This is a genomic window from Agarivorans aestuarii, from assembly GCF_019670125.1.
Taxonomy (GTDB): domain Bacteria; phylum Pseudomonadota; class Gammaproteobacteria; order Enterobacterales; family Celerinatantimonadaceae; genus Agarivorans; species Agarivorans aestuarii.
In genome coordinates, this window is sequence record NZ_AP023033.1 from 1,536,232 (window position 1) to 1,651,574 (window position 115,343).

General features: G+C 45.0%; 98 protein-coding genes and 3 pseudogenes (1 of these 101 running past the window's edge). 63 read left to right on the forward strand and 38 right to left on the reverse strand.

Going from position 1 to position 115,343, the window contains the following annotated elements; genetic code table 11:
• From K5609_RS07215 to K5609_RS07225, 3 genes are all read left to right on the forward strand, one after another.
• Positions 1 to 551, forward strand: the 3' portion of a protein-coding gene (locus tag K5609_RS07215; protein ID WP_221076582.1) for an alpha/beta fold hydrolase. The gene continues 385 nt to the left of window position 1, outside the view; the window shows 551 of its 936 coding nt (coding positions 386–936); the start codon falls outside the window, past its left edge; it ends in the stop codon at positions 549 to 551.
• 218 nt (positions 552 to 769) lie between these two features.
• A complete protein-coding gene (locus K5609_RS07220; protein WP_221076583.1) occupies positions 770 to 1,729 on the forward strand; it encodes a sensor domain-containing diguanylate cyclase in 960 nt (319 codons plus the stop codon).
• A gap of 362 nt (positions 1,730 to 2,091) precedes the next feature.
• A complete protein-coding gene (locus K5609_RS07225; RefSeq protein ID WP_221076584.1) occupies positions 2,092 to 3,528 on the forward strand; it encodes a right-handed parallel beta-helix repeat-containing protein in 1,437 nt (478 codons plus the stop codon).
• A 58-nt stretch (positions 3,529 to 3,586) separates the two neighbouring features.
• Here the strand turns inward: K5609_RS07225 and K5609_RS07230 are convergent, their stop codons facing one another.
• On the reverse strand, positions 3,587 to 6,265 hold the full coding sequence (locus K5609_RS07230) for a polysaccharide lyase 6 family protein (RefSeq protein WP_221076585.1): 2,679 nt from the start codon (positions 6,263 to 6,265) through the stop codon (positions 3,587 to 3,589).
• A 494-nt stretch (positions 6,266 to 6,759) separates the two neighbouring features.
• Here K5609_RS07230 and K5609_RS07235 point away from each other — a divergent pair, with 494 nt between their 5' ends.
• The 3 genes from K5609_RS07235 to K5609_RS07245 all read left to right on the forward strand — a co-directional run bounded on the left by K5609_RS07235 (position 6,760) and on the right by K5609_RS07245 (position 8,640).
• Positions 6,760 to 7,746, forward strand: a complete 987-nt coding sequence (locus K5609_RS07235; protein WP_221076586.1) for an ankyrin repeat domain-containing protein — start codon at positions 6,760 to 6,762, stop codon at positions 7,744 to 7,746.
• A 278-nt stretch (positions 7,747 to 8,024) separates the two neighbouring features.
• Complete coding sequence (locus tag K5609_RS07240) at positions 8,025 to 8,279, forward strand: hypothetical protein (protein WP_221076587.1); 255 nt, start codon at positions 8,025 to 8,027, stop codon at positions 8,277 to 8,279.
• Positions 8,280 to 8,388: 109 nt separating this feature from the next.
• The gene (locus K5609_RS07245; RefSeq protein WP_221076588.1) at positions 8,389 to 8,640 is read left to right on the forward strand and encodes a hypothetical protein; all 252 of its coding nucleotides are present in this window, start codon (positions 8,389 to 8,391) and stop codon (positions 8,638 to 8,640) included.
• 91 nt (positions 8,641 to 8,731) lie between these two features.
• On the opposite strand, the gene putP is transcribed toward K5609_RS07245, so the two are convergent.
• From putP to K5609_RS07265, 4 genes are all read right to left on the reverse strand, one after another.
• A complete protein-coding gene (gene putP / locus K5609_RS07250; RefSeq protein ID WP_221076589.1) occupies positions 8,732 to 10,228 on the reverse strand; it encodes a sodium/proline symporter PutP in 1,497 nt (498 codons plus the stop codon).
• An 80-nt stretch (positions 10,229 to 10,308) separates the two neighbouring features.
• Positions 10,309 to 11,007 carry a hypothetical protein gene (locus K5609_RS07255; protein WP_221076590.1) on the reverse strand — a complete coding sequence of 233 codons (699 nt, stop codon included), beginning with the start codon at positions 11,005 to 11,007 and terminating at the stop codon, positions 10,309 to 10,311.
• A gap of 1 nt (position 11,008) precedes the next feature.
• A complete protein-coding gene (gene putA / locus K5609_RS07260; protein ID WP_221076591.1) occupies positions 11,009 to 14,161 on the reverse strand; it encodes a bifunctional proline dehydrogenase/L-glutamate gamma-semialdehyde dehydrogenase PutA in 3,153 nt (1,050 codons plus the stop codon).
• A 439-nt stretch (positions 14,162 to 14,600) separates the two neighbouring features.
• The gene (locus K5609_RS07265) at positions 14,601 to 15,368 is read right to left on the reverse strand and encodes a helix-turn-helix domain-containing protein (protein WP_152779400.1); all 768 of its coding nucleotides are present in this window, start codon (positions 15,366 to 15,368) and stop codon (positions 14,601 to 14,603) included.
• A 246-nt stretch (positions 15,369 to 15,614) separates the two neighbouring features.
• On the opposite strand from K5609_RS07265, the gene K5609_RS07270 reads away from it, so the two are divergent.
• The 5 genes from K5609_RS07270 (at position 15,615) to K5609_RS07290 (ending at position 31,745) form a co-directional block, all read left to right on the forward strand.
• Positions 15,615 to 17,267: an ABC transporter transmembrane domain-containing protein gene (locus K5609_RS07270; RefSeq protein ID WP_221076592.1), complete on the forward strand. Its 1,653-nt coding sequence runs from the start codon at positions 15,615 to 15,617 to the stop codon at positions 17,265 to 17,267.
• 1 nt (position 17,268) lies between these two features.
• Positions 17,269 to 19,320, forward strand: coding sequence for a peptidase domain-containing ABC transporter (locus tag K5609_RS07275; protein WP_221076593.1), 2,052 nt, complete (start codon positions 17,269 to 17,271; stop codon positions 19,318 to 19,320).
• Between the two features lie 2 nt (positions 19,321 to 19,322).
• Positions 19,323 to 20,648, forward strand: a complete 1,326-nt coding sequence (locus tag K5609_RS07280; protein ID WP_221076594.1) for an HlyD family type I secretion periplasmic adaptor subunit — start codon at positions 19,323 to 19,325, stop codon at positions 20,646 to 20,648.
• 12 nt (positions 20,649 to 20,660) lie between these two features.
• Positions 20,661 to 30,944: a VCBS domain-containing protein gene (locus K5609_RS07285; RefSeq protein WP_221076595.1), complete on the forward strand. Its 10,284-nt coding sequence runs from the start codon at positions 20,661 to 20,663 to the stop codon at positions 30,942 to 30,944.
• Between the two features lie 189 nt (positions 30,945 to 31,133).
• Positions 31,134 to 31,745: a porin family protein gene (locus K5609_RS07290; RefSeq protein WP_221076596.1), complete on the forward strand. Its 612-nt coding sequence runs from the start codon at positions 31,134 to 31,136 to the stop codon at positions 31,743 to 31,745.
• Here K5609_RS07290 and K5609_RS07295 read toward each other — a convergent pair.
• From K5609_RS07295 to phnC, 15 genes are all read right to left on the reverse strand, one after another.
• Positions 31,718 to 32,962, reverse strand: coding sequence for an MFS transporter (locus tag K5609_RS07295; RefSeq protein WP_221076597.1), 1,245 nt, complete (start codon positions 32,960 to 32,962; stop codon positions 31,718 to 31,720). The genes K5609_RS07290 and K5609_RS07295 overlap by 28 nt on opposite strands.
• A complete protein-coding gene (locus tag K5609_RS07300) occupies positions 32,962 to 33,615 on the reverse strand; it encodes a DapH/DapD/GlmU-related protein (RefSeq protein ID WP_221076598.1) in 654 nt (217 codons plus the stop codon). Before K5609_RS07300 ends, K5609_RS07295 begins: the two co-directional genes overlap by 1 nt.
• 16 nt (positions 33,616 to 33,631) lie before the next feature.
• Positions 33,632 to 34,384, reverse strand: coding sequence for a phosphonate metabolism protein PhnP (gene phnP / locus K5609_RS07305; RefSeq protein WP_221076599.1), 753 nt, complete (start codon positions 34,382 to 34,384; stop codon positions 33,632 to 33,634).
• A complete protein-coding gene (phnN, locus tag K5609_RS07310) occupies positions 34,381 to 34,983 on the reverse strand; it encodes a ribose 1,5-bisphosphokinase (RefSeq protein WP_221076600.1) in 603 nt (200 codons plus the stop codon). The genes phnP and phnN overlap by 4 nt, the downstream gene beginning before the upstream one ends.
• On the reverse strand, positions 34,983 to 36,119 hold the full coding sequence (phnM, locus tag K5609_RS07315; RefSeq protein WP_221076601.1) for an alpha-D-ribose 1-methylphosphonate 5-triphosphate diphosphatase: 1,137 nt from the start codon (positions 36,117 to 36,119) through the stop codon (positions 34,983 to 34,985). The genes phnN and phnM overlap by 1 nt, the downstream gene beginning before the upstream one ends.
• Before the next feature lie 4 nt (positions 36,120 to 36,123).
• The gene (gene phnL / locus K5609_RS07320; RefSeq protein ID WP_221076602.1) at positions 36,124 to 36,825 is read right to left on the reverse strand and encodes a phosphonate C-P lyase system protein PhnL; all 702 of its coding nucleotides are present in this window, start codon (positions 36,823 to 36,825) and stop codon (positions 36,124 to 36,126) included.
• A gap of 24 nt (positions 36,826 to 36,849) precedes the next feature.
• Complete coding sequence (phnK, locus tag K5609_RS07325; RefSeq protein ID WP_221076603.1) at positions 36,850 to 37,674, reverse strand: phosphonate C-P lyase system protein PhnK; 825 nt, start codon at positions 37,672 to 37,674, stop codon at positions 36,850 to 36,852.
• A complete protein-coding gene (locus K5609_RS07330) occupies positions 37,658 to 38,557 on the reverse strand; it encodes an alpha-D-ribose 1-methylphosphonate 5-phosphate C-P-lyase PhnJ (protein WP_137672759.1) in 900 nt (299 codons plus the stop codon). Before K5609_RS07330 ends, phnK begins: the two co-directional genes overlap by 17 nt.
• A complete protein-coding gene (locus K5609_RS07335) occupies positions 38,544 to 39,665 on the reverse strand; it encodes a carbon-phosphorus lyase complex subunit (RefSeq protein ID WP_221076604.1) in 1,122 nt (373 codons plus the stop codon). The genes K5609_RS07330 and K5609_RS07335 overlap by 14 nt, the downstream gene beginning before the upstream one ends.
• A complete protein-coding gene (phnH, locus tag K5609_RS07340) occupies positions 39,665 to 40,264 on the reverse strand; it encodes a phosphonate C-P lyase system protein PhnH (RefSeq protein ID WP_221076605.1) in 600 nt (199 codons plus the stop codon). The genes K5609_RS07335 and phnH overlap by 1 nt, the downstream gene beginning before the upstream one ends.
• Positions 40,264 to 40,734 carry a phosphonate C-P lyase system protein PhnG gene (gene phnG, locus K5609_RS07345; protein ID WP_221076606.1) on the reverse strand — a complete coding sequence of 157 codons (471 nt, stop codon included), beginning with the start codon at positions 40,732 to 40,734 and terminating at the stop codon, positions 40,264 to 40,266. Before phnG ends, phnH begins: the two co-directional genes overlap by 1 nt.
• A complete protein-coding gene (gene phnF, locus K5609_RS07350) occupies positions 40,731 to 41,429 on the reverse strand; it encodes a phosphonate metabolism transcriptional regulator PhnF (RefSeq protein ID WP_220720870.1) in 699 nt (232 codons plus the stop codon). The genes phnG and phnF overlap by 4 nt, the downstream gene beginning before the upstream one ends.
• Before the next feature lie 11 nt (positions 41,430 to 41,440).
• Entirely contained in the window at positions 41,441 to 42,229 is a 789-nt protein-coding gene (gene phnE / locus K5609_RS07355) for a phosphonate ABC transporter, permease protein PhnE (protein ID WP_016401278.1), read from the reverse strand.
• Between the two features lie 69 nt (positions 42,230 to 42,298).
• Positions 42,299 to 43,306 (reverse strand): phosphonate ABC transporter substrate-binding protein, encoded by a 1,008-nt coding sequence (gene phnD / locus K5609_RS07360; RefSeq protein ID WP_016401277.1) that lies wholly within the window; start codon positions 43,304 to 43,306, stop codon positions 42,299 to 42,301.
• 26 nt (positions 43,307 to 43,332) lie between these two features.
• Entirely contained in the window at positions 43,333 to 44,157 is an 825-nt protein-coding gene (phnC, locus tag K5609_RS07365; RefSeq protein ID WP_137672766.1) for a phosphonate ABC transporter ATP-binding protein, read from the reverse strand.
• A gap of 299 nt (positions 44,158 to 44,456) precedes the next feature.
• Here phnC and K5609_RS07370 point away from each other — a divergent pair, with 299 nt between their 5' ends.
• The 3 genes from K5609_RS07370 to secF (K5609_RS07380) all read left to right on the forward strand — a co-directional run bounded on the left by K5609_RS07370 (position 44,457) and on the right by secF (K5609_RS07380) (position 47,762).
• Entirely contained in the window at positions 44,457 to 44,909 is a 453-nt protein-coding gene (locus tag K5609_RS07370) for a hypothetical protein (RefSeq protein ID WP_221076607.1), read from the forward strand.
• 160 nt (positions 44,910 to 45,069) lie between these two features.
• Positions 45,070 to 46,857: a protein translocase subunit SecD gene (gene secD, locus K5609_RS07375; protein WP_221076608.1), complete on the forward strand. Its 1,788-nt coding sequence runs from the start codon at positions 45,070 to 45,072 to the stop codon at positions 46,855 to 46,857.
• Positions 46,858 to 46,865: 8 nt separating this feature from the next.
• Positions 46,866 to 47,762, forward strand: coding sequence for a protein translocase subunit SecF (gene secF, locus K5609_RS07380; protein ID WP_221077218.1), 897 nt, complete (start codon positions 46,866 to 46,868; stop codon positions 47,760 to 47,762).
• A 147-nt stretch (positions 47,763 to 47,909) separates the two neighbouring features.
• On the opposite strand, the gene K5609_RS07385 is transcribed toward secF (K5609_RS07380), so the two are convergent.
• A complete protein-coding gene (locus K5609_RS07385; RefSeq protein ID WP_221076609.1) occupies positions 47,910 to 48,200 on the reverse strand; it encodes a hypothetical protein in 291 nt (96 codons plus the stop codon).
• A gap of 333 nt (positions 48,201 to 48,533) precedes the next feature.
• Positions 48,534 to 49,358, reverse strand: coding sequence for a sugar-phosphatase (gene yidA / locus K5609_RS07390; protein WP_221076610.1), 825 nt, complete (start codon positions 49,356 to 49,358; stop codon positions 48,534 to 48,536).
• A gap of 235 nt (positions 49,359 to 49,593) precedes the next feature.
• On the opposite strand from yidA, the gene K5609_RS07395 reads away from it, so the two are divergent.
• Together K5609_RS07395 and K5609_RS21715 are read left to right on the forward strand one after the other, a co-directional pair.
• Positions 49,594 to 50,082: a GNAT family N-acetyltransferase gene (locus K5609_RS07395; protein WP_221076611.1), complete on the forward strand. Its 489-nt coding sequence runs from the start codon at positions 49,594 to 49,596 to the stop codon at positions 50,080 to 50,082.
• A 42-nt stretch (positions 50,083 to 50,124) separates the two neighbouring features.
• Positions 50,125 to 51,465, forward strand: coding sequence for a GNAT family N-acetyltransferase (locus tag K5609_RS21715; RefSeq protein ID WP_246611955.1), 1,341 nt, complete (start codon positions 50,125 to 50,127; stop codon positions 51,463 to 51,465).
• Positions 51,466 to 51,961: 496 nt separating this feature from the next.
• On the opposite strand, the gene K5609_RS07410 is transcribed toward K5609_RS21715, so the two are convergent.
• Entirely contained in the window at positions 51,962 to 52,651 is a 690-nt protein-coding gene (locus K5609_RS07410) for a GntR family transcriptional regulator (protein WP_221076612.1), read from the reverse strand.
• A gap of 343 nt (positions 52,652 to 52,994) precedes the next feature.
• On the opposite strand from K5609_RS07410, the gene K5609_RS07415 reads away from it, so the two are divergent.
• The 6 genes from K5609_RS07415 to K5609_RS07440 all read left to right on the forward strand — a co-directional run bounded on the left by K5609_RS07415 (position 52,995) and on the right by K5609_RS07440 (position 58,296).
• The gene (locus tag K5609_RS07415; RefSeq protein WP_221076613.1) at positions 52,995 to 54,182 is read left to right on the forward strand and encodes an ABC transporter substrate-binding protein; all 1,188 of its coding nucleotides are present in this window, start codon (positions 52,995 to 52,997) and stop codon (positions 54,180 to 54,182) included.
• Between the two features lie 76 nt (positions 54,183 to 54,258).
• Complete coding sequence (locus tag K5609_RS07420; protein WP_221076614.1) at positions 54,259 to 55,128, forward strand: branched-chain amino acid ABC transporter permease; 870 nt, start codon at positions 54,259 to 54,261, stop codon at positions 55,126 to 55,128.
• 2 nt (positions 55,129 to 55,130) lie between these two features.
• Positions 55,131 to 56,102, forward strand: a complete 972-nt coding sequence (locus K5609_RS07425) for a branched-chain amino acid ABC transporter permease (RefSeq protein ID WP_221076615.1) — start codon at positions 55,131 to 55,133, stop codon at positions 56,100 to 56,102.
• Entirely contained in the window at positions 56,099 to 56,881 is a 783-nt protein-coding gene (locus tag K5609_RS07430; protein ID WP_221077220.1) for an ABC transporter ATP-binding protein, read from the forward strand. The genes K5609_RS07425 and K5609_RS07430 overlap by 4 nt, the downstream gene beginning before the upstream one ends.
• Before the next feature lie 3 nt (positions 56,882 to 56,884).
• A complete protein-coding gene (locus K5609_RS07435) occupies positions 56,885 to 57,607 on the forward strand; it encodes an ABC transporter ATP-binding protein (protein WP_221076616.1) in 723 nt (240 codons plus the stop codon).
• Positions 57,604 to 58,296, forward strand: a complete 693-nt coding sequence (locus tag K5609_RS07440) for an aspartate/glutamate racemase family protein (protein ID WP_221076617.1) — start codon at positions 57,604 to 57,606, stop codon at positions 58,294 to 58,296. Before K5609_RS07435 ends, K5609_RS07440 begins: the two co-directional genes overlap by 4 nt.
• Before the next feature lie 139 nt (positions 58,297 to 58,435).
• On the opposite strand, the gene K5609_RS07445 is transcribed toward K5609_RS07440, so the two are convergent.
• Together K5609_RS07445 and K5609_RS07450 are read right to left on the reverse strand one after the other, a co-directional pair.
• Complete coding sequence (locus K5609_RS07445) at positions 58,436 to 59,470, reverse strand: YcjF family protein (RefSeq protein WP_221076618.1); 1,035 nt, start codon at positions 59,468 to 59,470, stop codon at positions 58,436 to 58,438.
• Positions 59,467 to 60,894, reverse strand: coding sequence for a YcjX family GTP-binding protein (locus K5609_RS07450; RefSeq protein WP_221076619.1), 1,428 nt, complete (start codon positions 60,892 to 60,894; stop codon positions 59,467 to 59,469). Before K5609_RS07450 ends, K5609_RS07445 begins: the two co-directional genes overlap by 4 nt.
• 987 nt (positions 60,895 to 61,881) lie before the next feature.
• Here K5609_RS07450 and K5609_RS07455 point away from each other — a divergent pair.
• Positions 61,882 to 63,594, forward strand: coding sequence for a carbohydrate-binding module family 20 domain-containing protein (locus K5609_RS07455; protein WP_221076620.1), 1,713 nt, complete (start codon positions 61,882 to 61,884; stop codon positions 63,592 to 63,594).
• Between the two features lie 139 nt (positions 63,595 to 63,733).
• Here the strand turns inward: K5609_RS07455 and K5609_RS07460 are convergent, their stop codons facing one another.
• On the reverse strand, positions 63,734 to 64,900 hold the full coding sequence (locus K5609_RS07460; RefSeq protein ID WP_221076621.1) for a 3-phenylpropionate MFS transporter: 1,167 nt from the start codon (positions 64,898 to 64,900) through the stop codon (positions 63,734 to 63,736).
• Between the two features lie 298 nt (positions 64,901 to 65,198).
• Here K5609_RS07460 and K5609_RS07465 point away from each other — a divergent pair, with 298 nt between their 5' ends.
• From K5609_RS07465 to K5609_RS07480, 4 genes are all read left to right on the forward strand, one after another.
• On the forward strand, positions 65,199 to 67,370 hold the full coding sequence (locus tag K5609_RS07465) for a bifunctional 2',3'-cyclic-nucleotide 2'-phosphodiesterase/3'-nucleotidase (protein ID WP_221076622.1): 2,172 nt from the start codon (positions 65,199 to 65,201) through the stop codon (positions 67,368 to 67,370).
• 113 nt (positions 67,371 to 67,483) lie between these two features.
• Positions 67,484 to 68,239 carry a substrate-binding periplasmic protein gene (locus K5609_RS07470; protein ID WP_221076623.1) on the forward strand — a complete coding sequence of 252 codons (756 nt, stop codon included), beginning with the start codon at positions 67,484 to 67,486 and terminating at the stop codon, positions 68,237 to 68,239.
• 121 nt (positions 68,240 to 68,360) lie between these two features.
• On the forward strand, positions 68,361 to 69,239 hold the full coding sequence (locus tag K5609_RS07475; RefSeq protein WP_221076624.1) for a methylated-DNA--[protein]-cysteine S-methyltransferase: 879 nt from the start codon (positions 68,361 to 68,363) through the stop codon (positions 69,237 to 69,239).
• Entirely contained in the window at positions 69,236 to 69,715 is a 480-nt protein-coding gene (locus tag K5609_RS07480) for a GNAT family N-acetyltransferase (protein ID WP_221076625.1), read from the forward strand. Before K5609_RS07475 ends, K5609_RS07480 begins: the two co-directional genes overlap by 4 nt.
• A 57-nt stretch (positions 69,716 to 69,772) precedes the next feature.
• Here the strand turns inward: K5609_RS07480 and K5609_RS07485 are convergent, their stop codons facing one another.
• Together K5609_RS07485 and K5609_RS07490 are read right to left on the reverse strand one after the other, a co-directional pair.
• Positions 69,773 to 69,979 (reverse strand): cold-shock protein, encoded by a 207-nt coding sequence (locus K5609_RS07485; RefSeq protein WP_016401263.1) that lies wholly within the window; start codon positions 69,977 to 69,979, stop codon positions 69,773 to 69,775.
• A 412-nt stretch (positions 69,980 to 70,391) separates the two neighbouring features.
• Positions 70,392 to 71,045, reverse strand: coding sequence for a tRNA-uridine aminocarboxypropyltransferase (locus tag K5609_RS07490; RefSeq protein WP_246611956.1), 654 nt, complete (start codon positions 71,043 to 71,045; stop codon positions 70,392 to 70,394).
• A 267-nt stretch (positions 71,046 to 71,312) separates the two neighbouring features.
• Between K5609_RS07490 and K5609_RS07495 the strand changes: the two genes are divergently transcribed.
• The 3 genes from K5609_RS07495 to K5609_RS07505 all read left to right on the forward strand — a co-directional run bounded on the left by K5609_RS07495 (position 71,313) and on the right by K5609_RS07505 (position 73,265).
• Positions 71,313 to 71,717, forward strand: a complete 405-nt coding sequence (locus tag K5609_RS07495; protein ID WP_221076626.1) for a hypothetical protein — start codon at positions 71,313 to 71,315, stop codon at positions 71,715 to 71,717.
• A gap of 70 nt (positions 71,718 to 71,787) precedes the next feature.
• Complete coding sequence (locus tag K5609_RS07500) at positions 71,788 to 72,423, forward strand: LVIVD repeat-containing protein (protein WP_221076627.1); 636 nt, start codon at positions 71,788 to 71,790, stop codon at positions 72,421 to 72,423.
• Positions 72,420 to 73,265 (forward strand): hypothetical protein, encoded by an 846-nt coding sequence (locus K5609_RS07505; RefSeq protein ID WP_221076628.1) that lies wholly within the window; start codon positions 72,420 to 72,422, stop codon positions 73,263 to 73,265. The genes K5609_RS07500 and K5609_RS07505 overlap by 4 nt, the downstream gene beginning before the upstream one ends.
• Positions 73,266 to 73,424: 159 nt before the next feature.
• Here K5609_RS07505 and K5609_RS07510 read toward each other — a convergent pair whose 3' ends face one another.
• From K5609_RS07510 to K5609_RS21725, 6 genes and pseudogenes are all read right to left on the reverse strand, one after another.
• Positions 73,425 to 74,741 (reverse strand): glycoside hydrolase 5 family protein, encoded by a 1,317-nt coding sequence (locus K5609_RS07510; protein WP_221076629.1) that lies wholly within the window; start codon positions 74,739 to 74,741, stop codon positions 73,425 to 73,427.
• Between the two features lie 82 nt (positions 74,742 to 74,823).
• Positions 74,824 to 77,208 (reverse strand): di-heme oxidoredictase family protein, encoded by a 2,385-nt coding sequence (locus K5609_RS07515; protein ID WP_221076630.1) that lies wholly within the window; start codon positions 77,206 to 77,208, stop codon positions 74,824 to 74,826.
• Positions 77,181 to 77,354 carry a hypothetical protein gene (locus K5609_RS07520; RefSeq protein ID WP_221076631.1) on the reverse strand — a complete coding sequence of 58 codons (174 nt, stop codon included), beginning with the start codon at positions 77,352 to 77,354 and terminating at the stop codon, positions 77,181 to 77,183. The genes K5609_RS07515 and K5609_RS07520 overlap by 28 nt, the downstream gene beginning before the upstream one ends.
• 640 nt (positions 77,355 to 77,994) lie before the next feature.
• Positions 77,995 to 78,360 (reverse strand): hypothetical protein, encoded by a 366-nt coding sequence (locus K5609_RS07525; protein WP_221076632.1) that lies wholly within the window; start codon positions 78,358 to 78,360, stop codon positions 77,995 to 77,997.
• Positions 78,361 to 78,533: 173 nt separating this feature from the next.
• Positions 78,534 to 79,199: a beta-xylosidase family glycoside hydrolase gene (locus tag K5609_RS21720; RefSeq protein WP_246611990.1), complete on the reverse strand. Its 666-nt coding sequence runs from the start codon at positions 79,197 to 79,199 to the stop codon at positions 78,534 to 78,536.
• 87 nt (positions 79,200 to 79,286) lie between these two features.
• Positions 79,287 to 80,143 (reverse strand): annotated as a pseudogene (locus tag K5609_RS21725) (glycoside hydrolase family 43 protein); the annotation flags it as partial.
• Between the two features lie 91 nt (positions 80,144 to 80,234).
• Between K5609_RS21725 and K5609_RS07535 the strand changes: the two are divergent.
• The gene (locus tag K5609_RS07535) at positions 80,235 to 81,110 is read left to right on the forward strand and encodes a helix-turn-helix transcriptional regulator (RefSeq protein WP_221076633.1); all 876 of its coding nucleotides are present in this window, start codon (positions 80,235 to 80,237) and stop codon (positions 81,108 to 81,110) included.
• A gap of 568 nt (positions 81,111 to 81,678) precedes the next feature.
• Positions 81,679 to 83,130: a DUF2867 domain-containing protein gene (locus K5609_RS07540; protein ID WP_221076634.1), complete on the forward strand. Its 1,452-nt coding sequence runs from the start codon at positions 81,679 to 81,681 to the stop codon at positions 83,128 to 83,130.
• A 118-nt stretch (positions 83,131 to 83,248) separates the two neighbouring features.
• On the opposite strand, the gene K5609_RS07545 is transcribed toward K5609_RS07540, so the two are convergent.
• Complete coding sequence (locus K5609_RS07545; protein WP_221076635.1) at positions 83,249 to 84,301, reverse strand: aldo/keto reductase; 1,053 nt, start codon at positions 84,299 to 84,301, stop codon at positions 83,249 to 83,251.
• Between the two features lie 169 nt (positions 84,302 to 84,470).
• On the opposite strand from K5609_RS07545, the gene K5609_RS07550 reads away from it, so the two are divergent.
• Positions 84,471 to 86,855, forward strand: a complete 2,385-nt coding sequence (locus K5609_RS07550) for a helicase-related protein (RefSeq protein ID WP_221076636.1) — start codon at positions 84,471 to 84,473, stop codon at positions 86,853 to 86,855.
• 71 nt (positions 86,856 to 86,926) lie between these two features.
• On the opposite strand, the gene K5609_RS07555 is transcribed toward K5609_RS07550, so the two are convergent.
• On the reverse strand, positions 86,927 to 87,463 hold the full coding sequence (locus K5609_RS07555; RefSeq protein WP_221076637.1) for a cytochrome b: 537 nt from the start codon (positions 87,461 to 87,463) through the stop codon (positions 86,927 to 86,929).
• A gap of 207 nt (positions 87,464 to 87,670) precedes the next feature.
• Here K5609_RS07555 and K5609_RS07560 point away from each other — a divergent pair, with 207 nt between their 5' ends.
• From K5609_RS07560 to K5609_RS07600, 9 genes and pseudogenes are all read left to right on the forward strand, one after another.
• On the forward strand, positions 87,671 to 88,324 hold the full coding sequence (locus K5609_RS07560; RefSeq protein ID WP_246611957.1) for a SanA/YdcF family protein: 654 nt from the start codon (positions 87,671 to 87,673) through the stop codon (positions 88,322 to 88,324).
• 4 nt (positions 88,325 to 88,328) lie between these two features.
• On the forward strand, positions 88,329 to 89,279 hold the full coding sequence (locus tag K5609_RS07565; RefSeq protein ID WP_221076638.1) for a S1 family peptidase: 951 nt from the start codon (positions 88,329 to 88,331) through the stop codon (positions 89,277 to 89,279).
• Positions 89,280 to 89,355: 76 nt separating this feature from the next.
• Positions 89,356 to 90,401: pseudogene (queA, locus tag K5609_RS07570) on the forward strand (tRNA preQ1(34) S-adenosylmethionine ribosyltransferase-isomerase QueA).
• 87 nt (positions 90,402 to 90,488) lie between these two features.
• Positions 90,489 to 91,613, forward strand: a complete 1,125-nt coding sequence (gene tgt / locus K5609_RS07575; protein WP_152779321.1) for a tRNA guanosine(34) transglycosylase Tgt — start codon at positions 90,489 to 90,491, stop codon at positions 91,611 to 91,613.
• 104 nt (positions 91,614 to 91,717) lie between these two features.
• Complete coding sequence (yajC, locus tag K5609_RS07580; RefSeq protein WP_163132527.1) at positions 91,718 to 92,053, forward strand: preprotein translocase subunit YajC; 336 nt, start codon at positions 91,718 to 91,720, stop codon at positions 92,051 to 92,053.
• 28 nt (positions 92,054 to 92,081) lie between these two features.
• Positions 92,082 to 93,935, forward strand: coding sequence for a protein translocase subunit SecD (gene secD / locus K5609_RS07585; protein ID WP_221076639.1), 1,854 nt, complete (start codon positions 92,082 to 92,084; stop codon positions 93,933 to 93,935).
• A 10-nt stretch (positions 93,936 to 93,945) separates the two neighbouring features.
• Positions 93,946 to 94,896 carry a protein translocase subunit SecF gene (secF, locus tag K5609_RS07590; protein ID WP_425514835.1) on the forward strand — a complete coding sequence of 317 codons (951 nt, stop codon included), beginning with the start codon at positions 93,946 to 93,948 and terminating at the stop codon, positions 94,894 to 94,896.
• A 49-nt stretch (positions 94,897 to 94,945) separates the two neighbouring features.
• Positions 94,946 to 95,317: a rhodanese-like domain-containing protein gene (locus K5609_RS07595; protein ID WP_221076640.1), complete on the forward strand. Its 372-nt coding sequence runs from the start codon at positions 94,946 to 94,948 to the stop codon at positions 95,315 to 95,317.
• Position 95,318: 1 nt separating this feature from the next.
• Entirely contained in the window at positions 95,319 to 95,588 is a 270-nt protein-coding gene (locus tag K5609_RS07600; protein WP_221076641.1) for a hypothetical protein, read from the forward strand.
• On the opposite strand, the gene K5609_RS07605 is transcribed toward K5609_RS07600, so the two are convergent.
• Positions 95,581 to 96,120, reverse strand: coding sequence for a hypothetical protein (locus K5609_RS07605; RefSeq protein WP_221076642.1), 540 nt, complete (start codon positions 96,118 to 96,120; stop codon positions 95,581 to 95,583). The two genes, K5609_RS07600 and K5609_RS07605, sit on opposite strands and share 8 nt — an antisense overlap.
• A 444-nt stretch (positions 96,121 to 96,564) precedes the next feature.
• Here K5609_RS07605 and K5609_RS07610 point away from each other — a divergent pair, with 444 nt between their 5' ends.
• Positions 96,565 to 96,933 (forward strand): 2Fe-2S iron-sulfur cluster-binding protein, encoded by a 369-nt coding sequence (locus tag K5609_RS07610; RefSeq protein ID WP_221076643.1) that lies wholly within the window; start codon positions 96,565 to 96,567, stop codon positions 96,931 to 96,933.
• A gap of 122 nt (positions 96,934 to 97,055) precedes the next feature.
• On the opposite strand, the gene suhB is transcribed toward K5609_RS07610, so the two are convergent.
• Entirely contained in the window at positions 97,056 to 97,859 is an 804-nt protein-coding gene (suhB, locus tag K5609_RS07615; protein WP_221076644.1) for an inositol-1-monophosphatase, read from the reverse strand.
• Between the two features lie 171 nt (positions 97,860 to 98,030).
• Here suhB and trmJ point away from each other — a divergent pair, with 171 nt between their 5' ends.
• The 20 genes and pseudogenes from trmJ to K5609_RS07715 all read left to right on the forward strand — a co-directional run bounded on the left by trmJ (position 98,031) and on the right by K5609_RS07715 (position 115,300).
• A complete protein-coding gene (gene trmJ, locus K5609_RS07620) occupies positions 98,031 to 98,762 on the forward strand; it encodes a tRNA (cytosine(32)/uridine(32)-2'-O)-methyltransferase TrmJ (protein ID WP_221076645.1) in 732 nt (243 codons plus the stop codon).
• Between the two features lie 89 nt (positions 98,763 to 98,851).
• Entirely contained in the window at positions 98,852 to 99,325 is a 474-nt protein-coding gene (gene iscR, locus K5609_RS07625; protein ID WP_016401238.1) for a Fe-S cluster assembly transcriptional regulator IscR, read from the forward strand.
• A 35-nt stretch (positions 99,326 to 99,360) separates the two neighbouring features.
• Positions 99,361 to 100,574 (forward strand): annotated as a pseudogene (locus K5609_RS07630) (IscS subfamily cysteine desulfurase).
• Between the two features lie 31 nt (positions 100,575 to 100,605).
• Positions 100,606 to 100,989, forward strand: coding sequence for a Fe-S cluster assembly scaffold IscU (gene iscU, locus K5609_RS07635; RefSeq protein ID WP_163132518.1), 384 nt, complete (start codon positions 100,606 to 100,608; stop codon positions 100,987 to 100,989).
• An 18-nt stretch (positions 100,990 to 101,007) separates the two neighbouring features.
• Complete coding sequence (gene iscA, locus K5609_RS07640; RefSeq protein ID WP_163132517.1) at positions 101,008 to 101,331, forward strand: iron-sulfur cluster assembly protein IscA; 324 nt, start codon at positions 101,008 to 101,010, stop codon at positions 101,329 to 101,331.
• Positions 101,332 to 101,343: 12 nt separating this feature from the next.
• On the forward strand, positions 101,344 to 101,862 hold the full coding sequence (hscB, locus tag K5609_RS07645; protein WP_221076646.1) for a co-chaperone HscB: 519 nt from the start codon (positions 101,344 to 101,346) through the stop codon (positions 101,860 to 101,862).
• Between the two features lie 5 nt (positions 101,863 to 101,867).
• Complete coding sequence (gene hscA, locus K5609_RS07650) at positions 101,868 to 103,721, forward strand: Fe-S protein assembly chaperone HscA (protein ID WP_221076647.1); 1,854 nt, start codon at positions 101,868 to 101,870, stop codon at positions 103,719 to 103,721.
• Between the two features lies 1 nt (position 103,722).
• The gene (gene fdx, locus K5609_RS07655) at positions 103,723 to 104,061 is read left to right on the forward strand and encodes an ISC system 2Fe-2S type ferredoxin (protein WP_016401232.1); all 339 of its coding nucleotides are present in this window, start codon (positions 103,723 to 103,725) and stop codon (positions 104,059 to 104,061) included.
• An 11-nt stretch (positions 104,062 to 104,072) separates the two neighbouring features.
• Positions 104,073 to 104,273 (forward strand): Fe-S cluster assembly protein IscX, encoded by a 201-nt coding sequence (gene iscX / locus K5609_RS07660; protein WP_221076648.1) that lies wholly within the window; start codon positions 104,073 to 104,075, stop codon positions 104,271 to 104,273.
• A 43-nt stretch (positions 104,274 to 104,316) separates the two neighbouring features.
• Positions 104,317 to 105,612 carry an aminopeptidase PepB gene (gene pepB, locus K5609_RS07665; RefSeq protein WP_221076649.1) on the forward strand — a complete coding sequence of 432 codons (1,296 nt, stop codon included), beginning with the start codon at positions 104,317 to 104,319 and terminating at the stop codon, positions 105,610 to 105,612.
• A 61-nt stretch (positions 105,613 to 105,673) separates the two neighbouring features.
• On the forward strand, positions 105,674 to 106,099 hold the full coding sequence (gene ndk / locus K5609_RS07670) for a nucleoside-diphosphate kinase (protein WP_221076650.1): 426 nt from the start codon (positions 105,674 to 105,676) through the stop codon (positions 106,097 to 106,099).
• 157 nt (positions 106,100 to 106,256) lie between these two features.
• Positions 106,257 to 107,375, forward strand: a complete 1,119-nt coding sequence (rlmN, locus tag K5609_RS07675) for a dual-specificity RNA methyltransferase RlmN (protein WP_221076651.1) — start codon at positions 106,257 to 106,259, stop codon at positions 107,373 to 107,375.
• A 22-nt stretch (positions 107,376 to 107,397) separates the two neighbouring features.
• Positions 107,398 to 108,171 (forward strand): type IV pilus biogenesis/stability protein PilW, encoded by a 774-nt coding sequence (pilW, locus tag K5609_RS07680; RefSeq protein ID WP_221076652.1) that lies wholly within the window; start codon positions 107,398 to 107,400, stop codon positions 108,169 to 108,171.
• Positions 108,161 to 109,192 (forward strand): RodZ domain-containing protein, encoded by a 1,032-nt coding sequence (locus tag K5609_RS07685; protein WP_221076653.1) that lies wholly within the window; start codon positions 108,161 to 108,163, stop codon positions 109,190 to 109,192. Before pilW ends, K5609_RS07685 begins: the two co-directional genes overlap by 11 nt.
• Before the next feature lie 15 nt (positions 109,193 to 109,207).
• Entirely contained in the window at positions 109,208 to 110,305 is a 1,098-nt protein-coding gene (gene ispG / locus K5609_RS07690; protein ID WP_163132508.1) for a flavodoxin-dependent (E)-4-hydroxy-3-methylbut-2-enyl-diphosphate synthase, read from the forward strand.
• An 85-nt stretch (positions 110,306 to 110,390) separates the two neighbouring features.
• A complete protein-coding gene (hisS, locus tag K5609_RS07695; RefSeq protein ID WP_221076654.1) occupies positions 110,391 to 111,668 on the forward strand; it encodes a histidine--tRNA ligase in 1,278 nt (425 codons plus the stop codon).
• Positions 111,669 to 111,681: 13 nt separating this feature from the next.
• Entirely contained in the window at positions 111,682 to 112,317 is a 636-nt protein-coding gene (locus K5609_RS07700) for a YfgM family protein (RefSeq protein ID WP_221076655.1), read from the forward strand.
• The gene (gene bamB, locus K5609_RS07705; RefSeq protein ID WP_221076656.1) at positions 112,310 to 113,500 is read left to right on the forward strand and encodes an outer membrane protein assembly factor BamB; all 1,191 of its coding nucleotides are present in this window, start codon (positions 112,310 to 112,312) and stop codon (positions 113,498 to 113,500) included. Before K5609_RS07700 ends, bamB begins: the two co-directional genes overlap by 8 nt.
• An 84-nt stretch (positions 113,501 to 113,584) precedes the next feature.
• Positions 113,585 to 115,054, forward strand: a complete 1,470-nt coding sequence (der, locus tag K5609_RS07710; RefSeq protein WP_221076657.1) for a ribosome biogenesis GTPase Der — start codon at positions 113,585 to 113,587, stop codon at positions 115,052 to 115,054.
• 12 nt (positions 115,055 to 115,066) lie between these two features.
• Positions 115,067 to 115,300: a zinc ribbon domain-containing protein gene (locus tag K5609_RS07715; protein WP_221076658.1), complete on the forward strand. Its 234-nt coding sequence runs from the start codon at positions 115,067 to 115,069 to the stop codon at positions 115,298 to 115,300.
• The last annotated feature ends 43 nt before the right edge of the window (positions 115,301 to 115,343 follow it).

Genomic DNA, 115,343 nt, shown 5'->3' on the forward strand with positions numbered 1-115,343 from the left:
CAGTGTATTTAGCTGGTTTATCTATGGGCGGGGCGATTAGCGTAAGGTTTGCTGAATTGTACCCCGATAGAGTCGCAGGGCTTATCTTACTTGCACCTTTAACTTCCACACCCAAAATTGCGCCTTTGCCTATACCGATTATCGGTGAATATATGGCCTATAGCTTTGTGATACCTAGTTTGCCTAAACGACAGTTAGACGATTTATCTAACCTAGAAAAAGCACTTGATTGGGTGGCACAGTTCGAGCCTCAAATGCGCTACAAGGGCTACCGAAAGGCAATGTTGGCAACCGTAAGAGGCTTGATGCAAGAGCCAATGCTAGATGCTTATTTTGCAGTGGCTAAAATTAATATACCTAGCTTGGTTGTGTGGGGAGATGCCGACAAAGTATTGCCATATCGCCAAGCGCAGGGTGTTCAAAAAGCCTTAGGCGAGCATTGTCAGTTAGTCACTGTTGAAGGGGCAGGACACGCTTTGCAGTATGAATATAGCGAGCAAGTTAATCAGCACATTGCTACATTTTTAGCATCTATCAACAAGCTTAAATAGCCACCAAGCTGGTTTATTTATTTCGTTATAGAAGGCGCTGTCAGAGCGCCTTTTCTAATACTTTTGTTATCGAATAAAGATACATTTGTTATTTATAAACTTGCCATTTACGGTATTGCCATAGATACTAAATTTGAACATTTGTTAACGGCAACAAAGTTTCTATGGCGTTGATTTATCAACTTATAGTTTACTTTTTGCCCTACTAGAAGTTAGCTATGCAAGCACCAAGTACACCTATTGGCGAAGCAAGTCGCCTTAAAGCGTTAAAAGATCTCGATATTTTGGATACGATGCCAGAAGAGCGCTTTGATCGGATTACACGAATGGCCAAACGGCTATTTGATGTGCCAATTGCTTTAGTGAGTTTGATTGATGAAAACCGCCAATGGTTTAAATCATGTTTTGGTGTTGATGCCAGTGAAACGCCTCGTGACATCTCTTTTTGCGGTCACGCTATTTTGGGTGACGATACCTTTCAAATTGAAGATGCATTGGCAGATCCGCGCTTTGCAGATAACCCACTGGTAACTGGCTACCCGCATATTCGCTTTTATGCCGGCCACCCACTTACTACTCCAGATGGAGAGAAGATAGGCACCTTATGCATTATCGATACTAAGCCAAAAAGCCTAACTAAAGATGACCTAATTGCACTGGATGATTTAGCGGTAATGGTGGAGCAAGAACTGGCTGCACTGCAAATGGCGATTACCGATGAATTAACCAGTATTTCTAATCGTCGTGGCTTTATGAAGCTAGCAAATTACTCGTTCGCCATGTGCCGCAGGCAAGTTATCCCACTTACTATTGCCTATATGGATTTAGACCAGTTTAAACCCATTAATGATCAATATGGTCATGCTGAAGGTGACAATGCCTTGCGTTTATTTGCCGAGCAAATGCGTGTTTCATTTCGAGAGTCTGATCTGTTTGCCCGCATGGGCGGAGATGAGTTTGTAGTGATGTTTACCGATACCAACGAAGCGGATGCAACCGAAATACTACAACGTTTTACCAGCGATCTTAGTGCAGCTGCCAAGCAGCATAAGCTCGCTTACCCTCTATGTTTTAGTTACGGTTTGTTGGAAGTAGACTTTACTCAATATCCTTCTATCGACAGCGCTTTAGAGCAAGCTGACCAGTTAATGTATCGTCATAAAAGTTGCCAGCGCTAGAAATATCCTCGCGGTTAACCAATTTCTTGTTTAATTGTTAAATATTCGGCTTTTCTTAAATCGATATGTTTGAATATTTTGTCGACTGCTAAGGTTGCTCCTCTGGTATTACCTCTTAAAAATGTAAAGTGTTATTGTTTTAAAGCTGGCTTAATGCAGCCTTAATCGCCAATGAAAGGCTTTTCTTGGCATTGTTTTTAGATTTTTGTAGTGATCTTTGTCTCATATTTTTTAATGCAATAGACAAATAAAAATTTATGTAGACAGGTTAACAAAAGATCAAATTGGTAATCCAATTGTGTTTTATTTGTTGATGTGTGGTGTTAGCTTTGCCTTGAATTTAACTCAAGGAGATGCAGTTCATGTTAAAGCGCCACCAAGCTTCAAGGAAGGTTTCATCATCATTAGTGGCTTTGTTAAAGCCTTCGGCCATTGCGGTTCTAGCAACCGTTGCTTTGGCTAGCGGCGCAAATGCCGCTAACTTTACTGCCAGCAATGCCAGCCAGTTAAGTGCACGTTTGCAAGATGCAGCCAACAACGGCACCGGCGTAGATGTGATTACCATTCAAGGCAGCATATTTACCGACCAGCAAATTGATATTCAAACTCCGGTAACTATTCAAGGTGCAGCTGGGTTTCGCGTAAGCCGTATCATTCGTACTTCTGACGACGGTTTTCAACCCTTGTTTAATATTCAAAGCTCGAATGTGACTATTCGTAATTTGCTGCTAATTGATGAGAAAGGCCAAAACACTAATACCCAAGTGGCCAGTGAAGCAGGGAACGACCACTCAAATGCGCGCTTAATTAACATTCCTTACGAAGACGCTTACCAGCAAATTGCTAACATCACCATCGAAAACAATACCTTTGAAAATACCGCTGTTGGTGTGGCGTCTTCAGGTTTAATTCCACGTAATTTGTCAATTACGAACAATGACTTTATTAAAGTGAATCGCAGTGTCGAACTACTACGAGATGTTGGCCGGGTATACAACGTGTGGAATGTAAGTGCCAACAACGTAGTGCTTAACGGCGGAACACTAAACATTTCAAATAACCGTATTCGTGGTAATCGAGTGCGTTTAGGGATCTCTGTAGATGCGGGCAACGACGGGGTTTACGTGCCGCCAAGCTTTACCAATATTCCGTTTTTTGATGCAGCAGCCCGTGCTCAGTTTAGTGATAAACCGGTCGTGTTTGCCAATGGTTCGCAAGTTAACTCAAACACTGTAGAGGGAGCTAATGAGTTTGGCATTGCTTTGGCTACTGTGGCTAACGTAACTGTTGCGGGTAACACAGTGAGTACAACAGAAGATGATATTAACTCGTCTGACGATATCGAGAACAACTTCACAGCAGGCATCAATGTTGAACATAACAGCCGCGATATTGTGGTAGATAGCAATACTATTACCGTGGGTGCTTCAGGCAACTTTGCTACGGGTATTAACGTATTGGCCTTTCAAGATCACCACGCCCCGTTAAACCATGCTCAAGCTAGCAGCAACATAACTTTGGTTAGAAACATCTTTAAAGGAACTGGCGAGAATACCATTTTAGCCTTTGGCTTCTCTAACTTAGTAGTTGAAGACAACAATGCCTCGCAGTTTACAACGCGTAACCCTTACCAAGTAACGGCGTCTTTTTACAACGTGCCTTGTGGTTTAAGTACCAGCACAGCGCGCGGTACTAACAGCAATATTCGTTACAACCAAAGCTCGTTTAACGGCACCGGCAATGCGCCGCAGTACTACGACAAAAACGGTAACGTTGTATCAGGTTATACTTGCCAATAGGCGTAGCTAAAATAGAAAAAGCAGCACCTAGGTGCTGCTTTTTTGTTTTATTTTGCAGTTAGTCTTCGCGACTCATTAATCGAATGTCATCAAAAAAAGCTTCGCTAGCAGCATCTGGCGCTGCTGAATAGCTAAGTTTAAACTCATCTATCCGCACTTCTAATTCGTCGTCAGTAAATTGCTCATGCGCATAAATTGCAGCGTCGTTGTAGCTTGCAGTGTCAATTTGCATATAAGCAAATACCTCTACGCTACTATGTGCAGAAGAGTTAAAGCTTAACGTTACTTGTTTAAAACAGCTTTTAACGCTGCCTTGTGGTGCGTTGCTTAAGTCTTTCACGTGGGCAAAGGCTTGGGCGATTATTGCACCAGTGCTGTCTTTTGCACCGTAATGTAAGGTACTTAAAGAGCTATCACCTTTGTTGTCACAGTAATACAGCGAGTACTCTAACTCGGTGTTTAGTGGAATATTAGCAACGGTTTGGCTTAAACCTGGGGTGGCAGTAAAATCATGATTGCTGGCCGAGTTTTTGAAGCGGATCCGCGCCGAACCACTACTAGTAGAGCCGCTGTCACTAAATGCGCTGTCGCCAGAGCTACCAACATCGCCTAAACCGGCACCACTATCTTCGTGTTGTACCCAAGCATCACTCGAGCCACTATTGCTGCGAAATTCACCTAAGTTTCCATCTACCAAATCGGTATCGGTGGTTACTGCGTCGGGCAGGCTTAAAGTCAGTAGCGCTTCGGTAGCATCGCCAGAGTTAAACTCGCTGCTTACCCATTTATAGTCATCGCCGGTAACTACGCCTGCTTGCTTTGCTATGTCACCCAAGGCCAGCTGATAACTGCCTTTTACAAAAGCCGATAGAGCGTATGGAGTATTAGCCTTTAACTGAATCGTTTGGCTTAAGCTGCTACTGCCACTAAGTTGGGCGCTAGCACTTCTCGAGAACGATTCACTCGCCTCGGCGATCTGAGCACCGTTGTTAGTCCAAGCGTTTAGCTCATCGTCAAAGGCAGGATTAATAATCTCTGCTTCTAACATGGTGGCTTGAGGCTTGCTGATTTGATAACTGCTTGGCCCTACATCAGCAAAACTCAGCGCTTTTAAACTAACGCTGCTTGTTAGCGGTTGATCTGCGCCAACGCTGCTTGGCTCGGTGCGGGTTTGCCCATCCATATCTAAATTAACGTCAGCAAAATCTCCTTTGTTGTAGTCACTTACTGCATCTAAGTTAGGCGAGCTATCCGAAGGGCGATATAGTTCATCTGTCCCTTTTTGTAAGTTTGCCGAGTAAAACTCGATGCCGGCAGTGCCTAACGGCACCGCGTCGTCATCAGAAAAGGCCTGCCCGTGGAAGATGTTTCCTACCACGGTTGAATCAGGCAGCATGCCGCGCTCAGCTTGGGTAATCACCGGCCCAATGGCTTTATCGATAAGGTTATTGGCCAAATAAACCGTTTTAGGCTGCTGCGGTTTGCCGCCGCCGTCAATATTTAAGCTGTTTACGCTATCAACAATGGTGTTGTTAGCTACGTGCACATTCTCTACTTGTTGGTAGCCGTTATCACCATCGCCCGCGCCGTCGTATCCCAATAATACTATGCCGCCGTGGTGGCTAGTATTTTGGTAGCGTGCGCCTTCGATGTAGTTATTCACTACCGAGTGGCCGTCGTCGGCAATACGAATGCCGCCAGCTAGTGGGTAGTCTTCACTTAAAATAAAGTTGTGTTCAATTTTGTTGCTATTGCCGTGGCGGTTGGTTAACGAGCCATAACTATTGCGAATGGTATTGTAAGCAATAACGTTATTGGAACCTTTGTTAGAGATAACCTCGGCTTCACCTTGGATCCGCTCAAATACATTTCGCACAATAAATGAATTACCAGGGTAATGGTGGGTAAAGCTTAAACCGGTGCGAATAGCTTCATAATCGTTGTCGCTGCTTCCCGCATACATTTTGTTGTTGGCGGGCGGGCGATTAGCAATGTAGTTGTTATACACTACAATGCCTTGAGCAAGTTCGGCCAGTTTAGTGGCTTCATCCCAGCTATCATCTACCCAGCGGTTAAAAGAAATCATCGGGTTTTGCACGGTTTTACCGCTAATTACGCTATGGTCTAGCCATACATCTTTGCCGTATATATGTACCAAAATACCGTAGTCGTCTTGTGCTTTGGCATCAATAATCGCAATTTCACTAATTCGGCAATTGTGGCATAAATCGTTGGTACCAAAACGGGTAGCAATTAAGTTGCTTCCGTATTCCACGCCATCAAAAATTAGCCCTTGCAACTGGGCATAACTGCCGCCCATGTTTATCGCTACGTCACCGCCTTTTAAGATGGCCTTGCCAGGATTTTCGGCAGCTACTTTAATAGGCTGCTCCAAGGTGCCATTGCCACCAAAACTAAGTTGAAAATCGCCACTGTATTCACCGTCGGCTAAACAAAGCGTGGTACCTGCGTCCATTTCTTTAGAAGCTGCATCTGCTAAGGCCGAAGTGGAAGAAAACACCTGAGTACAGTTTACGCTAGCAACAGTTAGCACACCTTCTGGTAGGCCAAAGTTAGGCTCGTTTGGGGTGGGATCTGGGTCAACTGGTGGATCAACAATTACCGGCGGGTCCACGGGTTCTGTTGGGTCTAGCGGTGTGGCAGGGGAGTCGCTACTGCTATTACATCCAACAACTATTAAGCCAAGAACAACTGGCAGGTACTTCTTAAAGTACATGGGATCTCCTTTTCACTGTTTGTTAATGGTAAGCGGGTAAAGCAATAAGCGACATTTTACTCAATAGTTATCAATAAAAAGTGATAGCATTAATATGTTTTAATAATACATATAAAGATTTGGTGATTAAGCGCGGGTTATTAAGCCTTTAGATGAAAGCTTCGTTCATGCTTAGTTGCAAGCTTACTCAAATATCTCTCTTTATAAGTAGTACAAAATGTGTGGGGTTGAGTTGAAAGACTAAGGCGGGTGGGTAGTTATAAGCGCTTGAGACTTAAGTGACTCAGAGCCCTGTTATTCAGTTCCTTCTTTTTGCAAGGGCTTGCATCTTTTTATGCTGATGTTTTTGTTACTTTTCGAGCAAGGTGGCTGATGTGATTGCGGAAAGGTGATAACTTAGTTTCATAAAATGTGTGATAGGAGGAAAAATTCCTTGTTTAAACAAGGGAGTTTTCCTCTTGATAAACTGTTAGAGCCAAAGTAAATCATCAACAATGAAGTATATAATTGCATTTTTATTATTCAGTTTATCTCTAAAAGCATTTCCAGAAGATATGTCTTTAGAGGAAATAGGCCCAGGGGAGTATATTATCCATTACTGGTATGGGCTCCCTATAGTTGTCTATAAGAGAACACCAGATCAGATAGAAAAACTGATAGCGAAAAATGCGAATGGAAATCCTTATAAGCTATTCCTAGCATCAAAGCAGTATGCATTCTCTAATAGCAGCAAAAAAGCATCCGTACTATATCACTCAACTAAATATTTGGATCAAAGGCCACTGCGGTCAGTCAGAGAAGATATTCTAGTTATGCTGGGAGTCGGTTCAGGTTTTGGGTGCGCGCTTAACTTTAAAGAAAAAGACAGTGAGTTTCTTGATGGATGTTCTGACGCATCTTATGGTTTAGATGGCCGAATAATTAATAAATCCGATCGAGAAGCTTATGATATCTTTATTCCACCACACCAAATAAAAAATAATCATTTAATTCTAGGTAGCGGGGATATCAGTAAGGATCAGGTTATAGACTTCTCACCTCAGATACAAAAAATGAAGGTAAGTAAAGGCGAGAAGCTACTCCTAGCATTGCAGTGGAACAAGCAAAAATATGCATTAAAACTTATCAATCGTGAGACTGTTAAAACCAGAACAAGAACAAATGCAACACCTCTCCATATAGCCTCTGGAAGGTCAGATATTATCATTATTCGTTCAATGATTGAGTCAGGTTCAGATGTTAACGCGCTCACAAATGAAGGCTGGAGTCCTTTACATTTCGCTATTCTAACTGAGCAGCATCAGAATGCTGCTTATCTGATATCTCAAGGTGCAAAGACCAATGCGTTTTGCGTAAATACAACCTGTGCAGAATCAGCGTTAGAGTTTCTTGTCTCTAGGTACCCCGATATGTCCATGTCCAAAGCAAAAGAAACCATCGATTCACTGCACAACAAGGCTCTAACAAGTAAATCCAGGTGACGCCTACGGCGCACCTGATTTAGGCGTTATAACCGAGCTGTATGGAATTAACAAATTGAACCACTGGTTATGCCTATGATTGCTCACTATGAGGAAGTACTAACTGAAACTACTAGTGGCTTTGAAGCGTTCGAGTAAGAGGGGTAGTAGATAACGGGTCAACCAAATCGAACAGTTTAGTTGGTCCGATTCAGTAGACACTTCATTCAAACAAGGCGAGGTGTTTAAACCAGCTTCTACAAGTGTCAAAAGTAACAGCATAGCTCCAAGGAAGGAAAATGAATAACAGCGAAAAAATAGCAGTACTCGAAAAGAAGGTCACTAGAGTGACTTGGATAGAATCACCTGGTCCGATTATGTTTGGCTTAGGTCTATATGGAAAATTTGGGGCAGGGGGAAATGCTTTTCACCCTCTTCTTAATGATGCGACAGTGGTAACCTCCCTGTTGGTTATTGGTGGATTAATCATGATTTGGGGTGGTTATAATATCTTCACTCTTAAACGGCAGCTGAATCGGCTAACTAAAGCGTGAAGAGATAATTTCAAGCAACAGTTTCGTTATGCACTGTTCCTACTTGTAGACAAATACGAACATTGGCTTGTTAGTACTTTCGGTCGTAGTTGTATAAAAAGGTTAGTACATGGAAGTGACTATAGATTTGATCATCTGTGGAGTGTTGTTCCTAATGGGAGTACACGCTATCTATACGGGAAAAACTCGGTTCGAGTTTGGTCTTACTAATGGGCAATCTGGCTCTCGAATGGAGTTCGTTTCTTCTAAGTCTGCCTTGTTAGAAGGCACTCGTGCAAGAATAGTGGGGGCTGCGGTGGCAGTATTTGCGATTCTTTTTTACCTGTCTAGTGAGAGAGGCGAAGTGTTATTTGTGTTGTAAACAGGCTTTAAGTCGCTAAGTAAAAAAGCCGTTTACCCTTGGATAAACGGCTTTTTGTTTAGCTGTATTTAACTGCCTTGTGGTTATCGGCTTAGTCTAATTCTACCAGCTGTTTTTCGTATTTAGCGTGAATGCTATGAATTGCTGGTGTTGCGCCACCTGTGGCTTTGCTCACTGCAATAATGGCAATGCTGGCGAAGAGGAAGCCGGGAACAATTTCATAAATGTCGAACAAGCCGCCACTTAATTGTTTCCACACTACTACGGTTACGCCGCCTAACACTACGCCGGCTAGTGCGCCGTTGCGGTTCATGTCTTTCCAGAACAAGCTAAGTAGTAGTGCAGGGCCAAAGGCTGCGCCAAATCCTGCCCATGCGTAAGACACCAAGCCTAGTACCGAGCTTTCTGGGTTCATGGCCAGCATTAAAGCCACTATCGACAATGCGACTACGGCGATACGGCCAACCTTAACAATCTCTTGTTGGCTGGCTTGCGGGCGAAAGACTTGTTTGTAGAAGTCTTCGGCTAAGGCAGACGACGATACTAACAGTTGTGAGTCGGCAGTACTCATAATCGCGGCCAAAATAGCTGCTAATAGTATGCCGGCAATTACTGGGTGGAAAATGGCATTTACCAACAGCATAAAGATGGTTTCGCCATCTTTAATATTGCCACCTAGGTGAGAATCTACATACACAATACCCACTACACCAATGAGCAGCGCGCCAGCCATAGAAAGAGCTGTCCAAGTTACTGCGATACGGCGAGCGGTGCCGATGTCTTTGTTGCTGCGGGTAGCCTGAAAACGCGCCAAAATATGTGGCTGACCAAAGTAACCTAAACCCCAAGCCACTAGCGAGATAATGGCAATGGCCGATAAAGGCTCGCCTTTTACGTCGGTCCAAAGGTTTAGTAGTTCTGGGTTTTTAAGGGTGAGGGCTTGGCTTAGGTCGCCAAAGGAGCCTTCCATTGCGGCAATTGGCACGATCATTAAGGCCGCGGCCATCAATAAACCTTGCACTAAGTCGGTCCACGATACTGCTAAAAAGCCACCAAACAAGGTATAAGACACCACACAAATGGTGCCGACAATAACTGCTGTGGTGTAGTCTAAGCCAAATACTGTTTCAAACAGTTTGCCGCCAGCCACTAAGCCAGAGCTGGTGTAGAACAAGAAAAACAGCAAGATAAAGAAGGCAGAGATTGATTGCAGTAATTTAGATTTATCTTCAAAACGGCGCGCAAAAAACTCAGGAATGGTTAGCGCGTTGTTCACCACAATAGAGTAGGTGCGCAGGCGTTTGGCACAAATCAGCCAGTTTAACCAGGTGCCTACAAGCAAGCCGCCAGCTAACCAGAAGGCTTCGATACCCGCAGCATAAGCGTAACCCGGTAAGCCAAGCAGCAACCAGCCACTCATGTCTGAGGCGCCAGCCGATAAGGCTGCTGGCCATGGGCCTAATGAGCGACCACCTAAGAAGTAATCTTCTGAGTTGGCGGTGCGTTTATAGGCGTAAATGCCAATTGATAGCATAACGATTAGATAGGCTATAAATGTAGCACTGATAGCAAAGCTATTTTCAATCATTCCTTTTTCCTTTTATTGCTGAGTTCAGCATGTTGGTTTATTTGGGTTGTCGCTGCTAATGGCTAACCAGGCCCTTAGGTTTATTCGCCGCTGCCTAGCTCAAGCAAGCTGGCGTTACCACCAACGGCGGTAATGTTTATGGTTCGTGTGCGCTCGGTAATAAAGCGCAAACAAAGTGTTGGTTCACTGAGTTGGCTAAGGTTGCGCATATCGGTTTCATATACGAACTGCGCAAGTTGGCCATCTCGCTCTGCTGCCAACTGGTTGTAGTGGATGCAATTTTGCTTAGTGCCTGCTAATGCAATGCCCGCAACCAAGCTGTTTTGTGCAATCTCCGGCCCCAAGCTATAAGCCAAGGGCTGTGACACTCTATCCGGGCAGCCTGCACGCAGTAGGTCGCTCAGCATTTCGTCTATCGGGCTATTTGCTGCACAACAAATAACGGTGTTACCAGCCACTAACGCTGCGGCCATTAAACCTACTAGGGCTTCGTTGCTGGCTGTTTCATCGGCCACCAACAAAAAACAGCCACGGCCAGCGGTATATAGCTGGTTGCTTTCGCCCGTAGGCCCTTGTAGCTCATGCTCGTTAGCAATAAGCGCTAGGGCTTGTTGGCATTGAAAACGGATCATTGCTGCACATTCGTTGTAGCTTTGGTCTCGTTGGCCAAGCAGTTGTGCCCAAGCGAGTAGTAACTCACTACGTTGAGCCACTGTTTGTTGCTGCCAAGCATCTTGCACTGCAAGACTTTGTTTTAATACTTTGTTAGTCGTGGTCATATTAGTGCTCCTGCTGGGCAAGGGTGGTGCTTATGTTCGCCTTAGCAAAACGGTACAAATAGTGCGGGCCACCCGCTTTAGGACCAGTGCCTGATAGACCCTGACCACCAAAAGGCTGTACCCCTACAACGGCACCTACTTGATCTCGATTTACGTAGCAATTACCCACTCGAGCACGCTGCTCGATATGCCGATAGGTACTTTCATTACGACTATGCACGCCCAAGGTTAAACCAAATCCACTTTGATTTATTTGATCGATCACCCTATCAAGTTGATTTGATTGATATTTAATCACATGCAAAATAGGGCCAAAGTGTTCTTGTGTTAATTGAGCAATGTCTTCGATTTGATAAGCGCACGGCGCAACAAAGCTGCCTTTGCTGCAATCTTCTGGAAGCGCTACTTGGTAAATGAGCTGAGCGTTCTTTTCTAACCAGCTAATATGAGCCTGCAGTTTTGTTTGAGCTTGTGGGTCGATCACCGGGCCTACATCGGTACTTAGTTTTTCTGGATTACCAATGGCCAGTTCTTGCGTAGCACCAGCAATCAGCGAATAGACGCGTTCGGCAATATCTTCTTGAATAAATAGTACCCGCAGCGCCGAGCAGCGCTGGCCAGCCGAGGCAAAGGCTGAGCGTAGTACATCTCTTACTACTTGCTCGGGCAGGGCGGTGCTGTCTACTATCATGGCGTTTTGGCCGCCGGTTTCGGCAATAAACGGCACTGGCAAGGCATCGCGTTTAGCCAGCTGTTTGTTTATAGCTTGCGCAGTTGGCGTTGAGCCGGTGAATGCAACACCTGCGATACGTTTATCGCTGCATAAGGTTTGCCCTAGCAGCGCGCCATTGCCCAGTATGAGTTGGATAACCTGCTTAGGTATTCCTGTTTCTAGTAGTAATTCGATACAGCGAGCAGCAATAAGGCTGGTTTGCTCGGCAGGCTTGGCGATGACACAATTGCCGGCAACCAAGGCGGCAGATACTTGGCCGATAAAAATGGCTAAGGGGAAATTCCACGGGCTAATACACACAAATACGCCGCGCCCTTGGTAACTTACTTGCTGTGCTTCGCCCCGAAACGAGCGTTGCTGTATAGGCGAGCTAAGGTTTTGAATGGCTTGCTGTGGGTAGTAGCGTAAAAAATCTACTGCTTCGCGAATTTCGTCAATGCTATCTAATACTGTTTTGCCCGCTTCGCGATGGCACAAGGCCACTAACTCTGGCATGTTTTGTTCTAGCTTATCGGCTAAGTGCAGCAAGTAGTTGGCACGTTGGCTTACTGGTGTTTGTTGCCATAGTTGGCAGCCTTGTTCTGCTACATTAATTGCCTGCAAGGCTTGTTCTGCATTGGCCCACTTTACTTCTCCAACCTGTTGAGTTCGCTGGTAAGGCGCTGTTATAAGATGGTGTTCGCCACTTTGAGTTTGCCCTTCAATAATTGAGCTGGCTTGCCATTGGTGATTGCCCAAAAACTGGCTGACTTTTTGTTCAAAGGGCTGCCATTCACTTTCTATGTCGGTGGCGATACCTTGGGAGTTTTGTCTTTGTTCACCAAACAATTGTGGCGGCAGGGCTATTTTGGGGTTATGTAAGCAGCTGCGTGATTGCAATAAATCTACCGGATGCACGGTTAAATCAGTGACCGGACAACGGGCATCTACTAAGCGATGAACAAACGAGCTATTAGCGCCATTTTCTAATAAACGCCGCACTAAATAAGGCAGCAAATCTTTATGGCTGCCCACTGGGGCGTAAATGCGTACTTCGCTATTTAGCAGTTGTTTGGCATGGCTATATAGCGCATCGCCCATGCCGTGTAAGCGCTGAAACTCAAAGTCTTGGTGAGTCGCCATCGCCGACACCGCTGCAATAGTTTGCGCGTTATGGCTGGCAAACTGCGGGTAAATAAGCCCACGAATATGTTCGCTAAGTAATAAGCGCGCACAGGCCAAATAGCTCACGTCGGTGGCTTCTTTGCGTGTAAATACCGGGTAGCCGTGGTGGCCATGTTGTTGAGACAACTTTAACTCGCTATCCCAATAGGCGCCTTTTACTAAGCGCATTGGAATGACATCGCCTTGCTGCTTGGCCAGTGTAGCTAACCAAGCAATTACCGCTAATGCCCGTTTCGAGTAGGCCTGCACCACTAAACCAAATTTGCCCCAGCCTTTAACAGCTCGGTGCTGGTAGAGCTTGGCAAATAGCTTTAAGGATATTTCTAGGCGGTCGGCTTCTTCGGCATCAATGGTAATGGCAACATCTTGCGCTCGGGCATGTTTTAGCAATGCCAAAACCGTATCAAACAGCTCTTGCAGTACCTTTTCGTGGTTAGCCGCTTCGTAGCGAGGATGTAAAGCCGAGAGCTTGATTGATACCGAGGCTGCAGGGTGAGCTTCACTAGTACTTGAACGCTGCTTAGCCACAACGCTAATAGCTTGGTGATAGTCGTTAAAATACTTTTGAGCATCTTGGCGGGTAAGGGCCGATTCGCCCAGCATATCAAAAGAATAAGCAAAGCCTTGTTGTTGCAAAGGCTCGCCATTGTTTAAGGCCTCTTGAATATTGCGGCCTAATACAAACTGATGCCCCATTATTTTCATGGCTTGATGCATGGCTTGGCGGATCACCGGCTCGGAGAATTTGTTTACTAGCTTGTTGAGCACCTTGCTGGCTTGGCCATCTTGCGGGGTATCTAAACTCACTACTTTGCCGGTTAGCATTAAGCCCCAGGTAGACGCATTTACAAACAGTGAGTCTGAGTTTTTAAGGTGAGACTTCCAATCTGCCACGCTCATTTTGTCACGAATTAGTGCGTCTGCGGTGGCGCTATCGGGAATTCGCATTAGCGCTTCTGCCAAGCACATCAGCAGAATTCCTTCGCGGGTATCTAGGCTGTATTCAAGCAGCAGGGCGTCGATCATTTGCACGGCATTTTTGTCGGCGCGAACCCGCTCGATTAGTTGAGTGGCCAACACCGTAGTTTGGGTTAGCTCACTTGGGCTAGGTTTAGCGAGTGGGATAAGTTGGCTTAACCAGCTTGATTCGTTTACAGCGTAAAGCGGCGAAATGTATTGCCAAACCTTGGTTAAAGGCTGCTCAATAAACGAAGCTTGGGTCATGGCCTTAGCATCGAGTTGCATAGTGTTGTGCATGCTGGGTCCTCGTGTTGCCATCCTCTGCGAGGGGACAGAGGATGTTACGGCTTTGTTATTTAGAGGCCGATTGTAGAGCGCTTTGGGCGTCGCGTATTTCGAAAAACTCCGCGTTTTTTTCGAAATTCTCTGTTGATGAACAAAAAGCGAAGCAAGCGTTTAACAATCTATTTAACCTGAACTTGGGATAAGGGAGTTACAATAACTCTCCTACCTAGTACTTAATCTAGCTTCATGTTTCTGGCGAGATAGTTTTGCTTAGTTCTAAGTGAAGCTGCGCGCCAATAGTTATCTTATTGCAAATGGCTTCAACACCGAAATAAGTAAAAATAGCCCTTAGAAATCGGTTTATTATCCCGAGCTCAGGTTATTCACGTTGCTTATTTATAGTGTAGTCAGCCTAGGCGGGGCGAGCGAAGGCGAAGAAGATGTTTTAGCTTTAGCTGGCTTGTTTGCGGTAGCGAGCCGGTGTGATGCCATAAAAAGTGCTAAATGCACTGGTAAAGCTACTTTGGCTAGCAAAACCACAACGATGCGATATTTGTTCAATGCTTAATTGCGGTGTAGCTAAAAGCTGTTTAGCCGCGTTAAAGCGTTTGCGTAGCAAGTATTGGTGTGGGGTTAATCCGGTTTGCTGGCGAAACAATAAATGAAATTGGCTTTCGGCTAAAAACACGCAACCAGCAAGTTGCGCCACGGTGATTTTTTGCTGCAAGTGTTGTTGGATGTAGCGGTCGATATGCTCCATTTGTAGGCGGGTGACCTTAGCTTGGTGTTGTTTGCTTTGAGCTAAGTGATTTTGCAGTACACACAACAGGGTATTGGCGCAGGCCTCGGCTAGCATGGTGTCTTGCGGCTTAGTTAGCATTTCCTGACAAAGTGCATTGACGAGAACTTGCGACTGGTTGGCTAGCTTGAAGTAGGATTGATGGTCGAACAACTGCTCGATTTTGGTCTGCAAACTAGCATGTTGTGTATCGGCCAAATTAATAACCAAGATTTGATTTCTGCCTACCCCGGTAAAAGCATGATCTGCAGAGGCGGGCACTAAGCAACCTTGACCTGGCCCAACCAAATTAGCTTGACCTTGAATGTCAAACTCGGTTTGCCCTTGCAAGCCAATCACCACCTGAAAATACTGATGGCTATGGTGATGAGAGTGGCTGGGTAGTGCCAGCACTTGAGCTAAGTTGGCTGATTCATTCATATCTGTTTGTTTAAAAAGTAATAAATAGATTTAAATGACAACATATACAGCAATGCTGAAATCATGAGCTAGATTAACGCTCACCGATAGTGAATTAGTTTTGTATTTGTGTCAATTTTGTTAATGAATATGTTGGGGCTTATTCGCAGGCTTAAATAAAAACTCACCAAAAAAGAAAAACTTCGATTATTTGCTAGGCTTATCAATAACTCATCGCAGTGTTTATTGAGAAAGGAAGCCAGCTAAATGAGGTATGCGTTAAGCTTATTGTTTCGAAACCGGTCAGCAATCGATGTATTGCTCTCTTCTACATTTATAAACTTACTCTCGCTCGCTTTGCCTTTTGCCATGTTGCAGATTTACGACCGCATATTACCTAACCAAGGCTACGGCACGGCTACGGTTCTTATGCTCGGTGTAGCGGTGGCTATTTTACTAGAGCTAGTGTTGCGATATATACGTAGTTGGTTATTGGCTTCTGCAGCCGCTAACTTTGAGTTGCATACCACTATTGATGCGGTGAACGCGCTACTCGCCAGCAGTTTCGAACCTATCGCGAAACTTGGCAGGGGCGGGGTATTTAATGGCTTAAGTTCAATAGCAGGTATGCGAGACCTATATTCTGGTCAAGCGGCCTTAGCCCTGATTGATTTCCCATTTGTTGTTATTTTCTTAGCTTTAGTGGCTTACATTGGTGGGCCCTTAGTTTTTATTCCGATTGCCGTATGGGGGTTAATTAGCTTACTTGTATTGCTGCTTGGCAAGCAGCTAGCCGAAGCCACTAAAGATTTAGCGCTTAGCGAGGCTGAACGTTCACGATTGTTGATTAACGTATTGTCTGGGCTAACCACCACTAAAGCCTTAGCTCTAGAAAGTGGCATTGCCGCAAATTACCGAAAAATTAACTATAAGCGTTTGCAACAACAACAGCGGGTTGATTGGTTATCAGCCAAGCTGCAAGAGTTTATTCAAGGCGCCTCTCAGGGAACTACCTTAGTATTGGTATTGTTGGGGTGTTTAATGGTGTTAGATGGACAGTTAACCACTGGTGGCTTAGCGGCTTGTTCTATATTAGCGGGTCGAGCGGTTGCTCCTTTAAGCGCCATTATTAGTCTGCGCTCTCGAATGGTTACCGCTAAGTCTGCGATGCAACAAGTAAAGCAGTTGACAAGTTTAGAGGGAGAGCGCTTTAGCGCCGAATATTGCTATCAGCAAAAGTTACCAGCAGGGCCCATTGAATACAGCCATCTAAGTGCTAAAACTTCGGTGGCCTGTATTGAAAACGCGAGTTTTAGCCTGCCCGCTGGCAGCATGGTGGTAGTGCAATCTAATCCTCTTAGCCATGCCAGTTTGGTATTAAGTACGCTGGCTGGCTTTCATCAGTTGCAACAAGGCAGCATTAATATTGCGGGTGTTGAACTTGGCCAGCATGACGCAAATGAGTATCGCCAATCCGTGGTGTATCTAGCGCCTTGGCCCACCTTGTTTGCCGGCAGTTTGATGGAAAACATGACCCTGTTTCGGCCTGAATTAGAAGCCAATGCCATGGTGTTAGCAGAAGAGTTGGGTTTGAGTGCTGCCATTTCCTTGTTACCAGCCGGTTATCAAACCCGCGTTGGAGACAGTGGTAACCAAATGCTTAACAAGGGAGCGATTAAGCTTATCGCTCTGGTACGCGCGTTAGCGCAGCAACCGTCGATATTGCTGCTAGACGAGCCTATGTTGTCTCTAGATGCTGATGCTCAGCAGCGTTTACTGACCTTGCTAAGTAAGCAAGGCGATGACATGACGGTGATGATCGCTTCGCATTTTGACGAAGTAAAAGCCCATTGCGACATACAACTGCAAATTGCAGAAGATGGCTTAGTCAAGCTGTTAAAACAACAGAGGGGGGCTTAACATGGAGCAGCAAAATCCTGATTTAAAACCCACCTTAATTAGTTTGTTGCAGCAACTTGGTTTGTACTCTCAAGCAACCAATATAGAACAAGACCAGCGCATAGATTCGCTAGATGTTATGGGTTTTGTGGGGCTGCTTAAAAAACACCATATTGCCTATTCGGTGCATCGTCACTTGCCTTCCTTAGTTTCTCAAGCGGCTCATCCTTTTGTACTGATATCTGATCATCATGCTCCTAAGTTGTTGCGTCGCCATGGTGAGCAACTGGAACAGTTTGAGCAGCAGTGGCAAGCCTGTGACCCCGCAACTATCGGTGAAGACGCGCATCTAATTATGATTGAGCGCTTGCCTCAGCAGGGATCTTCTGCGAAAGCTTTTGCCGAGCAAGTGAGCAAGCGAAGTAAATGGTATCGGCCGGTATTTTGGCTCAGTTTATTGTCTAGCTTGACGGGATTAGCCGTGCCGCTATTTACAATGGCAGTTTATGACCGTGTAATTGGCGGTCAAACACCTGAGGTATTGCCCAGTATTGCTTTAGGTGCGGCATTGGCCTTAAGCATTTTAGTTGCATCTCGCTTGATTAGAGCAAGAGTGATGTCCTCAGCGAGTAATCGCATGGCGAGAGATTTGTCTGAACTTACCTTTCACCGTTTGCTGAACATGCCGTTAATGGTGTTATCGCGAGTGGGCATTGCCAATCATGTGGCGCGTATGCGTAATGCAGAAAAAGTTCGCACTGTGTTATCTGGTCCTGCTGCAGGTGGCTTAATCGATTTACCTTTTACCTTCATCGCCTTAGCGACCATTACTTTGTTAAGTGGTTGGTTGGTGCTGGTTCCACTGCTGATGTTACTGGTGTTTTACCTACTTATGCGACTAATGCGCAGCTACATTCAAAGCGCTTCTCCTACGATATCTGGTGAGTATCAAAATGCGCTTAACGAGTTGGCTAAAAATCTCACCCAATTAAAAGCGGCCGGGCAAGTCGATGCTTGGACCACTAAGTTTGCCCGTTTATGCCGTGAGAATAGCCGGCAGAACTTTCGTTATGCGGCGCGCAATGGGCTAATGGCTGCCGTTGCTCATGCTTTAAGTCTATCCACTGCCTTGGTCACTGTTTTCTGTGGCATTTTCTTGGTGCTTAACCAGTCAATATCTGCTGGGGCGTTGATTGCCTGTGTCATGCTGATTTGGCGAATTACCGGCCCAGCGCAACTAGCGTTTAGCTCCACCCAAAAGTTCGCCTTGCTAAAGGGGGCCGCTGAGCAATTTGACCGGTTCATGCAGGTTAAAACCGAAAATAGCGAACTGCGTTTAGATGTGCCGGATATGACACGCCCTCCCAGTTTGTCGTTCCAGCATTTAACCCTGCGTTACAGTGCCGACATGGAGCCCGCGTTGTCGGCTGTGAATGCCGATATAGACGCCGGAGATATGGTGGCGGTTATAGGTCCTAATGGCTGTGGTAAAACCTCATTGTTGCTATCAGCTTTAGGGGTAATTGAACCTCAAGCCGGTTATGTAGCAATAAACAACAAAAACATTCGCCAGTACGATCCGGAGCTAGTGCGATCTTGGGCTGCTTATTGCCCGGCTGAGCCAGATTTATTCCCAGGTTCTCTAGCTGACAATCTACGTATTGCAAATACTGAAGCTAGCGACCAGCAACTCATTGATGCCTTGTATGCGGCTGGAGGGGAGGCGTTGTTTAATACATTAAATAAGCAGCTTGATACCCCATTAACCAGCGGAGATGGCGCAATGCTTTCTGCGGTAGAGGGAAGCTATATTAGCTTAGCGAGAGCATTGCTAAAAGGCTCTCCTTACCTATTACTTGATGAGCCTTTAGCAAATCGAAACCCGGCTGCTAAGCAGCAGCTAATTAACACACTAGAAGGCCTGCGAGGTAAGGCTACTATTGTGTTTTCTAGTCACGACCAAGAATTAATAAAATTGGCAGATAAAGTCATTATTTTAGACAAGGGCGCTGCGGTTTATGTCGGTCCTATTCCTTCGCAACAACCTCAAGCTAATAACCAAACGGAGCAGTAAGTATGGAACAACGTCAATTGGCTAAGCGAGTTTGGCCAGAGCATGAGTTTACTGATGCTATTGAAGCCCCAGCCGAACGCAAACTTATTCGTCGCATTACTTGGTTTATCGCTGTTTCAGTATTGGGGATTCTGTTGTGGTCAATTTTTACTACCGTTGAAGAAATTGCTAAAGCAAAAGGACAGGTTGTTCCGCTCGGACATAGGCAAGTGATCCAAAGCCAACTTGGTGGAACATTGGCGTCGGTGAGTGTTGAAGAAGGTGATGTGGTCAAGCAAGGAGATATTCTCGCTAATTTTGTCGCTATCGACAGCCAGTCTTTAGAAGAAGAACTATCGAGTAAGCAAGCTAATTTAGAGTTGCGCATAGAGCGCTATAACGCCTTTGTTGAACAGCGCGCTGCTGATTTCTCCGCGTTTGAAAGTGAATACCCTAAATTAGTGCAGCAGCATCAATCAGCGCTAAAAAGAATGAATAATGAGTTAGAGGCAACCTCAGCACTAACTGAATCAGAGATGGCGAAAGCAAAAGCAGAATTAACCGCGGTTGAAAATGAGGTGCCAGCCTTGAGCGACCAAATTGCCGCGTCGCGTAAAACGATCAACATGATGAAATCACCAGGTGGCATTCAGGTGGTTTCTAAATTACAGGTACTAGAAGCTCAACAAAAGCTCGACTCTTACATAAGAGAGCTAAAATCTTTAGAGGGTAAAGAACAAGTTTTAAGTAAAAGTCTAACTAACCTAAGTAAGCAACTAGATCAGAAAAATGCGGCTTTGTTCAATCAAGTAGGCGAAAAACGGGCTGAGGCTCAAGCTGAGTTGTTAGGCATTGAGGCTCGCTTAAAGTCTTCCGGTTCACAAGTTTCTCAAACTACTGTTTTGGCGCCGGTCGATGGGATTGTGCAATCTATTCCGACTACCTCCTCAGGCAGCGTAATTGCACCAGGCGGAACTGTCGCAGTAATTGTTCCCACTACCAAGGAAGCGCTAATCGAAGCCAAACTATCTCCACGTGATATTGGTTTTGTTACCGAAGGACAACCTGCAAGGGTGAAAATAGACGCCTTTGATTACAGCCGATATGGGGCATTAGATGGGATTGTGCAAAGGATTTCTCCTTCTACTGATACCGATGAAAAGGGGGGCGTTTTCTACAAGGTAAAAATTAGCATAGAAAAACCCTATTTTAACGATGATCCCGAGCGCTTTGGGCTTATTCCTGGGATGACAGGTGAGGTAGATATTGTGACGGGTGATAAAACGGTATTTCAATACTTATGGAAACCGGTATTTACCAACATAACCACTGCCTTTGGTGAACGTTAAGAGAGGTTTGTTATGACTAAGCAGCAAGACAAATCATCCCTAAAAGCGAAAAGTAAACTTACTAAAAGCAGTAACAGTGTCGACAAAGATAAAGGCATAAAAAAAGCCAAGCGTATTGATGAAGATGTAGCACGGCTTAAGGCAAAAGAGTTACGGGATGTAAAAACCGCAGGTTTAAGCAATCAAGATTTGGTTGCTGATAAATCTCATCAGCAACTGCTAAGTGAGCAGCAGGCTTTACCAGATGAGGGGTTATTGTCAGAAGCCACAAATCCGTCAGAGACAATTTCGGAAACTGGTAAAGGTGGGGAATCTGCTAATGCTAAATCCTCCGAATACGATGACACTTCAAAAGCCGTTGCTGGCGCTGCCATGGTGGAAGCTCCCTTAATTGATGGCAGCAAAGCGACAGCAAGAGTGGGTAAAGGAGGAGGTAGCAGTGCCAACTCTCATTGGTTTGCTGCACATTCACTTCTTAATCATGTTGGGGTTAAGGGTTTAACGAGCAACCAGTTGGCAAATGTTGAGGGTAATCATTATAAGCCCAGTGTGACAGTACAACAGCTTACTAAAGCTAATCACTCTCAAACTGATCAGCAGCAAGTACCGGTTATTCATGCTGAAGGGGCTCAGCAACAAAGCGGATCAGTAAAAGAAGATAAAGTGAGCGAGGTGAGCGGTCAGTTGCATGTTGCTGGTGTTGACGCTAACCAAGTAAGCTGGTCAGTTGAGTCAGGAAGTGGGGTATATGGCCAGCTGGTTGTAGACTCTCATACCGGGCAGTGGCTTTATCAGTTGGATAATGTACTAGCTACGACCAATGCTTTGGCTGAAGGAGAGCACCATAGTGAGCAATTTGTTGTTTTAGTTAAAGACAATCTGCAGCATCAAATCAAAATGGTGGTTTCAATAGAGGTGGAGGGCAGTAATGATAAACCCCAAATCTCTGGTTTGCACCATGCCAACGTTACTGAGATGGCTGCACTTTCTGAAGTTGATGGTCAGTTATTTGCTAAAGATCCAGACCATAGTGAGCAACTGCAATGGGCAGTTAGCCACTCTCAAGGCCAATATGGCCGATTAACTATTAACCCTGATAATGGGCAGTGGCAATATCAGCTTGATAATAAGCAACCTGCAACCCTTGCGTTAATCGAAGGACAAATGGGGGTTGAGCACTTTGTTGTTAGTGTTACCGACAGTGCTGGTGAAGTAGTTAAGCAAGACTTAACCATTCAAGTTCTTGGCACTAATGAACAGGCGGTCATTGGTGGAGGCTATAGTGGCGTTCTCAGCGAAGATAAAGATGTTCATCAAGGGCAACTGCATGCAGATGGTGTATTAACAGTTACTGATCTGGATAGTGGTCAAAACCAGTTCCAAGCCAATTTACTGCAAGGGCAGTTTGGTACTCTATCAATCAATGAATTAGGTCATTGGACTTACACTGCCGATAATTCTCAGACTGCAATTCAAGGCCTTAAAAGCGGTGAGTCGCTTACTGATACCTTAGTCGTTCATTCAGTCGATGGCACTGAGCAAAAAATCACTGTGACGATTAACGGCACCGATGACAAAGCTGTGATAGGAGGTACTGCAACCGCCAGTCTCACAGAAGATAAAGATGTTCATAGTGGTCTACTTCGCGTTGATGGTGCGCTGACTGTCAGTGATGTTGATGCTGGAGAAAACCAATTCCAAGCAACATCTTTACAAGGGCAGTTTGGTACGCTGAGTATCAATAATCAGGGTCATTGGACTTACACTGCTGACAATTCTCAGACTGCAATTCAAGGCCTTAAAAGCGGTGAGTCGCTTACCGATACCTTAGTCGTTCATTCAGTCGATGGCACTGAGCAAAAAATCTCTGTCACCATTAACGGTACCGATGATAAAGCTCGAATCGCAGGTGCTTCTACTGCAGACCTCGCCGAAGATAAAGAGGTTCATCAGGGTCAACTTCGTGTTGATGGGGCGCTGACTGTCACTGACGCCGATGCAGGGCAAAGCCAGTTTGCGGCCACAACACTGCAAGGCCAATTTGGTACCTTGTCGATTAATCAATTAGGCCATTGGACTTACACTGCCGATAATTCTCAAACCGTTATTCAGGGGCTGAAAACTGGTGAATCATTAACGGATACGTTATTGGTTCACAGCGTCGATGGCACTGAACAGAAAATCACTGTTACGATTAACGGTACCGACGATAAAGCGGTGATAGGAGGTACTACAACCGCCAGTCTCACTGAAGATAAAGAGGTTCATCAGGGTCAACTTCGTGTCGAAGGTGCACTGACTATCACTGACGCCGATGCAGGGCAAAGCCAGTTTGCGGCCACAACACCGCAAGGCCAATTTGGTACCTTGTCGATTAATCAATTAGGCCATTGGTCTTACACTGCCGATAATTCTCAGCCTACGATCCAAGGCCTTAAAAGCGGTGAGTCGCTTACCGATACCTTAGTCGTTCATTCAGTCGATGGGACTGAACAAAAAATCACAGTGACGATTGATGGCACCGACGATAAAGCGGTGATTGCTGGCACAGCAACGGCTTCGCTCACTGAAGATAAAGAGGTTCATAGTGGTCTACTTCGCGTTGATGGTGCGCTGACTATCACTGACGCAGATGCAGGCCAAAACCAATTCGCTGCTACCTCGTTGCAAGGGCAGTTCGGTACGCTGAGTATCAATAATCTGGGTCATTGGACTTACACAGCTGACAACTCACAAACCGCTATTCAAGGCCTTAAAGCTGGTGAATCGGTTACAGATACCTTAGTCGTTCATTCAGTCGACGGCACTGAGCAAAAAATCACTGTCACGATTAACGGCACCGATGATAAAGCTCGAATCGCAGGTGCTTCTACTGCAGACCTCGCCGAAGATAAAGAGGTTCATAGTGGGCAATTGCGTGTTGACGGTGCGTTAACCATTACGGATGCGGACAGTGGTGAAGCGCAGTTCCAAGCAACATCTTTGCAAGGACAGTTTGGTACTCTTTCAATCAATGAATTAGGTCATTGGAATTACACCGCTGACAATTCTCAGACTGGAATTCAAGGCCTTAAAAGCGGTGAGTCACTCACCGATACATTGTTGGTTCACAGCGTCGATGGCACTGAACAGAGAATTACTGTCACCATTAACGGCACCGATGATAAAGCTCAAATCGCAGGCGCTTCTACTGCAAACCTCACTGAAGAGAAAGACGTTCATCAGGGGCAGCTTCGAGTCGGTGGGGCGCTGACGGTAACGGATGCGGATAATGGTCAGGCACAATTTACCGCGACCTCATTACAAGGGCAGTTTGGTACTCTATCAATCAATGAATTAGGTCATTGGACTTACACAGCTGACAACTCACAAACTGCAATTCAAGGCCTTAAAAGCGGTGAGTCACTTACCGACACATTGCTGGTGCACTCTGTTGATGGCACTGAGCAAAAAATCACAGTGACGATTAACGGTACCGACGATAAAGCGGTGATAGGTGGTACTGCAACTGCCAGTCTCACTGAAGATAAAGAGGTTCATAGTGGTCTACTTCGCGTTGATGGTGCGCTGACTGTCACTGACGCCGATGCAGGCCAAAACCAATTCGCTGCTACCTCGTTGCAAGGGCAGTTTGGTACTCTATCAATCAATGAATTAGGTCATTGGGTCTACACCGCAGACAACTCACAAAGTTCAATTCAAGGCCTTAAAACTGGTGAGTCACTTACCGATACATTGCTGGTGCACTCCGTTGATGGCACCGAGCAAAAAATCACTGTCACCATTAACGGCACCGATGATAAAGCTCAAATCGCAGGCGCTTTTACTGCAAACCTCACAGAAGATAAAGAGGTTCATAGTGGTCTACTTCGCGTTGATGGTGCGCTGACTATCACTGACGCAGATGCAGGCCAAAACCAATTCGCTGCTACCTCGTTGCAAGGGCAGTTCGGTACGCTGAGTATCAATAATCTGGGTCATTGGACTTACACAGCTGACAACTCACAAACTGCTATTCAAGGCCTTAAAGCTGGTGAATCGGTTACAGATACCTTAGTCGTTCATAGTATCGATGGCACCGAGCAAAAAATCACTGTCACCATTAACGGCTCTAACGACTTACCCGTTATTTCAGGAGTATCCTCAGGAAACGTTATTGAACAGGGAGAAAATATTACTGGGAAAGCGAATGCGACTGGCACCCTTATTGCGACTGATCTTGACTCAACTGACAGTATTCAATGGGCGATTAGCCAACCTCAAGGTCAATTTGGTAATTTGTCAATCGATCAGCAAGGAAACTGGCGTTATCAGTTAGATAATTCAACAGGTGGCACGACAGATAAGCTGGCTGCAGGTCAACAGCAACAAGAGACATTTTGGGTAACGGCAACCGACTCATCAGGAGTGGCTGTACCACATAAAGTTGTTGTTGATGTAACGGGGAGTAATGATAAGCCTATTGTCACTGCCTGGGCTCAACTAGCAGCCGGAACAGAAGACAAACCTGTCATAATTCAAATCGCAGATCTACTCAGACACGCAAGCGATATTGATACCACTGATACTCTGCGAGTCGAGAACTTGCAAGCCTCTCATGGTCACCTCATAAACAATAACGATGGCAGCTACACCTTCACTCCAGATAAGGATTTTAATGGTGAAGTTCGCTTGAGCTATAACGTAGTAGATGGGCAAGGTGGCAGTGTTAGTACCCAAGCCAAATTTGACCTAGCAGCATCTCCCGATAATGCAGTTATTACCGACGCCCAAACAAACCCGAACTTACGGGGTGTCACAGAAGATCGCGGCTATATCGATACTCACTACAAACTTAATTATAACGGCCAACTGAACATCCAAGACGCAGATGCCGGTGAAGCTAAATTTGATCCAAATATTGGCCCGCAAACCAACCAAGGTATTGGTTATGACACTAAGCTAGGCGGCCATGTGGTGCTAATGCAAAATGGTCATTACACCTACACCTTGGACAATCGAAATATTCAACACCTGGCAGAGGGAGAAGCGATAAAAGATTCAGTTGTCATTCGCTCAGCGGATGGCACCACTCATACCATTGAAATGACGGTTCACGGTACAAATGACAGACCCACGATTGCTGCACAGTCGCATACAGTTATTGAAGGTGGTGCCCTCATATATGGGCAAATGCGTGGTCAAGATATTGATACTGGCGCAACACTGCATTACTCAACCCCCAAAATTGATGGACTGATATTTAACACTGATGGCAGCTATAGCTTCGATCCGAGCAACTCAAGTTATCAATCCTTAGCATCTGGCGTCACTAAAACCCTTACCATCCCGGTCACTGTAACCGATGAGCATAATGCCAGCTCTACGCAAAACCTTACTATTAGTATTACTGGAGTTAATAACGCCGCCGTGATTGGCGGTGTCGATACCGGCAGTGTTACCGAAAATTCCGCCGGTAAAGATATGTCACCTGATTATGCTCAACCTGGTATGAGTCATTTAGGTAATAGTCCTCTTTATGCCAGTGGTGCGCTAACTATTACTGATGTTGATACAGATGAATCTGCATTTGATTCTCATGGTGTCGGATACAATTATGTCGGTAAATATGGCGATTTGTTACTGCGAGAAGATGGTACGTGGTCCTATTATGCTGATGCTGGAAACATCCGTGGGAAAGGTGGCCATGCAACAAATAGGGGCACCGCAATTGATCATCTTGGCAAAGGAGAAACCCTGACTGATACTGTGACCGTTTATTCAAAAGATGGCACATCTCACGATATTGTCATCACCATTCATGGCAGTAATGATCGCCCCTATTGTTCGTCAGAAGTGCAACTTAATGCAGGCACTGAAGATACTCGCCAAACTATTACCGTCGCGCAATTGCTACAACACACGGTTGATGTAGATAAAAATGATGCTGGGCTGCTGAGCATTGAGAACCTGCGTGCCGACCACGGTTCTATTAAGCATAATCAAGACGGCAGCTTCACCTTTACACCAGAGAAAGATTATAACGGCCAAGTTCATTTCACCTATGACGTGAAAGATGCCCACGGTGGTATCACTCACACTGGTGCATCCACTAGCTTGACGGCTGTAGATGACCACACAGTATTTGCAGGCATAACCGCAGATTTTGCTAAAGAAGATGTTGACCCTGGTGCAAACTCTTATGGCAACTTTGGTGGCAGCCGTTTTGCTGGTACCCAATGGCATCAACTAACGATTACCGATACAGACAGTAAGGTTGATCAAATCGACATTGAATTTGGCGGTAAAACGGTTACTTGGCAAGTCGGGTCGCCTCTTGATATCCAAACCAATTATGGCAAGTTCGAACTAACAACATATTCTCATGGCCCGCACAAGGGCGAGCTAGTTTGGTTGTATAACGGTGATAATCGCAACCCATCGATTCAAGGTTTAAAAGAGGGCGAGTCTTTACACGAAAGTATCACTTTAGTTGCGCCAGACGGCACCCGCCAAGCACTGTCTGTAGAGATAAAAGGCACAGAAGATCATGTGATTATTGATGCCCCCAATCATCTTGGCGATGTGATTGAGCATCAATCAACAGGCGCACAAGTCAGTGGTCAGCTACAGGCCCATGATAGTGATACTCATGATTCAGTGAGCTGGGCCATTACCCAAACTGCTGGCAAATATGGTGAATTTTCAGTTGATACCGATGGCCACTGGCACTACGTTGTCGATGAGTCAAAAGCAGGAGTATTAGGGCAAGGTGATGAATGGAACGAACACTTCACCATTGAGGCTATATCAACCGATGGGAGCCGAATCACCAAGACAGTGACTGTTGTTGTTCACGGTAGTAACGACGCGCCAACCGTTAAAAGCGGCCTAGTACTTAGCCAAGGCAGTGAAGACAAGCAGGTTATATTAACCCAACAGGATTTGTTAGCCCATGCCAGTGATAGCGACCGCAATGATCAAGGCTGGCTAAGCGCCACCCACTTAACAGCCGATCATGGGACAATCAGCACCAATGCCGATGGCAGCTTCACCTTTACCCCAGACAAAGATTACAACGGGGATGTACAATTTACCTATGATGTGACAGATCGCCACGGTGGCGTTACTGCGACGAGTGCAACAATGAATCTAGCCGCCGTTGCTGATGCAGCCACTATTTCAGGGGCTACGCAAGGTGTGGCTTTTGAAGATCATGGTATATTTGCAAACAACAATAACAATACGATAATCGAAGTCAGCGGTCACATTTTTGTGAATGATCCCGATGCGGGGGAACAAGGCTTTCGGTATGGTACAGGCACTAAAATTGATGACCCCTTTAATGGCCATTTACACATTAGTGCAAATGGCACCTGGGTCTATGACGTTGACAACATTAAGCTGCAACATCTAGCAGCTAATGAAGAGGTTTTAGTTACCCATAGAGTTTATAGCAAAGATGGTACCCCGCAGGATATTGTGATTAAAATTACGGGTACTAATGATAATGCGCTTATAAACGGTAAAGTTAGCGCAGTATCACAAGGTACTCTTACTGAAGATTCAAAAGAGCATACAATTTCAGGAACACTGACATTAACAGATGTCGACACTGGCGAAGATAAGTTTGCCACAATCAGCCAGTTGGCGGGGCAGTATGGTTATCTGTCGATGGATCGCCAAGGCAATTGGTCTTATACCTTAGACAATTCACTCGCTACCACTAATGGCCTGGTTGCGGGGCAAGTTGTGACCGAAAGCTTTACCGTTACTTCACCGGACGGCACAGCAAGTCATACCATCAATGTGCAAATTCATGGCCATGATGACACGCCGAGCTTAAGCGTTAATGAAGGTGGCGCTGCCAAATCTCTGGATTTACTCGGTGGGTTTAGCAGTGGCACTGTGAGCCACATGCAATTTTCGACCGACGGCGTTCATTACACTAATCAGGTACCCGATGGCTTTATGTTAGACAGCGATGGCCATACCTTGCAGGTCGACCCTGCGCACAATAGCTACAACCATTTAGCCAATGGCATCGCCTTAAAAATTGACATTAAGTATCAGTTACAACAAGGGGCTGGTCGCAATGCACTAACATCGCAGCAGCAAGCTCAAGTCGTCGTTACTGGCACCAGTGACCGTCCAATCCTTCATAGTTTTAACCCTCATTCCCAACAGAACAGCGGCCCCGTTACTGGCAATTTACTGCAGGGGGCTACAGATATTGATGATGGCGCACACTTAGTGCTTCATGATGTGCAATTTCAAGATCCAACCACACACCAATACGTGACGGTTCAAGCAGGGCAAACTCATAACATTACTGGTGTTGGGGTTATCGCAATTTCAGCCAACGGCGATTATAGCTTTACCCCTAACAGTCAATTTAGTGGGCAAGTACCTAATCTTATCTATCGCGTGACGGACACAAATGGAGATTATGCAGACAATAGTCAAAACAACTTAGATATTCATATAGACCCTTATCAAGCTCCGATCATTATTGCGCCGTTAACGGTAGCACTGGCAAATGATACCGGTAGCTCAGCTACAGATTTAGTCACTCAAGATGGGACGCTCAGCATCTCAGGCCAAACAGCGGGAATGCAGGTAGAGTATTCTATTGACGGCGGCAAAAATTGGAGTACTCAATTTTCGCCAATTGAAGGGGTGAATCAGCTACAGGTAAGACAGACTGATGGTGCTGGGCATACTTCAGCAGCCAGCAGTCTTAGTTTCACCCTAGACACCCAATCACCTTCGCCACATATTAGTCTTGATCCTGTTACCGCCGATAACGTGCTTAATCAAACAGAGCTCAGTGCTAATCTAGCGGTCACTGGGACAGTGAGCAGAGACGTTAATGTAGGAGATAAGGTTACCCTTACGCTGGGGGCTCGCACATACACCGGTGCAGTTGATGCTAATCATCAATTCTCTATTGGCGTTCCCGCCGACCAACTGGGCAGTCACACCAATATCATGGCATCAATCACTATAACCGATGAAGCCGGAAACAGTGCCACCGCGACAGATAATCATCACTACAGCACTGATACCATTGCAAGCATACGGGTTAACCCCATCACTAGCGACAATATCATTGAAGCCAGTGAGCACCACCAAGCGATTGATATCGATGGTACCGTGTCTGGGGTTGAAGATGGACAAGTGGTTACAGTCTCCATTGGCGGTCATCATTACCAAGCTGTTGTGGCTCATGGTGCCTGGAGTACTTCTTTAACTGCAGCAGAGGTGCAGGCTCTGCCGGGAGGCACCGTTGATGTTACCGCCTCGGTTCACGATCTTGCTGGTAACTTAGCATCCATACATAGTCCTTTATTCGTTGGAGATAGTGCTAATCCAGTACCGAGCTTGAGCTTTAAAGCACCACCCACACCTACGGGCGGTGGCAGTATTGGCTCGCACATATCTGGCGATTTGGTCGTCCCCCCGTTAATACAACAACTCACCCCTAATTTACCCAGCGGAGGTTGGGCAATTACAGATGGTAAGGGTCATACCTCAACCAGTCTACATGGCCAATATGGCACCTTAACTATCGACCCTGATACCGGTCACGTTGATTATGTTTATAGTCAAGCGCCAACCCCAGGAAACAAGGCTGCTGGAGGCAGCCATTGGGCAGGGCAAACTACTTCAGAAGAGCATCATGATGTATTTCAAGTTGTTTATCATGATGCGCATGCGTCAAATGTCGATGTCAAAGTTAATCTAGATGTGACTTATGTTCATGGACATAGCGGTCATAATCAAACGTCTACTCACCTTGTTGCTATGACCGTCACACCCGACACGTCTGTGGCTATGCCACCTGCAGCGGACATGCACGACGCACCTGACGACATAATGACTTTTAGCGCAAGCATCACTGAAGATGAACCTTCATTTGATGAGGCGGTATCGCATATTGGCGGTGCCGATGAAAGTACTCCTCACCAGTCGGTGCATTTAGACCTGCTAAATCAGTCGGAGGCCAGCTCGCCCATCGATCACTATTTACAAATGGTTGGCGTAAGTCATGCCGATATTACCCCTGCTTCTGAGATCCCATTGGCCACTGATTTACCTGATATGGCAGCAACACAGGTTAACCAAGATGAAGAATTGTTTGATAGTCAGCCTATCGACGCGTTTGAAAATCCACTAGATGAAGATAAATATGAGCAACATAAGCTTAATGAGCAAGTCATACACGATGACACACTCGTTCAGCATCAGGTGAATCAAGATAATGATGATGACTTATTACATCAAGCTTTAAACGATATGCATAATCAGTGGTAAATATTGAGTTTATGCTTAATCTTTCATGGCTATTTGCTTTGAGTTTAGATTAAATGTGGCTATTGAGTTAATTTTAGCAAAATAAACTAAAAGGGGATGGTGAGGTAGTTTTTTCTCTTGGTGTTCACTAAGTGGCGTGGCAAAATGCCGCCTTACCCTCATAGATGTTGTTTAGTTAAAGGACTCACCATGAAATTTCGCCTCGCTGTTGTTGGCGCTGCTATGTTCGCTGCTCTTCCTGCTCAAGCCGATCTACTAGGTTTAACACTGGCTAGCCATATCGCTCAAACCAATACTGACCCAAAAGCTTCGTCGGCTTGGCAAGGTGATTTAGAGCTGCGTTTTAAGCATCCTATCCCGCTAATTCCAAATGTGGCAGTAGGTGCTAACAAACGTAAGCAAGGTGATGCGGCAGATGGTTCTAGCTACCAAGGTGAGTTGTATTACAACTTGTTTGATACTGCAGGCCTTTATCTAGATGTGGGGGCGGGTTACGAGCGTTGGGACAGTGCCAACTCTGCTTTAGCTGGCTCTGATGATGGTGAGCAAGTATACGCTGTAGGGCGTGTGGCTTGGCGTTTCCCTGGTTCTGGCTTAGGTTTGGAAAGTGATTTAAAACTGTCGCTTACCGATGAAGATTACAAAGCTAACCGTTTCCGCGCGGGTGTTAACTACGAACTGTTTGATTTAGTGGCGAGCACCATCGATATCTCTGCGGGTTACCAGTACGAAGATATTGCAACACGTAGCTACAGCACCAGTAATAGCGGCGCTTACTTAGGTTTAGCTGTTAACTTCTGATAGCGAGTTGTTTTGGCAGTTTGTTGTAAACAACAGGCTGCCATTGCCATAAACCCTAGGCCTGCACTAAGGCTGACTAAACCAAAAATACCCTGCTGCTGATTTAACTGCCAAGCAAAAGCACCAAGAAATGGGGCACTTGCGCTGGCGAGTAAATAGGGCACGGCCAACATTCCCGATATCGCTCCAAAGCCTTGTTCACCGAGTAATTGTTTGGTTAACACTGGCCGCAAAATACTGGTCACGCCATAAGCACTCCCTTGTAATACGACAAACAGCCAAATAAGGTGCTGAAGTTGTTCGAGCTGCCACAATAAACCGGCGGCAACGAGCAAACTGCCAAAACACAGCATGGTGATAAGGGTATTCGATAGCTGTTTATCTACACTGATCATTGCGATGCGCCCAAGCACTTGCATTGGGCCAATCATCGCCATGACTAACACGGCATTATCTGCGCTAAAGTTGAGAGCATGCATGCTTGGTAGTAAAAAGTTGACTAATACCGTGTGGTTAAGTGCGCTAAGAGAAAAGGCTAAGGCAATAAACCAGAACACTGCGTTTTTGAGCTGAGCATTTGCCGTGCTCGATTGCTTAATGTTTGCGATTGCTTCCGTTTTGCCAAGCGCTGAGCTTTGGGTCCCTTGAATTAACTTGGCGCTAATAAACAGCAATGGAGTAGCGATGAGCAAAACAATCAAGGCCAAACTCACGGACGTTATTCGCCAGCCTAAGAGGTCGATAAGGTAATGGCAAAGTGGAAAGCTTAGGGTACCTGCAAAGCCAGCATATAAGGTGACTTTGGTGATCGCCGATTTAGCGTTGTCCCCGCGATAACGGGTAAGAAAAGCAAAACATGGTTCGTATAAACACCCAGCGCTAGCGCAGCCTAGCACTAACCAAGCAGCATAAAACTGCCATAAGCTTTGCACTTGGCTAACGGCCAGCAAAGCGATTCCGCCCAGCAGAGCGCTGCAGCTTAAAACCCGTGGGCCAAACCCTTTGTCGATTAAACGGCCAATAAATGGCGAGCAAAGTGCAGAGGCGATTAAGCAAACTGTGAATGCTAACGAGACATCGGCAATAGACCAAGCAAGCTGCTGATGCCAAGTGAGCAGCGTGGCAGGAAAGCTATAGTAGAGGCATGCCCAAAGCAGCGTTTGGGCAATGGCCATTCCATGAGTGGCTAAGCGAACTTTAGTTGGGGCTAGTGCCACTAAACGCTTTCGCTTAGCAGTTGTTTCTCATAGTGTTCCAGAAAGCTTAAGCAGTCTTCTTGGAACAAGGGTAGGGCCTCGGCAAGTTTTTCATGCGACCAATCCCACCAGGCAAGTTTTTCTAGGCGCTCGCCAATGCTTGGTTCATCAAAGCGCGGCCTTAATACCTTGGCAGGATTACCCACCACGATGTGCCACGCCGGTACATCTTTAGTGACAATACTGCCAGAGCCAACAATGGCGCCATTACCAATGTTTACACCCGGCATAATAATCGCGCCGTGGCCAATCCATACGTCGTGACCAATCTGCACTTTGTTATCTGCACGCCAATCAAATACCTGATTGTCTACCTTTGCTGCCATTCCATACTTTTGCGGGCGGTAGCTAAAGTGGTGCAGGCTTGGCCGCCACCACGGGTGGTTGCTGGGATTTACCCTTACGCTTGAAGCAATAGAGACAAATTTGCCTACTTCGCATAAAGCAATATCTACGTCATTTTGGGCGTAGCTGTAATCACCAAATTGCACGTTGTCTAATAGGCAGCGTTCGCCGATTTCAGTCCAGCTGCCTAGTTCAGAGCTGGTTACCTTACTGCTATTAGCTACGCTGGGCTGGCTGTTTAAATTTGCGCCGGGGTCTACTATCGCCATGGTTATTCCCTTGAAGTTATAGGCTTAGGCATAATTCATCATGCCCAACCAGCACATTGCTGGATAAGCAGTTGGGGTGTTGCATAAGGTATTCGTCTAAATCGTGGCCAATGTGAGTGAGCACCCAAGTGCTGTCTGGCAGAGCATGCGCTAACTCAAGTACGTCGCTAAGATTATTGTGATTGCTCGAACGATGCAGGGGAGAGTTACTGCAATCAATTACTACATACTTTGGCGGCTGGCGCAGCAATTGTTGCCAGCTTTGGTCTGGGATCCCTAAGGTATCGGTTAAGTAGGCAATCCGGCCATTTTCGCTGGTAAACAAGTAGCCTAGAGTAGGTTTTGAGTGATTTAACGCTAGGGGAGTTATGTTGATACCGGCTAACGAAAAGCTATGCATGGCCTGTCTAGCGGGCTGATAATCTAGTAAACCAGGGTGCTTAAATAGGTCATCACACCCTAAGGGATCATCTGGGTGATAAACCGGAATTGGCTCGGCCACTCCCCAGCGTAATTCAAATAAAGCTTGTACATGATCCATGTGAAAGTGGGTGAGTAACATGGCATCAATAGACCCAGCCGGAAAGCGGGTTTGTAACTGCGGATGGTTGGCATCGATGAGTATTCGTTGGCCGTTTACTTCTAGCACCGCTGAGCAAAGTAATCTTGCTTTGCTGGGGTCTAAGCTCGCTCGCTGGCAGGCGAGGCAATCGCAGCCGTACACTGGGCAGCCTGTTACATTACCAGTGCCAAGTAGGGTTAGTTTCATTGGATATATAACTCGGTCGTTTCGGTTTCAATGTATTTGAGCAGTTTGCTCACGGTGCTGTCTAGATTGCGGTTGTTGTCTAAGCGCCAACACTCTTCTGGTAGAGAAGCCTGATATTGTTCGCTGCGGCGCAGCCGTGCAGAGATATCGTGTTCAGATTCACGACCGCGCTTGCGCAGGCGTTCGGCCAATATGCTGGGATCTACCTCTAAGGCGATTATTCGCAAGCGCTCCCCAAATAACTCTTCAGCCAAAGGAATCTGTTGGCGAGAACCGTTGAAAAGCACCGAGAACCCCATGCTCAACCAAGTATTTACTTCGTTACCCACTGCGTAATTGCAGCCGTTGGCCAGCCAGTCCATGGCAAATAAGCCGCTGTGTTTACGATGGGTGAACTCTGGCACACTTAAGGCAATGTGATTTTCACCGCTATCATCTACCGCGCGGGTGATGTAGCGATGAGCAATCAGCAGGTTGCTGTCCGCTTGCAACTGGCTACGTAAGCCATTAATTATGCTGTCTTTACCTGAGCCTGAAGGCCCCACCAAGTAAAACAACTTGGCTTCGCCGTTTAGTTCACTGGCAGTTAGCGAAGTCATCAAAATACTCGCTCTCCTTCACGCCATACTTGCAACACTTGCAAGCGCTCATCATTGGGTTTGGCTAATACCAAATCGGCCCGTTTACCCTCACAAATACTGCCTCGGTCGTCCATGCCTAAGGTATGTGCTGGAGTTAGGCTAACCATTTGAATGGCCTGACAAAGATCGTAGTTGTTATCTTCCATGTTAGCCACCATATATGCGGCATCGAGTAAACTGGCAGGGTAGTAATCAGACGACAAAATATCCAGCACGCCTTCGCGAGCCAGCTCTGCCGCGGCTACGTTGCCTGAGTGAGAGCCGCCACGCACAATATTTGGCCCGCCCATCATTACCTGCAAACCCGCTTCGTGCGAGGCTTTAGCCGCAGCAACAGTAGTAGGGAACTCGGCAACGGCACAACCTAATGATGCAGACTCTAAGGCGTGTTCAAGTGTGGCGTCGTCATGGCTGGCTAAGGCAATGCCTCGCTCGCGGGCAGAGGCCGCAATGTGTTTACGATTAGCATCTGACCACTGCTCAGATGCGGCAGTTTGCTCGGCTTCAAAAGCTGCCATTTCTTTATCGTTTAAGCCGTATTTACCCATGTAGTAAGTGCGATACTTTTCGCTGTCTACAAACTGGCGTTGGCCAGGTGTGTGATCCATTAACGACACCATCGCTACTGGCCCTTGCTCAACCAAAGTTTCGAATATGTTGGCGGTATCAGCATTCGGTAGTTCGCAGCGTAAGTGCAGCATGTGCTCGGCGCGATTAACGCCGCGTTGCTGGCTATTCACAATGGTGTGTAGCATCCGCTCAAGGTTGGCAAGGCGAGTGCCGTGGTCGTTAATGTAACCTAATGCAATGGCATCAAGCACGGTGGTGATACCGCTGGAAATCATTAAGGCGTCGTGGCTGGCCATGGCCGAACCACTGGGCCAGCTAACCTTAGGCCGTGGGGTGAAAAACTTCTCTAAGTTGTCGGTATGCAATTCAATAAGGCCCGGCAGCAGGTAAGCACCGTCGCCATTTATGGCACTGCTGTGCTGGCTTTGAGTATCACTAAGCGCCACGATACGGCCTTCACGAACTTCTAGTGACCCTGTTACTACTTCATGTTCCAGAACCATATTTACATTGGTAATAATCATCACACTATCCTGCTAATTGTGCTGGTTGTTGCATGTTGTGTAAGCGGTCTGCGACTAAATCGCGCACCCAAACATCGTGAAATATGCCAACAATGGCAGCGCCACTTTGTTTGGCGGCCAAAATTAATTCAACCACTTGTTGGGCGTTGTGTTTGTCTAATGAAGCGGTTGGTTCGTCTAGCAACAATATTGGGTAATCGAGGGCGAAGCCGCGGGCAATGTTGACCCGTTGTTGTTCGCCACCAGAGAAGGTAGCGGGTGCTAGGCTCCATAAGCGCTCAGGCACGTTTAGATGGCTTAATAAGGTTTCGGCTTTAGCTTTAGCTTGGCTATCGCTAATGCCATTTTCTAACATCGGTTGCATTACGATATCTAAGGCCGATAAACGTGGAATAACCCTTAAAAACTGGCTTACCCAACCAATGGTATTGCGGCGTAAAGCAATAATTTCTCTTGCTTGAGCGGTAGCTAAATCTAGCCACTGCTCACCTTGGCTAATCAGCAATTCACCTTCATCAACTTGATAGTTGCCGTAAAGTGAACGTAATAGGCTAGATTTACCAGAGCCAGAGCTGCCGTTAAGCACCACACACTCTCCGGCAAAAATCTCTAGATTTTGCTGGCGTAAAACTGGTAAACGCGCAGCCCCTTGATTATGTAATACAAAGGTTTTGTTGATGTTTTTAGCGATCATGACGGGTTTCATGATGAATCCTTGTAAGCTAGGCGTTTATTGTTGAAGAACCGATGAAACCAACAATTGCGTGTAGGGGTGACTAGGGTCATCCAACACTCGGTCGGTAAGGCCGCTTTCTACCACTTGGCCTTGCTTCATCACCATGATTCGGTGCGCCAACAACCTTGCTACCGCTAGGTCGTGAGTAACAATAACCACTGCGAGTTGCAGTTCGGTGACGAGATTACGAATTAAATCTAGTAAACGCGCTTGCACCGATACATCTAAGCCGCCAGTAGGTTCGTCCATAAATACCAAACGCGGATGGGTAACTAAATTACGTGCGATTTGCAGGCGTTGCTGCATGCCGCCGGAGAAGGTGAGGGGCATGTCGTCAATTCGGCTTTGATCTATTTCTACCGCTTTTAGCCAAGTGAGTGCTTGCTGGCGGATCTCGGCGTAATTGCGCCAACCGTTTTCCATTAAACGCTCGCCAATGTTGCCGCCCGCCGACACCCTTGGGCGAAGCCCATCTAGCGGATGTTGATGCACAATGCCAAAGTTTTGCCTGATTAAGCTGCGACGTTCCGCTTCACTAATTTTGTATAGCTCTGCGGTGTTGCTATCGCTTTGAAAACTAATGCTACCGGTTTGTGGAGCAAGGCGACCCGATAAGGTTTTGAGCAAAGTAGTTTTACCAGAGCCCGACTCACCTACAATGGCCAATACTTCACCGGGATAAAGGCTTAAGTTAACCTCTTCAAAGCCTTTGCCTGGCGCGTACAGCATGCTCAAGTTTTGGGCTTGGAGTAGGGCTGGCTCGGCTTGGTTCGCGGCGTTTGCGCGAGGTTCTTCAAGTTGCTTAGCTAACTGAGTCATGTTCAGCTCCTAGTTGCGCGGCTTGTTGCTTTTGGCAGTAGTCGGTGTCTGAGCAAATGAACATGCGTTGCCCTTGGTCATCGATCAGCACTTCATCGAGAAAGGTGTCGTGACTACCACATAGGCTGCAAGGCTCATCCCATTGCTGAATGCTAAAGGGGTGGTCGTCGAAATCGAGGCTGTGCACATCGGTGTAGGGAGGAATGCAGTAAATGCGTTTTTCTCGCCCAGCACCAAAAATCATTAAGGCTTCCGATTGATGTAGCTTTGGATTGTCGAATTTAGGAATTGGCGATGGGTCCATAAGGTAGCGCCCATGCACCGTTACCGGATAAGCGTAGCTGGTGGCGATGTAGCCATACTTCACAATGTCTTCGTACAGTTTTACCTGCATCGAACCGTACTCTTCCAAAGCGTGCATTTTTTTGGTCTCGGTTTCGCGGGGTTCAATAAAGCGCAGCGGCTCGGGAATAGGCACCTGAAAAACCAGAATTTGGTTGTTGCTTAGGGCTTGTTCTGGAATGCGGTGGCGGGTTTGAATAACACTGGCTTGTTCGGTTTTTTCGGTAGTGGCAATGTCGCAAACTTTGCTGAAAAAGTGACGAATAGATACCGCATTGGTCGTGTCGTCGGCGCCTTGGTCAATCACTTTAAGTACATCATCTTGGCCAAGAATAGAGGCACTAAGCATAATGCCGCCGGTTCCCCAGCCGTAAGGCATTGGCATTTCGCGTCCACCAAAGGGAACTTGATAACCTGGAATGGCGACACCTTTTAAGATGGCGCGGCGGATCATGCGTTTGGTTTGCTCGTCTAAGTAAGCAAAATTGTATTGCTGGCTACTATCATCTAGTGCAGTAGCCTGTTGGCTAAAGCTGGTCATGGCTGGCTCCTTGCAGGCGCATTTTTCGTAGCAGTTCTAGTTCCGATTGGAAGTCGACGTAATGGGGTAATTTAAGGTGAGAAACAAAGCCGGCGGCTTCTACGTTGTCGGCATGGGCTAGCACAAACTCTTCATCTTGAGCTGGGCTGCTTACCGGCTCGTTATAGCGCTCGGTTTGCAAAGAGCGGTCGAGTAGGGCAACCGCCATAGCTTTGCGTTCGCTAAAGCCAAAGGCTAAGCCATACCCTCGGGTGAAGTGAGCGTCTTTATCTTGTGGGCTAACAAAGCCATTTACCATTTCACATTCGGTGAGGGTAATGCTGCCTATCTCAACCTCAAACCCTAACTCTTCTGGGCAGATTGCGATGGCTACTTCGCCGCTACGAATCTCGCCAGCAAAGGGGTGGTTTCGCCCATATCCACGTTGGGTGGAGTAGGCCATAGAGAGTAAGAAGCCTTCGTCGCCGCGGCTTAATTGTTGTAAACGTGCAGCCCGCGAGCAAGGGTAACTAATCGCTTGCTGGGTTATGTCGGCGGGCTCTGCGCCACTGTCTGATTCAGGCTCGGCTAAACCTTGTTGTTCTAGCAACGAAAACACTTTGCTAAACGCTTGCTGCCTGTTGCTTGTTAAGGCTTCATCTTCGCTTGGTGTTGGTTGCGAGATTGAGTGTTGGCTTGGTTGACTGTGCTCCGCTTGCTGCTCGGCCAATAAGCTGAAATCTAATAGGCGGTGGCTATAGTCGTAGGTTGGGCCTAACTGCTGCCCGCCCGGTAAATCTTTATAGGTAGCCGAAATTCGCCGTTGCACCTGCATGTTGCCGGTGTTTAAAGGGAGGCAAGTGGCTAACAGTGGTAACGTAGTGCGATAGGCGCGAAGTAAAAAAATGGCTTCTATTTGGTCACCGCTGGCTTGTTTAATTGCCAGGGCCGCCAACTCACGGTCAAAAATGCCGCCTTCGGTCATAACTCGCTCTACCGCTAAGCTAAGTTGTTGGCTTATTTGCTCAACGCTAAGCTCGGCAACATTGGTGTCGCCACGGCGACGTTTAGCTTGCAGTTTATGGGCTGCGGCAATGGCTTTTTCGCCACCTTTTACTGCTACATACATTAGCGTAACTCCAGCTTGGTGGTGCGACTAATCGCCACCAGTGATTGTTGATGGCAAAACATAAAATCGAGACCCAATGGAAAGCGGTGGCTCGGCTTTAGCAGGTAATCAACGATGCTGGTGCTTAGGTCGCCTAGCTGCAGGTCAAGCTTATGTTTGATACCCGGCCCAGATAGCTGAAAGACTGGCCCGGTGTGCAAACTGTTGGTTTGAATTAACACGGTTGCACTTTGTTCTGGGCTGGAATCTGTACCGGCTTTTAGCTGGCTTAAATCCAGCTCTTCTTGGGCGTCTAGCACAACAAAATCGGCTTGATTAATGGGCGCCGGGCTAAGGCCGTTATGAAAGGCTAAGTTGTGTAAGGCTTGCTCAATTGGCTGCTCTGCGTTTTTTGTTAAAGCAGCGCTTAGGTAAAGCGCAGTTTGCTGATCACATAAACTCATAACAACTTGGCTAGCTGCGGCATTAAGCGGCGCAAAACCTAAGTGATGTTCAAGTGTTACTTGGCTTCCTGGTTCACTAAGCGCTTTGAGTATTTGTCTAAAACACTGTTGAGCGTTGTGTACGCTGTTTGGAAAGCCTGCTTCAATTGTTTGCATTAGTCTTCTCCTCGAACCACGGTGAAGAAATCTACTTTTGATTCCGCTGCTTGAGCGGCAGTTTTTGCTTGTTCTGCTTGTTGTTGCTCAGCCAAAGGCTGAATTACAGCCTCGTGTAAGCTGGGCGCATGCTCGCCGTTTTGCATTAAGGCATCAATTAAGGCTGAAAGCAGCGCGTGTTGTTTAGCCCGTCCGCGTAAATAGCCGTAACCTAAAGTGCCATCGCTTAAGCGCACAGCAGCACGAGTGATGCTGGTATCACCTAGGTTAAAGCGTTCGCCCTCGCCACCGACTCGGCCTTGCAATTTGGCTAAACCGATCTCTGGTTGGCGAATAATTTCACATTCTGGATCTAGCTTTAGCTGTTGCCAGCGACTAGATAAGTCTTGATAAGAAGCCTTGGCGAGTACTGCCATCCAGTGTTGGCGCGCGGCTACATCTGCCGCTTGGGTAGATTGTTGGGTAGTCATTGGGGGTGCTCCAAGCTTAGCTCTACGAGTTCGGCTCTAATATGGGAGATTGAAAATTCGAAAGGCTGTTGCTGCTGGTCTACGTTAACCGTTTGTAGGGTTAACAAGGGCGTGCTGCCATCAATTTGCAAACAGGCGCAGTCTTCTCGATTAGCCATTTGCGCACCCACTACCGTGTGGTGTCGGCGTAATTCAAGCTGGCAATGCTGTTGTAAAAAACCGTGCAGTGAGCCCTGCTGATATTGGCTTAAATGATTTTCATGCTCGCCCATGCGCAAGTGGTGGAAAACAATGCTAATGGGCATTTGGTCGATAAAACGCAATGTTTTGAGCTGCAAAATGGGGCTGGCTAATTCAATGTTTAACCCTTTAGCCACCTGCTGATTGGCGTTGGCGCGGCCAAAGCTTAGTACTCGGCTAATCGGTTTTGCCCCGGCATTTAGCAAGTTGTCGGTGAACTTGGACCCGGCATGAAGTGGGTAGCGAACCGGTTTGCTTAATACCATTACCCCTTTACCTTGCTGGCGCAATAACCAACCTTTAAGCACGAGTTCGTCGATGGCGCGGCGCAGGGTGTGGCGATTTACTTGGTAGCGTTCTGCCAAGCGTTGCTCGGGCGGCAAGTATTGGCCTGCTTGGTAAGCGTGGCTAATTTCTTTTTCTAGGCTTAGCGCGATTTCTTGGTAACGGGGCATCTTAAGCTCGCTTAAATAAACAGTTTTCTAACGCGTTGAGAGATAAAGTCGAGCAGACTTACGGTGACTACAATGATGATCATCACTGCGCAGGTTTGGGGAAACATAAAGCCGCGAATACTTTCCCACAGAATTACCCCAATGCCGCCAGCGCCTACCATGCCTACAACGGTGGCTGAGCGAACGTTGGATTCGAAGCGGTATAAGGAAAATGAAATCCACAGTGGTAGTACTTGCGGAATGACCCCATAAACAATTTCTTCCAGCTTGTTTGCGCCAGTTGCTCTTACCCCTTCTACTTGGCCGGGGTCGATGGCTTCTACTGCTTCCGAAAACAATTTAGCCAGTACGCCCGTGGTATGGATGAACAAGGCCATTACACCAGCAAACGGACCTAAACCCACTGTGACCACAAACAGCATGGCAAATACCATTTCGTTAATTGCTCTGGCTGCATCCATTAGTCGACGCATAGGCTGATACACCCAAGCTGGAACCATGTTTTCGGCACACATCAAACCAAAAGGAACTGATAAAAAAATTGAGAAAATGGTGCCCCAAATGGCGATGTGCAGGGTCACTAACATTTCTTCGAGGTAGTAATTGATGTCGGTAAAATCTGGTGGAAAGAAGTCACTGGCTAACTCGGCCATGTTGCCGGCATCGTTATAGATCTTCATCGGGGCAATTTCGGCGCCTTGCCAGCTCCAAGTTAAACCAGCGATGGCGATGGCCCAAAAAAGTAGGCTTAACCAAGATGGTTTGGAGTTTTGGTTAAGAATTGCGGCTTCGGTAGTCATTTAAGGTTCTCAACATGTCTAGATAAGTTGCCTAAAGAAAAGCTGGGTTTGCACCCAGCTTGTCGTTCGCTATTGGGCCATTGCGGTAATGGCGCTTTGCTGGCGATTTAAATCAGCAAGTTGGGCGTCAATTACTGCTAGCTCAGCGGCTTTTTCGGCTTTCGACAACTTGGTGTCGTTTTCTGTAACAATGCGGTTTTTGAACAATACCAATTGACGAATAGGTAGTAGTTGAAGGTCGCTAGAGGCTTTGAACGGGGCCCACTGTAGCGCTTCTAATACTGCTAGCTCTTGAGCATCACCAGTGGTGCCGTATTCCATGAAGAAGTCATATACTTCGCCTTTCACACTTTCTGGTAGGTTTTTACGCCATACAATTGGGTCTGAAGGAATAAGTGGTGACTTCCAAATAACTTTTAACTGCTCAAACTTTTTAGGTGCAGTAATTTTTAAGCGGTCCATGTTTTCGGTGTTGCCGGTTGCTACATCTACTTGTTTCGCTGCAGCGGCTAAAGCGTTCGCTTCGTGGCCAGAGTTCATGCTGCGTTTGAAGTCAGACACTGAAATGTTGTTTTGCGCAAACACGTAGTACGAAGGTACTAAGAAGCCAGAGGTTGAGTTTGGATCGCCGTTACCAAAAGTAAGGTCACCACGTTTGGCGATAACATCTTCAAGGCTGTTAAGCGGGCTATCTTTATGCGTAACTAATACACTCCAGTAACCTGGGTTACCTGTAGCATCAACCGTTTGTGCGAAGATTTCGCCACCGGCGCGGTCTACTGCTTCCATGGCTGATTTGTTGCCATACCAAGCTACGTCTACTTTATCGAAACGCATGCCTTGAATGATGCCTGCGTAATCTGGAGCAAAAAATGCTTTTACCTTGTAACCAGTTTTCTCTTCCATCGCTTTTAAAAACGGCGTCCAAGTGGTTTTTAAGTTTTGCTGAGACTCAGTAGAAATAATCCCAAAGTTGATGGTGTCCATCGCTTTTTCAGCAGCTGAAACCATGGTTGAACTTAACGCTGTCGCAACAACTGCGGTTGCAAAGGCTGTCTGCTTGATTAGCTTTAACATGCCATCTATCTCCTTGTTAGTTGGGTTTAGGCCATCTGTGGCCAAAGTTGTGGTACTGCTTGGTCTTGATTTTCGGTGGTTGTTAGTTGAGCTTGCGAGCCGTATAACGCTGCAAGTTTTGCTTCGTTTAATTGCTCGCTAGGTCCGTCGTAAAATACTTCGCCAAGTTTTAACGCCACAACACGTGGGCAATAACGTTTGGCGTAGTCAACTTGGTGTAAGGTCACCACTACTGCGATGCCTTCTTGTTTATTGATGTCGGTGAGTATTTCCATCACGATGCGCGACGACTCTGGATCTAAGGAAGCAATCGGCTCATCGGCTAAAATGATCTTGGCGCGTTGCATTAAGGCGCGAGCAATCGCTACGCGTTGTTGTTGTCCGCCAGATAGTGTTGAAACGCGCTGTAAAGCAAATTGCTCAAGGCCTACGCGTTTTAAAGCTGCTAAAGCTTGGCGCTTTTGCTCAAAAGTAAAACGGCCAGTAAGGCTGCGCCAGCTAGGAGTTGCGCTGAGTGCGCCAATCAAAACATTTTGCAAAACGCTAAGGCGTGAAACCAAATTAAACTGCTGGAAGATGTAACCTGTTTGGCTGCGGCTTTTACGCACGGTGTTACAAAACTTGCCGTCACGTTGCACTGGCATGCCAAGAACTTCGATGTAGCCTTTGCTGTTTTTGTCACTGCTAACCAAGCCATTTAAGTGGCGTAATAGGGTTGATTTTCCTGAGCCTGACGGCCCAAGTAATGCCACCATTTCACCTTGCTGAACACTTAAATCTACGCTTTTAAGGGCGTGGTTGTTTTCAAAGTGTTTGTTCAGCTGCTTGACTGTGATTACTTGATTGTTCATTACAGGATCCTGCCGTTGTTTTGAACAATAACTTAGGCTTGTAATGTGACAGTTAGCTTATCTAGACATGTCATTTAGGTGACTTATTTGTGGCAAATTGGTTACTGAGCGAGCGAAAATATAAATAAAACCTTAATTTCTTGTTTGGGGTTTAGTACTAATGATTAAAGAATTACTATTTGTTTTGTCTTTAGATGTGCTATTGAGTGAATTTTATTATTGAATTAGGTGGCGAAATCAAAATTTTACGTTGTTAATATGATATCTTTCAGAGCCTTCACTATTAGTATAGAAAGTCATTGATTAAATCTTGGTACCATCTTTTCATCGCTTTGTCTTTTTCGCTGTGTGTAAACATGGTGAGCGCTGATGAGTACCTGACATATAGTGAAGCGTCTTTTAGTGATGAGGTTCAGTTTGTATTAGATAGCCCGGATTCTTCAGCGAAGAAAAGCGCGCCCTTAAGTAACCAACCTGCCCCCATACTGGATACAACCTCAAGCCACTATTTCCTTTCTCTATCTCGAAAGTTGGTCAGCACCGACAAATGCGCTGACCAAGGGCTTAAACCCGAATACTTTTTGCTCATTGCGTTTCTTAGTCCGCCCCTTTTGGATATGGCGACTCAAGCGCAACGACCACCCACTACCCAAGAGCATTGGGCCAGCCACTTTAATTATTCTCGATCCCGCTTATCAGGCTGGAAAGAAGCTAATACCCTATACTCCCAGGGACATATTCGCCCAAGTTAACTCTCACTCTAGGTTCTGCTGAACCACAACAATTTCACGCCGACAGCATTACATAGCACCCTTAGGGAGGCTTATCTGTGTCTAATAATCTCAATAAAGTTGTTGATTGTTATGGCTAGTTGTTTGCGTGCACTGATTTTATCGTTTGAGAGAATTTGCTGTGAAAACACCTAAACGTTCTACCATTAATCGCTATGCGAAATGGAAGTACATCGTTCTAGCCTTTACTTTATTAGTGATGCTGTTTAGCGCTTTACCATCATTGTATGGAGAGAGGGCTGCATTACATATTACTCATCGTGGTGAGCAGATTAATGCTACCGACATCGCGCTTTACTTGAACAAAGAGGGAATTACTCCCTCAGCCATTAATCAACAAGGTGAGCGCACCGTTGTATTGCTTGATGAGCAAGCTGAGCAAGCCAAAGCGCAGTCTGCGTTGATCCCTCATCTTCCAGAAAACAGCACAGTTGCTTTAGCAATGGAAGCGGCTGCTCCGCAGTGGCTGCTTGACGCTGGGTTTTCACCCATTGCCTTGGGCTTGGATTTACGCGGAGGCGTGCAGTTACTATTAGAAGTTGATATGGAGCCGGTATACCAAGCACATCGCCAATCGGTAATGGATGCCTTTAGTGCGGAGATACGTGCAAGCCGAAGCCGACTTGTGAATGAGACTGTCGAAATTACCGTTTATAAAGATGAGGACGTTAACGCCGCGCGAAATTTGGCTCGTCAGCAATTCTCTCAATGGGACAGTCAATTTAGTGGCAATACTGTTTCTTTGTCTTTATCAGAAGACGAAAAGTCCATCTTGCGTCAGTTAACTGTCCAGCAAAATCTACAAATTATGCGAGGCCGTATTGCAGAGTTAGGCATTACCGAAGCCTCGGTTCAGCGACAAGGCTTAAATAGAATTCGAATTGAATTGCCCGGTGTGCAAGACCCTGCCGCAGCCAAAGATGTGATTGGCGCCACCGCCTCTTTGTCGTTTCACTCTTTAGCTGAAACCCGCTCGCGCCAAAGCCAGTCGGTAGTAGATAACAACGGCAACCCTATAGAAATAAATCGCCGAGCCATTTTAGGGGGAGAACACATTATTGATGCGCGCGCTAACATGGGGGAAATGGGCGCGGCAGAAGTGAACATATCTTTGGATGGCAGTGGCGGTAGAAAAATGTCGCGATTTTCCAGAGACAACATTGGTCAGCCAATGGCGACGTTGTATAGCGAATACAGCAGGGACGCCAACGGAGATAGCCAGCAACAAAACCGAGTAATTAGTGTAGCTACCATTCAATCCCAGCTTGGCAGCAATTTTAGAATTACTGGTGCTGGCTCTATGCAAAGTGCCCAGGAGCTAGCCTTGTTACTAAGGGCAGGCTCACTTACTGCGCCAGTCACCATTATTGAAGAGCGAACCATTGGACCTTCTTTGGGTGAAGAGAATGTACAAAATGGCTTTGCCGCGTTGGCCTTAGGTTTAGGGCTAACACTGGCTTTTATTGCGCTGTGGTACCGCAGAATGGGTTGGGTAGCTAACTTGGCCTTGCTCGCTAATATGGTGTGTTTGTTCGGTTTAATTGCCTTGCTGCCAGGGGCTGTGCTCACCTTACCCGGCATTGCCGGAATGGTGTTAACGGTGGGGATGGCGGTGGATACCAATGTGCTTATCTTTGAAAGAATTAAGGACAAAATGCGCGAAGGACGCACCTTTGCACAAAGTATTGATAGCGGTTTTAGTAGCGCATTTAGCTCTATTTTCGATGCCAACATCACCACCATGATTGTTGCGTTTGCGTTGTACGCCATTGGTAATGGTCCGGTACAAGGTTTTGCGATAACCCTAGGTTTAGGCTTATTAACTAGCATGTTCACAGGCATATTTTTATCTAGGTCGATCATCAATCTCATTTGGGGGCGTGACCAACGCCGTGAAGTAAGGGTTTAAACATGACTATTTCACATACATTTCTTACTCGAACGCGTTTTGGTATGTCGGCTATTTCGGGCATTTTGCTATTACTTGCAATTGCTTCACTTGCCAGTAAAGGCTTGAACTGGGGCTTGGACTTTACTGGTGGCGTGGTGGCTGAAGTTCGATTAGATCAACAACTAATAGCTACAGATATAAAGCCCATAGTAGACAAAGCGCTACAGCAAGATGTTCAGCTTATTGCTTCTAGTGAAGCTGGCCGATGGACATTTCGTTACTATCAAATAGAAGATACAACAATGAGCTTGGTCTCTGTTTTGGAGACATCTAGTACCACGGTTGAGGTATTAAACAGCAGCATTGTTGGGCCGCAGGTTGGTTCTGATATGGTGGAGCAGGGCGGCTTAGCGGTATTTGCTTGTTTGGTTTTAACCATGTTGTATCTAAGTTATCGCTTTGAGTGGCGCTTGGCCTCAGGGGCGTTGTTAGCGCTTACTCACGACGTGCTTATTGTGTTGGGGATGTTTGCGCTTACCCAAATAGAGTTCAATCTTACCACCTTGGCGGCGGTGCTGGCGGTGTTGGGATATTCATTAAATGACTCGATTATTATCGCCGACCGAACCAGGGAGTTATTTAAAGCCAAACCCAATGAAGAGGCGAACTTGCTGATTAACGATGCGATACGGGCGACCTTTTCTCGCACTTTGATTACTTCGGGAACCACCTTGGTAACGGTGAGTAGCTTGTGGTTGTTAGGCGGCCCAGCCTTAGAAGGCTTTGCTATTGCACTGTGTTTAGGGATTGCTTTTGGCACTTGGTCGTCGATATCTCTGGGAGTGACCTTTCCACAGCTTATTGGTATTAGCCCAGAGCATTATAAAAAAACGGCGCAGATGGAGGAGGAAGCCTTACCGTGAGTTCATTTGTATTGGTTAAGCTTGCGCCTTAAAGTTAACAGTGAGTTTAGTATTAATAAATTTTGTTTTTCTTAAATATATTCCGAGTGAGTTTCACTCGGAATATAGAGTGTTGATTAAATAACCTGAGGTTGGAATAATCTATTTTTATGCTTGTTTAGGTGCGCTTTCGTCAGAGGTTTTAATTAAAAAGGCTCCACCTACGATAGAAGCTATACCAAATACAATAAACCCATAAGCTTTGTTTTTTTGTGCTTCTAATGCCGCATCTAAACCTAGCCCGCCCAGTAAATCATTCCCAGCACCACCAAATAAACCGCCTAAGGCTTGTGCTTGTTGCTCTGCGACTGCGATGTCATTAAGGCTAAAGCCACCAATAGCAATTAGAATTACACCAATTACTGCCACAACGATACCTACGATTTTCTTAGTGCTCATTTTAGAATTTCCTTATTAATCAGTTATCTGAGCGCGAAATATAGCATCGATAAATCTAATAACAATATGCCGAGAATCGGATGCTTGTTTGCTGTTCGTATAACTAAAATAGCTAAAAAAATTCGTTGGCTTTTGTAAGGCTTGTGACTTATTTGTCTTGTGTGATGGTGTTTGTTTGCTGTTGTTTTTATAAAACTTATAAATTAGTCAAACAGATTTTAAATGGAAGGTTTAGGACTTGTTTTTGCTAGGAATGAGAACGGTATTTTAATAGATAAAGGCGAAGCTAAGGGTTTTAGCTTCGCCTTTATTACTGTTTACTTACCGTTTAGCTTAACTGGTTGGGCAAAGCGTACTTAGTACATTTTCTTCAATGGCTACAGCAACCCCATCTTCTTTATTGCTTGGGGCTATGTAATTAGCCATTGCTTTAATTTCAGGATCGGCGTTTGCCATCGCAACCGCTAAACCCGCGTATTGCAGCATGTGGCGGTCGTTGTCGGCGTCACCAGCACACATTACCTCAGATGCATTTAACCCCAAGATATTGGCTAGCTGCTCTACACCTACACCTTTGTTGCTGTCACGGTGCAAAAACTCTAAGAAAAACGGCGCACTGCGCACTACTGTGTATTGTTTGCGTAACTCAGCAGGCAAGTTGGCAATCGCCTTGTCGAGAATGCTTTCTTCAGCTACAAACATAATTTTGGTAAGTGCATCGTTTGCTTGCAGTGAGGCAAAGTTAACTTCACTTACATCCATGCCGTTAATAGAAGATTCTATATCAGTCCAAGGGTTGTGCTGTTGAGTAATAAGGCCATGCTCTGCAGAGAAGGCATGAATAAAAACACCTAATTGCTCAGCTACTTTGGCTAGCTGTGTACCATCGCTGCCGTTGAGCGTGGTTTTATGAATGATTTCTCCACTGCCTACACGCTGTACTAAAGAGCCGTTATAGGAAATAACAAAATCTTGTTCGCTGGTTAGCTCAAGTTGCTCTAAATAAGGGCGTAAACCTTCTAGCGGACGACCCGATGCAAGTACTACTTTTACACCCGCTTGCTTAGCTTGCTGAATAGCTTGATAAGTGCGCGGAGTGATTTTTTTCTCGTCATTGAGAAGTGTGCCGTCCATATCTAGGGCGATAAGTTTAATCATATATGGGCAAACCTTTAGTGAGTGCTAAACAAGCCGAAGTAGGCTAACAGCTAACGTTGTTAAAATGAGCGGCGATTCTACCTTAAAACTGTGACATTGGTGCAATTTAGATCAATCTACCCTTAGCTTTGTGTTTTTGCTGCTGTTTGGTAGGCCTTGGTTCTCATGCTAGGGTGCGCTTAGGATAATTAAGTGAGATTAATCGTAGCTATATTCGTTGAAAAAAGGAGGTAGGGTGTTTCATCAAGTAAGTAATCAACATGATATTCAACAGCTTACAGAGTTGGCCAGAGAGATATGGCTAGAGCATTATACGCCGATTATTGGTGTTGAGCAGGTGGAATACATGCTTAGTACTTTTCACTCGGCTACCCGCGTAGCTGAGCAAATTGAGACCGAGCAGTATTATTACTATCTGTTGCAGAGTGAAGGTGAAAACCTAGGTTACCTAGGGGTTCAGCGACAGGAGCAGCAGCTATTTTTAAGTAAGATTTACGTACATTCTCGTTTTCGAGGTCGAGGTTTTGCTAAACAAGCAATGAATTTTGCCAAACAACTCGCCAATGAATTTGGCTTGCAACAAATAACGCTGACAGTAAACCGACATAATCATGACTCTATAGCTGCATATCAAAAAATGGGTTTTGTTAAAGTAGCTGAGCAATGCACCGATATTGGCCAAGGTTACGTTATGGACGATTGGGTAATGGCATTGGCGTTGTAGCTAGAAAGCTTATTAGGTGGGTATTGTTTTAGGAATCGGGTTATGGAAAAAGCTCAGTTTACAGTTCAGCAAGGTTGGCCAGAACATCACCGGAAGACGGTGGCAGCCTTGTACGAACAAGCCTTTGGCCAAAAGTTTCGCTTGGCGGTTCCCAATCAACAGCAGCGTATCGCGCTGTTGGCCCAGTCTTTTAAGCCGGAATATGCACTGTCGGTAATCGATCAAGGATGTTTAGTTGCGGTGGCGGGTTTTCAAACCCCTAAAGCAGGGTTTACCAGCGGAATTGGCTGGCAAGGTTTGGTTGATTTGTTGGGCTATGTAAAAGGCGCTTGGGCAGCTTTAGTATTTAGCTTGTTTGAACGTAAACCAAGTCAGCACACTATGGTGATGGACGGCATCGCAGTGGCAGAAGAATACCGGGGTAAGGGTTTAGGTTCTATGCTGTTAGACGGCATTATTCACCAAGCGCAAGTGCAGGGGTTTTCTAAGGTGCGCTTAGATGTCATCGACAGTAATCCAAGAGCCAAAAAGCTTTACCTTGCTAAAGGCTTTAAACAAGTAAAACGAGAGTATTATCCCTATCTAAACTGGTTGCTTGGGTTTAGTGGCTCAAGCACTTTAGAGTACTCAATTCACCCACAACTTTCTCAGCAGCAAAGCGCTAACTTAAAGGCTAAATCTATGCCTCAAAAACCTGCTATGTATTCTACTTATGCCAAAGAATACGATGTGGCTATTCAAGACAACATTTACAACGCGCATTACGAACGCCCTTCTTTGCAAGCCATGTTAGGTGAAATGGCGGGTAAAACAGTGCTCGATTTAGGCTGTGGCTCAGGCGTGTATGCAGAGTATTTATTAACTAAGGGCGCTAAAGTAACGGCGATTGACAGTTCAAGTGAGATGGTGGCCTTGGTAAAGCAAAAATTGGCTACTCAGTTAAAGGTGTATCAGCAAGATTTAGCCTCGGGATTGCCAGAGGAAGCGGATGCCAGTTATGACTTAGTGATCTGCCCTTTAATGCTGCATTATCTGCAAGATCTAAATCCGCTATTTGCAGATGTGAAGCGCGTACTAAAGGGTGGTGGTAGCTTTGTGTTTTCTACTCATCATCCGATGGTAGATATTGAAGCGAGCCCCAGTGGTAACTATTTTGCAACCGAGCAAGTAACAGAAATGTGGGATACGGTTGGCAAACCAGTTGAGGTGAGCTTTTACCGCAGGCCGCTCTCTGCTTTGATAGCCGCGCTTACCGATCATGAAATGGTGATTACCGAGTTAAGTGAAGGTAAACCTAGTGAAGCACTAAAAACAATCTCACCGGAGCAATACCAACGTTTAAGTAAGCACCCCCAATTTTTGTTTATTAAGGCGCTTGCTTAATTACACCGAACACAATAGTTAATGTTTAGGCTTTCCGCTCTGCTGGTTTAAATCTATTACTTTTATAGTTTGAGTGCATAACACAACTTATAAAGCGATAACAGTAAGGGAAAGACCATGAGATACAACCTACTCAGCATAGTGCTCGTTGCCACCGTGGCGGCCTGCACATCTGTTCGTTAGCCAGAGCCAGATCCTGTTGCGGAAAATAGGGCTAATGACCCCAAGGCGTATAAAGAACAGATTGAAATTAAGCCTCCAAGTAGCAGTCTGCCAGAGCATTGGTGGGAAAGCGCTGTGTTCTATGAAGTGTTTGTGCGTGCTTACTATGACTCTTCCGGTGACGGGCACGGAGATATCCAAGGTTTAAATGCAAAAGCTTACTTCAAGTTACTTTAAGGCTAGGTGGCTGATGGTTAAATAAATATCCATTTTTTGCTGGCTGCTATTTGAGGATATGTACGCATCAGATCTAAACGCTTGGTTGATCTTATTGTTAATCAAAAAATAAGCTTGCTAGGTCTGGCGTGGCCTCAAGTTTGTTGTCTAAATTAATATTGGCTTTAATGTGGTGAATATGTTGTTGCATTAATTGAGCTGCGGCATCTTCATCGCCTTGTTGTATTGCTTCAATTATGCGCTGATGCTCATCGTCTCGGCAGTTATTCATGCCCGCTGAACCAAACATTCCAATAATTAGCGAAGATTGGGTAACCAGATCTTTAACCAAGTTTAGCATCACTTGATTATCTGCCATTTGAGCAAGACCAATATGAAACTGGCCAGATAAATGAATCGCTTTACGCCTATCGCCTTGTTGATGAGCGATGAACTCTTGCTTCAGTAAGTTCTCTAAACTGTTGATGCTTTGTTTACTTGAGCGTTGAATCGCTAAACGAATGATGGTGGGCTCTAACGCTAAGCGAGTCTCAAAAACGTCTTTGGCTTGTTTAGCTGTAGGGCTAGCGACAAAGGCTCCTTTGTTGGGTTGTAAAACAACAAGCTGCCTATTTGCCAAGGTTAAGAGAGCCCTACGCACTTTCATGCGGCTAATATCGAAAGCTTTGCATAAGTCTGATTCAGACAATTTGGTACCGGGCGATAGCCGTTGATCAATAATGGCTTCGTAGATTTTTTCTACGATCATGGTTTCTTCAGCTGTTTCTGACATTTTCTTGCTGTCCATCGAGATATTTAACCTTCCTTTGCTGGCAAGCAGTGCCGCATTTTAAGTCACATTGCACCATATTCAATCAATTTTAAGTGATTTTTATAACTTCTAGCTCATTGACACTCAACACCTAGCAAAAATGAGTCTTGCATAAACCCCATAGAATAAGGCCTTTGTGGCTAGTTTAACAATTACTGTAAACGTTTCTGGAGTATGGCATACAGCTTGCTTGTTAACAATCGTCGGTTGTTATTGTTAACAATTATTCTTTTATTGTTATCAATGTGATGAGTCATAGTAGTCAGTTAACTTTTGTTTAGATTGAAACGTTATTGTGAGCCATAAAGGAGGCCATACAATGAAACATCGAAATATTATTAAACATGCTTTAATGGCAAGTGTAATGAGTGCGAGTATCAGCACTTTTGCGTTTGCGGCTAACCCTGTATTAAAAGTTGGATTTGTAGGGGTGACTTCTGGCCCTGCTGCCGCTTGGGGGATTTCAAACCAACGCTCTATGGAAACGCGTGCTGAGTGGATAAACGAAATCGGTGGTGTAACCATTGGTGATACTACTTATGATATTGAAATTGTAGCTTTCGATGACCAAAAAGATCCGAAACGTGCCATAGCGGGTATGGAGAAAATGGCTCAAGAAGGTATTCACTATGTGGTGGGGCCTAACGTTGATGATGGTGCAGCGGCAGTAAGGCCAGTCGCTGAGCAAAAAGGCATTATGTATTTTCCCTATGCTTTTCCGAAAAGCTTATACACCAAACCTGCTTCCAATGCAGTGTTGGGAATGGTGGCGAATTATCAATCTGGGCCTGCTATCTATGAGTACTTCATGAAGCAGGAGGGGGTGAAAAAAGTTGCTTTTGTCGCTGCCAATGAGTCTGATCCATTGAGCCAAAGAGATGGTGGAGTTGCTGCGGCAACTAAGCTCGGTTTAGAGGTGGTTTCAAGCAATGTAACTTATCAAGTTGATACGACGGATTTTACACCCGTGTTGCTGCCTGTGATTAAGTCTCGTCCTGAGTTACTGGTGTTATCAGGAGTTTCTCCAGCTAATGCTCCCCAGTTGATTCGTTCAGCTAGGGAGCTTGGATTTACAGGCTTTATTTCTACTGAAACCGCGCAAGATGCAAATGTACTAAAAGAAGGCGCAGGTAGTTTAGCAAATGGATTTGTATCGGTTGGCGGCGCTTCTACGCCAGAATTAGCTTCCGACATGATGCAAGAATTTGTTGAGCGATATACCAAAAAATTTGGTGAGTATAACGATGAGTCCAATACCAAGGTTTATGCACTTGAGTACATTATTGAGACCCTTAAAGCTAACCCTTCAGCTATTTCAGATGTTACCGAATTTCAGAAAACGATGGATAGTTTTGAAGCGCCAAACCCTTATATGGTTGGTGAAGCAAAATTAAGTTACGTAGGCACATCTTCTTTCGGTCAGAAGCGCCAAGTCGCAGTGCCATTGGTCGTGAACGTTTATAAAGACGGTAAGTTTGAAACTCTGTTTGTAGCAACCGTTGATTAGTTTCGTTGTCAGCAGTAGCTAGAGCCAATGCTTATCATTTTTTAAGTATTGGCTCGCGTATTAGCAAGGAGGCATGATGGAACAGATTATTGTAAATGGGCTCTATTTAGGGGCGCAGTATGCGCTAATTGCACTGGGCTTAACACTTATATTTTCTTTGATGAATGTGCTTAATTTTGCTCATGGGCAAATGTACGTATTAGGTGGGTTTGTTACCTATACAGTGGTGGTTCAATTTGAACTCCCATTTCTAGTGGGATTGGGGCTTTCAGCGGTAATTTTGGCGGTAGTGGGTGGCTTAATCGAAAAGTACTTGTTCAGGCCAGTTATCAAAAAGTCAAAAAGAGACGAGAGTTCAATGTTGTTGGCGGCAGGTATCGCCTTTTTCCTTGATTCTATTATTTTGCTGGTTTTTGGCGAAAAACAGCGTGGAGTACCCAAAATAATCGATGGGGTATTTAATTGGGACTTTCGAATCATCATGCCTTACGACCGCATTGTGATAGGCCTTATCGCTGTTGCTATGATTATCGGTTTTATTGTGTTTATGCAGTATTCCAAACTTGGTCGAGCCATGCGTGCATTAGCTCAAGATAAGGTTGCTGCACAACTAATGGGGGTGAATGTAGATCGCTATCAAATGATTGGCTTTGCTTTAGGTGCGAGTTTGGCCGGGGTAGTTGGCGGTTTATTGGTTACTATCACAGGAATCAATCTTGGTATGGGAGGGCCGGCTTCAATTAAGGCATTTATGATGATCATGATTGGTGGTGCAGGGGTTATCTCAGGCGCTATTGCGGGTGGATTTATCCTGGGGATGCTCGAAAGTGTAGGTTTATCGGTATTGTCTCAATATGGAGATATTACTTACCTTGTCATTTTTGTTTCATTAATGATTTTTTTAGCCATACGTCCACAAGGGCTTATGGGTAAACCATGGGGCTAAAAATGAATAAACATAATATTTTAGCTTGCCTTGCGTTTTTTGTGTCGGTCTATTTTGTGGTTCCACTGGCAATTGAAATCAGCGGTCGTAGCGATTTTTATTATACCCTTACCTCTGTAGCCTTACTGTCTATAGCTTCAGCCGGAGTATGGCTCACTTTCTATATTGGCAGGATAAACATTGGCCAGGGGGCATTTGCGTTGGCCGGTGGTTATGTATCAGCAATCCTGATCACCCAATATCAACTAAATTTTTGGTTTACTTTACCGTTAGCTGGACTTTTTTGCGCATTGCTTTCAGTGGTTATCGGTTTACCCATTTTGCGCTTGCGCGGTGTGTATTTTGCAATGGTAACCTTGGTATTAACTGAGGTTATGAGATTAACCGCTCTGGCATTGCCTATTACCCAAGGCGCTAAAGGCATCACTTCAATTCCATTACCTGAAGCAGTTCAGCTTATGGGTGTAACAATTATCCCTGGTTTTGCTGAATTAGATAACCCGAAGATAGCGTTTTATATGATGTCGGTGTCGCTAATGATAGCGGTTTTTGCTGTGACCTGGCGATTGGTTAATTCGCGTCTCGGGCACTTATGTCGCTCCTTGCAGCAAAACGAAGAGCTGTCGGCTTCTATTGGGGTTAATACCGCATATTTACGGATAGTTACTTATTCAATATCGTCATTTTTTGGTGGCATTGCTGGTGCAAGTTTTGTGGCAATTTCGCAATCAGTTTATCCATCATCCTTCCAAGTGGCTGATAGTGTTAACTTTATGCTTAACTGCTTTTTAGGTGGCTTGGGTTATGTGTTTGGACCCATGTTAGGCACGTTAATGCTGTATTTTGGTTGGGATTTATTGTTTACAGCCGGGAAATACCAAATGCTTATTTTCTCCAGCTTACTCATTTTGTTGATGTTGGTATTACCAAATGGGGTATTAAGCCTTATAGAACGTAAAAAGAGGCGCACATGAATAAGCTATTAGAACTACGAGCTATTACCAAACGATTTGGTGGTTTAACGGCGGTTAACGAAGTTAGCTTTGACGTTGCGCAAGGTGAAATACTGTCTGTTATTGGGCCAAATGGCGCAGGTAAATCAACACTATTCCAATTGATATCTTCTTTTTTAAGTACCAGCAGTGGTGAAGTGCTGCTAAATGGCGAGCGTATCAATAACCTTTCTCCCCATATTGTGGCGCGTAAAGGGGTAGTTAGAACATTTCAGGAAACAACAGTGTTTCGTTCAATGACAGTAAAAGAAAACATTGTAGCGGCACACCACTTAAGGTCTAAGGCATCACTATTTGGTTTTTTCTTGGGTACTGCAGCGGCACGTGAAGACGAAAAAAGTTTTGGTAAGTCTGCCGATAGCATTATTGAGTTTTTGGACATGGGCAGTATTAGAGATGAACTGGCCTCCAATTTACCTCAAGGACATTTGCGAGCATTAGGTATGGCAATAGGCTTGGCGACTGATCCTCTAGTGCTTTTGCTTGATGAGCCTTTCGCTGGGATGAATCATGATGAAACCATGAAAATGGTTAATTTAGTTAAACGCTTAAGAGACGAGCGCAATGTGACTGTTCTGTTGGTTGAACATGATATGCCAGCCGTTATGAAAATTTCAGACCGCGTTGTAGTTATTAACTTTGGGCAAAAAATTGCTGAGGGTTCACCTTCAGAAATTCAAAATAATCCAAAAGTTATTGAAGCTTATTTAGGCTCTGAAGACGCCGCAATTGGGATGTAACTAATGGAAGAAATACTTCGCTTTGAAAATGTAGAGCTTTATTACGATCATGTTTACGCTCTAAAAGGTGTGTCGATAAGTCTTAATAAGGGGGAAACAGTTGCTTTGATTGGGGCAAATGGCGCCGGTAAGTCTTCTATATTGCGGGCTATAACGGGCTTATCGAGTATCCATTCGGGCGCCATTTACTATCAAGGGCAGCGCTTAGATGGCACATCCGCTGCAAATATTGTTAAAGATGGTATCGCGATGGTACCTGAAGGTCGGCGGATTTTTCCTCTAATGTCTATTAAAGATAACTTACTTATGGGGGCGTTTACTCGTAGCGATAAAACCGACATAGCGAATACTTTAGACAGCGTATTAGAGCGCTTTCCTCGATTAAGGGAACGCTATCACCAGCAAGCAAGCACACTTTCAGGCGGCGAGCAGCAAATGATGGTGATTGGCAGGGCACTTATGGCCAAACCACAAGTTTTGTTGTTAGATGAGCCAAGCTTGGGGATTGCCCCTAAATTAGTGCAAGACATCGCTCGCTCAATTGTTGCCATTTCACGAGACCAAGATGTTAGCGTGCTTTTGGTAGAACAAAATAGCCGAATGGCCATGTCTATCTCTAAACGAACCTACGCCTTATCTACGGGAAAGGTTGTACTAGAAGGTGAGTCTGCCAGTTTAATAAATGATGAACGAATAAAAGCAGCTTATTTAGGTGGAGAAGTATGAATATTTTGCTGGTGAACCCTAATACTTCTGCTGAAATGACTGACAAAATTGCCCAGTCTGCTAATGCAATAGCTAGTGAGGGCACAAAAGTAATTGCTAGGCATTCTTTGCAGGGGCCTGCTTCAATTGAAGGGTATTATGATGGCGCACTAAGTGTGCCTGGCATGTTAGCTGCAATCAAAAGTAGCCCGCCATACGATGCTATTATCATCGCTTGCTTTGATGATACAGGCCTTAACGCGGTACGTTGTTTAACAGACAAACCCGTTATAGGTATTGGGGAAGCTGCTTACCATATGGCCTCGTTAATATCGAATAAGTTCTCTGTGGTGACAACTTTAGCCCGCTCGGTTCCTTTGCTAGAACAAAATGTATCTTTATATGGTTTAAGCAAAAAATGTATAAATGTGCGTGCTTCAGAGGTTGAAGTGTTAGCTTTAGAGAAGCACAACCCACAGGCGGTGGCCAAGATCTCTTTAGAAATAGAACAAGCAATTGCTATAGATAATGCTGAAGCTATCGTTCTGGGCTGTGCGGGCATGACTGACTTGGCGGCTAAACTGCAGAAAAAATATAATTTGCCTGTATTAGACGGGGTTAGCTGTGCTGTATCTTTAGCAGAGAGCCTAATTAAACTAGGACTAAAAACCTCTAAGCTTGGTGGGTATGCGCAAGCCGTTGAAAAGTGAAATTGGCGCCATAATTAAACCCACTTACATTACGCATTATTGTTTGGAGTTTAGCTGAGTAAACAACTAGCGCAGAAACCTAGCGGAGCAAGTAGCTAGCGATCTGCGCTAATGATCTAAATCTTGCGGCCATGGTGGCTTAATTAGCGATTTTCTGTTTTATCTTTTCCAGTAAAATCCCTTTTAGCTGTTGAGTCTTGGGTTTGTTATTGAGTGTCCAAGGTATCGGCCTAACTTGCTCCATGGTTTTGAAACCAAGACGGGCAGTAAGCAAACCAGCACCAATGCCTTGCGCTGCTTTGGCAGATAACTTGGCAGTAAGTTCTGCGCCCAATAGGTCACTACCTACATCTGCTACAACTTCGCTCGCTGCAGCGTAAATCATGTTAGCGAATACTTGTTTGATAAGCCGAATTCGGCTTAAGTAACCCAGTTCTATACCATAAATTTTGGCAACGGCTTCAATCATTTTAATGTTGCGCCAAAAGATAATTAGCATATCGACTAGCGCTAAGGGACTGATTGCAACCAATACTGCCGCTTCGCTAGACCATTTGCTAATCACTTGTTTGGCGCGATTATCTAAAGGGCTTAATACGGTTTCGCTGTATAAGCTTACGATCTCTTTGCTGGTATGGCTGTCACTTAGCCAATTCTTCCAGCTCAAGTATTCTTGGCTGTCGGTTAAGCCTTGTAGTTTGGCCAGCTTTTCACAGTAGGCTTTAGCTTTTGAACCATCACTGCTTTCTTGGTCAAGTAAGGCTGCGCCTAATTGGTGTTCTTTTTGATAGTGTTTTAGGCGGCGTAGTTTGGCTAGTTCTCTAAAGCTTATTGCTCCTAAACCCATCACAATGCTGGCTAATACTGCGCTATATATTGCTGCGCGAGTTGGCGAGCTTTGCCAAAGTTCACTAAGGCTTAGCGCCATTTCTCCAAAGGCGATAACTAAGGCGGCGCTAAAGCCGTATTTTAACCAAGGGCTGGCTTTTATCGGATGCAGTTCAATGTCTAGAGGTTCTAATTGCTCTTGAATGTCGTCTTCTTGCCAATTGAGTTCTTCATCGAGCACTTGTTTACTGGCCAGTGGGGCTGGCTTGCCTTGTGTCTCTTCAGCTTTATCATTTGGGATTTCATCGGTATGCAGCACTTGGCGCTGCTTTATTGGGGTATTCATTTAAATTTATCTCCTAGCAAAAACTCAATCGCTTGGTCGATACGGTGATGAGGTAGAGCCTGATAAGGGCTGGTGATTGGCGCTTGAAAAGGACTAAACTCGAAGCCTTGTTGCCGCCAAAAATCTTGCTTGGGTAACTGGCTAGGCACTTCACCAGGAAACAAAGTAGTTTGTTGCTGACTTTCTACATCACTTTGCAATATACCTTTAATGGCAGAAATGCTTTCTCCATTCAGCTGGGCTTTACCGCTTTGTGTGGCTTTAATGGACGCTAAGGCCATTGTATCGGTAGTAATGCCTTCAAATTTCACATGGCGTTTGCCTTCAGCGACGACTTCACTTAGCAGTTGCACCAAGTTGTTGTGTTGATCGATGCTCACATGGTCGGCTTTAGTGGCGGCAAACAGCAGTTTGTCGATTTTGGGAGCAAACAAGCGGCGCAGTAAACTGGTTTTCCCATAGTTAAAGCTGTGAAGTATTTGGTTTACTGCTAACTGCATATCGCAAAAACTATCGTGGCCGCTATTGAGAGGGCTTAAGCAATCCACCAGCACGATCTGTCGATCAAACTTGATAAAGTGCTGCTGGTAAAACTGCTTTACTACATGCTCTTTGTAGTATTCAAAACGTTGTTCTAACAAGCCTAGATATGATTGTTTATGTTGTTTTTTATCTTTGCTAGGACTATTTGCCAGCGCTGCTGGTAGCGGGAAAAATGCCAGCACTGGCGCACCCGCCAACTCACCAGGTAGTACAAATCGACCCGGCTGAATGTGGTGCATACCTAGTTGTTGTTTGCATTGGTGCAAGTAGTCGGTGTAAGTATTGGCAATGTCGGCCATGCGATTTTCGTCGGCAGTGCTATGAATATCTAAGTCCTGCACCATAGTTTGCCAAGCACTGGCGAGTTCGGTTTTGCGCGAGTCCTGCAAACTGCTTTCTATATGTTCGCACCATTGAGCATAACTTTGCTCCAGTAAGGGCAGATCAAGTAGCCACTCGCCAGGGTAGTCAACAATGTCTAGGTTGAGTGTGGCGGTGTTGTTGAGCTTTCTCCACAGCATTGATTGTGGGGTATATCGCAACTTGAGGCGTATTTCACTTACCCCGTGAGTGGGCGAAGGCCAGCGTGGTGGCTGGGTGTGTAGCGCATCCATGCCACCTTGGTAATCAAAACTGGCAACATGTAAGTGCGGCTGCTGGGTGCGTTTAGCCCCTAAAAAACGGTGTTCACGGGCCAACTTCCATAAGGGCAGTTGGTGGTTTTCTGCACCCAATAGTAACTGATTGACTAGGGAGGTGATAAAGGCGGTTTTACCTGCGCCACTTAAGCCTGTTACCGCTAAACGCATGTGTTTATCCATAGTTAGCTTGGCTAGGTCATCGGCTTTCGTTTTAACGCTAGATAGTCGAGATAAATTCATCAATGAAACTACAACCTTTTATGGGTGAACACGAGGGCCTGTTGGCCTTTCTCGGTGGAACTTATTGTTCTAGGGAATATCGTTTTAGGCTCATTGCTGCAGCGTTATTGGCTTCTCACTTAGGCTAACTGCAGTTCAAAGCCTCGGCCTTGTATAAATAATTCAGCTAAGTGCTACAAAAATCAGCTCGAAACATCAACAGACCTTAATAATATCAGGGCGTATCGCGCAATATTCAAGCTAGGGGGCAATCCTTAGACTGTTGCTGGTTTTCGCCTAGGTCCTAATGTAGCAAAGTTTGGCTGGAGCCAAGATTAAACTTTGTTCATCTAAGGGCTTGTAAGCCGCTAATGATGTTTCCTTGCTAGCCTTTCAGCCGCACCCTACTGATTTAATTTTATAGCGAAGATAAATAAATAGTGGGAATAGTATTTAAAATTTGAAAAGAGAAAGGAGCTAGCGATTTACAATATTTATACATGTTAAAAATATTGTATGATTAGCTGTATTTAATAAGCAGTAAAAGCTTTTTTAATTGATTCACTCGTTTTTCCTTAGGTAATATAAAATAATCTCCAGCTATAATAAGCACTTTCGTCACACTTTAGAATATCTCTTTCCCTCTTCGTTGACACTCACTGATATGTCAGTAAATTACCTGAAGTTGATGTTTTGTTGATGTTATCGGCGTCGATAAGGCAGTAAACGCAAAGAGTTATAAACTCTCAATTAGCCACAAGGACCAGTGATGCAGCGATAAAATAGTGGAGATCTCCGCAATGAGGATTTTATGACTTAGCTTCTAAACAAGATTACAGAACAGGTTATTACTGTTCATCTATAAGTAACAAGTAAAGTTTAGAGCTAAGAAATAATGTATTAATTGCTTCCGTTGTTTTAAACGAAGCTGTAACAACATAATTTAATTCCATAAATTGGTCTTTGTGTTCATTAAATATAGTAATCATGGGAAAGGATTTACTAATAATGAAATACAAAACTAAAGCGAATGCTATAAATACGTGTCTATTAGGTACTTCATTAGCTGTATTTTCACAGCTGGCCAGTGCCGATGTTATTTTACATGCCTTTGATTGGCGATATTCAGAGGTAGCCGAAAAGGCAGCTGAAATCGCAGATATTGGTTACACAAATGTCTTAGTCGCGCCGCCATTAAAATCTGATAGTAGTAACACCCAGTGGTGGGCACGCTATCAGCCACAAGATTATCGAGTCATCGATAACAACCGCGGTAACAAAGAAGATTTCCAAAACATGATTAATGCTTTGAAAGCGCACGGAGTTAATACCTATGCTGACATCGTAATTAATCAGATGGCCAATGAGCGTGGAAACTCTACCTACTTCCCAGGCAGCGATACTCTTAACAACTATGCAAGTAACAGTGATTACTGGAATAGACAAAAGCTGTTTGGTGATTTAAATAATAACCTGTTTTCTCCTGGTGATTTTCATGCAGGCTTCTGTATCACCAATTGGACAGATGTTTGGGAGTCAATGAATGGCCGTATTTGCGGTGGTAATGGCGACCCGGGTTTACCAGATTTAGACCCTAATGACTGGGTTCGTGCACAGCAAAAAAGCTATGTTCAAGCCATTAAGAGCATGGGGGTTACTGGCTTTCGAATTGATGCTGCCAAACACATGACCACCTGGCATATCAACCAAGTGTTCGACGCTAACATCAAGCAAGATATGTATTTATTTGGTGAAATTATCACTGGTGCTGGTGCAGGTAACGCTGATTACGATACCTTCTTAGAACCTTACCTACGTGAAACCTCGCATAGCGCTTATGATTTCCCACTACTGAAAACGTTACGTGATGCCTTTGATGTTAATGGTAGCTTAGAAGCCTTAGCTAACCCTAAGTCTTGGGGCGGAGCGATTGATGGTATTCGAGCTCTTACCTTTACCATTACCCACGACATCCCAAGTAATGACGGCTTCCGCTACCAGATTATGAGCGAAGCTAATGAACACCTTGCTTACGCTTATATTATGGGTCGCCAAGAGGGTGTGCCAATGGTATTTAGTGATGCAACCGGTGTTGATAATGGCCGTTGGGTTAATGATTACAAACAAGACAACCTAAAAGCTATGGTTAAATTCCACAATGGCGTTCAAGGTGCAGACGAAGAAGTACTGTATACCGACCAATGTGCCATTGTTTTGCGTCGCGGTGATGCTGGCGTGCTTGGTATTAACAAATGTGGCTATGCCAAAGACATTAGTATTAACGCGAGTAATTTAAACAGCGCTAAAAACTATGTTGATGTATTCACTGGTTCAAGCTTTAAGGTTAACAGCTCTTACTACACCGTTAATGTGCCTGCTGGCTCAGCAAGAATGTGGTTAGCTGATGGGAGTGTTGGCCCAACAGATGAGGTTGACGTTAGCTTCACTTGTAATAACGGCTATACCAATATGGGCGATAGCGTTTACGCTGTGGGTAATAATGCGGCTCTAGGTAACTGGCAAGCAGCGAGTGCTGTGCTTCTTAGCCCTACAAGTTACCCAAGCTGGACTGCTACCATCAAGCTTCCTCAGGCGACCGACATTGAATGGAAATGTATAATTCGTAACGAAACTGACCCTAGCAATGTTATTCAGTGGCAATCGGGTGCTAACAACGCGGTGAACACCGCTAATGGTGCTTCAACTGCAGGTAGCTTTTAAACCAAGGCTTGCTTTGTAGTACTACTGTACCGCTAGTCAAAGCTATGGCTAGGCAGTAGCTAAAAAACAAATCCGAGTGTAGTTCATTACACTCGGATTTTTTGTTACTCAGCATTGCTATTTTGTCGTTGTTGCTTAATCACGAGTTGCTCGCTTTTGCTGACTTAGCGTTAAGTAACAATAGCGGAATGGCCAGCGCAGATAAGCCGCCCATAATTAAAAAAAAGATCCCCGAACCCATTGGCTTATACAAGGCACTACTTAGGAAGGTGAGTAGGGCGGTTCCCATATTTAGCGCAATAGCCGAGTACAATGCCTGCAGCGGGATAGCTTGAGAACTTGGTGCTTCTGATGCTATGTACTTGATCGCAGCGAGTTGGGTAAGTGCAAAAGTTAAGGCGTGCAAGCCTTGCGATAGCATCATCAGTGGTAATACTTCGGTGCTACCAAAAATACCCCAACGGACAACCCCGCCCACTGCCGCAAGCAAAAACATTTTGTTGGCATTCCAGCTTTTAAACCATTTACTGCCAAAGATAAGAATGCTCATTTCTAATGCCACACCGATAGACCATAGATAACCAATGGTCGATTCTGCATAGCCAATACTTTTCCAGTAAAGCGTGCTGTAGGCATAATAAGCCGCATGTGAGCCCTGAATTAAGGCGCTTACCAGCACAAACTTAAGTGCGTGTGCTTGTTTAAGCACTGGCCATAGCTTGCTGCTTACTGGCTCTCCTTCATGGTCTTCATCGACCAACGGGCTTGCCGGCGTGAGCAGGCTTAAACCCCACATCACCACCAGTGAAGCAAGCGTTGCATATAGAATGAGTGAGTGAGAGTAGTAGGTGAGGCCAAGACCCAATAGGGTAGAAGAGACAATAAAGGCGATTGAGCCAAACACGCGAACGCGGCCGTAATCTAGCTGTAGTTGGCTTACCCATTTGGTGGCCACTGCATCACCCAAAGGAATAAGGGTGGCAATAAAAAAGTTGGCGGCTAGTGTGAGTAGCGTTAACCAAAAGTAGCCGTTTAACCAGCATAGGCTCGCGACAACCAAGATACTGGCAAAGCTTACATAACGAATACCAGGTAATAAGTGTTTGGCTGATTTTATTCGCGGCATAAGTAATACATTGCCAAGAAAACGGGCCAGCATACTGAAGCCGAGTAACATGCCTATTTGGCTTGGATCTAAGCCTTCGCTTTCAAGCCACAGCGCCCAAAAAGGCAAAAAGATCCCCCAGGCAAAGAACAATCCTGAAAAATATAAACTAATCCAACTGGCTGCTTTAGGTTTAAACACACTACCGAACCTTGTACTGCAATATGGCGGCATTATAGCCTTTATCTCCAAATAACAAAGCGAATACTAAAGTGAAATCTGTCTTAGGGCGGATTAGTTGGGTGATGTTTATTTGATGCTTTTGTGTGGTCTGCTCAGTGCAGGCTGGGCGTGCCTTGCAAGTTAGTTCGTAACGCTAGTTTGCCAATAAATGTAAAACAATCATGCTAAAAATACTTTATTTATCAATTAATAAAACTGAAACCTGCGGTCTCTATGGTGTAGTCGATTTTTACACTACCTTAACTTAGAGATTGAAATGGATAATCATTTTCCGCTGAATAAACTGCTGCTTGCATCAGCCATTACCGTGAGCTTGACTGCATGTTGGGACAACTCCAGCAACAATTCTTACAATGAATTGGAGATGGAGCTTCGTTTGATGGAAACCACCGATTTGCACTCAAACATGAAGCCTTATAATTACTTCGCTTCTCCAAAAGACAATGCCTTGAGCCCTCAAGATTATGGCTTAGCTCGTACAGCGGTATTGATTAAGGAAGCGCGAGCAGAAGCGTTAAACAGCATGTTGTTTGACAACGGTGACTTGATTCAAGGTAGCCCGATGGGGGATTACGTTGCCAACTTAGGAGTCGCTTATCTCGAGCGAAACGTTCACCCGGTTTATAAGGCCATGAACTATCTAGGCTACGATGTGGGTAACATTGGTAATCATGAATTTAACTATGGACTCGATTACTTAGCCGCAGCAACTTCAGGCGCTAATTTCCCTTACATTAACGCTAACGTTTATCAGTTTGAAGGCAAACAACCAACCGATAATGTTGCTGTAGATACAGAGACTTGTGCGGTAGATATCGATAAACACTTTGCGGGGAACTACGCTGCATTTTTCGAGCAATTTGAACCTTACTTCACGCCTTATGAAATTCTTGAGCGTGATTTTACTGCTACAGATGGCGGCACTTACACGGTTAAAGTTGGGGTAATTGGTTTCACTCCGCCTAATATTTTGAATTGGGATAAGCGCTACCTTGAATGTAAGGTGATGCTTGCTGATATTAAGATGACTGCTGAGCACTATGTGCCAAAAATGAAAGCTGAAGGCGCTGATATCATCGTTGCTATTCCGCATTCTGGTTTGTCTGGCGGCGATCGAGATGAAGACTTTATGGACAACGCTTCTTGGCAGTTAGCGCAAGTAGACGGTATTGATGCCTTGATGTTTGGCCATGACCACAACAACTTCCCAACAACCAGCAATACCTACGACGGTATGGAAGGTGTTGATGCGCCTAATGGCAAAATTTTTGGTAAACCCGCCGTAATGCCAGGCTTTTGGGGTAATCACCTTGGGGTGATCGATTTAACCTTAAGAAGCTCTGACAGAGGTGAAACTTGGGCCGTTAAGTCGAGCAGCGCGAGTTTACGTTCACTAAAAGAGGACCCTTATCTGCAAGATGAAATGGTCAACTATTTAGTGAGTTCAGACCATGAAGGAACCATGGACTTCATGGCTGAAGAAATAGGCAATATTGATGAGCCAATTAACAGCTACTTTTCGGCCGTTGAGTCAGACATTTCTGTGCAAATCGTGAACGAAGCGCAATATTCTCAAGGCTTGTCTTGGCAAGATGATGGCGTGTTAGATTCAAGTATTACTATGTTGTCGGTATCTGCTCCCTTTAAAGGTGGTCGCGGAGGTCGCGAAGACTATACCAACATCGATGGTGATGCTTTAACTCGCGCGAGTGTGGCAGATCTTTACGTATTTGATAACAATACCCCTGCTGTACTTGAGTTGACAGTGGCCGATCTTATCGAGTGGATGGAAGTGATTGTTGCTCAGCAATACCAAACCGTTGCTGAAGAGGGTGACCGCTTATTGCACCAACAGTTCCGTAGCTACAACTTTGATGTGTTCTTTGGCGGCTTTGACGCCGATGGCGAGAGTCTTCTCACTTATAGCATTGATGTTAGCCAAGCTCCTCGCTACCAAGTTAACGAAATAGGCGAGTTAGTCTACGATGCAAATGGTAACTTAATTCAAACGGACAGCCGCAGAATGAGTAACATTATGTATGCCGGTGAAGCGTTAGAAAATGACTTAACTAAAAAGCTTTATGTTGTAACAAATAACTACCGCGCGTCGCAAAGTTGGATGCCTGGTGTGGCAAACGCGCGCATTGCTCATGAAGATGAAGTGGATTCTAACCGCGATTTAGTGAACAACTACTTGAACGCAAAATCTGATGATCTTGCTGACCCTAATGACATATTAGAGTTTCCCAATGCGCATAGCTTTACGCTGGTAGGGCCAAGTGGAGTTACCGTAGAGTTTCTGTCTTCGCACCTAGAAGCGGCAGAGAGTTTTGCAAATACCTATTTGCCTCGGGTTACACCAACTCAAGAGTTTGACAACGTGGCAGACAATGAAGGCTTTAGGATATTTACCTATACTTTCGATTAAGTTGATGTAAGCACTCAAAAGTTTGCTTGCAGTAATGACACAAGGCGCACAACGGTGCGTCTTTTTTTGTCGGTCGGTTAAACAAGCCTAGTCTAATATTAGTGGAGAACTTATTGGTTAATTTTGATAAGTCCGCTAATCATAAGGAGTGGGGTATTCGTCAAATTGCGCTTGTTTTCTGTTTTCTATTTTGTTCTTCGGTCTTTGCCGAAGGCCCTTATAAGTACGCCGCTATTGAGCATCTATTTGAGCAAAAAGTTGGAATTGTTGTATTAACTGCGGTTTACAAAAAGCTGGGTTTAAGCATAGAGGTGAACCCTTTGCCAGCCAAGCGGGCCCAGTTAGAAGCATCAAATGGCATGCTTGATGGTGAAGTGATGCGAATATGGAGTTATGGGGAGCAGAACCCGCAATTGGTTCGTGTGCCAACACCTTATTATTCACTGAACACCACCGCGTTTTACTTAAGCGAACGAGCGCTAGCAATATCTACCTTGTCTGACTTAGAGCGATATAAATTGGTAGTAGTGAGAGGGGTTAAACATACTGCCGATGTTACTGCTAATCACAAGTATGTTGAGCAATTAAGTAGTACTGACAAACTCCTAAGCTTTGTTCACCGAGGGCGAGCAGATGTGGCACTCACGAATAAAGTTGATGGTTTAGTCGCTTCGAAGCGATTAAAACTTAACGAACACATCGCTTATTCGGCGCCGTTGGCGGTGTTCCCGCTTTATCATTATATTCATGAACGAGAGCGCCACTTAGTCGCGAAAGTGGATGAGGTAATTCAGGCGATGCTTAGGTCTGGCGAGTTAGACCAAGTTATCGAACAAGCTGAACAACAGGTGCTGAATTTTGGCTACTAATCAAAAGGTGCTTGCTAATTTTACTGCTCAACATTTCCTAATCTCTTATTTTGCAATTATCGGGTCGAGCCTATGATTCAATTAGGTTAAAGTTGCGATTAAAGGCTAGTGAGGAAACGTTATGGAGCAAAGTCCATTGCAATCGCATCGAGAGTATCAGCAAATAAGCCAAGCAATGGCCTATTTAGTTGAACACCAACAGCAGCAACCAGAACTTAAAGATTTGGCCGAAGACTTAGGGTTGAGCGAGTCTCACTTGCAGCGTTTATTTAGCCAATGGGCTGGGGTATCGCCAAAGCGCTTTTTGCAGTATCTCACTTTGCAAAAAGCGCGCGATCAATTGTTTGAATCACGCTCGGTATTAGAGCTTGCTTACGATGTTGGCTTATCAAGTGGTGCCCGTTTATACGACTTATTTGTAAGCATTGAAGCGGTAACACCTGGTGAGGCTAAGGCTCAAGGTGAAGGTTTAACTATTCATTATGGCTGGGGAATCACGCCCTTTGGTTGTGCATTTATTGCGACTACGCATAGAGGGATTTGCCAGTTAAGTTTCTGTGAAGCAGAGCAGCAGCAAATACCATTGGATGAGCTCACCAAGGCGTGGCCTAAAGCTAAATGTATTCATGATGATGATGCGATAAGGTCCTTGTTAACTCAAATATTTAGCCAAAAAGCGCCTCCTAAACAAGCTTTATCGTTATGGCTAAAAGGAACAAATTTTCAGTTGCAAGTGTGGCAAGCTTTGTTAAAAGTGCCTAGCGGCAGTTTGTGTTCTTACCAGTTTTTGGCACAGCAGGTGAGCCTCGGCCAATGCGACTCGCGCAGTTGCCAGTGCCGTCGCAAAAATCCCATCGCATTTATCATCCCTTGTCACCGTGTGATTCGCAGTAGTGGTGCTTTGGGCGGCTATCGCTGGGGGCTAGATAGAAAACAACTAATGATGGGCCGCGAAGCGGTATTGGCTGAGCAAAATAATCAATATGGGGAGAGTGCATGAGGCCAGAGATGAACTTGCAGCCTTTTGCAGAACAATATGTAGCGCAGGTTTTGGCGCTACAAGTTGCTCCGAAGCAGCAAAGTTACGTAAAAAACATCGCAGATATTTTACAACAACTGAGTGAGCAACAATCAGCACATTTGATGATGGTTGATAAACAATTAGTCGGTTTTTTTGTGATTGATCAGCATTATCCATATCACCAGAATTTGCCACTGAACAAGGCTGTATTGTTGAGGTCATTTTTCATCGACCATCGTCACCAAGAAAAAGGTTACGGATATCAAGCGGGTTTGCTGCTTAAGGATTATGTCTCTCGGTTACATTCAGGTTTTGAATTTTTATGCTTAACCGTAAATTGCCGCAATCACGCTGCGCAGGCTTTATATAAAAAGTGTGGATTTAAAGACAGTGAAGTATTGTATCGGGGAGGGCCAGCAGGGCCACAGCACATTTATACAATGAAGCTAAAGTAGGGCAGTAAAGAAATAGGAAGCATAACCTAATCCCAAGGTTATGCTTCTAGAAGTTGTTTATACAACCTCAACGTTGGCCGCTTGTGGGCCTTTTTGACCGTCTTCAACGTCAAATGCTACTTTCTGGCCTTCTTCAAGTGATTTAAAGCCATCTCCTAAAATTGCACGGAAGTGTACAAACACATCTGCGCCAGATTGTTGAGAAATGAAACCAAAACCTTTCTTTTCGTTAAACCACTTAACGGTACCAGTGCTCTTAGACATTATGTCTCCTGAAACAATTGAAATAATACTCTATATTTTTAAGTTTGCTTGCTCTGCAGGGCTTAGTAATTTTGTTCAAATTATGCGCTGTCTTATCAAGCGACAACATCATAACAACAACTAAAGGCCAAGGCATAGTGACAAAACGTGGCAAAAGCACTTTTGCTTGATAACGTTTTCAATGCGTGATGTATCTCACGAAAGTAGTAGTTTAATTCGCTGTTAAATTGAGTAAAAACTGGTGGTTAACACTAGGGGCCGTTTACCCTTGGTGGTCAAATTTTGTTCGAGGTGGCGTCGTTTAATGCATGGCAAGGAGTGTGTAGCCTAGCTACCCGTCAAAGCCCCGATCTTGTATTAAACCCCCAACAAACTGCTGGATAAATTAGCTTAGAAGATCAAGCGACTCGAGTTAGCAGTTTCTACCTGCGAGAGTTTGCTGAGTAAATTGACTAAAACGCTGCGCAAGTTGTTTGCCATTACTTTCTTCACCGCTCATCGCCAACAACTGAGCCGCTACTTCAGCGGTGGCCCACTGACCTTTTATTGGCCGAGAACGAAGCCCATACCGGGAAGCTTGTTCAGGGTTTATTGAAATTACCGGAAACCTATCTAGCCATGGACTTTGGTGAAACATTTTTCTGGCCTCGCGCCAGCTGCCATCGAGCATAATGAATAGCGGCTTTTGGCCTGCTTTAAGCTCTACCTTGTAATGAACTCTCTCAGGCTGGCTAAACGCGGCAGGGAATACCACATAGGGTTGCCATTGTTGCTGTTGGCAAAGAGTTAATAAATCTTCACAAGGTTCGGTTCGCTGCCAGATAAAGGCGTAGGTGTCTGGGATAAGGTCAGCGATAAATCGCCCGGTATTACTTGGGCGCAATACTTCCATGTTGTGCATTAGTAGCACAAACCCACAATCGCTATCTTGTAAAATAGCTTGCTCACAAAAGCAGTGCTGCTGAGGCATTTGACAGGTTTGGCAACGCACTCGGCGTGCCCCTCGGCCTTTAAATTGGGTAGTGGCAGCTTTGCGCTGAGCGTAGAGTTCTAGAAAGCGATTCACAAGTAATAGGGCGTAAGTAAAGGAAGCCAGTATACGCTAAGCCTTAGCTCAACACGAACAAGCCAGTGGTAGTTGCCTGTTGTTTGCATTGGTAAATTAGCTGTACCTCCAAATGTTCCTGTTAAATGAATAGTTTTGATAGCGCTTTCATTCACATCTTTAATATTCATCTTGTATGATTATCAACGTTTAATCATGGGCTTATTGGCTTTGTTGAGCTTTTTGTTAAGGTTGCTTGGTTTAGTTTTGTTGTACAAGGAAGTAACTATGATTAAATCTCCCAGTTTGTTTTGGTGGGGAATTCTTAACGGGGTAATAGGCATGTTGTTTTATGCCAATTTTAGGGAGCCTCAAATACTGTTTGATGCGCTTCCGGCCTATCAATGGATAAAGTTTTCTGCAAATCCCATTATGCTCCCTCGCTATGCCTCAGAGTGGTTCCCTAGTTTTCTGCACGTAGTGGGCATGAGCTTGTTCACCGCGGGTTTATTAGGCACGGCAGGGAAACGCTGGTTAGTAATACCGATTTGTTGGTTAGCTGTCGATCTGGCTTTTGAGTTTGGTCAAGCTACTGAAACTCTGGGGGTGCTGAGCTATGGCAATTTCGAATGGATGGATGTTACGGCGCTTATTGTAGCGACTATTTCTCTACCATTTGGCTTTTCAGCATAATCAAAAAGCAATCATTAAGCCGACGAAAAGCCAGTTTGCTATCCCTCTTGCGGTAGTAGTTGGCAGTGCAATGATGCTAGGTAGCTATCAATCACCAACTGTTGATCAAAAGGCTAGATACATTTGTACTTACCCAGATCAAAGTGAAGCTATTTGCGCCATTGAGCCAATATATTTGGACTGGGAAAGCTTTAGAGGTGAGAAACAAGTTAGCTTTAGCGCTGAAAATAGCAATGCCTTAACACAAGCTTATATCGATGCAGGCTCAAGAGTCGAAGAGTTTATCGGCTTAGAGAATTCCGGAAAGATTTACCTTTACCAGCACTACATGTTTATTATTTCTGAGCTGAGAGGAGTCTACATTTTCGATAATACTAATCGTGAAGCGCCTATATATTTGGGCTTTGTTCATGTAAATGGTGCTTCTGACGTGCTGATTCATCAAGGCATGCTGGTTGTTGCTGCCTTAACGGATTTAGTTCTGATTGATTTTAACAATCTAAATAGCATTTTTACTCAAGAGCTCGCTTTAAGTTACCCAGACTATGATCGCTTGTCTCCTCAAGCCACCATATTTGCAAAGTTTAGTGACAGTACTGAAGAGTATGAATCCGTGTACTTGGATTACGAAATTGGTTTGGTGATTGGTTATAAGAATGCCGATGGTAAATCCTTCTACTTTTGGTCATTAGAGGAGCTGCTATGAAAACGCTTATTAAAAGACTTAGTGTACCTATTGCGATAGTACTAATGGCTGCCTGTGGCTCAGAGTCAGGCTCAAGTGGTGGCACCGTAGTATATAGCGGTACAGGGCAGGTTGGATCCCTTGCCGCTCTAGTTGAGTTTCAAGGCGATCTTCACGCAATAAACATGGAACAAAGTGTTTCGATACTTCGCTCTCAAGCGCTGTTATCGGCTGACTTCGTTGACCGTTATGCGTGGAGAGCTGAAACATTACACGTTTATGAAGATAGCCATGTGATGCTCGGCCACTCAAGCGGTGTAGACATTTATCGTTCCACTGGTGTGGCTGATAATCCTGTCGAGTTTATCGCGCAACTTCGTCATGTTGTTGCCTATGATCCAGTCATCGCTCACGACGGAGTGGCTTATTACACCACCAGAGATGGTAGTAACGAAATCACCTTTCGGGATGGAATATTTGTTGAAAACATTAGCAATATCCTAGCTTATGTACCCCCAACTCAAGAAGAAATTGATGAAGGTGCTTCTAGTGAACGACCAAACAGTACATCAATGGCTGAGTATCGAGAACTCGCTGATCCCATTGGCTTAGCACTTCGAGAGGGCACGCTTTATGTTTGTGATGCTGCTGAAGGACTGGTTTCTTTAGTACTTGAGGCAAACCCTGAAGATACCGCTGAGTTTAGCCATATTCTTACTAGGCAAGCACTTAATGATGTATTTGCTTGTAAGGACGTGATTGCCACCGAGCAGGGATTAATACTGGTGGGTGAGTCTGGAGTTCTTCAATTGGACGTTAGTGATGCTGGCCTGAGTCTGGTGAGTCAAATACCTACGATATAAAATAAACTGGCAAGTAAAGCGAATACCTTTGCTTGCCTATTAACTAAACATTGGTGCCAGAAGCAGAATACTTCTGGGCTAATCGATGATTTTTACAGAGTGTTTTTCCTCACATCTAGTTGTGTTTGCAAGCCGCCTGCTTTCTCGTTTGAAGTTATGCTATTGAACCAAGAAGGGTATATTGGCACTACCTAGATGATTATTGCCGTCCATCACATATACAAAAGCCCGGTATTCCCCAGCACTTTCAATGCTCATTTCAACAGTTTCAGCACTGCCGTTAATTGCATCTTCTACTTTGGGTGGCCTTGGCTCAAAACCACCACCAGTTCCTAAAACAGTAGGCTCTTCAAGTACTTCCCAGATATAAGTTAAGCTATCCGAATCTGGGTCGCTTGCGCTGATAATCACGGTGACTTGTTGACCTGCATCGATAGTAATACTGTCTGTGGCATGCTGCCCGTTGATTGTCATTGCGGTGACAACTGGTGCCTGATTTTCAGGCCAAGAGCCTGTCCAGTTATATTGCATGGCATCTACCACAGGGTAGGATTCGCCGTTCAGCCCTAAAGCTATTGAGGTTTCTGCGAACATGCCATACCAAGTAGGCGTGCGTTCTTGTTTTTGCCCCCACAGAAAAACGTATGAACCTAAACATCTTGCTGTTTGCGCTGTAATGTATTCATATCGTTCTATATATGATGTTTGTTTGGAGGCGCTGGTTTGCTCAATGGGTTGTTCCCAAGTGGTAGCGTCTACTTCCCAATGCCCATTTGGCCCCCATTCTGTAATCATATAGGGGCCATCAAAAGAAGATGCTGTGACGTTTTCATCAGTGCTGGTAACACCACCATAGGAATTAATTCCAAGTACATCAATACTGGGAGCCCACTGCGCTATGTTGCTTAATGTATCCAGAGACGCGCCCGCATTAACTGTCATCGTTGGGTGATTGATATCCTGAGCGTTAACCATTTGCGCTAATTCTTCTACGAACTCCCAAGCCTCTTGGGTATCTGCTCCTAGGTTTATTTCATTACCTAAACCCCACATCAGTAGAGCTGGGTGATCACTGTAGTTATTGAGTAGTTGTTGCAGTTCATTTCGTATACTATTTTTATAGACTTCGTTACTGTAATCGCTGGCCTGGTGGCTTAGCCAGATGCCCAGCAATACTGTCATTCCTAGCTCGTTTGCTTGATCTAATACATTACCCGCATTTTCTGAGCTCCATGTGCGTGTTGAATTAGCGCCTGCTGCTGAGGCTAACTCTAGCGCGTGTTGTCCGCCTATTCCTTTTACATAATAGGGTTCATCGTAACGATACATTGTCCAATTACCGTCGGATTGCTCCAAGCGTACGATCCCATTGCTTGTTGGCTGTTCGGGGGAGTCTCCGCCGCAGCTCGATAGTGATATTGCAATAACACTAACCAAGGCGGCTTTCGCCAACATAGCTTTTGCACGAACTTCCATGTTTAACATGTCCTTGAAAGTAATGGGCATACCTTAAGTGAAGCTACTTGGCAGCCCATGTGTGAATAAATTTACAATGAGTTTAAAAGGCCAGTAAGGCTGATTTGTTTGACGCTGATAAAGCAACATATGCATTGGTTGTGGCTTGGGCTTCCCCACCATGCCAAAGAATAGCTTCTTCGATGCTGCGAACTCGACCATCATGCAAGTAAGCATGGTGAGGAATACACTCTTCGGCGCCTTCTGCTACTGGTGCAGGAGTAACACCACCGGTAACACATGCCGATAGACCTAAGCCCCATAATGGCGTGGTTCTCCACTCCCTACCTTCTGCTAAACCTTCACCTAAGTTATCTGCGGTTTCATCGCCCATGTCGTGCAATAACATATCTGTATAAGGGTAAACAGTTTGATTTCGTAACTCTGCGAGCGGATGATATTCACTCGTTTGGAAAGATTTGGTATGACAGTTTGTACAACCTATGATTTCAAATTGCTCGGCACCAACAAGAACTTGAGTATCTTCTACACCCGTTTTCCATACCCGTTGCGGTCTCACCCCAAGTGTAGATATATAGGTTACTAAATTATTGAGGTTTTCTTCGGGAATGAGCGGTTGAGTATTGCCACAGTTGCTTTGCTCTGCTCCACAATCAAGCTCAGGTATTACAGAGCTACGCACTCCAATATCAGTATTAAGCGCTGCTGCAACCTGATGACGTACACTTGCCGTGCCTGCTTTCCAACCAAAGCGGCCCAAGCGAGTAAGCTGGCTGTTTTCCGGATCAGCTATTCGGTTGGCTCGCCCTGAAATTCCATTGCCATCGGCGTCGTCTGGATCCTCTAGTGCTAGAATGGCAGTTTCAGGAATTGCTTCTAACAAACCAATCCCTACTAAGCGGGGGGCAATTCGTGCTGAAAATGTCTCTGGTGTGCCATTACTGAAGTAATAGTTAGGGCTTCGCAGGCCGTTACTTAATTCACTCCAAGATGCGATAGACACTTCACCTTCGCTTTGACTTCCATTAGGTTGAAGCACTCGGCCAATGGCAGGATCAGGATTGCCGTTGACGTCTCCTACTTTGAACACCCAGCGATCGAGTAATTCATTATTTTCCGCAACTGGTGCACTACCATTACGTTCGTGACAGTTGCTACAACGTTGGTTTACATAACGTGGTCCAGATAAACCGATGTTTTCTTCAAAAATGCCGTTATCGGCATCTTCATCATGGCTGCCATCAACAAATGAAGAGTGATGAACTCGCCGCCCTAACAGAAAGGTTTGGCCGTTGTCATAACTCAAATTTGTGGCCATTTGCATGAAGTGGTCGTTAGGTTCGTTGGTGTATTGATAGTGCAAGCTAGTTCGGCCGCCTAGCCAATACTGTTCGGGTATTCTGGCGCTGTCTTCGGGGTAGGGGCCAGAGTTAAGGGTATACCAAGGAACAATTCCTTCGCCGACAATGTATAGAAAGGTTGTGCCATAATAGTTGGCTTGCCCACGAGGAATCCCCGTTGCGCTAAACTGGCTCACTTCAAATTCTAGCTTGTCACCAATTTGTATGGGTCGCCCTAGGCGTTTATTTTCACTACTAGTGAGCTGATAGTAGTAATAGGTGCCATCAAAACCAAGGTAGTCCATTATTGTGTTCGCAGCATATTGAGCGACGGTAGTTTGACCCAAATACCACCATCGATTCTCAGCTTCAATATCATTTAGAGGGAAGATGGTTCGAACATTCATTTCAATGCTATCATCTCCTTTTGCAACGTAATCAACGATCTCAATGTTGCTAGCGCGATTCTCGAAGTAGAATTTTATGTAGTGGTCGTAACTTTGAAATTCGTCTTCGCGCGCATGACGTGTACGCGGTCGGTCAGAAAAACGCGTGACTAAAGCTTGATCAGTTTCATACTGAGTATCGGCTTGCAGTTGAGTTGAGCTATCAAAAAGAGGAGATATATCGGCTAAAGCTGGGTATGGGATACTCCACCAAACGCCATTTACGCCTTCACCATTCATATCGTTCGCCGTTTCATCAGCGATATAAAAATACAAAGGACGTCCATTATAAGCTGCCTGCAAAGAGCCATCGTCTCGGGTTATATTAGTTAAACCTTGTATCCCCGAAGCTTGCCCATCTGTTATTAACACTGGAGGCCATGTTGCGGCACAACTTAAATTGCAAGCACTGCTATTGGGAGTGGCTAAATCGTTATCGAATACATATAAGGTTAAGTTTGGCGATTGTGAATCTGGCCCCCCAACGAGGCGTTGATTAGCAAAATATACTTCTGTATCGCTTATTGCTAGTGAGCAACCAAGGGAATCAACGGGAGTATTCGTAGGTGTATTGGCGCAAAGATCTATAGAGTCGACAACGCCATCGTTGTCACTATCGATGTTTTGGGATATCGGACATCCAATATCATTAACTATTGAGCCATTGGGGTATTTGCGCATTGATCTACTCCATCGCTAATACCGTCTGAATCGCTATCTGTTGGCGCTGCACTTGTACCTGACCCCGATGAGCCACCACATGCACTTAGCAGTGCGCACATACTTACAATAATTGTTGCTTTAAGATAGTGCTTTAAAATAAGCATCTTTTCTCCAAAAGAACCTGTTCAATCAACTACTTTGTATTGATGTTGGTTCGGTTTTAAGAATTATTTCTATCAGCCCAGTAAGTTGATTCCAAAACAAAGAGCGACAGATTATTGCTACTTCATGGCGTATATAATGTGGGCAGAAAACTTGTTGAAGCCATAACACGTTGTTTTAATGTTTATTGTTATTTCAATGTGAATACGGTCTTAGTTTTTGTGAATATGACTTTACGACACAATGATCTCCTCGGTTATGGTTCAGCATTTGGGAAGCGCTTACTTTATTTTCAGGTTTCATTACTAGTTAAAGTTTAAGTTAACATCTATAAATAAATGTAAGCCATTGTTCTATAGGTATTAAATTTTATTCATGGTGTTGTTTCCCTAACCTACAAAGAAAGCGCTTTCTTTTTGTAGGTTAGCGCTTATTTATTGGAATAATCAATGGGGAGAAGATAATTGAGATTTAAGTCACGCTAATGCAACATGCCATTAACAATGGCAGGTCACTTAGCGGAGCATTTTATGCAGCCCTCATTGAGCTGTAAGGTTATTGATGTCGACTCAATAGATAGATGCCGTAGAAAGTAGATTAACCCTTAGTTACTGCTCTAGATCTAGTATCAAGCCAACTGCGTTAGCGAAACAAAAACTGTCTGGGGTAACCAAAGTAGCGGCGAATTTTGTAATGCTGAAACAACAAGGCTGTGGCGAGGTGCAGCAAGGCAACAGCACCAAGGATAAATGCCATGCGTAACCAAGGTTGGTCATAGGCGCTGCGAACAACGTAGATTTCTGCGATGGTATTAATCCATTCGGCAGTGAGTAGCAACATGGCACATTGATTAAGCCGTAAGCAAATTGGGTGACGAATCAAAATACTAAACAATCCCATAATGCATAGCGCAACGTAAATTTGTTGGTGAGCATGATAGAAGTGAGCAGCACTTAGCACAAAGCAGATACAACAGGGCGCGAGAAACCAACGAATTGAAGATTGCATTAGAACCTGCATAGTGCTTAAAAATGATGCAGCGAGTGTGGCAAGCTCTATAAAGCAAGATACTGATTTAAATCAAAATAACCGTTTTATACTTAGTTCAATGGTTGAAACTAAGAGTTAGATCGCACTACCTAGCCAACTAGGTAGCGCCACTTAGTTAAAGTTTAATTGGGTTAATCCAATGTTTGGTAGTCGAAGTAATCAAAGTCTGCCGCAATGTGTTTGCCGGTGAGGTCACAAGCGAATAAACCAACAAACGATCCAGTGAAACGGAAAACATCATTACTGCCTTCGTCAGACAAGTGAGTAGCGTTGAGCGGCTCACCAATGGTTTGCCAACTTGTACCGTCCAGTGAGTAGCTAAACTGATACCAGTGAGTGTTTTGCTCTAGGCGCATATAAACGCGCTCGCAACGGCCAATGACTAGTTCGTCGGTGTACTCTTGATATTTGTCGTCAATGTCACCCACCACTTGAATAATCTGCTCTCCAACATCGTTACACGAGGTCTTTAAAAAGTAGTGCCCGCCACGTGAATAGTAAGCGACTAATCCTGCCATTTGGCGAGGTGAACGAGGGGCAAACTCTAGCGCTGTTTCACTTACACAATTAAATGCGGTTACCCGTTGGGCTAATAGACTCTGGTTGTAGCGCGAGTATAAATAGTCTCGGCCAACTAGTCGGGCATATCCTGGACGCTGGCTTAAGGATATCCACGATTCTTCAAATGGGTCTTTTAGAGACTGATATTTTACCGCCAGTTCGCTGCTATCAAAGTCATCACGGATCGCTTCAACCGGCCAAGGTTGAGCCGCTAGTTTTGGTGCTTGGATCTCCAGTCTTGGGGTTGTACCGCCTACAACATATGGCCAGTTATCACGCCACTCTACGTTTTGTAACGCGGTCTCTCGACCTAAGGTACAGCGACCTTGGGCATATTTTGATGTCTCTTTAGAATTTTCTGGGTCGCTAATTGGGCGGCCACAAAGATGCGATAAATACCATTCGCCATTTTGCGTTTCTACTAAAAAGCCATGCCCCGCACGTTGCAATTCGGCATCATCTTGGTGGCGAGATGTTAAAATTGGGTTTTCTGGGTGAAGCTCATAGGGGCCCCAAACATTTTTGGCGCGGCAAACAGTGACTGCATGGTCGTAGGATGTACCGCCTTCTGCAGTGATAAGATAATACCAGCCATCTTTTTTAAGAATTTGTGGCCCTTCAGTACAGCCCAGCTTGGTACCGTTAAAAACTATTTTTTCTTCGCCAACTAGCTGGCCTAACTCGGCATCAAATTCTTGCAGAACAATACCACCAAAAAAGTCAGTTTTTTTGCGGCCATCCCACACCATGTTTACCATGTATTTTTTGCCATCGTCATCATGAAACAGTGACGGGTCGAAGCCATAATTACCTATAGATACAGGTTTACTCCATGGGCCGCGAATGTCTTCGGCGCTTACCACGTAGCTGGGAGTAGACATCCAAGTACCGCCACGACAAGAATGCACGTTAGAGAAACAGCACCAAAACTTGCCGTCGGCGTAACTCAAGGCGGAGCATAGACACCTTCGGAGTTATCCATACCGCGCATATCTAGGTGCTCTACGGTGTTAAGTACATGGCCAATAATCCGCCAATTCACTAGATCTTTTGAATGGTGGAGCATAATGCCGGGAAACCATTCAAACGTAGAGGTAGCAATGTAGTAGTCGTCTCCTACACGGATGATTGACGGATCGGGACGAAAACCAGTAAGAATTGGATTAGTGATAGTAGCCATAGTTACTCCTAAAGTTTGTACTGGTAATTTATTGCTTTAAATCTTGCTTATATGTAATTTATAAGCTTTAAAATATAAAAAAATTGCTACTATGGCTGCGCATCCTCTCAGTTTTGAAAACATCCATCTTCCTCAAGGTAAATCCTACTATTTACGTCGTTTTCATATTATTGATGAACCTAGTTTAGCCATCCCAACTCACTTCCACATGTTGGGCGAAATCATGCTGTTCAAAAAGATTAAAGGGCTGGTGGGGATAGATGGTCAAACTATAGGGTTAAACGACAACGCCTTGGTATTCATTCCTTCTTTAGCAATGCATGAAGTGGAGATGCAAGGTGATGAGCGAGAGTTTAGCCTGCTGCAGTTTCAGCGTTATTTGTATAGTGAGTTGGCCTTGCTAGATGTGAGCTCTCAATTAGATAAACCCTTAGTGATGCAATTATCTGAGCAGCAAGCGGGCTTTTTGCACAGTCAAATTGCTTGGTTAGAATCTGTTGATAATAACAATGATGGTCGGAACTTAGCGCATAGCTTATTACGCAGCGTGTTTTTGTTTTTGGCAGGGCAGCAACAAAGTGGTCAATTTAGTAATGAGCAGAGCGCTACAGTACTCAAAGAAAATAAGGGTTTGGCTAAAATCATTCCTTTGCTTCACCATCTCGAAAGCCATCAAACACTTAACTTAAGCTTGCAGCAAGCGGCAAATATTTGCGGCATGTCTAAGTACCATTTCTCGCGGGTATTTAAGTCTTTGTTTGCCCAAAATTATAAAGATTATTTACTGAAGCGGAAGATCAATACCGCTGTGGCCATGCTCAGTGATAGCAAGCAAAGCATTACTCAAATAGCTTATGCCTGTGAGTTTTCTGATAGCGCCTATTTTTGCGCCAAATTCAAGCAGGTAATGGGCGTTTCCCCTGGTCAGTTTCGCCAGTCCACGCAAACCGTGTTGTCTTTTGGCTAGGTAACCTGAACCGAGATAATAAACCGGTTTCTAGCGGCTACTTTTACTTATTTCGGTGTTGAAGCTACTTGCAATAGGCTAGCTATTGGCGCGCAGCTTCGCCTTGAACTAAGCAAATTTATTTCGCTAGAAACATGAAGCTAGATTAAGTACTGGATTGCAGAGTTATCGTCACTTCTTTATCCAGAGTTTAAGTAAGACTGAATAGCTAATCCGCTATAATTTTGGAGTGCATCAATAAACATTAAACTGTTGCAAGTTGCAGCCTCCCAGCCTTGTTAGTTAACCTTCATCATCCAGCTAGAAAATACTGTTATTTTAGCTGCTTAGAAAAACTTCTCTTAAGTTTTGGGGAAAATCAGCTAGGCTGTAGTTAACAAATTTATACCAATCACACTAAGTAAGGGATCAGAAATATCGCAGGAAAAATGCTCGAGAATAAGGCAGGATTTTTCGATAAGTAGTTATTCTACAATCAAAATTCTAACGCAGTTATCGAGTATTTTAACCAGATAGAATGAACAATTACTTAGTACGATTGGTATTAACAGTAGATTAGGGTTGTTAAATGCGAATTCTGGTTATTGGAGCGCTGGGTACCATTGGCCGAAAGCTGGTTCCGGCCTTAGTCGGCGCTGGCCATCAAGTGAGTGTTAGTTCACGCGACCCAAATAAACCAGCGCCTTGGTCAGAATTAAGTTGTCGGCGTTTTACCCTAGATTTACTTGAGCCTAGCAGTCTGCCAGATGCGCTGGAAGATATAGAACTTGTGTATTACCTGATGCATGGAATGAGTGACGGTCAAGCACATGGTGAGCTAGAGGCGCATGCCGCGAAAAATCTGGCTGATGCAGCAGCCAAAGCCAAGGTCCAGCGGATCATCTACATGGGCAGCTTGGTCTCGGTTAAACCCAAATCGGAACACATGCTGGCGCGTATAGCTACCGGTGAAGCTTTAGCCTCAAGTGGCGTAGCCGTTACTGAGTTACGCGCAGGCATTATTATTACTCCTGGCTCTGCAGCTTTTGAGGTAATGCGAGATTTGGTGGGCCATATGCCTTTGGCATTTGTTCCTAAAGCTATTGAGACTCAAGCCCCGCCAATTGCCTTGAAAAACGTGCTGCATTACTTGGTTAAACTCGCCAACATGCCAGAAACGGCAGGCATGGTATTAGATGCGGCCGGCCCAGAATGGTTAAGCTATCGCCAGCTTATGTTGCGCATTGCTAAGCACTTAAATAAGTCGATAAAAATATTGGTGCTACCGGGCTTGCCAATAAAGCTAGCTTGCGCCGTATTAGGTTTAATTACCTCTGTTCCACAAAGCTTGGCCAAAGCCCTGATTGCTGGATTAGCTGAGCAGTTGGAGGCCAAGCCCGAAGTATTACGTGGCTTAATCCCGCAACAGCTAATGTCAATTGATGATGCGATTGCTCAGGTGTTTGAAGAGGAGCAAGTACATACTTACCCTGAGCGCTGGCAGGATGGGGTTCCCACCTTCAGAAATTTTTCTTCATTACATGGCTTTTACGCCAAAGCGGCTAAGAAAACTGTCACGGTTAATGCCTCTGCTGAAAATATTTGGCGAGTGATCAATTTGTTGGGGGGGAAGCATCGTTACTTTTATCTAGATGTTCTGTGGGCAATGCGCGAATGGATGGATTTCGTGGTAAGCGGCACCGGGCGCGAACATGGTCGCAGTGATTATCGCAAATTAACCGTAGGCGAGAGAGTCGATTCTTGGACCATATTAAGTGTTGAAGAAAATGAATACTTAGTGATGCGCTTTGGTATGAAAGCGCCCGGTGGTGGCGGTATGCAAATTAGTATCGACCCCTTGGCTGAGAATAAACACCAATTGGAAGTTGCCTTGTATTGGCATCCGGCTGGTTTTTGGGGCTTAGTATATTGGTATTTTTTTGCGCCTTGGCATGGCTGGCTATTGTGGGGCATGACCAAAAATATGGCAAAACTAGCAGAGCAATATCAGCAATCAAGTGAGCAACAGGAAAAGCAATGAACGCTAGTTGCTCGCTAGTCTTTACTCAAAGAAAAATCTCGCTAGATATTTATAGGCAGCGGGCTTAGAAGTGAAATTATTCCACCATCAACAAGCGTTAATGGTGGATTAAAAGATCTTAGTAAGGCGCTGGGTAGCGTTTAAATACTTCGCTTATATCAGCCAGAGCTTGCTCGCTTAAGGGTTTAGCAAATGCGGCGATGTCTTCTTCCAACTGCTGGATGTTTGTTGCACCAATAATTGTAGAGCTTACTCCATCAACTTGATCGCACCATGCTAAGGCTAATTGCGCAGCTGTGTAACCATAATGTGCAGCTAGGTCGGCATAGGCGGCAACGGCTTTATGAGCGAGCTCGGTGTCGCGGAAAATACCGTTGCGCTGCATAAAGGTCCAGCGGCTACCCTCAGGGCGAGCGCCGTTAGCGTATTTACCACTTAGCATGCCACTGGCCAAGGGTGACCAAGGTAAATAAGCAATGTTTTCTTGCACACAGTTCTCAATCAAATACGGCCAATCTTTAGCATGTAACAAACTAAACTCGTTTTGAATCGACACCATGCGTGGCAAGTTATGTTGTTCGCTCAACTTAAGATAAGTATTTATTCCCCAAGGAGTATCGTCAGATAAGCCGCAATGGCGAATTTTTCCGGCTTCAATACAGCGTTGCAAGCCTTGCAGTATATCTAGCATCTGGGCTTGGTGGTCAGCTGCATCAATCGCGCTTGGCTGAATCTGGTTCGGCCAATGTTTGCCAAAGTGCGGGGTAGAGCGGTTAGGCCAGTGCAATTGGTATAAATCAATGTAGTCGGTTTGCAAGCGCTGCAGGGAAGCATCAACTGCGGCAACCACTTCTTCACTATTAATTGGGCCGCCCTCACGCACCCAAGGCAAGCCGGCACCGGCGATTTTAGTAGCAATAATTAGGTCGTTACGTTTTTGCTTATTGGCAGCAATCCAGTTACCGATAATCGCTTCGGTTTTACCGTAGGTATCTGGAGAAGGGGGAACCGCGTACATTTCTGCAGTGTCAATAAAATTAACCCCTTGGCTGAGGGCATAATCAATCTGTTGATTCGCATCTTGCTGATTATTTTGTAGGCCCCAGGTCATACTGCCTAAGCACACTCGCGAAACCGATAAGTTACTACTGCCAAGTTTAGAAAAATTCATGTTAGGTCCATTAATTGGGTTAGCGCACAAGCAGTTAGCTTAGGTGATGGCTAATTGTGAAAGCAAGTACAAATACTATTTGTGACTAATTCTTGGTGTTAGTAAAACTCGGTCACACAGCTAGTATTCGCGATAACATTGGCTTAAAGGTACTATGCCAAAGTTTTAAATGAGCTATTGGATTTTCGTGGGCAACTACAAACTCTCATCATTACCTATTGATTCCCTACAAACGCGTTTTGTTGAGCAACTCGCACGCGACAATTTGGTGGTAGAGGCAGCCACAGGTTCGGGTAAATCCACCCGTTTGCCAGTGTGGGCAGCTAGTTTAGGTAAGGTGCTGGTGGTGCAGCCAAGGCGGATAGCCTGTGAAGCTTTATCGGCTTATGTCTCTGAGCAGCTGGCGTTAAGCGGATCGCCCTATAAGGTGGGTTATTCGATTCGCTTCCATTCAAGCGTCAATGAAGATACCAACATTGCCTTTGTGACTCCTGGGATTGCCCTGCGTTGGTTGGCTGAGAATCAACTTGCTGACTATGCCGTGCTGATTATCGATGAATTTCATGAGCGCCGTTGGGATTCTGATTTGTTATTGGCTTTGGCTAAGTCTTTACCTCTTAAACTGGTGGTTACCTCTGCTACCTTGCAAGGTAATAAGTTAAGTGAATATTTAGCCGCTAAGGTGCTCAAAACCACTGGGCGGGAATTTCCGGTGAGTGTGAGTTATGAAGCGCGAGAGTCTCATCATTTGCCGGATAGTCGACGTGTCACTGAGTCGGTTAAGCAGGCTGTACACAAAGCCTTAATAAAAGATGAAGGCGATATCTTGGTATTTTTGCCAGGCCGGGCAGAGATTCAAGCCTGCCAAGCTAGCTTGAGTGGGCTTGATGCAGAAGTATTGCCACTGCACGCAAGTATTACTGCGCTAGAGCGAAAAACCCTATTAGACAACAGCAATGAACAGCGGATTAGACGAATTATTGTGGCGACTAACGTTGCTGAAACCAGTTTAACCATTCCCAGAATCACCAGTGTAATTGACTCTGGCTTGGAGCGACGCACCAAGCAGCGCGCAGGCAGAACGGTTTTGAGTTTAGAGCGGGTGTCGCGCGCCAGTGCCGAGCAGCGGCGCGGCCGAGCCGGGCGTGTATGTGCTGGGCATTGCTATCGTTTGTGGGGAGAGTTTGCCCCACTAGAAAGCGTAACTCCGCCGCAATTGCAGCGTGAAGAGCTGCTAGAACCGATGTTATTTGCAGCGAGCTGTCATCGCGCCCTAGCAAAACTTCACTTGCTTGAAAGATTACCTGAAAAGTCATTAAGCATTGCAACTGAGCGGCTTAATCGAATGCAGGCTTTAAAAGTCGATGATTGCTTAAGCCAACATGGCCAGCGTTTATTGGCCTTGCCAATTGATAGCTATTTCTCTCATTTGGTTAATCTAATTCCTGAAGGCGCTGAGCGTGAAGCTATGCTCGATTTGGCGGCTGCCTTAAGCATTAATCGCGCTCTATTTCAAAAGCCAAAATCAGAATATGGCTTAAAAGTATTGAGCCAATGGCAGCCTTTGCACTGCGATATGAGTATCACTCTCGATTTGCTGCGAGGAAAAACGTGGCCAGATGAGCTATCGGTTAACCAAGAAGCTTTAACTCAAGCGCAGGAACTGGCAGAGCAATTGCGCTCGGTAATGGCCTTGGATGATCTTGCTGAAGCCAGAAACTATAGCCGCGACACATTACTTGAAGCTTTGCTTGGTGAAGCGAAGGAGTTGGTCTATGTGAGGCGCGAAAAACGCACCAACGCAATGGGGAATGGTAGTACTGAGCTGCAAATTGGCAGAGAAAGCTTAATTGATGACGCACAAGTGGCTGCAGTAGTGTTCGATATTTATAGTTTACCCGGGCGAGGTGTAAAGCAGTTAAATAACATCGGTTTGTGCTTAGCACCAATTAACATAGAGCTATTGGTAAAACATGATTATGGCGAGCTAGAAAGCAAAACGAATGTTGCTGCTGATGGCTCTCAGCTAATGCAACGTGTGTACGCAGGCAGGGTAATAGGCAGCGAGAAAGTCGCCTTAAGCGCAGAAGACTACCGCCTTGCGCTGGCTAAGCGGATTCTTGCTAATCAACAGTCTGGCTTTAGCCAACTTGATTGTATTCAAGATATGGCTGCTTGGAATTTGTGGGTAAGCCTTGGCGAAAAACACGGCGGAGGAGTAGGGGGCAAAGTAGAGCCGCTAGAATGGTTGAGCACACAATTGGCTTTGTTAGGCGTAGAAAACGCGGAAGATTTTAGTTTAATCGAAGCTAGCGACTTGCTGTTCGAGGGCATTCCCCAGTGGCAACGTGATGACTTTGAGCAACGCTACCCACGCTACTTAGCATTGGCCGATCTTAAACTTGAGGTTGAATATAAAGCAGGCTCTAAACAGGTAATTGTTCACTATGCCTCGGGAGGCCGTAAGGCGGGCCCGAAACGGTGGGAGTTACCTTCTTGGAGTGGCTGGCGGGTGTTTTATGTTAAAGCGAGCAAGCGAGTGGCTCTGACTTAGCGCTTGCTAACTAGCTCGCAGAGTTCGCTAAGCGCCATCTGCGAGCAAGTCGAAGAGTGCCGAACGCTCAGTTATTTAGAGGTGATTCGCTTAATCGTGTCATCTTTTAAGATGAAGTGATGATAAAGCGCAGCCAATACGTGCCCTGTAATCACAACATAAAGTAGTTGCCCTGCGTAGTGGTGAACTGAGGCTCCAAGCTCGTTAAGCATCACGTTCTTTTCCGCAAAACCAGCGATGGTAAACAAACCAAAAAACTTAACATCGTGTCCGCCCGCCAGCGACATCATCATGCCCGAAATGGGCATTGCCAACATTAACAAATATAAAGCGAGGTGCCCAAGGTGGGCCATTGTTAGCTTAATCCCTTCACCAATCGGAGCTGGCACTTTGCTTACGCGATGCCAAATGATTCGAATTGCTATGGCTGCTATTGCAATAAGGCCTAAGCCTTTATGTAAATCAAATAACTGAAATTTTTCTGGTCCTCTCGGTAAGGTGTCCATATAAAGTGCAATCGCAATTAAGCTTAAAATGAGCAAAGCCATTAGCCAGTGAATAAGTTTACTGACTAGGCCGAAACGCTGGGGGCTATTTGTTATGTTCATATAATAAATACCATTACATTAATTGTGGCTTAAATTAGCAAATCACCTGCTTATGTAAATAGTTTTACGCTTCTTTACGTAGTCATTATAAGTTGCCAAGGTATTGTTGATTAAACTTTTTTAAACGAAAGCGATCTGACTACTGGGTTGACTTGTTGGGCTATGCTAGCATGGCATCAATAGAGGTTTATGGGCGGAGTATTTGCATTGAAACGATTCCTTGGCGTGTTGCTGCTGATGGTTATCGTGGTGTTGTCTTGCCTTGTGGCCATTGACCGTTACATTTCTAGTCAGGTCTCAGGTCAGTGGTTCCGAGATATGCAGCAAGTGCCGGCGCAACCGGTTGCTTTAGTGCTAGGAACCAGCAAATACGTAGGTAAGCGCTTAAATACCTATTATACCTTTAGGGTTGAGGCTGCCGCTAAGCTCTATCACACTAATAAGGTGCAAGCCTTAATCTTAAGTGGCGACAATGCCACCCGCTATTATAATGAACCTATAACCATGTTAAATGACGTGCTGCGTTTGAACGTGCCACGTGAACATATTGCTTTAGATTATGCAGGGTTTCGTACTTTTGATTCTATAGTGAGAGCCAAGGAAGTGTTTGGCCAGCAGGCCTTAGTCATTGTTTCTCAGCAGTTTCACGTAGAGCGGGCTTTGTACATCGCTAATCAATATGGCATTGAAGCTTATGGTTATGTGGTGGATGATGCCCCGCAGGTGTTTCATTGGCGAGTTAGGTTACGTGAAGTATTGGCACGAAGTAAAGCCCTAATTGACTTGCATGTGTTGCAAACTGAGCCGCATTTTTTGGGTGACCCAGAACAGGTCACCACTCGTGAAATTAACCAAGAATAAGCAAATGAAAAATACAAAAGTGTGGCTAGTGGTTTTGTCCTTTTTGTTGAGTTTTAGCGCTTCGCTTAAAGCTGAATCCGAGATTGTACCGTTTATTGTTGGTGGCAATGATGCACCCACTAACTACCCATGGATGGCGCAAGTATTCCTTGGTTCTTCTCGCTGTGGCGGAGTATTAATTGGCGAGCAGTGGGTGCTTACTGCCGCTCATTGTACTCACGATGGTAGCCGCTTTGATCGAACTATTGCTGCTTCGCAAGTAACGGTGTTATTGGGGAACTATCAGTTTGCCAATAGTTCTCATCCGGATGCTTTACAAGTGAGTGAGGTATATCAGCATCCAAGCTATGTGAATCCTTCTGATAGCGGCCCAGCTTTTGACTATGACGTAAGTTTGTTACGTTTAGCCGAGCCACAAACCATTACGCCAGTTATTCTCAACGCGAATAAAGTGACCGACGCTTTAAATATCGGCGGCTTTATGTCGGTGGTTGGTTTTGGCCGTACTAATACCGACCCGCTTAACCCTATTTACCCAGATGTGCTGCAGCAAGGTAATTTGAGCTTGTATAGCGAGCTGCGCTGCGCAGATGAGTGGTCTGCTTCATCAATAACTGAGCAAATGTTTTGTGCCTATGGCACCAACCAAGACGCCTGCTCGGGCGATAGTGGTGGTCCGGTTTTTATTGAAGAGCAGGAACAGCACCGTTTATTAGGCTTGGTTAGCTGGGGCAATTTGTCTTGCCAAGGTAGTGCAGGCGTCTATGCTGACATCGGCACGGTATGTACTTGGATAAGCGATACCGCCAGTATTGCTGGCGATAGCAGCCTAGTTTGCAGCATAGCCGACACACCCAGTTCTAGCGGTGGTGGGGCAAGTTGGTGGTTATTGATTTTAAGCTTTCCTCTGCTGTTAATACGGCGGCTTAGTAAAGCGCAGTGTTTCAAGCGCTAATCCTTGCTATTACAGGCCGCAATCACTAAAATTGCGGCCTTGTTTATTATTGAATAGCCCACAGAGTTTTAGCCCCATGCGTGTTGCCGATTTTTCTTTTGAACTCCCCGATGAACCATTGCTCGTTACCCAAAACAGCAACGTCGCGATAGCCGATTATTATGTCTTGATGGCAATACTGGCGAGTTAAAACATCAGCAGTTTCCCGATTTACTGGAACACATTCAACGCAATGATTTGTTGGTGTTTAACAATACACGGGTTATTCCTGCACGTTTGTTCGGCCAAAAGGCAAGTGGCGGCAAACTAGAAGTATTAATTGAGCGTGTATTAGATGACCACCGCGTGCTCGCGCACGTTCGCTGCTCTAAATCACCTAAGCCAGGTAGTGCTTTACGTTTGTCTGATGCCTTTGATGCCACTATGCTAGCCCGCCATGAGGCTTTATTTGAATTGCGTTTTGATGACCCGCGAACGGTGTTAGAGCTGCTTGAAGCCTACGGCCACATGCCATTACCACCTTACATCGATAGACCCGACGAAGACGCAGATAAAGAGCGTTACCAAACGGTGTATAACGAAAAGCCTGGTGCAGTTGCTGCGCCAACTGCTGGCCTGCATTTTGATGATGACTTAATGCAGCAAATTAAAGACAAAGGTGCAGACATTGCCTTTGTTACTTTGCATGTTGGAGCAGGCACTTTTCAGCCAGTGAAAGTTGAGTCGGTAGATGAGCACGTGATGCATTCTGAATACGCCGAAGTTAGCGAGGACGTTGTGGCCAAAATCGCCAAAACCAAAGCGGCTGGTGGCCGAGTGATTGCAGTGGGAACAACCTCGGTTCGCTCCTTAGAAAGCGCGGCCAAAGATGCCAAAGCCAAGCAACAAGCGTTGCAAGCTTATGCCGCCGAAACGGACATTTTTATCTATCCCGGTTATCAATTTGAGTTGGTGGATGCCATGGTCACCAACTTCCACCTGCCTGAGTCAACATTGATTATGCTGATTTCGGCATTTGCTGGTAAAGATAATGTCACCAAGGCCTATCAAGCTGCTATTGACCAGCGCTACCGGTTCTTTAGTTACGGTGATGCCATGTTTATTGAACGTAAACTGGATTAGTTAACCTTATTTTGGCGATTCGACAATTATCTAATCGCTTATTTGAAGCAATCTGAATCGGACTGTTTTTCCGATCTGAGGTAAGTTATGAAATATGAATTATTGGCACAAGACGGTAAAGCCCGTCGCGGCCGTTTGGTGTTTGAACGCGGCACAGTAGAAACGCCAGCGTTTATGCCGGTCGGTACTTACGGTACCGTAAAAGGCATGACGCCAGAAGAAGTCAGTGCAACGGGAGCCGAGATATTACTTGGTAATACTTTCCACCTATGGCTACGACCTGGCCAAGAAGTGATGAAAGCCCACGGTGACTTGCATGATTTTATGAATTGGCAAGGTCCTATTCTTACCGACTCAGGCGGTTTCCAAGTATTTAGTCTTGGCGATATTCGCAACATTACTGAGGAAGGCGTACATTTTCGCAATCCAGTAAACGGCGATAAAATCTTTCTAACGCCCGAGAAATCCATGGAAATCCAAAATGATTTGGGTTCTGACGTGGTAATGATTTTTGACGAGTGTACGCCTTACCCTGCAACCGAAGAAGAAGCGGACAAGTCGATGCAAATGTCTTTACGTTGGGCAGCGCGCTCACGCCAGCGTCACGATGAGTTGGAAAACAAAAATGCTTTGTTTGGCATTATCCAAGGTGGTGTTTATGAGCACCTGCGTGATGTGTCCTTGGAAGGCTTAACCAATATCGGCTTTGATGGTTATGCAATTGGCGGTTTAGCCGTTGGTGAGCCAAAAGAAGACATGCACCGCATCCTTGATTATGTGGCGCATAAAGTGCCTGAGGATAAGCCGCGCTATTTAATGGGTGTGGGTAAGCCAGAAGATCTCGTAGAGGGTGTGCGCCGAGGCGTGGACATGTTCGATTGTGTAATGCCAACTCGTAACGCCCGCAACGGTCACCTTTTCACCAGCGAAGGCGTGATAAAGATCCGCAACGCACGTCACCGTGAAGATACAAATACACTGGATAAAGAGTGTGATTGTTATACTTGTCAAAATTATTCTCGTTCCTACTTGCATCATTTAGACAAGTGTAATGAAATCCTTGGCGCTCGTTTGAATACCATTCATAACCTGCGTCACTACCAACGCTTGATGGAAGGGTTACGTGGCGCAATTGCAGCCGGTAAGTTAGACGATTTTGTAGCAGAGTTTTACGCAAAATTGGGGCGTGAAGTCCCACCTTTGGCGGAATAATGCTCGATTGAGCAAGTAAAACCTTGTTTTTGCTTGCTCAGTCTCCATTTAATAAGATAGTTGTATAGATTGTCTTAAGTTTTTAATTTTTAATGAGGGTAACAATGAGCTTATTTATTTCTCCAGCATACGCAGAAGGCGGCGCGGCAACAGCAGGCGGCGGCATGGAATTGATTTTCATGATGGTGATTTTTGCGGTAATTTTCTACTTCATGATTTACCGTCCACAGTCTAAGCGCGTTAAAGAGCATAAGAATTTGATGTCTTCACTGTCTAAGGGCGATGAAGTACTTACAACCGGTGGCCTCGTGGGTAAAATCATTAAGATTTCTGAAGAGAATGATTATTTCCAATTAAGCCTAAGCGATGACACTACTGTTACGCTTAAGAAGGACTTTGTATCAGCGGTACTGCCAAAGGGCACGTTAAAGTCGCTGTAGTCGCTATTCGGTCACTAGGGATAAGATTTTGTTAAATAGATACCCTTGGTGGAAGAACGTGATGGTAATCGCTGTGATTGCCATCGGCTTTCTTTACGCCACGCCAAACTTGTATGGAGAGGATCCTGCTGTACAAGTATCTGGCACTCGGGGCGCTCAAGTTGAGCTTGCCCAATTAGATGAAATACGCAACTTCCTCACTGAGCAGTCTATCGACTTTCGCTCTGTTGCTTTCGAAGATGGTTTAGCTTTAGTACGTTTACGTAATGATGCTGACCAGCTAAAAGTAAAAAGCTTATTACACGATTTGCTTGGTGACGATTACATCGTTGCCTTAAACCTCGCTCCTGCAACGCCGGGTTGGTTAGACGCCATTGGCGCTGGCCCACTTAAGCTTGGTTTGGACTTACGTGGTGGTGTTCACTTCTTAATGGAAGTGGATATGGATGCGGCGATAAGTAAAGCCCAAGAAGGCATGATTCAAGATTTTCGAAGCGACTTACGTGAAGAAAAATTGCGTTATGCAGGGGTAAGAGCACAAGGTGATTCTGTGGTAGTTCGTTTTCGTGACGAAGCCACCCTAGATAAAGCCATTAGCTTTTTAGACCGCAAATACAATGAATACCAGTTCAGTGATGCTAGCCAAGGTGACCAGTTCCGCCTTAGCGCTAAAATGACTGAAGAGAAGCTTAAAGAAACTCGCGAGTATGCCCTGCAGCAAAATATTACCATTATCCGTAACCGGGTAAATGAGTTAGGTGTTGCCGAGCCACAGGTACAGCGACAAGGTTCTGAGCGTATTGTGGTGCAGTTGCCGGGTGTTCAAGATACCGCTCGCGCTAAAGAGATTTTAGGTGCAACCGCTACGCTGGAATTCCGTATGGTGAATACCGACGCTGACTTGCGTGATGCAGCAGCAGGCCGAGTGCCTCCTGGCTCACAGCTTGCTAAGCGAGTTGATGGCTCACCAGTGGTATTACGTAACCAAGTTATTCTAACCGGTGACCACATTGTAGGTGCTCAGTCAGGTTTTGATGAATACAGCCGCCCTCAAGTTAACATTAGTTTGGATAGTCAAGGTGGTAGCAAAATGGCTGCCTTCACTAAAGATAATGTTGGCCAATCTATGGCGACCCTGTTTATCGAATACAAACCTACCGGCAATAAAGATGCTGAAGGTAAAACGATTCTAGAGCGTCAAGAAGAAGTAATTAACGTTGCTACGATTCAATCACGCCTTGGCCGCAGCTTCCGTATTACTGGTATTGATTCTCCTGCAGAAGCACAAAACCTAGCGCTACTTTTACGTGCTGGTGCGCTTATCGCACCGATTCAAATTGTTGAAGAACGCACGGTTGGTCCAAGCTTAGGTCAGGATAATATCGACAAAGGCTTTATGGCTATTGTGGTTGGTTTGTTAGCACTGCTGGTATTCATGCCTCTTTACTACCGTAAATTTGGCTTAGTGGCTAACTTTGCCTTGGTGGCTAACGTGGGAGTTATTATCGGTGTCATGTCGATGATCCCTGGCGCTACGTTAACCTTGCCGGGGATGGCTGGTATTGTATTAACGGTTGGTATGGCGGTTGATGCAAACGTGCTTATCTTTGAGCGTATTCGTGAAGAGTTAAACGACGGTCGCAGCCCTCAACAGGCGATTCACTACGGTTACAGCAACGCACTTTCAACGATTTCTGATGCCAACATCACCACCTTTATCACTGCATTAATTCTTTTTGCAATTGGTACCGGCGCGGTCAAAGGATTTGCGGTAACGCTGGCGATTGGTATTGCGACATCTATGTTCACTGCCATTATAGGTACTCGAGTTATTGTTAACTGGGTATGGGGCGGTAAGAAAATAGACAAGCTGTCTATCTAGGAGCTACGACGTGTTTTATTTATTTAGACCAAAAGGCACCGTGCGCTTCATGTCGCACCGCAAACCATTTATTTGGTTTACTGTTTTGCTGATGGTGGCTTCGGTAGCTAGCTTGGCGATTAACAAAATCAATTGGGGCCTCGACTTTACTGGCGGTACTTTGATTGAGGTAGAGTTTTCGCAGCCAGCAGATCTTACAGAAGTGCGAGAAGTGATGGGTACCAACGGCTACCCTGATATCGTTGCACAGTACTTTGGTTCACAAACTCAAGTACTACTGCGAATGATGCCGCGTGAAGGTATTGATAGCCAACACTTAGGTGACAGCATTATGGGTCTGCTTCGTAGTGAAGTAGACGCAGACGTTGAAATGCGCCGGATTGAGTATGTAGGGCCAACTGTAGGTAAAGAATTAGCGGAGCAGGGCGGTTTAGCGATTATTGCTGCACTTGGCTGTATCCTACTTTACGTGGCAATGCGTTTTGAATGGCGCATGGCGTTAGGAGCGGTTTTAGCTTTGGCACACGATGTAATAGCAACCCTAGGTTTGTTCTCATTGTTGCAGCTAGAGTTTGATTTAACGGTAATTGCAGCGTTACTTACGGTAGTTGGTTACTCCTTGAACGATACCATTGTTGTATCAGATAGGATCCGGGAAAACTTCCGTAAGCTACGCAAAGGTGACCCAGAAGAGATTATTGATGTTTCTTTAACACAAACCTTAAACCGTACTATTGTTACCTCGTTAACCACCATCATGGTATTAGTCTCATTGTTCATGTTGGGCGGTGAGTTAATTCATAACTTTGCTACGGCATTGTTGTTTGGTGTGTTTATTGGTACTCACTCTTCTATCTACGTTGCTAGCACGCTGGCATTGTACTTAGGCATTAAGAAAGAAGACTTTATGCCCAAAGAAATCGAAGAGAAAGAAGGTGCCGACCAGGACCCTATCGCATAATTATTTAAACCCGCTTCGGCGGGTTTTTTGTTGTTAAGGAGAAGAAGCTATGGCGCATAATTCCCGTTTTTTAACACTGGTTGATGATTGTCGCAGTCGTATTAAAGAGTGTGATGTTCACCAAGTAAAACAATGGCTAGACCAAGGTTTAGCGTTTACCTTGATTGACAACCGCGAGCAGGATGAATGGCAAAAAAGTCGTATTCCAATGGCGAAGTATATGGGGCGTGGTGTTATGGAGCGCGACGTAGAAACGGCCATTCCTGATTTAGATACCATGATCGTTATTTATTGTGGTGGTGGCTTCCGTTCGGCGTTGAGTGCCGACAACTTAGTGAAAATGGGGTATACCAATGTCATTTCAATGGATGGCGGTATTCGTGGTTGGAAAGAAGCGGGTTATCCCTTAGAAGGTGCTTAGCATGACAGATAACGTTAGTCCGATAATTTATGCCTTTGATATTGTAGAGAATACCTATTACTTCTTCGATAAGCTTGAGGCTGAACAGGCGTTTGAGCAGGCGGAAGCCAAAGGTGACTTCCCTGAGTGGCGAGAACCTACGCAAATGCTTGAATTATTAACGATTAAAGATGCGCTATTAGGCGAGTTTGCTAAGCGCATTGCTTTTCTTGAGCTGCAGTTAGAACGTGCAGAGTTAGGTTCAGATAGCTTTGATTTAGGAGCTAGTTAGCGTCAAACTCCCAGCCAAGCTCTTTGCTGATTTTTGAGACTTGAGGTGCTATTAAGTCTATGTCACTTTGGGGCACGGATTGTAGTTGAGTGAACCACTGATCCCCTGTTTCGAAAGATTCCATTAGCTGCTGCTTATCTTCGGCAGTGAGTTCGGGATTTTCTAATAGCTCTTTTTTCATATTTTCGTAGAGCTCAAGCTGCGGTATATATTCCTCAAAATTCACCGCTAACATGGCAAATACCACTTTTTCGGTGGTTGCGGCCCAATTTTCAAGATCTAAATCGTACTTGCTGAGGACGTCTTTTACTTTACCCGCATGAGAACTATGGTTTAGCTGAATAATCATTTGTTCAGCTAGTTCGCCTGGGTTTTCTAGGTCTTGCAGAGTATTTTCTTGCTCTATCTTCTCTATTATTGGCTGTAGTTGTTTACTGGCTGCAAACCAAACTTCTAGCTGTTGTTCTGTGAGCTGAGTAGCTAAGCCATATTGGCAATAAAAAGTTAACAATAGGATCCAGATACGGCGCATTTGTTTCTCTCTAGTTTGTTGGCTATTAGAAGCGGGAAATGATTGTCTGTCTGCTCATGATTCAGTGATCAACTATAGTTGAAAATTGTCGCATATAAAGCAAATTGTCTGCTTAACACTAATCGCTAGATTAGTTGGTCTGATCCATATTGAACTAACTTTTATATGATTTTTGCCACGGTGTTTTTAAGTTATTGTTTGTTAGTTGTATTTTTAGAGAGTTTATCAGGAATTCAAGAACTTAGCCGGATTGTGATAGCTGTGTTGCTGGCGTAACGCTTGCAATGTGGATAAGCAGTTTGACTTATTGTGTAAGCGTGTATCAGCCGATTGACTGCTGATTAAATCATTATGAAGTTATTAATTGCACCTGACTGCGTTGTTTTTACAGAGCACATGTTGTTGTCAAACTGAGTACTTATCATTAATTAAAAGGAAAACAATATGGCTACTGTGTATTTTTCTTCTCCGGTCATGCGTAAAAACAAAAAAGTGACTGCTGTCGCTGGTAAGCGCGATGCCTTACTAGGTTTAGCTGAAGATAACGGCGTGAAGATCCCTCATGAATGTAAAGATGGGCGATGTGGCTCATGTTTGGTTGAAGTGACACATTTGGATGGCGAGCGTGTAAAAGGCGCAATGCTTACCGATAAAGAACGTGATGGACTGAAAAGTATCGGTAAGCTCTCTGATAAGGATGCTGAAAGAGCTTCAGTGAGTGATCTACCACCAAAATATCGCTTAGCTTGTCAGGCGATAGTGACCGACGAAGATCTGTTAGTTAACTTCACTGGTGAACCTGGCGGAGCGTAGAATAAGCAAAGTCAAAGCTTTGAGTTTGCTTAGCTAAGCTAATCGTTGATACAAAAAACCAGCGGCTAAAAGCTGCTGGTTTTTAAGGGTACTAATAGAACTCAGAACTTAGAACTCAGAACTTAGCCTTTGATGGCGTCAGTTAGGTGAGGACGAATCGTTGAAAGCATGTGCTTTAATACTTTAGGGTTGGCACACACCACATTACCGCTTTGGTAAAAATCAGTGTTGCCACTAAAGTCAGTTACGATAGCGCCAGCTTCACGGGCAAGTAATTCACCAGCCGCTATTTCCCAAGGTTTTAGACTTAGTTCAAAGAAACCATCATGACGGCCTGCAGCTACATAAGCTAAATCTAGAGCTGCACTTCCGCTGCGGCGAATATCGTTACATTCTGCAAAAATGGCTCCAAACATCGCCATGTAGCTTTCCATGTAATGTTTGCGTCGATAAGGGAAACCAGTGGCAACCAAGGTACCTTCCAAGTCTTTGGCTTTGTTAACTCGTAAGCGGTAGCCATCTAACTGTGCGCTTTTACCACGCGAAGCGGCGAAAAGTTCGTTACGTAGCGGGTCGTACACTACGCCATGTTCGGTTTTACCACGAACTCGTAATGCAATTGAAATAGCAAAATGGGGGATGCCTTTGATAAAATTGGTGGTCCCATCCAGCGGGTTTATCACCCATTGATATTCGTCATCCGTGCCTTTGCTTAAACCACTCATTTCGGTCACGAAAGAATGCTCTGGGAAAGCGTTACGTATAGTGTCTGTAATGCTTTTTTCTGAAGCGGCAGCAACATTTGAAAGATAGTCGTTAGCGCCTTTAGCTGTCGCTTCAACTTTATCTAATTGCTCATAAGCTTGAGTTACAACTTTACCCGCGTTTCGCGCAGCGCGAACCGCTATGTTTAGCATAGCATGCATGAATTACCACCAATTTGTAGAAAGAACATAAAATAACCGCCGGATTATAGGGAAAACAAAAATTAAACACAATTGATTATAGGCACTCCAGATAAACTTTTTCCAATCTAGCTGCTAAGGCTATGGCTATGTTACAATCCCGCGCAACAAATTTAGGGTGAAGTAAAAGTAATGTTGGAAAATGTTCGAGTGGTTTTAGTTGGCACTAGTCATAGTGGCAATATTGGCTCTGCAGCAAGAGCAATGAAAACCATGGGAATTAGCGATTTGTGCTTGGTGGCTCCAGAAGCGGAAATTGATGGTAAGTCGGTAGCCTTATCTGCTGGTGCAGCAGATGTACTTGGTGGGACCACAATTGTCTCAGAGTTATCAGAAGCAGTTGCAGACTGTCAGCTAGTTATTGGCGCCAGTGCCCGTTCTCGAACTTTAGATTGGCCGATGGTTGATGGGCGAGAAGCCGGCGTAAAATTAGCTAATGAAGCACGCGATGCAAAAGTCGCTATTGTATTTGGTCGTGAAAATAGCGGCTTAAATAATGCCGAGTTACAGCAATGCCACTTTCACGTTTGTGTTCCGGCTAATCCAGAATATAGCTCCCTTAATTTAGCTATGGCTGTTCAACTATTGTGTTATGAAGTTCGTATGGCTTACTTAGACTTACAAAACACCCATCCTGAAGCTGCCCCAGAAGCTTACCCACATGCCGACGATCTAGAGCGTTTTTACCAGCATTTTGAGCAATCTATCGCAGACTCTGGCTTCATTATAAAGCCACATCCCGGCAAGGTGATGGAAAAAGTTAGACGAATGTTTAATCGTATTCGCATGGAAAAACAAGAGCTTAATGTAATGCGCGGTATTTTAACCTCTTTTGATAAACATATTTCAAAGCCTGAAAAATAAACCTGACTAATTTACTAGGTTTTATACTTGACTAAATTAGTAGGTTATGGAAAGATTGTGACCAAGTTCACGGGATAAATGGGTTTGATATGCGCTTGACTTCTAAGGGACGCTACGCAGTTACAGCGATGTTAGATGTTGCTCTTCATATGGAAGAAGGGCCGGTCTCTTTAGCTGACATTTCTGAGCGACAAGGTATTTCTTTGTCTTATTTGGAGCAGCTGTTTTCAAAATTACGTAAACATGGCTTAGTAACCAGCGTGCGTGGCCCTGGTGGCGGATATCGCCTAGGTATGGACGCTGATGATATTGCAGTAGGCATGGTGATCCACGCTGTTGATGAGTCGATTGATGCAACACGTTGCCACGGCTCCGCAGACTGCCAAGGTGGCAAACCTTGCCTTACTCATTCATTGTGGAATGACTTAAGTGAAAGAATTGCCGACTTCTTGGATAATATAAGCTTAGGTGGCTTAATGCGTGAGCGACAAATTGTTAATGTAGCGCATAACCAAGACCAACTTCAGCACGTTGATAACAACACGATACAAATTAGTTTATGACGCTCGCTTTCGCCGAGTAGTAACGGAGAACTTTAATGAAATTACCAATTTATCTTGATTATTCTGCAACCACACCTGTTGACCCTCGTGTTGCCGAAAAGATGATGCAATACCTTAGCGTAGATGGTATTTACGGTAACCCTGCTTCACGTTCACACCGTTTTGGCTGGCAAGCAGAAGAAGCTGTAGATATTGCCCGCAATCAAATAGCCGATTTAGTGAATGCTGACCCACGTGAAATTGTATTTACCTCGGGTGCTACAGAATCAAATAACCTTGCTATTAAGGGCGCTGCTCACTTTTACAATAAAAAGGTAAGCATATCATCACTTGTAAAACTGAGCACAAAGCTGTGCTTGATACCTGTCGCCAACTAGAGCGAGAGGGTTACGAAGTGACCTATTTAGACCCTGAGAGCAATGGTGTTATTAGTCTTGAGACTCTAACCGAAGCGTTACGCGAAGATACTGTTCTTGTTTCTATTATGCATGTGAACAACGAAATTGGCGTGATTCAAGACATTAAAGCGATTGGTGAGCTATGTCGCTCTCGTAAAATCTTGTTCCATGTTGATGCCGCACAAAGCGCTGGCAAAGTTGAGATTGACCTACAAGATCTTCCGGTAGACATGATGTCTTTCTCGGCTCATAAAGTTTATGGGCCAAAAGGTATCGGCGCATTATACGTACAACGCAAGCCGCGTATTCGTTTAGAAGCTCAAGTACACGGTGGCGGCCATGAGCGTGGTATGCGTTCAGGCACATTGCCAACTCACCAAATTGTTGGAATGGGTGAAGCCTTTGCCATCGCTAAGCAAGACATGGCAAAAGATAACGAACATATTCACGCCTTGCGTGATCGTTTTTGGGCCGGCATTAAAGATATTGAAGAAACCTACGTAAACGGCGATTTTGACCAACGCGTAGTGGCTAACTTAAATGTAAGTTTTGCTTATGTTGAAGGTGAGTCTTTGATTATGGCACTTAAAGATTTAGCTGTTTCATCTGGCTCTGCATGTACTTCTGCGAGCTTAGAACCGTCATACGTGCTTAGAGCACTAGGTTTAGATGATGAACTAGCACACAGCTCTATTCGTTTCTCTTTTGGTCGCTTCACTACTGAAGAAGAAATAGATTACGCAGTTAAAGTGATTAACGAAGGCATCGGCCGACTTCGCGAAATGTCTCCACTTTGGGACATGTTTAAAGACGGCGTAGACCTGAGCCAAGTTGAGTGGGCACACCACTAAGTAAAATAAATAACGGATTTGGAGAGATATCATGGCTTATAGTGAAAAAGTAATTGATCATTACGAAAACCCGCGTAACGTTGGCGCTTTCGAAGATAAAGACGATAGCCACATTGGCACCGGTATGGTTGGCGCACCCGCTTGTGGTGATGTGATGAAACTACAACTTAAAGTAAGCGACGAAGGCGTAATTGAAGACGCACGTTTTAAAACTTATGGCTGTGGCTCAGCAATCGCATCTAGCTCATTGGTTACCGAGTGGGTTAAAGGCAAAAGCTTAGATGAAGCTCAAGAGCTTAAAAATACCGATATCGCCGAAGAGTTAGCATTGCCACCAGTGAAAATTCACTGTTCAATTTTGGCTGAAGATGCCATCAAAGCTGCCATTGCTGATTACAAAAAGAAAAACGCGTAGTAGATTTAAGGAGTCATCATGGCTGTATCACTAACTGAAGCTGCAGCAACGCATGTAGGCCAATTTCTGAATAACCGAGGCGCAGGCACTGGTGTGCGCCTAGGAGTTAAAACCTCTGGTTGTTCGGGCATGGCGTATATTTTGGAGTTTGTAGACCAATTAGCTGAAGACGACAAAGTATTCGAAAGCCACGGTGTTAATGTCATCGTAGATGAAAAAAGCTTACTTTATATCGATGGCACGGAATTAGACTTTGTTAAAGAAGGTTTGAACGAAGGCTTTGTATTTAACAACCCTAACGTGAATGGCGAATGTGGTTGTGGAGAGAGCTTTAGCGTTTAAATGGAACACGCTATGAATCATTTTGAACTATTCTCTCTACTTCCGTCTTATCAGCTAGACCTAGCCGGTTTAGCTGATAGCTACAGAGAGTTACAACAACAATACCATCCCGATAAATTTGCTGCTGAGTCAAGCCAACGCCAAGCTCAAGTTATGCAAAAAGCCGCTCAAATTAACGATGCTTATCAAACGCTTAAAGATCCTCTTAGCCGCGCACAATACTTATTGAGCCTGCAAGGCTTAGAACTAGGCGGTGAGCAGCAAACCATCAACGATGTTGCTTTCTTAATGAGTCAAATGGAACTTAGAGAGCAACTCGCAGAGATTGAACAGGCTGCCGATCCTGAAGAGGCTATTGATGACTTCTCTAAGTTGTTGAAGCAGCAACGAAGTGACTTGAGCTCAAGCTTTGAAAAAGCCTACAATGAGCAAAATTTTGAGTTAGCGGCTGATGACGTTCGTAAGCTCAAATTCTATGCACGCCTGCAACAGCAGCTGCTTCAACTGGAAGAGAAAATCTTAGATTATTAATCTATATGGCATTACTACAAATCGCAGAGCCTGGGCAATCGGCTGTTCCTCATCAACATAAACTGGCAGTAGGTATCGATTTAGGTACTACTAACTCTCTGGTTGCAACCGTGCGAAGCGGTAAAGCCGTGACTTTAGCTGATCATAGTGGTGATATTTTGCTTCCTTCGGTGGTGCGTTATCACGAAGAAGGGGTAGATGTTGGTAAGTTAGCCAAAGCTCAGGCTGTTACCGATCCTCATAATACCATCACTTCGGTTAAGCGCTTGCTAGGGAAAAATAGCTCAGATATTGATCGCGACTTATTTCCTTACAATTTTAGTGAGGCTAATACCCCGCATATTCAAACAGTAGGCGGCGCGGTTAACCCCATTCAAGTGTCTGCTGAGATCTTAAAAAGCTTAGCGGCAAGGGCAGAAGAAGCACTGCAAGGTGAACCCGACGGTGTAGTCATTACCGTGCCTGCCTATTTTGATGATGCCCAGCGTCAAGGTACTAAAGATGCCGCTCAGCTAGCTGGCCTACATGTATTGCGTTTACTTAATGAACCTACGGCCGCAGCTATTGCTTATGGCTTAGATAGCGGTGACGAAGGTGTAATCGCCATTTACGATTTAGGTGGCGGCACCTTTGATATTTCTATTCTGCGCTTATCTAAAGGCGTGTTTCAAGTATTAGCGACCGGTGGCGATTCTGCGCTTGGTGGTGATGATTTTGATGATGCTTTGGTGGAGTGGATAGCCGAACAAGCGCAAGTAAGCGGTGTGCGTTCAGCCCAGTTACAACGCGAGTTGTCGCGTATTGCCAATAAAGTTAAAGTGAGCTTGAGTGACCAAGATAGCGCTGAGATTAATCTCGATATTGATGGTGTTAGTTGGCAGGGCAGTATTAGTCGTGAGTTATTCGATAGCCTTATCGAAGGCTTGGTAAAGCGCACTATACGCGCTTGTCGTCGCGCATTGCGTGACGCTGAGGTTGAGCTAGAAGAGGTCAATAACGTAGTTATGGTTGGCGGTTCAACCCGCGTGCCAAAAGTACGTGCAGATGTAGCTAGTTTTTTTGATAAACAACCTCTAACTAACATCGACCCAGACCAGGTGGTAGCAATTGGCGCAGCCATTCAAGCAGATACCTTGGTGGGGAATAAAAAAGATGGCGAGTTGTTATTGCTCGATGTGACGCCACTTTCATTGGGTATTGAAACCATGGGCGGCTTAGTTGAAAAAGTTATCCCTCGCAATACCACTATTCCTGTAGCGCGCGCCCAAGAGTTTACAACCTTTAAAGACGGCCAAACAGCAATGGCTATCCATGCTGTACAAGGCGAGCGTGAATTAGTAGACGATTGCCGCTCATTGGCTAAATTTGCATTAAAGGGCATCCCACCGTTAGCTGCTGGTGCGGCTCATATTAGAGTTACCTTTCAAGTTGATGCCGACGGTTTGTTATCGGTGACCGCAATGGAAAAATCCACTGGGGTGCAATCTTCTGTTGAAGTAAAACCATCTTATGGCCTAGCCGATGAAGAAGTGGCTGGAATGCTTAAAGACTCTATTACTAACGCTAAGCACGATGTAAGCATGCGAATGCTACGCGAACAGCAAGTAGAAGCGGCTCGATTTATTGAAGATATGACCGCTGCATTACTGGAAAGTGGTGAGCGTTTATTGCAAGAGCAAGAACGTTCAGCCATTGAGCAAGCTATGGCGCAACTACAAACCATTGCAGAGGGTGAATCGGTTGCCAAGATTGAGCAAGCCATTAAGCAACTCGACAGTATCAGCCAAGATTTTGCCGCAAGGCGAATGGATGATTCCATTAAACAAGCCCTAAGGGGCCAGCAAGTAGACAGGATTTAAGATGCCTAAAGTGATTTTCTTGCCTAATGAGGACTTATGTCCTGAAGGCTCAGTAGTAGAAGCAAAACAAGGTGAAAGTGTATTAGATGTAGCCTTGCGCGAAGGTATCGACATTGAGCACGCCTGTGAAAAATCTTGCGCTTGTACGACCTGTCATGTGATTGTGCGCGAAGGCTTCGATTCGCTTGAAGAAAGCGATGAATTAGAAGATGACATGCTAGATAAAGCGTGGGGCTTAGAGCCTGAGTCTCGCCTCGGTTGCCAAGCAATGGTAAGCGACGAAGACTTAGTGGTAGAAATTCCTAAATACACCATTAATATGGTATCTGAACAGCATTAAGGAATAAGCTAATGGGATTGCGTTGGATTGATGTTGAGCAAATAGCAATAGAACTGGCCGAGCAATTCCCCGAGCAAGATCCTAAGCAAGTTCGGTTTACCGACTTACACCAATGGGTTTGTCAACTGGATGAATTTGACGATGACCCACAGCATAGCAACGAGCGCATTTTGGAAGCCATTATATTAGCCTGGATGGATGAACTAGACTAAATTCCAAGGGCTCGTTGTCGATTACTCAAATGAGGAAGTATTGATGACCGCCGTTATGGATCTAGTTTTATGCGCCAAACCTGCCGCCGCTCACTGGGGCAAAAATGCCTTAATCAGTTTCGAAGCTAATCAAGTCAATGTTCATATCAATTCTGAAGGCCCCGCCCGCCTTCAAGACATTCAAAAAGCGGGGCGCAAACTAGATGCACAAGGTCTAAAACACCTATCTTTCATTGGCGATAGCTGGGATTTAGAAGCTTGCTGGGCTTTTTATCAAGGTTATTACAACGCCAAGCAAGATAACCAACTTGATGTTGTAGTGCTCAGTGATGCCGACCAACAGCGCTTTGATGCCCTAAAGGCTGCTGCAGACTGGACTCGCGAAACGATTAATTTAGGCCCCGCTAAAATATTCCCACAAAGCTTGTGTGAGTCTGCGGCAAACTTTTTAAGTGCTTTGTCACCGGAGCATGTTTCTTATGAGATCATCTCTGGTGAAGACTTACTCAAACAAGGTTGGGTAGGCACTTACCAAGTGGGCAAAGGTAGCACTCAAGCACCTGCTATGTTACAGCTAGATTTCAACCCAAGTGGTAATGCTAGCGAACCTGTTGCGGTGGCACTCGTGGGCAAGGGTATTACTTTTGACTCGGGCGGTTACAGCTTGAAGCCTTCCGATGGCATGTCGATTATGAAAAGCGACATGGGCGGAGCTGCAACGGTTACTGGTGGTCTTGGCTTAGCTATCGCTAATGGTTTAAACAAGCGAGTTAGGCTTTATTTGTGCTGTGCAGAAAACATGGTCTCAGGTGACGCATACAAGTTAGGCGATGTGATTCGTTACAAAAATGATGTCACCGTAGAGGTATTAAATACCGATGCAGAAGGTCGCTTGGTATTAGCTGATGGTTTAATTGCCGCCAGTGAAAAAAAACCAAAAGTTATCATCGACGCCGCAACACTTACTGGCGCCGCTAAAATGGCATTAGGTCGCGACTACAACGCAGTGTTTGGTTTTGACGATGACTTAGTTCATCAAGCTCTGCAAGCTGCCAAAACTGAGTTTGAAAAAGCTTGGCCACTGCCTTTAGAACCTTTTCATAAGGGGCAGATTGGTTCCAATTTTGCCGATATTGCCAATATATCTTCCGGTGAAGGTATGGCGGGTGCATCTACTGCTGCAGCCTTCTTGGCTCACTTTGTTGAAAATGCAGAAAAGAACTGGCTACATTTTGATTTGTCTGGCTCTTATCAGAAATCTGGGAATGCACTTTGGGCTACTGGAGCCAAAGGCCATGGTATTCGCACAATTTCACGGTTGTTAACTGAGTTGAGCTAACTTATCATTCACTTACGATATCAATGAGTGATATTCACCAATTTTTAGATGGAGCTAGTTAATGGCCTTAGAACGTACTTTTTCTATACTTAAACCCGATGTTGTGGCTAAAGACGCAATTGGTGCAATTTATGCGCGCATGGAGTCTGCAGGTTTACGTATTGTTGCAGCCAAAATGGTGCATTTGTCGCAAGAACAAGCCGCAGGATTTTATGCAGAACACGAGGGTAAACCGTTTTACCCACCGTTGATTGAGTTTATGACCTCTGGTCCAATCATGGTGCAAGTGCTTGAGGCTGACAACGCTGTTATGCGTTACCGTGAATTATTGGGTGCAACTAATCCTGCGGAAGCTGCCGCTGGAACCTTACGTCATGATTTTGGTTCAGGTATGCCACCAAACGGCACCCACGGCTCCGATTCACCTGAGTCTGCGTCGAGAGAAATCGCCTATTTCTTTGAAGACAATGAGATTTGTCCTAGATAAAGAAAAAGAGGTGAAAGCTTCTTAGGCAAATGTGGCTTAATAGTTAAATACTTATTAGCCGCCAATTAGCGCCGAGTACAGAGTTTAACTGGCTTTCTGCTGTTATTATTTGTACAATTCGGCGCTTTTTTTATTTGGTCGATCGTGGAGTTAAGCGATGAGTGAGACAAAAACAAATTTACTTGATTTTAATCGAGCGGGATTACGAGAGTTTTTTGCCGAGATAGGTGAAAAGCCATTTCGTGCCGATCAGGTAATGAAGTGGATTTACCACTTTGGTGTTGATGATTTCGACCAAATGAACAATATCAATAAAGCTTTACGTGAAAAGCTTAAGCGCCTGGCCGAAGTGCGTGCGCCGGAAATTAGTACCGAGCAACGTAGTGCTGACGGAACCATTAAATGGGCGATGTTAGTGGCTGGCCAAGAGATAGAAACCGTTTATATTCCTGAAGGTGAGCGCGCTACCTTGTGTGTATCTTCACAAGTAGGTTGCGCGTTGGAGTGTACCTTTTGTTCAACTGGGCAACAGGGTTTTAACCGCAACTTAAAAGTTTCTGACATTATCGGTCAAGTTTGGCGAGCGGCGCAAGTGATCGGCCATAAAGGCATTGAAGGAAAGCGTCCTATTACCAATGTGGTAATGATGGGCATGGGCGAACCTTTGCTAAACCTAAATAATTTGATCCCTGCCTTAGAATTAATGTTAGATGATAACGGTTATGGCTTGAGTAAGCGTCGTGTAACGGTAAGTACTTCTGGTGTGGTGCCGGCTTTAGATAAGTTAGGTGACAGGCTTGATGTTGCGCTGGCTATTTCTTTACATGCTCCTAACGATAAATTACGCAGCGAAATTATGCCTATCAATGACAAGTATAATATCGAAGCTTTCTTGGCGGGTGTGAAGCGTTATATCGACAAATCAAATGCAAACCGTGGCAAAGTAACCGTGGAGTATGTGCTGCTAAATGGCGTAAATGACTCTATGGAGCAAGCCCACGAATTAGCCGAGGTATTGCGCGATACTCCGTGCAAAATAAACTTAATTCCATTTAACCCTTACCCTGGTTCTCCGTTTACTAAACCAAGTAACAGCCGTGTTGATCGCTTTAGCAAAGTGTTAATGGAATATGGCTCTACCGTGGTGGTGAGAAAAACCCGCGGTGACGACATTGACGCGGCCTGTGGACAGCTAGCAGGTGACGTTGTCGACAGAACCAAAAGAACCATGAAAAAACGGATGCAACAGCAAGAAATTTCAGTCACAATTCAATAACTAACCTTATCGAAGGACGGATATGAAACGCTGGTTGTACTTGTTTTTGGTGGTATTTTTGGTTTCTGGTTGTGTAACCGAAACCCGTGTAAATGGCCAAGAAGTAAACAATAAAGATAAACAGCTTAATAAAGATGCTGCCGCTAAAACCCGAATTAGCTTGGCCTTACGTTATTTAGAAGCTGGCGATGCAGAGCAAGCAAAACGCAATTTGGAACTAGCGCAAGAGTTAGCGCCCAATCTGGTTGATGTTTACATCGCTCAAGCTCACTTTTACCAAAGTGTTCGCCAGCCAGAGCGAGCCTTAGAGGCTTATAAGCGTGCTAAATCGATAGCCCCGCGCAATGGTGATGTACTTAATAACTACGGCGTGATGCTTTGTAAGCAAAAAGAGTATGACGAAGCCGAGGCGCTATTTAAGCAAGCTTTGGCTAATCCTGAGTACGTTCAGGTTGCGGGTACCAATGAGAACGCGGGTTTATGTGCCTTAACTGCTGGCGAATTAGATAAGGCCTTAGATTACTTTACTAGTGCCTTAGCCTATAACATTCGCCGCCCCGCATCTTTACTCGGAGCCACCGAAGTTTACCTCCAGAAAAATAAACCCGAGCAAGCCCGATTATATCTGCAACGGTATGATAGTATGGCTGAAACTACGGCGGAAAGCGCCTTTGCTTGGGTTCGCTTAGAAAGTGCGGCTGACAACTTTGCTGAAGAAGCGCGTTGGGGCTTAACCTTACAACAGCAGTTCCCTAAATCTGAACAAACAAAACGATACATCGCTAATGACTACTAAAGCCGAATCAGAGCAAACAGAGCTAAGTGAAGACATTGAAGTGCTTAGCCCTGGGCAGATGCTGCAAGAAGCACGTGTTGCCGCCAAGCTAAGTCAATCTCAAGTTGCTGAACGTTTGAAGCTGCGTTTGCAAGTCATCAAAGATATAGAAGGTGATAGCTTCGATAGTGGTCTATCGAGTACTTTTATTAAAGGCTACTTGCGTGCTTATGCTCGCTTGCTAAACCTTTCTGAAGACCTAGTGCTTTCTAGCTATACCCACCTGCACGATGCCCATGAACAACGCACAGAAATGCAGAGCTTTTCTGGGCGGATAAAGCAAGAGACTCATGACAGTCGGCTGATGAAATTCACCTACTTAGTGGGCCTTGGCATTGTTGTTTTGCTGGTTATTTGGTGGTGGCAAGAAAAGGGTCAACAAGTCGATTTTAGTCAGGCTAGCCCCGCTAGTTCAGAAAGCCGAATGCTAGACCCGACCAGTGAGCCTGAAACTGATGTTAGTCCTGAACCCAGTGTTGAAAATATCAAAGCGTTAAGTTCTGTTGAAGCAGAAGTGGCTGATGAGCCTTCCGCACAGCCAGTAGAGCTTGTTTCAGAGCCAGTTGCAGAAGCCGCCAACGAGATTGAAACGCAAGCAAAAGTTGAGCCTCAAGCTGAGCCGGAAACAGTGACTGAAGCTGTAACCGAAACCGCATCGAGTCAGCCTGTTTCTCAAGCTGCCGAGCCCACTGTAATAGACAGCCCAGAGCCTGAAACAGAAGTAAACCAAGCGACTACTTTAACTGCCTTAAGCATGAGCTTCGAAAATGAGTGTTGGGTAGAGATTAGGGATGCCACTGGCAAGCGCCTAGTGGCTGACATCAAACAGCCCGGCCAATCACTCTCTGTAACTGGCCCTTCTCCCTACAGTATCGTGCTTGGCACTAATGCAGGTGTTAGCGTCAGTTACGGACAAGAATCAATCGACTTATCGTTATTTAAGCGCGGTAAAGTTGTGCGAATGAAAATACCAAACAATTAAGACCTTTCGATTATTATGAATCAACCAACTCCAATTAAACGCCGTAAATCAACACAAATTATGGTGGGTAATGTGCCAGTGGGCGGAGACGCGCCTATTACTGTGCAGTCTATGACTAATACTCGTACTACTGATGTTGCTGCAACGGTTGACCAAATAAACCGAATTGCCGCAGTGGGTGGCGATATAGTGCGCGTTTCTGTACCTACCATGGATGCCGCCGAAGCCTTCAAGCAAATTAAGCAGCAGGTATCCATTCCTGTAGTCGCTGATATTCATTTCGATTACCGCATTGCTTTAAAAGTGGCGGAGTATGGCGCCGATTGTTTGCGCATTAACCCAGGTAATATTGGTAACGAGCAGCGCATTCGTGCAGTTGTTGACGCTGCGCGTGAGCGCAACATCCCAATTCGTATTGGTGTGAATGGCGGTTCCTTAGAAAAAGATTTGCAAGAGAAGTACGGAGAACCCACTCCAGAGGCCTTAGTTGAGTCTGCCATGCGTCATGTGGATATACTTGACCGTTTGAATTTTGACCAGTTTAAAGTGAGTGTGAAAGCCTCTGATGTTTTCCTTGCTGTGGGCGCTTATCAAGGTTTGGCTAGTCGAATTGACCAACCTTTGCACCTCGGTATTACGGAAGCTGGCGGTTTACGCAGTGGCTCGGTTAAATCTGCAGTGGGCTTAGGTATGTTATTATCGCAAGGCATCGGCGACACCCTGCGAGTGTCTTTGGCAGCCGATCCGGTAGAAGAGATCAAAGTAGGTTTTGATATTCTAAAATCTCTACGGATCCGCTCTCGTGGAATTAACTTTATCGCCTGCCCAAGCTGTTCTCGCCAAGAGTTTGATGTTATCTCAACAGTTAACGCGCTAGAGCAGCGCTTAGAAGATATTGTTGAGCCCATGGACGTATCTATTATTGGCTGCGTGGTAAATGGCCCGGGTGAAGCGCTAATTTCTGACCTAGGCATTACCGGTGGCAATAAAAAAAGCGGCTTTTACCAAGATGGCGTGCGGCAAAAAGAGCGTTTTGATAACGATGACCTAGTAGATGCACTCGAAGCAAAGATCCGTTCGCGCATCGCTATTAAAGACATCACCGAGAGCTAATCTGCATTTAAATTTACCTCTTTGCTTAAAGGCCCTATAATCGAGGGCCTTTAATAATTATTGACCTGTTTTATTCGAGATTAATGTGGCTAAACAAATACAAGCAATACGTGGCATGAATGATTGCCTACCAAGTGATACTCCCGCTTGGCAGAAGGTAGAATCAGTAATTCGAGAGGTGGTGGCAGCCTACGGTTACAACGAAATAAGAATGCCGATTGTAGAAAGCACTGATTTGTTTAAGCGCTCTATCGGTGAAGTGACCGATATCGTAGAAAAAGAAATGTATACCTTTGAAGATCGCAATGGTGATAGCTTAACCTTGCGACCCGAAGGCACAGCCTGTTGTGTTCGTGCAGGAAACCAAGCAGGTTTGTTGTACAACCAAGAGCAGCGTTTGTGGTATATGGGCCCAATGTTCCGCCATGAGCGTCCACAGAAAGGCCGTTATCGTCAATTCCATCAAGTTGGTGTTGAGGCTTTTGGTATTGCCAGCTCCGATATAGATGCCGAAGTGATTATTTTGTCTTCGCGCTTCTGGAAAGCTTTCGGTCTAGAAAAACACGTTACATTACAGCTTAATAGCTTAGGTTCTAATGAAGCGCGTGCTAATTATCGTGATGCTTTAATTGCTTACTTAGAGCAGCATAAAGAAGCCTTAGACGAAGACGCAAAACGTCGCATGTACAATAACCCATTGCGGGTACTCGATAGCAAGAATCCTGAGGTGCAAGCGGTATTGGTTGATGCACCAAGTTTGAGTGAATACCTCGACCAAGAAAGTAAAGACCACTTCGAGCAGCTATGTGCTCTTTTGGACAATGCTGGCATTGCTTATGAACTAAACCCGCGTTTAGTACGTGGTCTTGATTATTACAATCGCACGGTATTTGAGTGGGTAACCTCAAGCTTAGGCTCTCAAGGCACAGTTTGTGCCGGCGGTCGTTATGATGGTCTAGTAGAGCAACTAGGTGGTAAAGCCACTCCTGCTGTTGGCTTTGCTATGGGCATGGAACGTTTAGTTTTATTGCTTGAAACACTCGAGTTACTGGGTGATTTACCATCAAGTGCCGATGTTTATGTGATCAATGCTGGAGAAGGGACACTTGGCGCAGCATTTTCATTAGCTGAACAATTGCGAGATGCGTTACCCTCTGTTCGGATTATGAGCCACTGTGGTGGTGGAAACTTTAAAAAACAGTTTAAGCGAGCTGACAAGTCAGGCGCTAAAGTGGCCTTAATCATCGGCGAAGATGAATTAGCCAATCAGCAGGTTACTGTTAAGTACCTACGCGAAGATATTCAACAGCAATGCATCGCTCAATCAGAGTTGGTTGCCTTGCTTAATACCGTATTAGTTTAGTTAAGGAGACGCTGTGGACATTTATTCCACTGAGGAACAGCAAGTTCAAGCCATCAAAGACTGGTGGAAGAAAAACGGAACATCAGTTATTGGCGGTTCGGTACTTGGTTTGGCAGCTGTATTTGGCTGGCGCTACTTTGGCGATTACCAAATTGAGCAAAAAGAAGCGGCTTCAGATGCTTTTCAGCAAGTTGTTAGCCAACTTGCCACTAATAACGAAGAGCTAACTCCACTGGCAAATTTTGTAGCTGCAAACCAAGGTGACAAAAACTATTCAGTATTTGCGTCACTATTGTTAGCTAAAGAATTGGTGGTTAAAGAAGATTACGCTCAAGCGCAAACTCAACTTAACTTAGCCCTAGAAGGTGCACCAGAAGAGCTTAAAGGGATGATTTATACCCGACTAGCTCGGGTGCAAGCGCAACTAGCAGAGTTTGATAAGGCCTTAGCTAGCCTAGAACGAGTGAATGAGCCTGCTCTAGTAGCAACAGTTGAACTGATTAAAGGTGATATCTACTTGCAGCAAGGTGAGCAAGACTTGGCCCGCCAAGCGTATCAAGCTGCAGTAGCCGCTGGTGCTGCTGAGCAAGATCCTAGTGTAAACCTAAAGCTTAATGATTTAACTGAAGTTGAGGCCGCTAATGGTTAAAGCTTGGCGTTCAGCTAGCTTAGCTTGTTTGCTCGTTGGTTTGTCGGCGTGTTCTTTGTTCAACTCTGAAGAAGATGTTGTGCAAATGGCGCCAGTACCTGAGTTTGAAAACCAGTTTACGGTGAGCAAGCAGTGGGAAACCCGCGTAGGAAAAGGCGTTAACGATTACTTCTCGGCGCTGTCTCCGGTTGTAGCCTATGACTCAGTGTTTGCTGCAGCCCGTTATGGTCAAGTGCAGGCCTTTGATTTAGAAGGTCAGCGTTTATGGCAACAAGACTTATCAAAGGTTGAGAGCAATAACCGCTTTTCAGGAAATACACCTAATGCACGTATATCGGGTGGTTTAACTGCTGCTTATCGTCGCATTTATTTAGGTACCGAAAATGCGGATGTATTTGCCTTAAATGCCGAGACTGGCGAAATAGTTTGGCAAGCAGAAGTGGCTGGTGAAGTATTGGCTGCCCCTGCTGTTGAAGATAGTTTAGTTGTAGTGATAACCAGCAATGGCCGCCTTATTGCACTTGATGCTCATAGTGGTGAGCAGAAGTGGGATATTAGAATCGATCAGCCTGCATTGTCACTGCGCAGTAAAGCTCCACCTGTTATTTCTAACGGCGCAATTATACTGGGTCGTAGTGATGGTAAAATTGGCCTGTACCTCTTAGAGAGTGGTCAACTGCTGTTTGAAAGCAAATTAGCTCAGCCTAAAGGCTCAACCGAGATTGATCGAATCGTTGACGTTGATAGCAAACCAGCCTTAATTGGTTCTCAGCTTTATGCGGTGGCCTATAACGGAAACTTGGTGTCGGTTAATTTACGTAGCGGTGAAGAAGATTGGAAGCGCAGTTATTCTGCTTATCAAAATCTTGCTTCTTCGGGTTTAAGCTTATTTGTGACCGACGTTAGTGACAATGTGTACAGCATTGAGCGTAATAACGGTGTAGAGAAGTGGACCCAAGGTGCCTTGTCTTATCGTATCGTTACTGCTCCAGCGGTAGACGGAAATAAGGTGCTGGTAGGTGACAGTGAAGGCTATTTATACTGGCTTGATCGTGAAACCGGCGAGTTTGCTAGCAAAATGTTAGTAGATAAAAGCGGCTTATATGTTGCGCCTGTGATAACCTCCGACAAAATTATCCTTCAAACGCGAAGTGGTAAGTTAATTGCGCTAGATCGCAGTTAAGTTGTTATAATTGTGTACAAAAGGCTCATGGTGAATTAACCATGAGCCTTTGTCATGTCATGTATTCTAAAAAATGAGGCCCTTATGCTTCCTGTTGTCGCCTTAGTGGGACGCCCAAATGTTGGCAAATCTACATTATTTAATCGCCTTACACGCAGCAGGGACGCGCTAGTAGCTGACTTTCCTGGTCTAACTCGCGACCGCAAATACGGACAAGCTAAAGTGGCGGAACAAGAGTTCATTGTTATTGATACTGGCGGTATTGATGGTGATGAAGAAGGCATTGATGCAATGATGGCCCAGCAATCTTTGCAAGCCATTGAAGAAGCCGATGCAGTGCTATTTTTGGTTGACGCACGTGCTGGGATGACTATTGCTGACGAAGCGATTGCTCACCACTTACGTAAACAAGAAAAGAAAGTTTTCTTAGTTGCTAACAAAACTGATGGTATTGATGCCGATGCTGCCTGTGGTGAATTTTACGCACTGGCCCTTGGTGAAGTTCATCATATTGCAGCGGCACACGGTCGAGGCGTAAACCTACTATTAGAAGAAGCGCTTCGTCCTTTTGTTACCGAGCAGGCAGAAAATCAAACTGAAGAGCCAGAGTTAGAGCAAGCTGATACTCAAGAAATGACTGAGTCTGAGCTAGATGAATTAGCGCAGAAATTTGCCGACTTACCGATTAAGCTGGCAATTGTTGGTCGACCCAACGTAGGCAAGTCTACGCTGACTAACCGGATTTTAGGTGAAGACCGCGTGGTGGTGTACGACATGCCAGGTACCACTCGCGACAGCATTTACATTCCTATGCAGCGAGAAGACCAAGATTACATCTTAATTGACACTGCAGGGGTGCGTAAGCGCGGCAAAGTAACTGAAACCGTCGAGAAGTTTTCAGTGATTAAAACCCTTAAAGCCATTGAAGACGCTAACGTTGTGATGTTAGTTATCGATGCAAAAGACGGTATTTCCGATCAAGACTTAAGCCTACTTGGGTTTGTGCTTAATGCCGGTCGTGCCCTAGTGCTTGCGGTTAATAAATGGGATGGTTTAGATAACGAGCACAAAGAGCGGATAAAAACCGAACTAGATAGACGTTTGGGCTTTATCGACTTTGCTCGGGTTCACTTTATTTCAGCGCTGCATGGAACTGGTGTTGGCCACCTTTATGAATCTGTACAGGAAGCCTACGCAAGTGCTACTAAGCGGGTTTCTACCTCTATGCTAACCAAGATAATGCAGATGGCTCAAGACGACCATCAGCCACCACTAGTGCGCGGTCGTAGGGTTAAATTGCGCTATGCTCATGCTGGCGGTTATAATCCACCCAGAATTGTGGTTCATGGTAATCAGGTAAACTCCTTACCAGATGCCTATAAACGTTATTTGATGAATTATTACCGAAAAGCCCTAGAAATTATGGGCACGCCAATTCGGGTTGAATTTAAAGAAGGCGAAAACCCGTTCTCAGAGAAGAAGTCAAAACTTACTCTAGCGCAAGAACGTCGTCGTAAAAAAATGCAAACTGTAAGCAGGTATAAAAAGAAATAGCCGGAGTTAGCCATGAGTATTGAAATAGCTTGCCCAGAGTGTGATGGTGAATTGCAGCATGAACATGACCATTGGTTATGTGGAGCCTGTCATCATAAGTTTTTGCAGACAGTGCATTGCGATAAGTGTGATGCCGAGCTAGAAGAGCTAAAAGCCTGTGGTGCAGTAGATTACTTTTGTAACAGCTGTAACGAGTTAAAATCTAAGCGAGCTGTTATTCGGCGCTACGAGCGCTTAGACAGCTAATAAAAAGGCGGCCATTGGCCGCCTTTTTAAATTTCTATAACAC

Coding starts and splice junctions, on each gene's coding strand:
- K5609_RS07220 (WP_221076583.1), top strand. CDS start 770: ATGCAAGCACCAAGTACACCTATTGGCGAAGCAAGTCGCCTTAAAGCG.
- K5609_RS07225 (WP_221076584.1), top strand. CDS start 2,092: ATGTTAAAGCGCCACCAAGCTTCAAGGAAGGTTTCATCATCATTAGTG.
- K5609_RS07230 (WP_221076585.1), bottom strand. CDS start 6,265: ATGTACTTTAAGAAGTACCTGCCAGTTGTTCTTGGCTTAATAGTTGTT.
- K5609_RS07235 (WP_221076586.1), top strand. CDS start 6,760: ATGAAGTATATAATTGCATTTTTATTATTCAGTTTATCTCTAAAAGCA.
- K5609_RS07240 (WP_221076587.1), top strand. CDS start 8,025: ATGAATAACAGCGAAAAAATAGCAGTACTCGAAAAGAAGGTCACTAGA.
- K5609_RS07245 (WP_221076588.1), top strand. CDS start 8,389: ATGGAAGTGACTATAGATTTGATCATCTGTGGAGTGTTGTTCCTAATG.
- putP (WP_221076589.1), bottom strand. CDS start 10,228: ATGATTGAAAATAGCTTTGCTATCAGTGCTACATTTATAGCCTATCTA.
- K5609_RS07255 (WP_221076590.1), bottom strand. CDS start 11,007: ATGACCACGACTAACAAAGTATTAAAACAAAGTCTTGCAGTGCAAGAT.
- putA (WP_221076591.1), bottom strand. CDS start 14,161: ATGCACAACACTATGCAACTCGATGCTAAGGCCATGACCCAAGCTTCG.
- K5609_RS07265 (WP_152779400.1), bottom strand. CDS start 15,368: ATGAATGAATCAGCCAACTTAGCTCAAGTGCTGGCACTACCCAGCCAC.
- K5609_RS07270 (WP_221076592.1), top strand. CDS start 15,615: ATGAGGTATGCGTTAAGCTTATTGTTTCGAAACCGGTCAGCAATCGAT.
- K5609_RS07275 (WP_221076593.1), top strand. CDS start 17,269: ATGGAGCAGCAAAATCCTGATTTAAAACCCACCTTAATTAGTTTGTTG.
- K5609_RS07280 (WP_221076594.1), top strand. CDS start 19,323: ATGGAACAACGTCAATTGGCTAAGCGAGTTTGGCCAGAGCATGAGTTT.
- K5609_RS07285 (WP_221076595.1), top strand. CDS start 20,661: ATGACTAAGCAGCAAGACAAATCATCCCTAAAAGCGAAAAGTAAACTT.
- K5609_RS07290 (WP_221076596.1), top strand. CDS start 31,134: ATGAAATTTCGCCTCGCTGTTGTTGGCGCTGCTATGTTCGCTGCTCTT.
- K5609_RS07300 (WP_221076598.1), bottom strand. CDS start 33,615: ATGGCGATAGTAGACCCCGGCGCAAATTTAAACAGCCAGCCCAGCGTA.
- phnP (WP_221076599.1), bottom strand. CDS start 34,384: ATGAAACTAACCCTACTTGGCACTGGTAATGTAACAGGCTGCCCAGTG.
- phnN (WP_221076600.1), bottom strand. CDS start 34,983: ATGACTTCGCTAACTGCCAGTGAACTAAACGGCGAAGCCAAGTTGTTT.
- phnM (WP_221076601.1), bottom strand. CDS start 36,119: ATGATTATTACCAATGTAAATATGGTTCTGGAACATGAAGTAGTAACA.
- phnL (WP_221076602.1), bottom strand. CDS start 36,825: ATGAAACCCGTCATGATCGCTAAAAACATCAACAAAACCTTTGTATTA.
- phnK (WP_221076603.1), bottom strand. CDS start 37,674: ATGACTCAGTTAGCTAAGCAACTTGAAGAACCTCGCGCAAACGCCGCG.
- K5609_RS07330 (WP_137672759.1), bottom strand. CDS start 38,557: ATGACCAGCTTTAGCCAACAGGCTACTGCACTAGATGATAGTAGCCAG.
- K5609_RS07335 (WP_221076604.1), bottom strand. CDS start 39,665: ATGTATGTAGCAGTAAAAGGTGGCGAAAAAGCCATTGCCGCAGCCCAT.
- phnH (WP_221076605.1), bottom strand. CDS start 40,264: ATGCAAACAATTGAAGCAGGCTTTCCAAACAGCGTACACAACGCTCAA.
- phnG (WP_221076606.1), bottom strand. CDS start 40,734: ATGACTACCCAACAATCTACCCAAGCGGCAGATGTAGCCGCGCGCCAA.
- phnF (WP_220720870.1), bottom strand. CDS start 41,429: ATGCCCCGTTACCAAGAAATCGCGCTAAGCCTAGAAAAAGAAATTAGC.
- phnE (WP_016401278.1), bottom strand. CDS start 42,229: ATGACTACCGAAGCCGCAATTCTTAACCAAAACTCCAAACCATCTTGG.
- phnD (WP_016401277.1), bottom strand. CDS start 43,306: ATGTTAAAGCTAATCAAGCAGACAGCCTTTGCAACCGCAGTTGTTGCG.
- phnC (WP_137672766.1), bottom strand. CDS start 44,157: ATGAACAATCAAGTAATCACAGTCAAGCAGCTGAACAAACACTTTGAA.
- K5609_RS07385 (WP_221076609.1), bottom strand. CDS start 48,200: ATGAGCACTAAGAAAATCGTAGGTATCGTTGTGGCAGTAATTGGTGTA.
- yidA (WP_221076610.1), bottom strand. CDS start 49,358: ATGATTAAACTTATCGCCCTAGATATGGACGGCACACTTCTCAATGAC.
- K5609_RS21715 (WP_246611955.1), top strand. CDS start 50,125: ATGGAAAAAGCTCAGTTTACAGTTCAGCAAGGTTGGCCAGAACATCAC.
- K5609_RS07410 (WP_221076612.1), bottom strand. CDS start 52,651: ATGGACAGCAAGAAAATGTCAGAAACAGCTGAAGAAACCATGATCGTA.
- K5609_RS07415 (WP_221076613.1), top strand. CDS start 52,995: ATGAAACATCGAAATATTATTAAACATGCTTTAATGGCAAGTGTAATG.
- K5609_RS07420 (WP_221076614.1), top strand. CDS start 54,259: ATGGAACAGATTATTGTAAATGGGCTCTATTTAGGGGCGCAGTATGCG.
- K5609_RS07425 (WP_221076615.1), top strand. CDS start 55,131: ATGAATAAACATAATATTTTAGCTTGCCTTGCGTTTTTTGTGTCGGTC.
- K5609_RS07430 (WP_221077220.1), top strand. CDS start 56,099: ATGAATAAGCTATTAGAACTACGAGCTATTACCAAACGATTTGGTGGT.
- K5609_RS07435 (WP_221076616.1), top strand. CDS start 56,885: ATGGAAGAAATACTTCGCTTTGAAAATGTAGAGCTTTATTACGATCAT.
- K5609_RS07440 (WP_221076617.1), top strand. CDS start 57,604: ATGAATATTTTGCTGGTGAACCCTAATACTTCTGCTGAAATGACTGAC.
- K5609_RS07445 (WP_221076618.1), bottom strand. CDS start 59,470: ATGAATACCCCAATAAAGCAGCGCCAAGTGCTGCATACCGATGAAATC.
- K5609_RS07450 (WP_221076619.1), bottom strand. CDS start 60,894: ATGAATTTATCTCGACTATCTAGCGTTAAAACGAAAGCCGATGACCTA.
- K5609_RS07455 (WP_221076620.1), top strand. CDS start 61,882: ATGAAATACAAAACTAAAGCGAATGCTATAAATACGTGTCTATTAGGT.
- K5609_RS07465 (WP_221076622.1), top strand. CDS start 65,199: ATGGATAATCATTTTCCGCTGAATAAACTGCTGCTTGCATCAGCCATT.
- K5609_RS07475 (WP_221076624.1), top strand. CDS start 68,361: ATGGAGCAAAGTCCATTGCAATCGCATCGAGAGTATCAGCAAATAAGC.
- K5609_RS07480 (WP_221076625.1), top strand. CDS start 69,236: ATGAGGCCAGAGATGAACTTGCAGCCTTTTGCAGAACAATATGTAGCG.
- K5609_RS07485 (WP_016401263.1), bottom strand. CDS start 69,979: ATGTCTAAGAGCACTGGTACCGTTAAGTGGTTTAACGAAAAGAAAGGT.
- K5609_RS07495 (WP_221076626.1), top strand. CDS start 71,313: ATGATTAAATCTCCCAGTTTGTTTTGGTGGGGAATTCTTAACGGGGTA.
- K5609_RS07500 (WP_221076627.1), top strand. CDS start 71,788: ATGATGCTAGGTAGCTATCAATCACCAACTGTTGATCAAAAGGCTAGA.
- K5609_RS07505 (WP_221076628.1), top strand. CDS start 72,420: ATGAAAACGCTTATTAAAAGACTTAGTGTACCTATTGCGATAGTACTA.
- K5609_RS07510 (WP_221076629.1), bottom strand. CDS start 74,741: ATGGAAGTTCGTGCAAAAGCTATGTTGGCGAAAGCCGCCTTGGTTAGT.
- K5609_RS07515 (WP_221076630.1), bottom strand. CDS start 77,208: ATGCGCAAATACCCCAATGGCTCAATAGTTAATGATATTGGATGTCCG.
- K5609_RS07520 (WP_221076631.1), bottom strand. CDS start 77,354: ATGCTTATTTTAAAGCACTATCTTAAAGCAACAATTATTGTAAGTATG.
- K5609_RS07525 (WP_221076632.1), bottom strand. CDS start 78,360: ATGCAATCTTCAATTCGTTGGTTTCTCGCGCCCTGTTGTATCTGCTTT.
- K5609_RS07535 (WP_221076633.1), top strand. CDS start 80,235: ATGGCTGCGCATCCTCTCAGTTTTGAAAACATCCATCTTCCTCAAGGT.
- K5609_RS07540 (WP_221076634.1), top strand. CDS start 81,679: ATGCGAATTCTGGTTATTGGAGCGCTGGGTACCATTGGCCGAAAGCTG.
- K5609_RS07545 (WP_221076635.1), bottom strand. CDS start 84,301: ATGAATTTTTCTAAACTTGGCAGTAGTAACTTATCGGTTTCGCGAGTG.
- K5609_RS07550 (WP_221076636.1), top strand. CDS start 84,471: ATGAGCTATTGGATTTTCGTGGGCAACTACAAACTCTCATCATTACCT.
- K5609_RS07555 (WP_221076637.1), bottom strand. CDS start 87,463: ATGAACATAACAAATAGCCCCCAGCGTTTCGGCCTAGTCAGTAAACTT.
- K5609_RS07565 (WP_221076638.1), top strand. CDS start 88,329: ATGAAAAATACAAAAGTGTGGCTAGTGGTTTTGTCCTTTTTGTTGAGT.
- tgt (WP_152779321.1), top strand. CDS start 90,489: ATGAAATATGAATTATTGGCACAAGACGGTAAAGCCCGTCGCGGCCGT.
- yajC (WP_163132527.1), top strand. CDS start 91,718: ATGAGCTTATTTATTTCTCCAGCATACGCAGAAGGCGGCGCGGCAACA.
- K5609_RS07595 (WP_221076640.1), top strand. CDS start 94,946: ATGGCGCATAATTCCCGTTTTTTAACACTGGTTGATGATTGTCGCAGT.
- K5609_RS07600 (WP_221076641.1), top strand. CDS start 95,319: ATGACAGATAACGTTAGTCCGATAATTTATGCCTTTGATATTGTAGAG.
- K5609_RS07605 (WP_221076642.1), bottom strand. CDS start 96,120: ATGCGCCGTATCTGGATCCTATTGTTAACTTTTTATTGCCAATATGGC.
- K5609_RS07610 (WP_221076643.1), top strand. CDS start 96,565: ATGGCTACTGTGTATTTTTCTTCTCCGGTCATGCGTAAAAACAAAAAA.
- suhB (WP_221076644.1), bottom strand. CDS start 97,859: ATGCATGCTATGCTAAACATAGCGGTTCGCGCTGCGCGAAACGCGGGT.
- trmJ (WP_221076645.1), top strand. CDS start 98,031: ATGTTGGAAAATGTTCGAGTGGTTTTAGTTGGCACTAGTCATAGTGGC.
- iscR (WP_016401238.1), top strand. CDS start 98,852: ATGCGCTTGACTTCTAAGGGACGCTACGCAGTTACAGCGATGTTAGAT.
- iscU (WP_163132518.1), top strand. CDS start 100,606: ATGGCTTATAGTGAAAAAGTAATTGATCATTACGAAAACCCGCGTAAC.
- iscA (WP_163132517.1), top strand. CDS start 101,008: ATGGCTGTATCACTAACTGAAGCTGCAGCAACGCATGTAGGCCAATTT.
- hscB (WP_221076646.1), top strand. CDS start 101,344: ATGAATCATTTTGAACTATTCTCTCTACTTCCGTCTTATCAGCTAGAC.
- hscA (WP_221076647.1), top strand. CDS start 101,868: ATGGCATTACTACAAATCGCAGAGCCTGGGCAATCGGCTGTTCCTCAT.
- fdx (WP_016401232.1), top strand. CDS start 103,723: ATGCCTAAAGTGATTTTCTTGCCTAATGAGGACTTATGTCCTGAAGGC.
- iscX (WP_221076648.1), top strand. CDS start 104,073: ATGGGATTGCGTTGGATTGATGTTGAGCAAATAGCAATAGAACTGGCC.
- pepB (WP_221076649.1), top strand. CDS start 104,317: ATGACCGCCGTTATGGATCTAGTTTTATGCGCCAAACCTGCCGCCGCT.
- ndk (WP_221076650.1), top strand. CDS start 105,674: ATGGCCTTAGAACGTACTTTTTCTATACTTAAACCCGATGTTGTGGCT.
- rlmN (WP_221076651.1), top strand. CDS start 106,257: ATGAGTGAGACAAAAACAAATTTACTTGATTTTAATCGAGCGGGATTA.
- pilW (WP_221076652.1), top strand. CDS start 107,398: ATGAAACGCTGGTTGTACTTGTTTTTGGTGGTATTTTTGGTTTCTGGT.
- K5609_RS07685 (WP_221076653.1), top strand. CDS start 108,161: ATGACTACTAAAGCCGAATCAGAGCAAACAGAGCTAAGTGAAGACATT.
- ispG (WP_163132508.1), top strand. CDS start 109,208: ATGAATCAACCAACTCCAATTAAACGCCGTAAATCAACACAAATTATG.
- bamB (WP_221076656.1), top strand. CDS start 112,310: ATGGTTAAAGCTTGGCGTTCAGCTAGCTTAGCTTGTTTGCTCGTTGGT.
- der (WP_221076657.1), top strand. CDS start 113,585: ATGCTTCCTGTTGTCGCCTTAGTGGGACGCCCAAATGTTGGCAAATCT.
- K5609_RS07715 (WP_221076658.1), top strand. CDS start 115,067: ATGAGTATTGAAATAGCTTGCCCAGAGTGTGATGGTGAATTGCAGCAT.